The organism is Curtobacterium sp. MCSS17_011, assembly GCF_003224275.1.
Taxonomy (GTDB): domain Bacteria; phylum Actinomycetota; class Actinomycetes; order Actinomycetales; family Microbacteriaceae; genus Curtobacterium.
Genome location: NZ_QKLE01000001.1, coordinates 115,344 through 230,686, shown reverse-complemented (window position 1 = coordinate 230,686; position 115,343 = coordinate 115,344). Strand labels below are relative to the sequence as shown.

Genomic DNA, 115,343 nt, shown 5'->3' with positions numbered 1-115,343 from the left:
TGATCGGCAGACCCGTCGGGTCCTTCGTCAGGCGCAGGCCCTGCTTCCAGAAGGTGTGGCGGAGCAGCTCGTTGGGGTCCTCGGCCGGAGCGAGGTCACGGACCAGGACGATGCCGGGGAGCGGGAACGCGGCCAGGGCACCGATCATCGAGTTGCGGATCAGCTTGCGACGACTGAAGCCGGACTCCTTGTCGGCGAGCTGGAACGCCTCGACCGCCTTGGCGCGGGTCGCGTCGGTGCCGCGGGTGCCGTGTCGGAGCTCGGTGATCTCTCGGTCGACGACGAGCGACTTCGACCAGTAGACGGCACCGAGGCCGAGGGCGAGGAGCGCGAGGGCGATCGACAGCCCCAGGAAGAGGTTCGCGGTGCGGACCGTCCCGAAGTCGCTCGGGTCGATCGGGAAGGCGACGTACGCCGCGATCGACAGGACGCTGCCGACGATCGACAGGTAGAAGTACGCGGCGACCTGGCGCTCGGCCAGACGCTGCTTCTTCGGGTCGACGTCGGTGCGACGCGGGCGGTGCGGCGGCTCGCCCGGGTTCTCGAACGGGTCGACGGGGAGGACCGCGATCCCGGGGGAGGTGGTCGTGCCGTGCTTCTCGACAGCCGAGGACGAGTTCAGCGTCTCGTCGTCGTGCTCTGCCATGGTGTTCCCTTCAGTGTCGTTCGACACGGACGATCAGTTGGACTTCGCGGTCAGCCAGACGGTCATCGCGACGACCGCGCCGAGTCCGAAGATCCAGATGAACAGACCCTCGGCGACCGGCCCCAGGGAGCCGAGTGCGAAGCCACCGGGGGACTTGTTGTCCTGCACGTACTTCAGGTACGTGATGATGTCGGCCTTCTGCTCCGGCGTCAGGTTCAGGTCGTTGAAGACCGGCATGTTCTGCGGGCCGGTCAGCATGGCCTCGTAGATGTGCTTGCCGGAGACCGTCTCGAGGCTCGGGGCGTACTTGCCCTCGGTCAGCGCACCACCGGCGCCGGCCACGTTGTGGCACATGGCGCAGTTGATGCGGAACAGCTCGGCGCCTTCGGCGGCGTCGCCCTCCTCGCCGTTGGTGAGCTCGGTGGACGGGACCGACGGGCCGGGGCCGAGGGAGGCCACGTACTGCGCGAGCGCGTCGACCTGCTCGTCCGTGAACTGCGCGGGCTTCTCTTCGGCCTGCGGACCCTGAGCGGCCATCGGCATGCGGCCGGTGCCGACCTGGAAGTCGACCGACGCGGCGCCCACGCCGATCAGGGACGGGCCTTCGCTCGTGCCCTGCGCGGAGAGACCGTGGCAGGTGGCGCAGTTCGAGGCGAAGAGCTTCTCGCCTTCGTTCACCTGCGACTGGCTCGAGGCGGCGACGGTGCTCGTGCTGTCGTCGGCGTTCGCCGTGGAGCTGAACAACGCGTACGCGCCACCGGTGGTCATGAGACCCACGACGATGAGCGACACGGTCGCCATCGGTGAACGGCGGCCCTTCTTGGACTTGGTTCTGTTGAACATGTGCTGGGGGGTGTCCAGTTCCTACTTGAGAAGGTAGATGACGGCGAAGAGGAAGATCCACACGACGTCGACGAAGTGCCAGTAGTACGACACGACGATGGCGGTGGTCGCTTCCTTGTGGCCGAAGTTCTTGGCGGCGAAACCGCGGCCGAGCGTCAGCAGGAAGGCGATGAGGCCACCGGTCACGTGGAGCCCGTGGAACCCGGTGGTCATGTAGAACGCCGAGCCGTAGGCGCTGGAGGAGAGCGTCACGCCCTCGTGCCAGAGGTTGGCGTACTCGAAGATCTGGCCGCAGACGAAGATCGCACCCATCGCGTAGGTGACGAAGAACCACTCCGTCATGCCCCAGTGGCGCGGGTTCCAGCTCGTCCGGTGCACCTGGAAGCGCTCCGCAGCGAACACGGCGAACTGGCAGGCGAAGCTGGACAGCACCAGGATGATCGTGTTCACGGAGGCGAAGGGCACCTCGAGCTTGCCGGTCTCGGTCGCCCAGAGCTCAGGGGACGTGCTGCGGAGCGTGAAGTAGATCGCGAACAGGCCGGCGAAGAACATGACCTCGCTGCCCAGCCACACGATCGTCCCCACGGCCACGGCGTTCGGCCTGTTGAGGGCCGGACCGCTGGCTGATCTGGAGAGAGAGGTGCTAGTCACGTCCTCCATTATGGCCGAAACCCCTGACAGTGTTTTCGCAGGCGACTGGCGGGTCTTCCGAATTCACTACGATCGACCCATGCCTGACGCACTTTCTTGGCCAGCGGTGATCAGCGCGCTCATGGCGCGCGAGGACCTGACGATCAGGCAGTCCACATGGGCCATGGAGGAGATCGTGCACGGGCGCGCCACCCAGGCACAGATCGCAGCCTTCGCCGTGACGCTCCGCGCGAAGGGCGAGACCGTTGACGAGGTCGTCGGGTTCCGCGACGCGATCCTGGACGCCGCGGTTCCGCTCGACGTCGACCCGATGGCACTCGACATCGTCGGGACCGGCGGAGACGTCGTCGGCACCGTGAACGTCTCGACGATGGCGGCCATCGTGATCGCCGCCGCCGGCGTCCCGGTCGTCAAGCACGGCAACAAGGCCAGCTCGTCGAAGTCCGGCTCGAGCGACGTGCTCGCCGCCCTCGGACTCGATCTCACGATGGACGCCGCGCGTGTCGCGGACACCTTCCGGCGTGTCGGGCTGACCTTCGCGTTCGCCAACGCGTTCCACCCCGGTTTCGCCCACGCAGGCCCGGTGCGCCGCGAGATCGGCGTGCCGACGGTGTTCAACTTCCTCGGGCCGCTCGTCAACCCCGCACGGTGCGAGGCCAACGCCGTCGGCGTCGCCCAGCTCGACCTCGTACCGATCATCACGGGCGTGTTCCAGACGCGCGGGGCGACGGCGCTCGTGTTCCGCGGCGACGACGGACTCGACGAGCTGACCACCACCGGGCACAGCCACATCTGGGAGGTCACCGGCGGCCGCGTGACCGAGCACGACCTCGACCCGCGTGACCTCGGCATCGCCCGAGCCCGGACGGAGGACCTGCTCGGCGGCGACCCTGAGCACAACGCCGCCGTCGTCCACCGGGTGCTCGCGGGGGAGACCGGACCCGTCCGCGACATCGTCCTGCTGAACGCCGCGGCCGGCCTCGTCTCGTTCCGGCTGGCACAGGACCCGAACGAGTCCGACCGGCCGATCCTGCAGCGCTTCCGTGAGCAGCTGGTCGTCGCCGCCGAGGCGATCGACTCCGGCGCCGGTGCGCGCAAACTGGCTGATTGGGTCGGCGCAGCGCCCGCCGCGTAGGCCGGGTCGCTCCCGCGCACGGTGCGCGGTGCGCGCCTGACGGCTCGGTGCTGCGCCACGGGCGCGCCCCAGGCGGTCACCGCTGCACCCGGTGAACAAGACCGCACCGTGCCGTGCCGGCAACCCCCCTGCCGGACTGGAGGCCCGCGGCGGGCCCGCCCCGCGCCTCCAGTCCGCACCGTGCGCGGTGCGTCACCCGGTGCGAGCCTGACGGCTCGGTGCTGCGCCACGGGCACGCACCAGGCGGTCACCGCTGCACCCGGAGAACAAGACCGCACCGTGCCGTGCCGGCAACCACCCGACCACCCGACGACCGCGGCCGACGCGCAGGAGACGCAATGCGCAGAAGGCCCGGTGCCGGTTCCTGGAACCGGCACCGGGCCTCCCGTCGGTGCGTTCAGAGCACGCGGTCAGCGTGCGCCTGCTTCGTTACTGCACGTCCTCGTCGACCCAGTCGAAGGTCTTCGTGACGGCCTTCTTCCACAGGCGGAGCGTGCGCTCGCGCTCGGCGGCGTCGAGCTGGGGCTCCCAGCGCTTGTCCTCCTGCCAGTTGGCACGGAGCTCGTCGAGGTTGGCCCAGAAGCCGACCGCGAGACCGGCGGCGTAGGCCGCACCGAGCGCCGTGGTCTCCGCGACGACCGGACGAACCACCGGCACGTTGAGGATGTCGGCCTGGAACTGCATGAGCTCGCTGTTCGCGGTCATGCCGCCGTCGACCTTGAGCTCGGTCAGGTCCACGCCGGAGTCGGCGTTGACCGCATCGAGCACCTCACGGGTCTGCAGCGCCGTCGCCTCGAGGGCGGCACGGGCGATGTGGCCCTTGTTGACGTAGCGGGTCAGACCGACGATCGCACCGCGGGCATCCGGGCGCCAGTACGGCGCGAAGAGCCCGGAGAACGCGGGCACGAAGTACACGCCACCGTTGTCCTCGACGGTCTTGGCCAGGGCCTCGACCTCCGGGGCGCTGCCGATCAGACCGAGGTTGTCGCGGAGCCACTGGATGAGCGAGCCCGTGACGGCGATCGAACCCTCGAGGGCGTAGTGCGTCTCCTGGTCGCCGAGCTTGTACCCGACGGTGGTGAGCAGGCCGTTCTCGGAGCGGACGATCTCGGTACCGGTGTTGAAGATCAGGAAGTTGCCGGTGCCGTAGGTGTTCTTCGACTCGCCCTGGTCGAACGCGGCCTGACCGAAGGTCGCGGCCTGCTGGTCGCCGAGGATGCCGGCGATCGGGACCTCGCGCAGCAGGCTCGAGGACTCGACGTGTCCGTAGACCTCGGAGGAGCTGACGATCTCGGGGAGCATCGACTTCGGCACGCCGAAGTCGGCGAGGATGTCGTCGCGCCACTGCAGCGTCTCGAGGTCCATGAACAGCGTGCGGGACGCGTTCGTGACGTCGGTCTTGTGCACGCCCCCGTCGACGCCACCGGTCAGGTTCCAGAGGACCCAGGTGTCGGTGGTGCCGAAGAGCAGGTCGCCCGCCTCGGCCTTCTCACGCGCACCCTCGACGTTCTCGAGGATCCACATGATCTTGGTGCCGGCGAAGTAGGTCGCGAGCGGGAGGCCGACGATGGCCTTGTACTTGTCGGTGTCGCCGTCGGCGAGCTGGTCGACGAGCGCCTGCGTGCGGGTGTCCTGCCAGACGATCGCGTTGTAGATCGGCTTGCCGGTGGTCTTGTCCCAGACGACGGCGGTCTCGCGCTGGTTGGTGATGCCCACGGCTGCGACGTCGTGGCGCGTGATGTCGGCACGCGACAGCGCCTGACCGATCACCTCGCGGGTGTTGTCCCAGATCTCGCTCGGGTCGTGCTCGACCCAACCGGCACGCGGGAAGATCTGCTCGTGTTCCTTCTGGCCGGTCGAGATGATCGAACCGGAGTGGTCGAACACGATTGCTCGGGTCGAGGTCGTGCCCTGGTCGATGGCGACGATGTAGTCGGCCATTGGTGCTCCTTACGGGTGTTCGGTGCGGTGCGCGGTCGGTCCTGCGGAAGGAACGCTCACGCCTTCGGGGTGGGGGTGGTTCAGCTGACGACGGGCAGCAAGGCGTAGGACAGGCCGGCGGCGAGGGCGCCACCGATGAGCGGTCCGACGACCGGCACCCAGGCGTAGGCCCAGTCGCTCGAGCCCTTGCCCTTGATGGGCAGGATGGCGTGCGCGATGCGCGGGCCGAGGTCACGGGCGGGGTTGATGGCGTAGCCGGTGGGGCCACCGAGGCTGACGCCGATCGCGATCACGAGGAAGGCGACGGGGATCGCGCCGAGCTCCGACGGGGTCTGACCGTTCGTGAACGCGATGACGACGAAGACCAGCACGAAGGTGCCGATGATCTCGGTGACGAGGTTCCAGCCGTACGAACGGATCGCGGGGCCGGTCGAGAAGACGCCGAGCTTGGCGGCCGCGTCGGGCTCCTCGTCGAAGTGCTGCTTGTAGGCGAGCCAGACGATGACCGCACCGATGATCGCGCCGATCAGCTGGGCGAGCCAGTACAGGAACATCTCGCCGACGGTGATGTTGCCGAGCATCGCCTGCGCGAGGCTGACGGCGGGGTTGAGCTGTCCGCCGGACTTGTAGGACACGGTGACACCGGCGAAGACCGCGAAGCCCCAACCGATCGTGACCATCAGGAACCCGGCTCCGAAGCCCTTGGACTTCGCCAGCGAGACGGCGGCGACGACGCCGCCACCCAGGATGATGAGCATCGCCGTGCCGACGAGCTCGGACAGGAAATTGACGCCGATGCCGTCCATCGGTGACCTCCAGTGCGTGAGGGTGGGGGTCCGGCCGTGCTGCGCCGCACTCCCCGTTGAGTGATTGAGGCCAACCATAGTGATGCCGTTCACGGCCGGGTGGTGAATTCGTGAGCGAAGTGCGGGATCGTGCACGAACGTGCAGGACGAGTGTCCCCAGCACGATCTCGCGCCGGTGACGCGTCCTCGGTGCGCTGCACGAACGTGCATCGACAACGGACGGCTGCCCGTGCCGCGGATGTAGATTGGGCGCACTCCGGTCGATGACGCGCGGTGTGACCGCCACGGCTCGACCCCGTACCCGTGGAGGCACCGCATGAAGAAGCTCATCAACGACCCGCAGGCCGTGGTCGAGGAGACCGTCCGGGGGTTCGCCCGGGCACACGCCGGACACGTCGTCCTGGTCGAGGACCCGATCCACCTGCACCGAGCCGACGCCCCCGTGGCCGGCAAGGTCGGGATCGTCAGCGGCGGCGGCAGCGGGCACGAGCCCCTGCACGCCGGGTTCGTCGGGTACGGGATGCTCGACGCCGCCGTGCCCGGTCCGGTGTTCACGAGCCCGACGCCCGACCCGATCGTCGCCGCGACCAAGGCCGTCGACGGCGGCGCGGGCGTGCTGCACATCGTGAAGAACTACACCGGGGACGTCCTGAACTTCGAGACCGCGGCCGAACTCGCCGCGATGGACGACGTCCGCGTCGAGTCCGTCGTGGTGGACGACGACGTCGCGGTGCAGGACTCCCTGTTCACCGCCGGCCGCCGCGGTGTCGCCGGGACCGTCGTCGTGGAGAAGTGCGCCGGCGCCGCCGCCGAGCGCGGTGACGACCTGGACGCGGTCGCCGCCGTTGCCCGCCACGTCAACGACGTCACGCGGTCGATGGGGCTCGCGCTGGCCTCGGGCACCGTGCCGCACGCGGGGGAGCCGTCGTTCGTGCTGGCCGACGACGAGGTCGAGCTCGGCATCGGCATCCACGGCGAGCCGGGCCGCGAGCGGATCGCGATGGCACCGGCGGACGAGCTCGTCGACCGCGTGCTCGAACCGATCCTGACCGACCTCGACGCCCCGGCCGGGTCGTCGCTGCTGCTCCTGGTGAACGGCATGGGCGGCACCCCGCTGTCCGAGCTCTACATCGCGTACCGACGCGCCGCCGAGGTCCTCTCCGACCGCGGCCACCAGGTCACGCGTAGCTTGGTCGGCGACTACGTCACGTCCCTCGAGATGCAGGGGTTCTCGCTCACCGTCACGGTGCTCGACGACGAACTCACGACCCTCTGGGACGCCCCGGTGGAGACCCCGGCCCTGCGCTGGGGACGCTGAGCGACCGCAACCGCGACTTCGACCGCAACCGCAACCGCAACCGCAACCGCGACTGCGACTACGACCGACCACGGCCGCTCGACCACCGGACCACGACACCGGGCCACCGGGCCCGACACACGAAGGGAACCGCATTGGCGCTCGACACCGCATGGGCCATCGACTGGGTCCGTCGCACCGCCGCGACGATCGACGAACACCGCGCCGAACTCGTCACGCTCGACCGTGAGATCGGGGACGGCGACCACGGCGAGAACCTCGACCGCGGGTTCCGGGCCGTGCTCGAGGCCGTCGGCTCCGGGTCCTTCGACACCCCGGGTGCCGTGCTCAAGACCGTCGCGACGAAGCTCATCTCGACCGTGGGCGGGGCGGCCGGCCCGCTCTTCGGCACCGCCTACCTGAAGGCGGCGCAGGCTGCCGGTGACGCGGCCGAACTCGACGCGGACACCCTCGTCGCCGTCCTCACCGCCGCCCGCGACGGGGTCGTCTCACGCGGCAAGGCCGCGGTCGGCGACAAGACGATGGTCGACGCGTGGAGCCCCGCGGTCGACGCCGCAGCAGCGGCTGCCGGTGCCGGCGACGACCCGGAGGCCGTGCTCGCCGCAGCAGCCGACGCCGCCGCGCAGGGTGCGGCGGACACCGAGCCGCTCGTCGCCCACAAGGGCCGCGCGAGCTACCTCGGCGACCGTGCGATCGGGTACCGCGACCCCGGTGCGCAGTCGACCGCGTACATCCTGCGCGCAGCGGTGGACGCAGCGTGACCGTCGGCATCCTGGTCGTCTCGCACAGCGCGGCGATCGCGACCGGCACCGTCGAGCTGGCCCGGCAGATGGCTGCGGACGTGCCGCTCGTCGCCGCGGGCGGCACGGACGACGGCGGCATCGGCACCTCGTTCGAGGCGATCACCGCCGGCATCGAGGAACTCGCCCAGGCGGACGCCGTCGTGGTCCTGTGCGACCTCGGCTCCGCCTACCTGACGACCGACACCGCGCTCGACTTCCTGGACGACGACGTCCGTGCCCGCGTCCTCGTGTCGCAGGCCCCACTGGTCGAGGGAACGGTGGCCGCTGCGGTCGCCGCCCAGACGGGTGGTGACGCCGACGCGGTCCTGGCCGCCGCGGCATCGGCCGCGGGTTCCGAGGCGGACGCGAGCAGCGCCTCCCATCCGTCCGGTGACCAGCCTGGAGGCACGGGGCCGGCCGACGGGGCTGCTCCCGTCGACGGCGCGGCCGGCTCCGACCGCGTCAGCGCGTCGGTCGAGCTGGTCAACGAGACCGGGCTGCACGCCCGGCCCGCCGCGGAGTTCGTGAAGACGGCGGCGAAGTACGACGCGAACGTGCACGTCAACGGCGTGGACGCGAAGAGCCTGCTGGCGATCATGGCCCTGGCGCTGCCGAAGGGTACGACGGTGTCGATCGTCGCGACCGGCCAGGACGCGCAGGCCGCGGTCGACGCCCTGGTGGAACTGGTCAGGTCCGGCTTCGGCGAGTGACACCGCCGCCGGGGCGACCCCGACGGCGGTGCCCGTTCCGGTCAACGGATCGAGATGGTCCCCGCCAGGTCGAGGTCCGAGGGGCCGCCGGTGACCCCGGCGTCCGCGAGCAGGGTGGCACCGAACACGGCGCTCCAGAACGTGCGGGCGTCCCGGGCGACGCCGCTCGGGCTCGTCCAGCCCTGGTCGGCGACGACACGCTCCAGGTAGCGCTCGGACTGCCGGAACAGCACGGCGAGCAGCAGCCGCACGCGCTCGCGCTGCGCCGGGTCGTCCCCGGCTGCCCCGAGCGCGCGGACCACGAGCGGGGTCGACGGCATCGCGAGGGCGGTGCGGGCGAGGACCTGTCGGAACGACTCCGGCGATCGGGCGCGCCGGCCGGCCGCCTGCAGTCGCGTGGTGTCGCGGAGGAACAGCGCGAACGCGGCGTCAAGCACCAGGCGGTCCTTCGAGCCGTAGTGGTGCGTGATCTGGTTCGGGTAGACGCCCGCGGCCCGGGCGACCTCGCTCACGGTGACGCTCCGAGCGCCCGCGCTGAGCAGTCCGGCCGTCGCGGCGAGGATCTTCGCCCGGGTCGCCGCGCCGCGTGCCGTGCCGGATCCGTCCGCCGTGGTTGCCATGTCGGAATTGTACGTGATACAACTCCACTTGTTCAACGTACAAGAGGAGTTCCCGTGGACATCGTCATCACCGGCTACGGCGCGGTCTCACCCTTCGGCCACGGCGTCGCGCCGCTCTGGGACGCCCTGGTGGCCGGTCGCTCCGGCGTCCGAGCCCTGCACCGCGACGGAGCGCTCTGGGAACAGGTGCCGATCCGGGTCGGTGCCGAAGCCGCACTCGACGCCGAGGGGTCGCTCGGGCGGGTCCGTGCGAACCGCCTCGACCGCAGTCAGCAGCTGGCGCTCGTCGCCGTGGACGAGGCCTGGGCCGACGCCGGTGCCCCCGCGGTGGAGGGCGACCGCCTCGCCGTGGTGATCGGCACCGGGATCGGGGGAGTGGAGACCCTGCTCGACGCCCACGACGTACTCGGTACCTCCGGCGCACGTCGGGTGTCGCCGCGGACGGTGCCGATGCTCATGGCCAACGGAGCCGCCGCCCAGATCAGCATCGCGTACGGGGCCCGCGCCGGGGCGTACACGACCGTGTCGGCCTGTGCCTCCGGTGCCGAGGCCATCGCCACCGCCGCGCGACTCATCGTCACCGGTGAGGCCGACGTCGTCATCACCGGCGGCACCGAGGCTGCGGTCACCCCGGTGACGATGGCGTCGTTCGCCCAGTCGCAGGCCCTCGCCAGGCCCGACGGCGACGACCCGACGACCCTGTCACGGCCGTTCGACGCCGACCGCCGCGGCTTCGTGCTCGGCGAGGGCGCCGGCATCGTCGTGCTCGAGCGTGCCGACCACGCCGCAGCCCGCGGGCAGCACTCGCACGGCACGCTCGCGGGGTGGGGGATCACCTCGGACGCGCACCACATCACCGCACCGCTGACGGACGGCAGCGAGCAGGAGCGGGCCATGCGCGCCGCGATCCGGATGGCGGGACTCACCGGCGGCGACGTCGACCACGTGAACGCCCACGCCACGGGCACCCCCGTCGGCGACGTCGGCGAGGCGGCCGCCGTCAGACGTGCGGTGGGAACCGGCGCGCTCGTCACCGCACCGAAGAGCGCGATCGGGCACATGTTCGGCGCCGCCGGCGCGGTCGAGGCGATCCTGACCCTGCGGGCGCTCGAGACCGGGACCGTGCCACCGACCCTGAACCTCGACCGGCTCGACCCCGCGGTGAACCTCGACGTCGTCTCCGGCACCGCCCGGACGGCGCCGCTCCGTGCGGCGTTGAACAACTCGTTCGGGTTCGGCGGTCAGAACGCGTCGCTGGTGTTCACCGCGGCGTGAGCTCCTGCAGGCCGGTGACCCGGAGCAGGTCGAGCTTCGCGGCGTCCTCGGAACCCGGCACCACCGTGTAGACGACGATCCGCAGGTCGCCGCCGGGGACGCTCAGCACGTCGCAGTCGATCTCCACCGGCCCGACCGGTGTGTGCACGACCTTGCGACTGGCCCGGTGCTCGGCGATCCGGCCGGTCTCCCACCGGCGGGCGAACTCGGGGGATCCCCGCAGCAGCCGTTCGACGAGGTCGGCCAGGTCACGGTCGGCCGGGTACCGCCCGTACGCCTGCCGCAGGTCGGCGGCGAGGTCGCTCGAGAACTCCTCCTGGTGGTCGTCGTCCCAGTCCACCCCGTCGTGGTCCTGCATGAAGTGACGCCAGACCAGGTTGCGTTCGAGCCCGACGTACCGTGAGGGGTCCCCGTTCACCGCCGCCCACAGCTCGTTCCAGAGCACGATGTCGTGCGTCGCCGTGAACACCGCGAGGGGGACGTCGCCGAGGCGGTCCACGAGTCGCTGCACGCCGGGCGTGATGTGCCGCGGCACCACCTGGCGCGACGGCGGGGCGACGCCGGCCACCCGGCACAGGTGGTCCCGTTCCTCGGACGACAGCCGGAGCGCCGTCGCGAGTGCGCCGAGGAGTTGCGGCGAGGGGTTCGTCGCCCGACCCTGCTCGAGGCGGACGATGTAGTCGACGCTCACGCCCGCGAGGGCGGCGAGCTCCTCGCGTCGGAGCCCCGGGGTCCGTCTGCCGGGGCCGGCCGGCAGGCCGACCGCCTCCGGACGCACCCGGTCACGCCAGGAACGCAACACGTTCGCGAACTCGCTCATGCCCACCATCATCGCCCCGCGCCTCCAGTCCGTCCTGGTACTGCCGGTCCCACCGTCGCACCGTGCCTGGGGGAGCCGCGTCGACGGGGGGAGGCTGGACGCATGACAACGACACTGATCACCGGGGCCAACCGCGGCCTCGGACTCGAGACCGCACGCCGACTCATCGAAGCCGGCCACACCGTGTACGCCGGCATGCGGGACCTGGCCAGCGGCGACGACGCCCGCGCACTCGGCGCCCACGTCGTGCAGCTGGACGTCACCGACCAGGCCAGCATCGACGCGGCGATCGCGACGATTCCTTCCCTGGACGTCCTCGTGAACAACGCCGGGATCCTCGGCACCTCGTTCGGGGTCGACGACCTCGACGCGAGCGCGATGGCGGCCGTCCTCGACACCAACGTCACCGGCATCGTCCGGGTGACCCAGGCCGCACTGCCCCTGCTGCGACGCTCGACGGCACCCGTCATCGTGAACGTCTCGTCGGGCGTGGGGTTCCCGCGCTGGCTGACGACGCCGGGGCACGACGAGTACGGGGTGCCGGCGGTGCCGTACGCGGCGTCGAAGGCGGCCGTGGTCGCGCTGACCGTGCAGTACGCGAAGAACCTGCCCGGGTTCCGGGTGAACGCGAGTGACCCCGGCTACACCGCGACGGAGTTCAACGGGTTCGGCGGGCACCAGACGATCACCGAGGGCACCGACGCCACGGTGATGCTCGCGACGATCGGCACCGACGGGCCCACGGGGGAGTTCCACAACCGAGAGGGGCGCATCGAGTACTGAGGGCCAGCGCTGGCGTCAGTCGTGCACGTCGGCGCCGAACCCCGGCCCGGGGCGCATCATCCAGCCGTCCGGGTCGGGCAGCGGGCGGAACCCGAACCGCTCGTACAGCCCGTGGGCATCCGCGGTGAACAGGGCGAAGCGCTTCAGGCCGAGCGGCTCGATCGCCTCGGTCACGCCGCGCACGAGTGCGACCCCGACGCCGCGGCCCCGGGCGTCGGGGTCCACGAACACGTCGGCGAGCCACCCGAACGTCACGCCGTCGGTGATCACCCGCGCGTAGCCGAGCTGCTCGCCGGTCGTCGCGTCGTACACGCCGAAGTTCCGGGAGCCGGCGATGATCGCCTCCTGCGTCGCCCGGTCTCGACTGCGGGCCCAGTAGGATTCCTCGCTGAGCCAGCGGTGCACGCGGTCGACGTCGAGGTCGGTGGGGTCGGCGGAGAAGCGCAGGTCGGTCACGTGGCGAGTCAACCGGCGGACGTGCCTGCGGCGCAACGGCCGATCGGGTCGCGGTGGACCGCTCGCGTGGTCGGGTGGGCGTCGGTCTGGAGGCCCGTGGGGACCCCGGCGCACGGGTCGCGTCGGACGGTTGGTCGCGCTGGTGCGCCGTCGGGTGTCTGTCGTCCGTCGTGCGGTTGGTCGCGCTGGTCCGGCGTCCGCCGTCTGTCAGGATGACCGCATGCGCGCCGTCCAGTACGCCCAGTTCGGTTCCGTCCCCTCGATCGTCGACCTGCCGGAACCGGTCGCACCCGAGCACGGCGTCGTCGTCCGGGTGGCTGCCACCGGTGTCTGTCGCAGTGACTGGCACGCGTGGAAGGGCCACGATGACTCGGTCCGGCTGCCGCACGTGCCCGGCCACGAGTTCGCCGGCGTCGTCGCGGCGATCGGTGCGGGCGTCCAGCGCTTCGCCGTGGGTGACCGGGTGACGGCACCGTTCGTGTTCGCCTGCGGAACCTGCGCCGAGTGCCGCGACGGCGCCACCCAGGTGTGCACCGCCCAGCAGCAGCCCGGGTTCGACCTGCAGGGCTCGTACGCGGACGCCCTGGTCGTCCCGCACGCCGACCTGAACCTCGTCGCGCTGCCCGACGCCGTGGACTTCGCGGTGGCAGCGGCACTGGGCTGCCGGTTCGGCACCGCGTTCCACGCCCTGCACGCCCGAGGGCGCGTGGCCGCAGGGGAGTGGGTCGTGGTCTACGGCTGCGGGGGAGTCGGGCTCTCCGCGGTCATGGTCGCCGTGGCCGCCGGCGCGCACGTGGTTGCCGTCGACGTCTCCACGGCCGCTCTCGAGCGCGCCGCCGCCCTGGGCGCCGACACCGTGCTGATGGACGCCGGTGCCGTCACGACGGTCCGATCCCGCACGGGCGGTGGAGCGCACGTCTCGCTCGACGCCTACGGCAGCCGCGCCACCTCCGTCGCCGCCGTGGCGTCCCTGCGTCCGCGCGGCCGGCACGTGCAGGTCGGGCTGCTCCTCGACGCCGAAGCCGCTCCGGCGATCCCGATGGGCCGGGTCATCGCGGACGAACTCGAACTGCTCGGCAGCCACGGCGCAGCGGTCGGGGAGTACGGCGCGATGCTCGACGCCGTCGTGGCCGGGCGGCTGCGTCCGGAGCAGACGATCGGCCGCACGATCGGCTTCGACGACCTGCCCGAGGCGCTCGTCGCGATGGACCGACCCGCGACGTCGTCGGGCATGACCGTCGCCGTGTTCTGAGGCTCGGGGCGTCCCCGTCAGCCCTCGGTCCGCGCGTCCGCGCCCCGGCGGATGCGCAGCACGACCGCGCCGATGACGACGGCGGCCAGGAGCCCGAGGACCCCGAACAGGAGCGCCTGGCCGCCGTGCCCGTGCCCGTGCGCGTGCGTGCCGGCGCCGGTGTTCGGTGCGGCTGCCGCTGCCGTCGGATCCGCGGACGGTGTGGGTGCGGCCGTCGGGTTCGTCGTCGTGGGTGGAACGGTCGGAGATGCGGCCGGTTCCACCGTGAACGCGAGCTGCCCCTCGATGGGGTGGCCGTCGGGGGAGACGGACCGCCAGACGACGGTGTGCGGGCCGGGGGAGAGCGACACCGCCTTCGACATCGAGGTGCCTTCGACGGCCACGGCCCCGGATGATTCGTCCACGCCGTCGTCGTCACGCACCTCGATGCGTAGTCCGGCTTCGAGCCCGGCAAGGGGCGCCTCACTGAAGGTGAGCGTCACTCGCTCAAGGTCGGCGGCCACCGTGGCGCCGTCCGCCGGATCACTCGAGGTCAGTGCTGCGTGCGCCGATGCGGGTGTCGTGCCGATCAGCACGAGGAACGCCGACAGCGCGACGGCGAACAGGACCCGGGGCGTCGCGGTTCGGGAGCGGCGTTGGTCATCTCGGTGATCGTGCACGGGTCCACGCTAGGGAAGCGATGTCGAGCGCCCCGTCAGCCGAGTTGACCCGGCGGGAACACCTGAGTTGACATAATATGCATTATCGGCGCTTCGGTAGACGCCCCGGATGACGCTCAGTGAGCAGAAAAGGTCGCGTCCGCTGTACGGACTCGACCTCTTCTGCTCCCTGGGAGACGACGGCGTCAGTCGACGGGCTTCGCGGGGACGTCGTCGGCGTCGATCTCGAGCGCTGCCGGCTCGCCGCCCTGTTCCTCCAGGGTGTCCTGGTCGGTGTCGGGCTGCTCCGGCGACTCGCTCTGGGTGGTCTCTTCGGCTGGGTCAGGCTGGCTGTAGCTCATGGGCCGCACGGTACGCCCGCGTTCCTGAACAGCTGCACGCTCGGCGCCGGAGACACCTGGTGAGCACCAATGGTCGAGTCCATCCACTGGACTCGACCACTGCTGCTCGCGAACTGAGGCAGACCGATCACATGTTCGAGAGAGCCACCGCGTTGATGATGAAACCGATCACGCCGATGACGATGGCGACGATCGACAGGATGATGCCCGCCATGATCATCCCGCGGCTGCCACCACGCTTGCGCGCCGAGATGCCGAGCACGAGACCGACGATTCCGCCGATGACTCCGACGATCGGCACGAACAGACCAACGACGGTCCCGATGATGCCGAGCACCAAGGAGACGATGGCGAAGGTGTTCGACTGCGCCGGTGCGTTGCCGGGGTTGGACATGGTGGAGCTCCTTCTGGTCAGGACGCCGATCCAGGCCGGGTAGCCGATCGTGAGCGTCGATCAGAACGCTAGTCCCCACACACGGCTGATGCCCAGATTCGCTGCTCGAGCCTGACCCCAGGCTCAGGCTCCGACGTACGCCGCCAGGTGCTGCCCGGTCAACGTCGACCGTTCCGCCACGAGCTCGGCGGGCGTCCCCTCGAAAACGATCCGTCCACCGTCGTGCCCGGCGCCCGGCCCGAGGTCGATGATCCAGTCGGCGTGCGCCATGACCGCCTGGTGGTGCTCGATCACGACGACCGTCCGGCCGGCGTCGACGAGCCGGTCGAGCAGACCGAGCAACTGTTCGACGTCGGCCAGGTGGAGGCCCGCGGTCGGCTCGTCGAGCACCACGACACCGCCGCGGTCACCGAGGTGCGTCGCGAGCTTGAGCCGCTGCCGCTCTCCCCCGGACAACGTGGTGAGCGGCTGTCCGATCGTCAGGTACCCGAGCCCCACGTCGGCGAGTCGGGCGAGGATCGTGTGGGCCGCCGGTAGTGCGGACTCCCCCGCCGCGAAGAACGCCAGCGCGTCGGTGACGGACATGCCGAGCACCTCGCTGATGTCCTTCCCGCCCAGGTGGTAGCCGAGCACGGACTGGCCGAACCGCTTGCCGTCGCACTCGACGCAGGGGCTCGCGACGCCCGCCATCATGCCGAGGTCGGTGTACACGACACCGGCACCGTTGCACGCCGGGCAAGCACCCTCCGAGTTGGCGCTGAACAGTGCGGGCTTGACGCCGTTGGCCTTCGCGAACGCCTTCCGGATCGGCTCGAGCAGGCCGGTGTACGTCGCCGGGTTGCTCCGCCGTGAGCCACGGATCCCGCTCTGGTCGATGGCGACCACGTCGTCGCGCCGGGCCAGCGACCCGTGGACGAGCGTGCTCTTGCCCGAGCCGGCGACCCCCGTGACGACGGTGAGCACCCCCGTGGGGACGTCCACGTCGACGTCGTGCAGGTTGTGGGCGGAGGCACCGCGGATCGCGATCACCCCGTCCGCACCACGGACCTCGGACTTCACCGAGACACGGTCGTCCAGGTGCCGACCGGTCACGGTCCCGCTCGTCCGGAGTCCGGCGACGGGCCCCTGGTAGCAGAGCATCCCACCACCGGAGCCGGCACCGGGACCGAGGTCGACGACGTGGTCGGCGATCGCGATGACCTCGGGCTTGTGCTCGACGACCAGGACGGTGTTGCCCTTGTCGCGCAGCCGGACGAGCAGCTCGTTCATCCGCTCGATGTCGTGCGGGTGCAGCCCCGTGCTCGGCTCGTCGAAGACGTAGGTGACGTCACTGAGCGAGGAGCCGAGGTGCTTCACCATCTTCACGCGCTGCCCCTCTCCCCCGGACAGCGTGCCGGTCGGGCGGTCGAGCGACAGGTAGCCGAGTCCGATCTCGACGAAGGACTCGAGCAGGTCGCGGAGCCCCTCGAGCAACGGCCCGGCTCCGGGGTCGTCGAGACCCCGCAGCCAGGTGACGGCATCGGTGATCTGCATCGCGCAGACGTCGGCGATGCTGCGGACCGCGATCTTCGACGAACGGGCGGTGTCGTTCAACCGGGTGCCGTCGCAGGCCGGACACGTTGTGAAGGTCACCGCACGGTCGACGAAGGCCCGGATGTGCGGCTGCATCGCCTCGCGGTCCTTCTGCAGGAACGACCGGCGGACGCGGTGCACGAGCCCCTCGTAGGTCATGTTGATGCCGGCGATCTTCTGCTTCGTCGGCTCGCGGTACAGGAAGTCCTGCCGCTCCTGCTCGGTGAAGTCGCGGATCGGGGTGTCCCGGTCGAAGTAGCCCGACTCGGCGTACAGCCGCACGTTCCACCCGTCGGTCCCGTACCCGGGGATCGTGAGCGCGCCGTCCCCGAGCGACTGCGTGTCGTCGAACAGCTGCGTCAGGTCGATGTCGTTCACCAGCCCCCGACCCTCGCAGTCGGCGCACATGCCGCCGAGCCGTGTGAACGAGACCTTCTGGGCCTTCGCGTCCGCACCCTTCTGCACCGTGATCGCTCCCCCGGCCGTCACGGTGGCGAGGTTGAACGAGAACGCGTTCGGCCCGCCGATGTGCGGCTGACCGAGTCGACTGAACAGCACGCGCAGCATCGCGTTCGCGTCCGTGGCGGTGCCGACGGTGGAGCGCGGGTCGGCGCCGATGCGCTCCTGGTCGACGACGATCGCGGTGGTCAGGCCGTCGAGCAGGTCGACGTCCGGGCGCGCGAGCGAGGGCATGAACCCCTGCACGAACGCGCTGTAGGTCTCGTTGATCATCCGCTGCGACTCGGCGGCGACGGTGCCGAACACGAGCGAGCTCTTGCCCGAGCCGGAGACCCCGGTGAACACCGTGAGCCGCCGCTTCGGCAGGTCCACGTCGACGTCGCGCAGGTTGTTCACGCGGGCACCGCGCACCCGGATCCGGTCGTGCCGGTCGGCAGGGTGCGCGTCGGCGCCGGTGGGGTCGTCGTCGACCGGATCGGTGTGCATGCGGGTCAGCGTACCGACGGGAGGCCCGTGGCGGGGCCGTCACGGGCCTCCCGTCCGGTCCGGGGCCGGCCGTCAGGCCGTGGTGCGGTGCTCAGGCGCCGTGACGGCGCACCAGCTCCGGCAGCTCGGCGGGTTCGAACTCCTCGTCGGTCGCCTCGAGTTCGTCGGCGGTCCACCACCGCGAGGCGAGGATGTCGACGCGCTCGTCGTCGGTCCACTCGGCGTCGGACAGCTCGAAACCGGGCGTGCGGACGACGTAGAACTCGGCGTGCCCGCGGTCGTGGTCGGCGAGGTCCCACTCGACCGTGAAGTCCCAGGACCACACCGGTTCGCCGGGTTCGTCGATGACGATCCCGGTCTCCTCGCGCAGCTCGCGGATCGCGGCGTCGCGGTGGGACTCCCCCGGGTCGACCCCACCACCCGGCGTGATCCAGCGGTGGGCTCCGTCGGACGACGGCGACTTCGTGTCCATCAGGAACACGCGGCCCTCTGGGTCGAGCAGCAGGATGCGGGAGGTGCGGCGCAGGCCGGGTTTGGCGGTCACCCGCCCGACGTTAGCCGACGAATCCGCTGACGTCGCCGACCAGCTTGGTGTGGTCGGCGGGGATCGGCTCGACGGCGGCCAGGGCGATCTCGGCCGCGAACTCGGACACGCTGTAGAGCTTGCCGACCTCCTGCCGACGACCCTCGATCGCGCCGGGGTTCAGGCGGTTCAGCAGCGTCGCGGTGATCGTGCCCTCGATCATGTCGCCGGAGACGACGACGAACTCGATGCCGGCAGCCTCGAGCTGCGGGATGAGTTCACGGAGGGCGAGTTCTCCGGCGCGCTTGCTCTTGGCGACCGGGACGTACTCGTCCATCGTCTCGGCGGTCTCGACGAAGTGGGCCTGGTGGCTCGTGACGAACACCACGCGGGAGCCGGCGGGCATGTGCGGCACGGCGGTCTGCAACATGTCGACCTGCGCGTCGCGGTTCAGGCGGAGCGCGTAGTCCTCGCCGACGCCGGACTCCATGCCGCCGGAGGCGTTGAGGACGAGCAGGTCGATGCCGCCCCACTCCTGGACGACGGTGTCGACGAGCGCCTGCACGGAGGCGTGATCGGTCAGGTCGGCGCCGACGGCCAGGGCGGAACCGCCCGCCTCGACGATCTTCTCGGCGATCTGCTCCGCGCGCTTGGCTTTGTTGCGGTAGTTCACGACGACCTTCGCACCGGCCTCGGCGAGGTACCCGACGGTGTCGGCGCCGATGCCACGGGACGAACCGGTGACGACGGCGCGCTTGTCGGTGAGGGATCCGGGGGCGAGGGGGTTGCTCACAGTCGTGTTCTCCAGGTCTGGTTCCGGCCGGTCGGGCGCACCGAGCCTACCAATCGCCTGCACGAGGGTCGGACGGCCCTGATATGTTGAACGGAGTTGTACCGGCTGTCGCGACGCAGCGAGCCGCCGCGCGCGACCGAGGGAGGGAGATCGCGTGAACGGAATCGATTGGATCCAGAGCACCGTCTGGATCGGCCTGGTGTTGCTCCTGGGCGTGGTCGAGATCTTCACCCTCGACTTCATCTTCATCATGCTCGCGGCGGGTGCCGCCGGCGGGTTGATCGCCGCGCTGCTCGGCGCCCCGTGGTGGCTGTCCGCCATCGTCGCCGCGGTCGCCGCCCTCGTGCTGCTGTCGCTCGTCCGACCGCGCCTGCTCGTGGCGCTCGGCCGCGGTGCCGACCCGCACCGCACCAACGTCGACGGGCTCATCGGGCTCCCCGGCACGGTCGCAGTCGCCTTCACCTCCTCCAGCCCCGGCCAGGTGCGCCTGGCCAACGGCGAGACCTGGAGTGCACGGTTCGCCGCGGACTCCGTCGCCCGCACACCGCCACTCGGGACCCCCGTGGTCGTCGAGTCGATCGAGGGGTCGACCGCGGTCGTGCGCCTCGCAGAAAGGGCCACCTCGTGACCAGCATCTCCCCGGGGACGATCGCACTGCTCGTGCTCGTCCTCGTCGTCGTCATCTTCGTGATCGTCGTCCTGGCGAAGGCGATCCGGATCGTCCCCCAGGCCACCGCGGGGATCGTCGAGCGACTCGGCAAGTACCACAAGACCCTCAACCCGGGGTTGAACCTCCTGGTGCCGTTCATCGACCGCCTGCGGCCGCTGCTCGACATGCGCGAACAGGTCGTCTCGTTCCCGCCGCAGCCCGTGATCACCGAGGACAACCTCGTGGTCTCGATCGACACGGTCGTCTACTTCCAGGTGACCGACGCCCGCGCCGCGACGTACGAGATCGCCAACTACCTCGGCGCCGTCGAGCAGCTGACCACGACCACGCTCCGCAACGTCGTCGGTGGCCTGAACCTCGAAGAGGCACTGACCAGCCGCGACAACATCAACGGTCAGCTCCGCGTCGTCCTCGACGAGGCGACGGGCAAGTGGGGCATCCGCGTCGGCCGAGTCGAGCTCAAGGCGATCGAGCCGCCCGTTTCCATCCAGGACGCCATGGAGCAGCAGCTCCGTGCCGAGCGGAGCCGTCGTGCCGCGATCCTCCAGGCCGAGGGCACCAAGCAGTCCCAGATCCTCGAGGCCGAGGGGCAGCGGCAGGCGGCCATCCTGGCGGCCGAGGGTGACGCTAAGGCGCAGGTGCTCCGCGCCGAGGGCGAAGCCCAGGCCATCGCGACCGTGTTCGAGGCCATCCACACCGGTGACCCGGACGAGAAGCTGCTGTCCTACCAGTACCTGCAGACCCTGCCGAAGATCGCCGAGGGCACCTCGAACAAGCTCTGGATGATCCCGAGCGAGTTCACCGAGGCCCTGTCCGGCATCGCGAAGGGCTTCAGTGCCAGCCGTGGTGGCGGCGCCGGTCCGGTTGCCGGCGGTGCTGGTGGCACGGACTTCCTGTCCCGCATCTCGAAGCTCGCGAACGAGAGCCTGGCGAACACAGCCGCGGCCGGATCGGCGGACACGACGATGCCGCGCGCGGACGCCACCGCCGCCGACATCGTCCCCGAATCCGACCTCGACGCCCGCCTTGCGGAGTCGAACCGCAGTGTCGACGCACACCTCGCGGCTGCCGACGACGCGACGGCCGAGCAGGTCGACGACGCCGCGATCCAGTCGGGTGACGATGCGTCCGGGCACCGGACCAGCGACGGCTCCGGTCGGCGCTGACACCGCACGCACACGAACGACGACGCCCGCCCCGGTTCCCTGGGGCGGGCGTCGTCGTGTGGTCGGTGGTGTCAGGCGCCGCGTCGTGCGCGGAGCACCTGCAGGCGCTCTTCGAGGAGCTCCTCGAGTTCTTCGCGCGAGCGGCGCTCGAGCAGCATGTCCCAGTGGGTACGGGGTGCCTTCACGTCCTCTTCGGCGACCTCGACGGGGATGCCGTCGTCGCCGAGCAGCCGGCCCTCGCGACCGGAGCGCGGCTCCGACCAGGTCTGGGGGACATCGGCATCTGCCGAGAAGACGATGTCGAACGTTTCACCCGAATCTGTCTGGTAGACCGCGCGCTTGCGATCTGAGAGCTCGACGCCCTCTTCGCTCTGGAGACTCTGACTCCCGAGCCGCATGCCGCGGAGACTCCGATCAGCCATGTGTGTGCTCCTCTCGCTCGTCTGCCCTCCACAACACTGTCCCACGCCCCATCAATCCCGTACCGGCGCATTCACAGTCCGTTCCCAGTGGCTGGGCGCGGCGGCTCCGATCAGGATCGGGTGCGACGGCTCCAGGGGGCGCAGGCGAGGAGTACGAGGAGCCCGCCGAGGGAGAGCAGGAGCGTGATCGACCCGGACAGGATCGACGCCGGGGTGGTGGACGTGCCGAGCGGCACATCGGTGACCATCGACGTCGCGGTGTACTCCGGAACCCGGTCGATCGTGCGACCGCCCGGGTCGATCACCTGCGACGCTCCGACGGTCGATATGTTCACGAGGGAGCGCCCGGTCTCGATGGCCCGCATCCGAGCGATCTCGAGCTGCTGCAGGTTCTCGTCGGTGCCCGAGAAGTCGGCGTTGTTCGTCTGCGCGAGGATCACCTGCGCTCCCCCGCGCACCATGTCGGCGGTCAACCCGTCGTCGACGATGTCGAAGCAGATCGAGATGCCGGCCCGGATCCCCGCGACGGACAGCACGTTCGGCTTCGTTCCCGGCGTGTAGTCGCGCTGCAACAGGCCGATCAGCGACGGCGCGAGCTTGGAGAAGAACCAGCGGTCGGGCACGTACTCGCCGAACGGCACCGGGCGCTTCTTGTCGTAGGACGCCTGCCAGCCGTCGGCGGTCCACACGAACGACGTGTTGTGCAGCACCCCCGACGGGGTCTGCGTGATGGCACCCGCGACGATCGGGGCGTCGAGCGAGTCGACCACCGAGTCGAGCGCGGAGGCGATGACCGGCTGCTGACGCGGGTCGTACTCCGCCCCTGCCTCGGGCCAGACGACCAGGTCCACACCCTTCGCTTCGACGTCGGTCGCCGCGACCTGTGCCGCCAGGACGTCGCCGGGCTCCGCACGGTCGAAGTAGCCCGCGGGACCGTTGCCCTGCACCGCCTCGACCCGGATCGTGCCGCTCGTCGCCGTCGGCCACGCCGGCACGGCCAGGACCGCCGCGATGAGCAGACCCGCCGTCGCCACCCGCACGGGCAGTCGCAGTGCCCTCCCAGGCTCGCGGGGCGCCACGAGTGCGAGCGACACCACGACGGCGACGCAGTACACGACGATGAACGTCAGCCCGAGCACGCCGACGTACGCGGCCAGGTGGGTGAACGGCCCCTGCGACTGCGACAGGCCGACCCGACCCCACGCGAAGCCGCCGTACGGCCAGCTCCCCGAGAACCACTCGCGTCCGGTCCAGAGTGCGGCGACGACGGCCGGGAGGCCCCACACACGTCCGGCGGTCGAGGGCACCACGCGTGCGACCCAGCGGTACGCCAGGGCGATGGCGACACTGCCGAGCGCGAAGAACGCGGCTTCGAGCAGGGCGAGTGCGAACCACGGGACCGGGCCCAGGTAGCGGCCGGCCCATGAGATGGCCGGGATCCAGAAGGCCGCGCCGGCGAGGTAGCCGATCCACGCCGCGCGTCGTGCCCGCTGCCCCATCACCGCGAGCAGCATGCAGGCGAGTGCCGGGTAGGCGAGGAACCACCACCCGGGCGACGGGAACGCGAGGGCGAAGAGGATCCCGCCGATGACGGCCAACGGCAGCGCGGTGCTCAGCGGCAGCGCGGCGAACGGGCCGCTCGCGACCGCCCCGCGGCCGACGTGCGCGGGCAGCCCGCGCACACTGGTCTCCGGAACCCGCACCGTGCCTCCCGTCAGACCGCCGCGTAGGCGACGATGCCGCGGCGGACCGCGTCCGTCGCTCGTCGGGCGGTCTGGGCGAGGTCGTCGTCGCCGGCGTTCCGGATCTGGTCGAGGAGGTCGATGACCTGCTTCGACCAGCGCACGAAGTCGCCGGCCGGCAAGTCGAGGGTGCGGAGGACGTCGTCGAGGGCCGAGCCCGAGGCCCAGCGGAACATGCCGACGGCCATCGCCGGGGTCGGGGGCTGCGAACCGGCCAGGCGTGCCGCGCGCTCGATGTCGTCGAGGCGCGACCAGATCGTCAGGGTCTGGTCGAGCGCCGGGCGGAACGCACCGCGGGGCAGCGCGTGCTCGGTACCGGGCGCGTCCTCGCGGCGGGGCTGGTAGATGATCGTCGCGGCCATCGCGGCGAGCTGCGCGGGGGTGAGGTCCTTCCAGACCCCCGCCTCGAGGCACTCGGCGACGAGCAGGTCGCGGTCGCCGTAGATGCGCTGCAGGCGACGTCCGCCGGCGGCCACCGTGGCTTCGCCGTTGCCGGCGTCCACCAGGTAGCCGAGCTCGAGCAGGACCTCGGTGACGCGGTCGAACGTCGTCGCGACGGCGCCCGTGCGGGACCGGATCTGCTGGACGAGCTTGTCGTTGGCACGCTTGAGCTTCCACCAGCGCTCGGACCAGCGGGCGTGCGCCTCGCGCTCCGGGCAGGCGTGGCAGGGGTGGCGCTGCAGCCGGCGGCGGACCGCCGTGATCGCGGCCTGGCGTTCCTGGCGGGCCCCGTGCGACGCCTCGCGACCGCCGGGCACGTTCGTGCGCTCGAGGTCGGAGAGTTCACGGCGGAGCGCCGAGTACTCGGTGAAGTCGCCGAGGTGGCACTGCATCGCTTCGCGGTAGCCGTCGAGCGACTCCTGCTGCGAGCGGACCTTGCGGGCGAGGTCGACCACCGACCGGTCGGCCTGGAACTGGGCGAACGACGTCTCGAGGACCTCGCGCGTGCGCTGCCGGCCGAACTGGTCGATCAGGTTGACGGCCATGTTGTAGGTCGGTTTGAACGACGAGTTGAGCGGGTACGTGCGACGGCTGGCCAGCGACGCGACGGCCTGCGGGTCGAGCCCGTCGGTCCACTGGATGACCGAGTGCCCCTCGACGTCGATGCCACGACGACCGGCACGACCGGTGAGCTGCGTGTACTCCCCCGGGGTGATCGGCACACGGGCTTCGCCGTTGAACTTCTCGAGCTTCTCGAGCACGACGGTGCGCGCCGGCATGTTCACGCCGAGCGCCAGGGTCTCGGTGGCGAACACGACCTTCAGGAGCTTGCGCTGGAAGAGGTTCTCGACGACCTCCTTGAAGGCGGGGAGCAGACCGGCGTGGTGCGCCGCGACCCCGCGCTCGAGCCCTTCGAGCCACTCCCAGTAGCCGAGGACGGCCAGGTCTTCATCGAGCAGGGTGCGGCAGTGGTACTCCGCCGTCTCGCGGATCTCGTTGCGCTCCTGCACCGTCGTCAGGGACAGGCCCGAGCGCAGGACGTTGCGGACGCCCTGGTCGCAGCCGTTGCGGCTGAACACGAAGAAGATCGCTGGCAGGAGCATCCGCTCGTCGAGCATGTGCGCGATCTGTTCGCGGTGCACCTTCTCGGTGCGGGGCCCGCGGCGCTCGGGGTAGCCACCACGACCGCGTCGGCCGCGGTGGCCGCCGCCGTTCCGCTCGCTCCGGGAACCGCCGCCGACCATGCGGAGCAGTTCCGGGTTCACGCGGTTCGTCGCCGCGGCGCCGCTCGAGTCGAACAGGTCGACCATCTTCGAACCGACCAGGACGTGCTGCTCGAGCGGGACCGGACGGTCTTCGGAGACGATGACGTCGGTGTCGCCGCGGACGGTCTGCAGCCAGTCGCCGAACTCCTCGGCGTTGGACACCGTGGCGCTGAGCGAGACCAGACGGACCTCGGTCGGTAGGTGCAGGATCACCTCTTCCCACACGGCCCCACGGAACCGGTCGGCGAGGTAGTGCACCTCGTCGAGGACCACCCAGGCGAGGTCGTCGAGCAGGTCCGAGTCCGCGTAGATCATGTTCCGCAGGACCTCGGTCGTCATCACGACGACGCGGGCGCGGGGGTTCACGTTGGTGTCACCGGTGAGCAGACCGACCTCGGACTCGCCGTAGACGTCGACGAGCTCGGCGTACTTCTGGTTGCTGAGCGCCTTCATCGGCGTCGTGTAGAAGACCTTCGCCGTCGGCTGGCGCATGGCGAGCCAGATGGCGAACTCGGCCACGATGGTCTTGCCGGCTCCGGTCGGGGCGGCGACCAGGACGCTGCGGCCTTGGTCGAGGGAGTCGCACGCGGCGAACTGGAACGGGTCGAGGTCGAACCGCAGGTCCGTCCGGAAGAGCTCGAGGTTGCGCGACCGGTTGCGCACCTTGGCCGCGGCGAACCGCTCGGCCGCACTCGTGCCGCTCACAGGTCGTACTCCTCGTCGAGCTTCGCCTGGCGCTTGGCCAGACGGCGGTCGTGGATCCACGCGACGAAGCACGCGGCGATGTACAGCACCACCATCGGGACGGCGAGCAGGAACATCGAGATGACGTCCGCGCTCGGGGTGACGATGGCGCAGAAGACCAGGATGCAGAGGATCGCGACGCGCCAGCTCTTGATGATCGCGGCTGCCGACAGCACACCGACGAAGTTCAGCAGGACGATGAAGACCGGCAGGACGAAGGCGATGCCCACCGCGACGATGAGCTTGATGACGAAGTCGTAGTACGCCTTCGCGTCGACGATCGAGGTGTCCTGGCTCGACACGAAGCTGCCGAGGATGCCGACCACGTGCGGCAGGATGTACCACCCGAAGTAGCACCCGGCGAAGAACAGCGGGATCGCGGTGCCGAGGAAGCCCCAGACGTACTGCCGCTCGCGCCGGACGAGCGCGGGCACGATGAACGCCCAGATCTGGTAGAGCCAGACCGGGCTCGCGATGACGACGCCGATGGTGATCGCGATCTGCAGCTTGAGGTCGAACGCCCCGGTGATCATCGGGAAGTTCAGCTCGGCCGTGTGTCCGCCGACCTTGGCGAGCTCGGTCACCGGTGCCCGGAGCGCATCGAGCACCCACGGGGTGAGGAACCAGCCGCCGATCGCACCGACCACGATCGCCACGACTGCGCGGAAGAGACGGTTGCGCAGCTCGATGAGGTGCTGCCCGAGCGACATGCGGCCTTCGGCGTCGGTCTTCTGGCGCCCCTGCCGCTTCGCTCGCCCGCGCGCGGTCGTCGAAGCCATGTGCTCGATCTTACGGGGTCGGGACCGACAGTCCGCCGGGGGTCGGCGCAGCCGCGTGGTGGGCGGGCGGCGGCGGGATCGGGCGTACCGGGCGAGATCGGGCGAGATCGGGCGTACCGGGCGAGATCGGGCGTACCTGGCGAGATCGGGCGTACCGGGTCGGATCAACACACCAGGTACGCCCGGAACGACCAGGCACGCGGCGCATACCGGGCGGAATCGGGCATACCTGGTCGGATCAACTCGCCGGGTACGCCCGGAACGACCAGGCGCCCGCGGTCCACCCCGCGGGATCGGGCGTACCGGGCGGAATCGGGCATACCTGGTCAGATCAACACACCAGCTACGCCCGGAACGACCAGGCACCCGAAGTCCACCGTGCGGGATCGGGCGTACCTGGTCGGAACGGGCAGCGCTCGACCGGGTACCGCGGCGGGCGTCAGCCGGCGGCGAGTGCCGCGGCCGCGAAGTCGCGCACGGCGTCACGGGCCGCGGGCGGGTCGAGCACCACGGCACGACCCGGCAACCCGGCGACGAGCCGGACCACGCCGTCGAACCCGTGCGACGCCGCGAGCCGGATGCGCACACGACCGTCATCGTCGGGCGCGTCGGCGGTGTCGGACAGGAAGTCGGCGACCAGGGGCAGCGAAGTCGAGTCGAGCTCCACCGTGACGATCACGTCGTCGGCGGCCTGCTGGAACAGCGTGTCCGGGATCACGACCTGGTCGATCGTCTTCTCGGCCGGGCGGTCGTCGACGCGCGCCTCCGACATCCGGTCGAGTCGGAACGTCCGGAGCGCCTGCCGGTCGAGGTCCCACGCGCGCAGGTACCAGTCGGTGTCGATCGACTCGACCCGCAGCGGATCGACCCTGCGCGTGCCGCCCTGGGTGCGCGGCCCGGCGTACTCGAAGACCAGGCCGCGGCCGTCGGACATCGCTCGGCGGATGGTGGCGAGGGCGACGTCGTGCAGGTCCTGCCCGACGGCGACGGTCGACGCCGCTCCCCCGGCACCACGGGACAGCTTGGCCATGAGCGCGCGGATGGCGTCACGGTCGGCGGCCTCGGGCAGCGCGGACAGGTACTGCAGACCCGCGATGAGGGCCGAGGCCTCACGAGCCGACAGGCGGGGCGAGTCGTCGATCGCCACCAGGTTCGTCAGCACGATCATGTCGTTCTGGTCGAAGTCGTCCCAGGCGATGTCGAACAGGTCGCCGTGCTGGTACTGCATCGTCTCGCCGGGCACCCCCGACACCGCGATCAGTTCGACGGCGCGGCGGATCCGGGCCTCGGGGACGCCGAAGTGCCGAGCGGCCTCGGCGACCGAGACCCGCTCGCGGTCGATCAGGTACGGCACCAGGGCGAGCAGGAACGCGAGCTTGTCCTGCGCCTGCAGGGGTTGGGCGTCAGCCACGAACGGGGTCCTCTCCGGGGGCTGCGGCACGGTCGTCGTCGGTGTGGTCGCGCACGAGTGCGCTGAGCCGTTCTTCCACCCTGGACCGCAGGTCGTCCGGCTCGAGTACCCGGACCTCGGGCCCGAAGGCGGCGAGCTCCTCGGCGAGGATCTGCGGGTCGACGTGGTGCAGCACGAGCGCGCCGTCGGCGTCGGTCTCGGTGTCGCGGCGACGGGTCAGGCGGCGCTCGGCGTCGGACCCGGGCGTCACGGCGATGCGCGCGGTGCGCTCGGCCCAGATCCGCTCGAGCTCGGCGAGGGTGCGCTCCCCCGCGCCGACCGGAGCCGTGTGCTGCCCGACCTCGTACTGGGTGACCGGCCCGACGATGCGGGACAGCAGGTAGTTCTTGTCCGAGTCCGTCGCGAACTCGTGAGCCGCGAGCATCCACCGGCCGCCGTGCTGCACCAGGGCGAGTGGAGCCACTTCGCGCCGACGGGCGTCGTGCTGCCCCGGCGTGATGTAGTCGAAGCGCACGGCTGCGCCGCGGTCGAGCGCGGAACGGAGCGGCTCGAACGACGCATCCCGGGCGCGGAGCCGCGGGGCGTACGCATCGACCCCGAGCTGCAGGGCGCCGTCGTCGTCCTCGGCACCGGCAGAGCGGACCTTCAGCAGACCACGGCGCGAGTCGGCGGACAGCGCGCCTTCACGCCACGCCATCGCGGCCAGAGACAGCAACGCGGATTCGTCGGGGGTGAACCGGACGTCGACAGGAAGGTCGTACTCGCCCTTCGGGATCCGGTAGCGGAGCGTCTGGTTGTTGCCCGCGGCACCCGGCGTCTCGATCGTCTCGAGCGGGATGCCGAGCTCGCGGACGTCGTCCTTGTCGCGTTCGAACTGGCGCTCGAGCGAGGCGTTGTCGCCGCCGGGCGAGAACCGCTGCCGGTACCCCTGCACGTTGGCCAGGATCTCGGCCTTGGTCAGACCGGATTCCGTCGAGAGCAGCGCGAGCACGAGGCTGAACAGCCGCTCCTCGGCGGGCACACGGGGCACACGGGTCGCTGGCACGAGCCGATCCTACGGCAGCGCGGGTGCACCGGAGTGCACCCGCGCCGCGGTCCGTGGACGGTCGAACGAGGTCAGTTCGAGATCGCTCCGAGGACGTCGATCACGTACGCGTACGCGGTCCCCTGCTGGTTGACGATCGCGAGGACCTGGTCGCCGACGCGGTGCCCGACGATGGCGGTCCGGACGCCCTCGTCGACCTGGCCCTTGGTGAGCGGGATGGCCTGCGCGCCGGAACCGTCGGTCCAGCTGGAGCCGGCGACGGACGGGTCGGCACCCCAGGTGACGGCGGTGTACTTGATGACCGCGGTGTCCTTCGCGGTGAGCTCGCGACCGTCGCCCTTGCGGAGCAGGTGCGTCTCGTTCGACTTCGGGGCGCCCCACGACGGGATCGTGATGCCGGGGGCTCCGGAGGGTGCGAGCACCACGGCCGGCATCTTGTCGCCGGCGAGCTGCGGGGTGCCCGTGGCACGGGCGTCGAACGCACGCTTGACGTCGATGACGGCGATCACGGCGTCCTCGGTCTTCCCCGACGAGGAGCTGTCGGTGCCGCCGGTGCTGCTCAGGGCACTCTTCGGCAGGGCCACCGCGAGACGGTCACCGACGTGTGCGCACTGCAGCGAGGCGCCGAGGGCACCGTAGTTGCTCGCGCCGGCGGTGATCGGTGCCGTCTGGCCCGAGTAGCCGCTCGTCTGGGCGACCTCGCCGGTGGAGCCGTCGACCAGGGTGTACTCGACCAGGACGGGGGTGCCGTCGTCGATCGCGCGACCGGTGCCCTGCTTGAGCACGGACACCTGGGTGCCCTGGGTGGTGAGGCCCTTCGGCACGGTGACCTTCGGCTCCGAGCCGAACTTGCCGGTGGCGGTCACCGCTTCGGACGCGGCGCCGGGGGCGGCGCAGCTCGAGGGCGTGGTGCCGGCACCGTTCGAGGCGCAGGCGGTGAGGGACACCGCGAGACCGATGGTGACCAGGAGTGCGGGGATGGTGCGCACGGACCCTCTTTCCGTTCGATGCAGGACGGGCACGCCGTCAGCCTACCGTTCGTCCTCGACGGCCCCGGACGGAGCCGCAGCGGCCCCGGACGGTGCCGCAGCGGCCCCGGACGGTGCCGCAGCGGCCCCGGACGGTGCCGGAGCAGCGTCCGCAGCGGACGACGCCTCGGCCGCCGCGACCTTCCGCGCCTGCGCCGCCGACTGCCGAGCGACCTTGCGGAGCTTCTTGTCGCTCGTCGCCCGCTCGCCCACGGCGCCGGGGGTCCAGGCCTCGATGTCCTCGTCCGAGAACTCCGCCTTGCCCGCGCGGCGCTTCAGGTTCGGCAGCACGGTGCCGTCGGCCAGGCGTCGTGCCGTGATGAGGAACCCGGTGTGCCCGACCATGCGGTGGTCCGGGCGCACGGCAAGGCCCTCGACGTGCCAGGTGCGCACCAGGGTCTCGCTCGGCATCGGGTCGGTGAAGCGTCCGGTGTCGCGCAGGGCCTCGGCCGTGCGGGACAGCTGTGTGACGGTCGCGACGTAGCAGACGATGAGTCCGCCGGGCACGAGGGCGTCGGCGGCGGCGTCCACGCACTCCCACGGCGCGAGCATGTCGAGCACGACGCGGTCCACGCTCTGCGGCTCGGTCGCGTCGGGCAGCGACTCGACCAGGTCACCGACGGTGACGGACCAGTTGTCCGGGACGGCCCCGAGGAAGGTACCGACGTTGCCCTTCGCGATCGCCGCGAACTCCTCGCGGCGCTCGAACGACTGCAGCTGCCCGGTCGGGCCGATCGCGCGGAGCAGGAAGAGCGAGAGCGCCCCCGAGCCGACGCCCGCCTCGACCACGCGGGCCCCGGGGAAGACGTCCGCGAAGGCCACGATCTGCGCCGCGTCCTTCGGGTAGACGATCGCGGCACCACGCGGCATCGACATGACGTAGTCGTTGAGCAGCGGACGAAGCGCGAGGTACTCGTCACCGGTGCTCGCCCGGATGACCGAGCCGTCGGGCTGCCCGATGACGTCGTCGTGCCGGAGCACCCCACGGTGCGTGTGGTACTCACCCGCGGTCTCGAGCGACAGCGTCGTGAGCTTGCCCTTGGGCCCCGTCAGCTGGACGCGGTCGCCGGCCCGGAACGGGCCGCGCGGCGGCGTGTGCGGTGCGCCGCCCGCGGTGTGCGGGAGGGCTGTGGTCGGGTCCGCGGTCGGACTGGAGGCGCTGCTCGCGTTCGCCTCGTCGCGTGCGTCGTCGGTGTGGCTCATCGGGTGACCCCTTCGGTGTCCGCAGCGTGCGCCGGGTCCGGCACCGCGCCTCTCCCCACCGGCACGGCCGGCCCGCCGCTGGCGCGTCGGTCCGGGACCGGCGGCGTGGGCCCAGGCCCGGCGGCTCTCGCGGACAGGGCCGGCGTCGTCAACTCGACCAGCCGGTCGACGTCGACGCCCGCCAGGGTGGTCAGGTGCACGTCGCCGCCGGCGATCTCGGAGAGCGGGACGATGTGCTCGACGGCGACCGTGACGGCGCCGGAGGCGACGGCCGACGCGACGCCGGTGGCGGAGTCCTCGATCGCGACGCACGCGGTGGGCTCGACGCCGAGCTGCGCGGCGGCGGACAGGTACGCGTCCGGGAACGGCTTCGGACGGTCGACGTCGTCGCCGGCCACGACGACGCGGAAGCCGCGCTCACCCAGGGCCTCGGCGGCGACGAGCGCCATCTTGCGACGGGACATCGTGACCAGGGCGGTCGGGATGCCGCGGGCGTGGAGCTCCTCGACGAGCTCACGGGCACCCGGCCGCCAGGGCAGTTCGCCGGCGCGCAGGTGCTCCATGACGTAGTCGGTCATCCACTGGATGATCTCCTCGACCTCCATGTCGACGCCCTTGGCGCGCAGGAGCTCACCGGAGCGCTCGAGGCCGGACCCGACCAGGGACAGGCCGTCCTCGTGGGTCCACTCGGCGCCGTAGCGCTTCGTCAGGTCGACCTGGGACCGCTGCCAGATCGGCTCGGTGTCGATGATCGTGCCGTCCATGTCCCACAGCACGGCTGCGGGCGGGACGAGGGCAGGAGGATGCGCGGTCACGGGCGACGAGTCTACCGGGGCCGTTCCGCTGGGCGCGGACGCGCGCGTGCGCCGACACCCCCTGGGCCTACAGTGGATGCCTGAATCGTGTCCGGCCGGGGGCATCACTCCCGCCCCGCTCCGCTCCACCACCAGGAGGTCCGCTCCGTGCCACAGCACTCCCCCTTCAGCGACGGTCGTTTGCTCGTCGTCGCCTTCGAGGGCTGGAACGACGCCGGCGAGGCCGCGAGCGGTCTGGCTCGGCGCATCGTCGAGTCGCTCGGTCTCGACGAGCTGCGCGAGCTCGACGGCGAGCGGTACGTCGACTACCAGTTCAACCGACCCACCGTCGGCACCGACGACAACGGCGACCGAGGCGTGCAGTGGCCCCGGATCGTGCTGTACGGCCCCGGCGCGGAGGGGCGTCCGGTCATCGGCGCCACCGGCTCCCCCACCGACCGTGACGTCTACGTGCTCGTCGGCCCGGAGCCCTCGCGCACCTGGCGGGGCTTCTGCTCGGAGATCATCGACCTGGCGGACGTCTACTCGATCGACGCCGTCGTCTTCGTCGGCGCGATGCTCGCGGACGTGCCGCACACCCGGCCGATCTCGGTGTTCGTGTCGAGTGAGAACGCCGGCGTCCGGGCCGCGTTCGACGTCGACCGGTCGTCGTACGAGGGTCCGACCGGCATCCTCGGGGTCCTCGCCGACGCGATGGACAAGGCCGGGCTGACCACGCTGTCCCTGTGGGCCTCCGTGCCGCACTACGTGCACAACTCGCCCTCACCGAAGGCCACGCTCTCGCTGCTCGACAAGATCGAGGAGCTTACGGACGTCACGGTGCCCCGCGGGTCGCTGCTCGACGACGCAACCGAGTGGGAAGAGGGCATCGACGCGCTCGCCGCCGACGACGAGGACATGGCGTCCTACATCGGACAGCTCGAGCAGGCGCGCGACACCGTCGATTCCCCCGAGGCCTCGGGCGACGCCATCGCGCAGGAGTTCGAGCAGTACCTCCGTCGCCGTGAGCGCAAGGACGGCAAGGACGGCGGCACCGCCGGTGGCGAGGGGCCGTGGCGGCCCCAGCAGTAGCCGCCACCCGCTGACGGAAGGGAGGCACGGTGCCAGCTGGCACCGTGCCTCCCGTCCGTGGGGGCGTGCGGTCAGGACACCCCGCTCACCTCCGCCGAGTGGTCGCGAACGGTCGGCTGCGGCCCGCTCGGCCGACGGTTCCTGACCCCTCGGCGGCACGCACGCGGCGTGTCGCGACCACTGGGCGGACGGGAGGCGCGGGTCGGCCCCGCCACGGGCCTCCCGTCCGGCGGTCGTGGGCGGTCAGGACACCCCGCTCACCTCCGCCGAGTGGTCACGAACTGTCGGCTGCGGCCCGCTCGGCCGACGGTTCCTGACCCCTCGGCGGTACGCACGCGGCGTGTCGCGACCACTGAGCGGACGGTCACTGCACCCCGCCACGGCGCGACCGCCGGTGAGCCGACGTCAGGCCAGGCGGATGCCGAGCAGCGCGTCGATCAGGTCGACGAGCTCGGGCGTGCACGCCGTGCCGCCGGCGATCGCGGTGTCGACCGCCGCGACGGCACCCGGGGTGTCCAGGTCGTCGGAGACCCGCGCGCGGATGCGTGCGACGGCGTCGGCCGCGTCGTCGGCGTGCCCGGCCGAGGCGCCCGAGGCCCAGGCGTCCCAGCCGGCGAGCCGGGTCTGGGCACTCGTGAGCTCGGTGTCGAACCACTCCCAGTCGTCGGAGTACTTGTGCGACAGCAGCGCGAGCCGGATCGCGCGGGGATCAGCACCGTCGTCGAGCAGCCCACGGACGGTGACGAGGTTGCCGAGCGACTTCGAGATCTTCGTGCCCTGGTAGGCGATCATGCCGGTGTGCACGAACGCGTTCGCGAGGGGCTGGTGCGCGAGGGCCGCGGCGTGCCCGGCGCTCATCTCGTGGTGCGGGAAGACGAGGTCGCTCCCGCCGCCCTGCACACTGATCGGCAGTCCGAGGCGGTCACCGGCGATGACGCTGCACTCGATGTGCCAGCCGGGGCGTCCGGGGCCGATCTCGGTCTCCCAGCTCGGCTCACCGTCGCGCGCGGCACGCCAGAGCAGCGGGTCGAGCGGGTCGCGCTTGCCCGGACGTTCCGGGTCGCCACCGCGTTCGGCGGCCAGGGTGAGCATGGCCTCGCGGTCGAGCCCGCTCTCGTCACCGAGGGTCCAGACGTCGGTCGGGCGGTTCACGTCGAAGTACAGGTCGTCGCCCTCGGCGTCGTCGGTCGGGACCTCGTACGCGTAGCCGGTCTCCTGCAGGAACGAGACGGCCTCGGCGACGCGCTCGACCTCGTCGGTGACGGCCACGAAGTCGTCCGGCGGCAGGATCCGCAGCGACTCCATGTCGCGGCGGAACAGGTCGACCTGCTCCGCCGCCAGCGCACGCCAGTCGACGCCGTCACGGGCGGCACGCTCGAGCAGCGGGTCGTCGACGTCGGTGACGTTCTGCGCGTACTCGACGTCGAGCCCGGCGTCACGCCAGGCGCGGCCGAGGGTGTCGAACGCCAGGTACGTCGCCGCGTGGCCGAGGTGCGTGGCGTCGTACGGCGTGATGCCACAGACGTACAGCGCGGCACGGTCCTCGTCCCGCGCGGGGTCCACCGGCTTGCCCGTGGCGGTGTCGTGGACGACCGGTCGGGGCGCGGCGCCGGGGACGTCGGGGACGGATGGGGCCTGCCAGGCCCTCACGGCTGGATCACTCCGAGCGACAACAACACGATGAGCACGATACCGAGTGCGATCCGGTAGAGAACGAAGGGCATGAAGCTGCGCTTGCTGATGTAGTTCATGAACGCCGCGATCACGACGAAGCCGACCACGAAGGCGACGACGGTCGCGATGAGCGTGTCGGCGAGTCCGAACGGCGAACCGTGGTCACCGAGGCTCGTCGCAGCTTCGTAGAACCCGGACAGGAACACCGCCGGGATCGCCAGCAGGAACGCGAAGCGCGCAGCTGCCGGACGGGTGTACCCGAGGGCCAGCCCCATCGACACCGTGGCACCGGACCGGGACACGCCGGGCACCAGGGCGAGCACCTGCGCCAGGCCGATGAGCAGGCCACCGCGGAAGGTCATGTGCTCGATACGGCGTTCCTTGCGCCCGACGACGTCGAGCACGCCGAGGACGACGCCGAAGACGATCAGCACGATCGCGACGATCCAGAGCGACCGGAACGTGGTCTCGATCGAGTCCTTGAGCAGGAGCCCGGCGACCCCGATCGGGATCGTGCCGAGGATCACGAGCCAACCGAGTCGGACGTCGGGGTCGCCCTTCGGCACGTCACGCTTGAACACCGACCGGAACCATCGCCCGATGATCCGGGTGATGTCCTTCCAGAAGTAGATGAGCACCGCGGTCTCGGTGCCGAGCTGCGTCACCGCGGTGAAGGCCGCACCGGGGTCCTGCGCGTCGGGCAGGAAGAGCCCCACGATGCGCAGGTGCGCGCTGGAGGACACCGGCAGGAACTCGGTGAGCCCCTGGACGAAGCCGAGGAAGATCGCCTCGAGGATGTGCATCGCACGGGCCTTTCAGGGGGGGGAGGTCGGTCAGGGCACCGCCACGACGGCGACCATGAACAATATCAGTACGTGGCGAGCAGGTCGCCCAGCACCCGCCGACCGAACGCCAGCGAGTCGAGCGGCACCCGCTCGTCCACACCGTGGAACATCGCGGGGAAGTCGACACCGGCCGGCAGCTGCAACGGCACGAACCCGTACCCCGCGATGCCGAGCGTCGAGAGCGCCTTGTTGTCGGTGCCGCCGGACAGCAGGTACGGCAGGACCGGGGCCCCGGGGTCGTGCCGGCCGAGGACGTCGCGGACGGCGTCGACCAGCGGGCCGCCGAAGTCCTGCTCCAGGCCGATGTCGCGGAACGACATGACCACCTCGACGTCGGGTCCGGCAAGCTCCCGCACTCGCTCGAGCACGGTCTCCTCGTCACCCGGCAAGCAGCGGATGTCGACCAGGGCCTCGGCGGCGTCGGGGATGACGTTGTGCTTGTAGCCGGCGGTCAGCACCGTCGGGTTCGACGTGGTGTGCAGCGCGGCGTGGATGAACCGCGACGCCGAGCCGGTGGCCAGCGCGACCTCGTCCGGGCCGGTGACCGTCGGGTCGACCCCGAGGAACCGTGCCACCTCGGCGACCATCGCGTCCGTCGTGGCCGAGAGCCGGACGGGCCACTCCTCGCTGCCGATCCGGGCGACCGCCGCCGCGAGCTTCGTGACGGCGTTGTCGCGGATCACGTGCGAGCCGTGGGCGGCGGTGCCCCGCGCGATGAGCTTCACCCACATGAGCGCCTTCTCGCCGGTCTGCAGCAGGTAGGCGCGACGGTCACCGAGCGTGATCGAGTACCCGCCGACCTCGCTGATCGCCGCCGACGCCCCGGCGAAGACCTCGGGGTGCTGGTCGACCACGTGGTGGGACCCCAGGACTCCCCCGGCCTCTTCGTCGGCGAAGTACGCGATCACCAGGTCACGCTCCGGCGCACCGTGCTGCTCGATGACGTCGGCCAGCGACGTGAGCATCATCGCGTCCATGTTCTTCATGTCGACGGCGCCCCGGCCCCAGAGCGATCCGTCCTTGACCACGCCACCGAACGGGTCGACGGACCAGTTCGCCGGGTCGGCCGGCACGACGTCGAGGTGCCCGTGCACCACGAGCGCCGGCTTGTCACGGTTCCGGCCGGGCACCCGTGCCACGACGCTCACCCGATCCGGCTCGGACTCGAACAACTGCGGCTCGAGACCCAGCGCGCGGAGCTTGTCCTCGACGTAGTGGGCCGCCTCGGTCTCCCCACGGGACTTCCCCTCGCCCCAGTTCGTCGTGTCGATGCGGATGAGGTCGCGGGCGATCGCCGCGGTGGCCTCGAGCTCGGGCAGGGACTGCGGCTCGGAGGGCTCCGGGTTCGTCATGGTTCCACGGTATCGGTCGGCACCGACCCCGTCGCCGAGGCCGGAGAGACAGGACTCGCCCGGGATGCGCGACCATGTTCATCGCGCGTTCAGAGCCGTGCTAGTGTTTTCTCTCGGCAGGAACGCTGGGGAAACCCGGTCGGAATGCCGCACATCCAGTCCGGATGGCGGAATTGGTAGACGCGCTAGCTTGAGGTGCTAGTGCCCGTATTAGGGCGTGGGGGTTCAAGTCCCCCTTCGGACACAGAAATGCATGCCCCCTGACCTTGCGGTCGGGGGGCAATTTCTGTTGCGTCTTCCCGGCGAGTGCCGCCATCGCTGCGCTCAGGGCGATCCACGCCGGCGCCACTTCGCTGCGCTCGGAGCGGTCGGGGGCGGAGCAGGAGGGCGTGCTCTGGACGCGGGACGTGCGGACTGGAGGCGCGGGGCGGGGCCGCCACGCGCCTCCAGTCCGGAGCGTGCGCACGTCGCAGGCCGGTGCGCCGTTGCGCACTCCGTGTGACGGAACAAGGTCGCACCGAGTGGGCAACGCCGCACCAGGCTGCAAGCCCGGCGGCCCGCGCGGTCAGCGCGGCCCGCACGGTCAGCGCGAGCGGCGCACCCGCCGCACCACCAGCACCACGGCACCGAGCGCCGCCAGCCAGCCCCAGTTCGCGACGACCGGGTCGAGCACCTGGTGCCGCCAGTCCCGCCGACTCGACCCGAGGCGCGAGGCCACCGGGTGGTTCCCACGCTCCGCCGCGATGCCGGTCTCGCTGATCACCCGGTCCGGCCTGCCCCGCAGCGCATCGGTCACCCGGTGCGTCGCGACGTCCAGGCGGTCACCGACGACGAGCAGCATCCAGTGCGCCAGGCGCCCCTCGCTGAACCGCCGGTAGGCGTACCGCCGGACGACACCGGCGATGCCGTGCAGAGGCTGCGCGGTACCGAACACCGGCGTCACGTGGGCGTGCTCGATCGAGCGCTCCCGGCCGTGCGCACCGTCCTGCTGCGGCGGGAGGTCCCAGTGGGCGCCGGTGGCCGAGCCGGCCTCGCGGGAGAGCTTCGGCACCGAAGGGCGGTCGGCGACGTCGAGGTCGCTCCCCCACCCGGGGATGCGTGCACGGAGTTCGTCGGGCGAGGGAACCCGGCGCGGCGGGTCGGCGATGTACGGCGTGTGGTCGGACGCGGTGTCGTCGGTCACGGGACGCTCCTTCACGGGACGATGACGGTCTTGATGCAGTCGTCGAGCTTCGACGAGAACAGGTGGTACCCCTCGGCGATGTGCTCGAGCGGGATGCGGTGCGTGATGATGTCGCTCGGCTTCAGGTGTCCGGCCTGGATGTGCTCGAGCAGGCGCGGCCACTGTCGCTTCACCGGGGCCTGGTTCATGTGGATCGTGACGCCCTTGTTCATCGCGTCGCCGAACTTCACCAGGTTCGGGATCGGGCCGTAGGCACCCATGGCCGACACCGTCCCGCCCTTGCGCACGCCGTCGATCGCCCAGTTCAGCGCGACCGGCGACCCGCCCTGCAGCTTGAACTTGGTGGCGGTGACCTGCTGCACGAAGCTGCCGTCGGCTTCGGCACCGACGGCATCGATCACGCTGTCCGCGCCGAGGAAGTCGGTCTGCTTCTTCATCTCGAGCACGACGTCGTCGACCTCGGCGAAGTTGATCGTCTCGGCGTGCGCGAACGTCCGAGCCTTCTCGAGGCGGTACTCGAACTGGTCGACGACGATGACCCGCCCGGCACCCATCAGCCAGGCGGACTTGGCGGCGTAGAGCCCGATCGGTCCGGCGCCGAGCACGACGACGGTGTCGCCCTCGCGGATCGACGCCAGCTGGGCGCCGAAGTACCCGGTGCCCAGGGCGTCGGTCATCATCAGGGCGTCGTCGTCGTCGAGCCATTCCGGGATCACCTGCGGACCGACGTCGGCGAACGGCACCCGGACACGCTCCGCCTGCCCGCCGTCGTAGCCGCCGGTGGTGTGCGAGTACCCGAAGATCCCGCCGACCGCCGTGGCGTTCGGGTTCACGTTGTGGCAGTTCGTGAACAGGCCGCGGGCGCAGAACCAGCAGGTCCCGCACGAGATGTGGAACGGGACCATCACGCGGTCCCCCACGCTCAGTGTCTCCACCGACGACCCGACCTGCTCGACGACGCCGATGAACTCGTGGCCGAACGTGTGTCCGACGCGGGTGTCGGGCATCATGCCGTGGTACAGGTGCAGGTCGGATCCGCAGATCGCCGCCCGCTCGACGCGGATCACCGCGTCGTTCGGATGCTCGATCCGGGGGTCCGGCTTCTCCTCGACGCGGACCCGGTAGGGCCCGCGGTAGGTCATGGCGCGCATGGGCGCTCCTCTCGTTCGGCACGTCCACGCTGGCGCGGCGCACGTTGGAACGGACCCAGGTCTGCAGATGGCGGACAGGCGGTGGTCGTCCGCACAGACGGACGGGAGGCGCGGTGCCAGCTGGCACCGCGCCTCCCGTCCGATCCGTGGGGGCGTCTCGCTCTTCGACGCCTCGACGACGTTGCGGCCTGATGCCGCGTTCGGTCTCCTAGCTCTTCGACGCCTCGACGAAATTGCGGCCTGATGCCGCGTTCCGTCTCCTAGCTCTTCGACGCCTCGACGAAGTTGCGTCGCGGATCGGTCTCCTTGATGAGGGAGGTCGCGTCGCGACCCGACACGGCACCGGTGATCCAGCCGATGATGATGCGGGCCTTCCGGTTCAGGGTCGGCATCGCGTACACGTGGTACGCGCGGTGCGCGAGCCAGGCGAACAGGTTGGTCATCTTGATGCCCTTGATGTTCGCGGCACCCTTGCCCACACCGTACGACGCCACGGTGCCGATGGAGGGGTGGCGGTACTCCTCGAGCGGCTTGCCGGTGATGGTCGCGACGATGTTGTCGGCGGCGACCACGGCCTGGCGCACGGCGTTCTGTGCGTTCGGCGGGTAGAACGCCGGCTGCTTGTCCGCGGTCAGGTCGGGCACCTGCGCGACGTCGCCGAGGCCCCAGACGCCCTCGACGACCTGGTGGGTGTCCTCGGCCTCGACCTGGAGCTTCGCGTTCGCGGCGAGGTGGCCCTTCGGCCCGCGCGGCAAGTCGGAGGCGTCGAGGAGCGGGTTCGGCTTGACGCCCGCGGTCCAGACGAGCAGGCCGGTGGCGAACTCGTCGCCGTCGGAGAACTTGACGACGCCGCCCTCGGCGCTCGGCATGGTGGTCTTCAGGCGGACGTCGATGCCACGGGCACGGAGCGACTCGAGCGTCCACTTGGACAGCTCGGGGCCGACCTCGGGCGCGACGCGGTCGAGGGCGTCGATGAGCACCCAGCGGGGCTGCTCGCCGGCGAGCGACGGGTAGGTCTTGATGGCGGCCTGCGACACGTCGAACAGCTCGCCGATCGCCTCGACGCCGGTGTAGCCACCGCCGACGAAGACGCTGGTCAGCAGACGGCGTCGCTCGTCCTCGTCACGCGTGGCAGCGGCCTTCGCGATGTTGTCGAGGAGCTTGGCGCGCACGTATGCGGCCTCTTCGACGCTCTTGAAGCCGACGCCGTACTCCTCGAGCCCGGGGGTCGGGAAGGTCCGGGTGACGGAACCGAGGGCGACGACGAGGTGGTCGTAGCCGAGGGTGCGGTCGTCGCCGCCGGCGGTCGCGATCGAGACGGTCTTGTCGGCCGAGGAGATCGCGGTGACCTTGCCCTGGATCACGCGCGTCTTGCGCAGCGCACGGCGCAGCTCGACGGTGACGTCCTTCGGCGCGATGTGGCCACCGGCGACCTCGGGCAGGAACGGCAGGTACGTGTAGTAGGTGTTCTGGTCCACCAGCGTGATCCGCATGGGCACCGTGGCCGCGTGCTTCTGGAGCTGCTTGACCGTGGTGTAGCCAGCGGAGCCGCCGCCGAGGACGAGGACGTGAGGGATCGAGTCTGCCATTCCTCCGGTCTACCGGACTTTGGCTTGGCGCGTCATGAGTTCCGCGGCCTGTCGCGGAGCCGCCACCACGCGGTCTCGGCCAGTTCGGGGCCCGTGAACACTCCGTGCGGGGTGCGGCGCGACTCGGTCAGCGAGAAGCGGCGCAGCCGGTAGCCGCCCCCGAAGCGGTCGATGATCGCTTCGGGTGACGCCTCGGGGTCGCGCTTGACGTACCACGTGCGGTCGTCGACCGGCTCGATCACGCCGCGGTCACCGTCGTCCGCCGATGCGGGAGCGCAGGACGTCGATGCGTTTCTGGATCTGCTCGATGCTCGCCTGTGCCACAGCCGGGCCACCGCTGATCCGCCGGAGTTCGGCGTGGATCGCACCGTGCGGCTCGTTCGAGTGCCGGGACCAGATCGACACGAGCCGGGCGAGCTCGGTGCGCTGCTCCTTGATCGTCATGTACATCGGGCGGTCGGGCTCGGGCGCCTTCGGCAGGCCGTCCTTGGCCGTGCGGCCCTTGGAGCGCTTGGCCTGGGTCGCCTGCCGTGCGCGCAGGAGGTCGCGCACCTGGTCGGGTTCGAGCAGCCCGGGGATGCCGATGAAGTCGAGCTCCTCGAGGGAGCCGACCTCGCCGCCGGTGCCGAACTCGCCGCCGTCGTAGAGGACACGGTCGAAGGACGCCTGCGAGTCGAGCGCCTCGAACGGCTGGACCTCGAGCAGGCTCTCGGACGCGCGGTCTTCCTTGTTGGCCTCGGCGACCATCGCGTCTTCGGGGTTGTACATGCCGTCGTCGGCGTCCTTCGGGCGGTCGAGGGCGTGGTCGCGCTCGAGCTCGAGGGTGGCGGCGAGGGCCATCAGGCCGGGGACGCTCGGCAGGAAGACACTCGCGGTCTCACCGCGGCGACGGGCACGCACGAAGCGGCCGATCACCTGGGCGAAGAACAGCGGCGTGCTCGCGCTCGTGGCGTAGACGCCGACGCAGAGCCGTGGGACGTCGACGCCCTCGGACACCATGCGGACGGCCACCATCCAGCGGGAGGTGTCGTCGGCGAACGCGCTGATGCGGCTCGACCCGGCGGCCTCGTCGGACAGCACCACGGTGGGACGCTCCCCCGTGATCTGCTGCAGGATCCGGGCGTAGGCGCGCGCCGTGGTGGTGTCGGTCGCGATGACCAGACCGCCGGCGTCGGGCACACCACGACGGACCTCGGTCAGGCGCTTGTCGGCGGCGGAGAGCACGGCCGGCATCCACTCGCCCTCGGGTGACAGTGCGGTGCGCCAGGCCTGGGCCGTGATGTCCTTCGTGACCTGCTCGCCCAGCGAGGCCGACATCTCGTCGCCCATCCGGGTCTTCCAGCGCATCTGGCCCGCGTACGCCATGAACAGCACCGGGCGGACGACGCCGTCCTTCAGCGCGCGGCCGTAGCCGTAGTTGTAGTCGGAGATCGAGGTGCGGATGCCCTGCTCGTCCGGGGCGTACTGCACGAACGGGATCGGCGCGGTGTCGGACCGGAACGGGGTCCCCGACAGTGAGAGCCGGCGGGTGGCGCCGGAGAACGCCTCTCTGATGCCGTCGCCCCACGTCAGGGCGTCGCCACCGTGGTGGACCTCGTCGAGGACGACCAGGGTGCGGCCGCCCTCGGTGATGCGCTTGTGCACCTCGGGGTTCATGCCGACCTGGGCGTACGTGATCGCGACGCCCTGGTAGTGCCGGCCGAACATGCCGTCGCCGTTCTTGAACATCGGGTCGATCCGGATGCCCACACGGTCGGCGGAGTCGGCCCACTGGCGCTTCAGGTGCTCGGTCGGGGCCACGACGACGATGCGGTCGACGGTGCCGCGGGCGAGGAGCTCGGTCGCCAGCCGCAGCGCGAAGGTGGTCTTGCCGGCGCCGGGGGTCGCCGCCGTGAGGAAGTCGCGAGGTTCCTTCTCGAAGTACTTCGTGAGCGCTTCGATCTGCCAGGCGCGGAGCTTCGATGCCGTGCCCCAGGCGGCCCGGTCCGGGAACGCCGGCGACAGGTGCTGGACGGCCGAGTTGCCGGCCGCTTCGGCCAGGGCCGCGGCGTCGGCTTCGGCACGGGCTGCGTCACCGTGCGCCTGCGTGCCGTCGTGCGTCGGCGACGATCCGCCTGCGCCGGACTGGTCGTCACCCGACTCCGCCCACAGCGTGGCGGGCTGCTGGTCTTCGTACTCCGCTGCGCTCACTGAACCCGATTCTACCGCCACCGTCAGTCCTGCCGAGCGTGCGGGACGCCGCCGTCAGGGGTCCGGCGGACCAGGGATGCCGGACGCAGCACGCCGGCGCCGAAGCGCGCGGCGACCGCGTCGACCGTGGTCTCGGTGTCACGCCACGGCGCGTCGTCGTCCCACAAGGCGTTGCTCGCGGCCGCGGGCACGAGGTTCTCGCCGCGCACCCCGATCAGCCGGATCTGGTTGCCCGGTCGGTGCAGCACGTCGTACAGCTCGACGGCTTCGCGGTGCAGGCGCTTCGCGACGTCGGTGGGCTCCGCCAGGGTGCGCGACCGGGTCAGGGTGGTGAAGTCGGTGTACCGGACCTTGAGCGCGACGGTCCGGGCCTGCACGTCGGCCTGCCGCAGACGCACGGCGACCTTGTCGGCCAGGCGGAGGAGTTCGCGGGCGACGTCGTCGCGCTCGGTCAGGTCGCGGCCGAACGTGACCTCGTGCCCGATCGACTTCTCGCCGACGCCGGTGTCGACGACGCGCGGGTCGCGGCCCCAGGACAGGTCGTGCAGCCGCTGGCCGCCGGCTGGCCCGAGTGCCGATACCAGTGACCCGAGCGGGGTGTTCGCCAGGTCGCCGACCGTGCGGATGCCCCGGCGTTCGAGCGTCTCCTGCGTCTTGCCGCCCACGCCCCAGAGCGCGGACACCGGCTGCGGGTGCAGGAAGGGCACGGTGTCGGCAGCGGGCACCACGAGCAGGCCGTCCGGCTTCGACCGGCTGGAGGCGAGCTTCGCGACGAACTTGGTCGACGCTGCACCCACAGAGCAGTGCAGGCCGGTCTCGGCGAAGACCGTGCGGCGGATCGCCTGGCCGATCTGCCACGGCGTGCCGTACAGGCGGAGGGCGCCGGCGACGTCGAGGAAGGCCTCGTCGATGCCGAGCCGCTCGACCCGCGGGGTGAACCGGTCGAAGATCGCCATCACCGCGGCGGACTTCGCCTTGTACTTCTCGAAGTGCGGCTCGACGATGACGGCGTTCGGGCAGCGGCGCTTGGCGACGGCCATCGGCATCGCGGAGTTGACCCCGTAGCGACGGGCTTCGTAGGTGGCCGCGGTGACGACGGAGCGGTCGGAGTCGTGCCCGACGATGACCGGCAGGCCCACGAGGTCGGGGCGGTCCAGCAGTTCGACGGAGGCGAAGAAGGCGTCCATGTCGACGTGCAGCACGGTCGCCGAGACGTCGTCCACCGGTGCGTCGGAGACGAGGCGGTTCCGTCCGTCCTGCTTGCTCACACCGAGATGATGCCAGGCGCCGCCGACATCGCCGCGCCTCCGCCGCTCCGTGCCGCGGCCCCGACGCTCCGTGCGAGGTCGCCCGAGCGCGGCGCTCAGCCGAGCGGGCCGAGCACCGACGCGGCGATCGTCCGCGCCGCGGAGTCCCGCGACGACGGGTGGTACTGCCCCGCCCGGACGTCACGCGCCAGCCGCGCCAGCTCGCTCGACGACCGGAACGCCGAGCCGCCGACGACGCGCATGGCCTCGTCCACGACGTGCCGCGCGGTGTCCACCGCGCGCGCCTTCGTGCCGACGAGCAGCGGGAACCAGCGGGCTCCGAGGTCGTCGAGCTCGTCGACCGACCGCGCCAGCGACTCGACCTGCAGCGTGATCGCGTCGACCGCACCGCGCAGGTCGGCGATCGCCCGGCGCACGTCGGGGTCCTGCGACCGCCTGGTGCCGTCGGCCGCGGTGCGACCCGCCACGGCGGCCGTCGCGAGCACGATCGCCCGCTCCGCGACCCCGGCGTACACCGACGCGATGAGGAGCTCGAACGACGCGAAGATCCCGAACACGAGCGGGTCCTGGTTCGGCCCGACCGGCAGCGACCGGACGATGCGGTCGGCGGGGACGTGCACACGGTGCAGCTTGGTCGTGCGGCTCTGCGTCGCGCGCATCCCGAGCGTGTCCCAGTCGTCCAGGTGCTCGACGTCGCCGTCCGACCGCAGCACGAACCCGTGCACGAGCCGTGGTTCCGGCCCCGAGGTGTCCTTGCCGAACACGCTCATGACGTCCCACGCCGGTGCGAGCGACGTGAAGACCTTCGTCCCGGTGAACCGGTACCCGCCGTCGCCGTCCGGCTCCGCCGTCGTCGACGAGTCGAACAGCACGGCGTCGTTGCCGGGTTCGCTCACCCCGAAGGCGAGCAGCTGGTCGTCCGCAGCGTGGTCGGTGACGGCCTGGAGGAACGACTCACCTCGCGCACGGACGGCGCGCGCCGCCTGCACCCACACCTGGTGCATGCCGAGGCCGAGTGCCGTCGCCGGCGCGGCCTGGGCGAGGGCGCGCTGCACCCGCGCGGTGCCACGGAGGCCGAGGCCCGCCCCACCCTGCTCGACGGGCACGCCGATCCGCAGGTAGCCGGCGGCGCGGAGCTCGTCGAGGTCCTCGGTGCAGAACGCGTTCGCGGCGTCGTAGCCGGGGGCGCGCTCGGCGATGCGGTCGAGCAGCTCGTCCGGCACAGACCAGCCGACGGCGTCCGTGTTGGCCTTCGTCATGCCACGAGACTAGGGTCCGGAACGTGTCAGATCGTCATCCTTGGACCAGGTACGTCGCGATCGGTGACTCGTTCACCGAGGGGATCGGGGATCCCGACCCCACCGTCCCGGGCGGCAACCGCGGCTGGGCGGACCGCGTCGCCGAGGTGCTCGCACACCAGACCGACGACTTCGCCTACGCGAACCTCGCGATCCGCGGGCGGCTGCTGCAGCAGATCATCGACGAGCAGGCCGAGGCCGCCCTCGCCCTGCACCCGGACCTGATCACGGTGTCCGCCGGCGGCAACGACATCATCCGCCCCGGCTCGGACCCGGACGAGCTCGCCGAGCGCGTGGACCGGCTCGTCGCCGACCTGCGCCGCGACGGAGCCACCGTCGTGCTGTTCACCGGCCCTGACGTCGGGATGACCCCGGTGCTCGGCATGGTCCGCGGCAAGACGGCGATCTACAACGAGAACCTGCACGCCATCGCCCTGAAGCACGGCGCCCTGGTCGCGAACACGTGGGCACTCCGGGTGCTCCGGGACCCGCGGATGTGGGCTCCGGACCGCCTGCACCACTCCCCGATGGGCCACTCGACGATCGCCGCGGCGGTGCTCGACACGCTCGGCGTGCCGCACGGACTCGAACCGTTCAACCCGGACCCGCTCGAGGCTCGGCCGTGGCGCGAGGCCCGCGCCGAGGACCTCGGCTGGGCCAGGGAGTACCTGGTGCCGTGGGTCGTCCGGCGCATCAGGCACACCTCGTCCGGCGACGGGGTGTCGGCGAAGCGACCCGAGCTGCAGATCGTCACCGAGCACCCCTCCGACACCCCGTAGTCGCGAGTCCCGGAGGCCACGTCCTCAGTCGGCGGGCCGCCGCAGCGTGAGCGGGCCGTCGTGCAGCGGCTCGGTCTGCCAGCTCGTCGTCGTCGAACCGGTGGCGGGGTCGATCCGGACGTGTGCCAGGTGCGGGGTCTCGACGAACCGCACGTCGACACGGACCGTCCCGTCGTCCTGGACGGCACCGCTCGCGGCGAGCGGGCCCTCGACGGCCCACTCCCCCTGCCCGACCGGCACCGACAGCGAGCCGCCGTCGACGGCGAGCGTGAGTCGCCACCCGTCGCCGTCGCGGGCCAGCGGACCGACGTCGGCGAGGCCCTGCAGCGCACCACCGTCCACGGCGGGCAGTCCCAGGGAGGCGAGCCGGGCCTCCAGGGCGGACGCCGGTGCCGCGTCGGGCGTGCGGTCGACGGCGGGCAGCAGGTGCTGCCAGACCGCATCGAGGACGGCCTGCATGTCGAGGCTCTGGCCGGTCATCGCGAGCACGACGTCCTGCTCCGGCAGGACGACGCAGAACTGACCGTAGGCGCCGTCGCCGCGGAAGCCGTGGCGGGCCATCCAGAACTGGAAGCCGTAGCCCTTGGACCAGTCGGGGTTGGCCTCGTCCGGGTTGGCGACCTGCGTGCTGGTGGCCTGCTCGACCCAGTCGGCGTCGAGGATCCGCTCGCCGTCCCAGACGCCGCCCTGCAGGTACAGCTGGCCGAGCTTCGCGACCGCGTCGGTCGGGGCGTAGCACCCGCTGTACCCGAGCTCCGCGCCGGTGTCGTCGCGGCGCCAGGCGAGGTCGTCGATGCCGAGCGGGTCGAGCAGGTGCGGGCGGAGCCACGCGACGAGGGAACCACCGGTCACCCGCCGGACGATCTCGGCGAGGGTGTACGTGCACGGCTGGTTGTAGGCGAAGACCGTGCCGGGCTCCTCGTCCGGCGGGAGCAGCAGGAACCCGCGCACCGTGTTCGTCGGGTCGAGGGCCTCGGCGCGGTCGATCGTCTCCTCGCGGTGACCGCTCGCCATCGCGAGCAGGTGCCGGACGCGGATGCGGCGACTGCGTTCGTCGGTGACGTCGGCGTCGAGCTCCGGGAAGTACGACAGCACGGTGGCGTCGAGGTCGATCAGGCCCGCCCTGACGGCGATGCCGACCCCGGCCGCGGTGAAGCTCTTGCTCAACGAGTAGAGCAGGTGCACGCCATCGGCGGCGAAGGGCTGCCACCAGCCCTCGGCCGCCACCTGGCCGTGCCGGAGCAGCATGATGCTGTGCGGCTCGACGTCGGGCGTGGACTCGAGGGCGTCGAGCAGGGCGGTCACGCCGCCGGGATCGATGCCGAGGGCGGCGGGGGTGGTCCGGGGGAACGTCGTCATCGTCGTCACCCGACCGACTCTACGGTCGGCGGCCGACGGGCGTCACGCCCCCTGGAACGGGTTCGTCCAGCGCCACCAGACACCGGGGTCGTCGATCGTGCGCTCGAGCACGAGCGGCACCGTGACCGGGTCGTGGTCCGAGATGCGGAACCGGACCTGCCCGACCCGCTCGCCCTTCGTGCCGAAGGTGACCTGCTGCAGCTTCGCCTTCGCGGTGACGGTGGTCTTGCCCCACACGAGCACCTCGGCCGCCTTCGTCGTGACCGCGTCGGCCTCGTCCTGCCACGGGGTCGAGAAGGTGCCGAAGGTCTGCCCCTGGTGGGTGAGCGTCACCACCTGGAAGTTGTCCGCCACGGACCGCAGCAACCGCTGCACGTCGACGTCGAGGGAGTCGTGGTCGACACCGCCGAGCATCACACCGACGACGGTGACGTCCCTGCCACCGCGCTCGTACGTCGCCGCGAACAGCAGACAGGCGCCCGCTTCGTCGAGGGTGCCGGTCTTGATCCCCTCGATGCCGTCGAGCCCGAGGAGCTTGTTCGAGTTCTCGATCTCGCCGACCGTCGGGATCGTGACGTCCCGGGTGCCGACGATGTCCTTCACCACCGCGTTCGCCAAGGCGAGCCGTCCGAGCTCGACCAGGTCGGTGGCGGTCGAGGTGTTGTCCGGATCGAGTCCGGTCGGCTCGTGGATCGTCGTGTCGTCGAGGCCGTGCTCGTCGAGCCAGTCGTTCGCCGCGTGCTCGTAGGCGGCGATCGACCCGAAGGCCCAGATGGCGAGTGCGCCGGCGTAGTTGTTCGCCGACTTCATCAACATCACCTGGAACGCCTGGTGCTCGGTGAGCTCCAGACCGGCCGGCATCGGGGCGACCTCGCCGTTCTGCGCCGCGTACTTGGCGTACAGGCCCTCCATCTGCCTGGTGAAGCGGATGGACGGGCCGGACTCCCCCGCGGCCATCGGCTTCTCGTCGAGCACCACGAGCGCCGTGACGACCTTCGTGATGCTCGCGATCGACCGGGGCTTCGTGTCGCCGCTGGTGCGCAGGCTCTCCGGGAAGTCGGTCGCCTCGACCGCCGTCGCGCCGTACCCCGGGAAGCTCAGCGCCGGGACGGTCGTCTTCGGTGCCGAGTACGTGGTGGTGCTGGCGCTCGCCGGGCCGAACGGCACGACGGCCGCGGCGACGAGGTAGCCGGCCACCAGGAGCAGAACGGCGACCACCGAGATCGTGACCGGCCTCCGGACGGCGGAGCGGGGGCGGCGGACGACTCGTGGCACGGGACCCGAGCGTACCGGTGGCGGTGCAGCCGCTGCTGCGAGGACGCCCCGTGTGTCCAGCAGGTAACAGTCGGCGGTACCAGCCGCCGATCGGACCGACCGTCCCCTACCGTCGGGACATGCACGGAGTACGGAACGGCCACGACGTCGACCCGACCGTCTGGCGGGCCGTCGGCGCCCCACTCGTCGCCGCCACCGCCGCAGGACCGCTCGACGGCCTGACCGTCGCCGTCAAGGACCTCTACGCCGTCCCCGGCCAACCGGTCGGCGCGGGCAACCCGACGTACCTGCGCGAGGCACCGGTCGAGACCGAGGCCGCCGCAGCGCTCGGCGCGCTCCTCGCCGCCGGCGCCTCGATCCGAGGGATCGCGCGCACCGACGAGTTCGCGTACAACCTGACGGGGCGGAACGCACACCACGGCACGCCGCCGAACAGCGCGGTTCCGACCCGACTGCCCGGAGGCTCGTCCAGCGGATCAGCATCGGCCGTCGGCCTCGGGATGGCCGAGATCGGGATCGGCACGGACACCGCGGGATCGGTGCGGGTCCCCGCCTCGTACCAGGGACTCTGGGGCCTCCGGACGACCCACGGCACGGTGCCCCGCGACGGGCTGCTCCCCCTGGCGCCGTCGTTCGACACCGTCGGCTGGCTCACCCGCACTCCCGAGGTGCTGCTCGCCGCCCTCGGCGCCACCGTCCCGCACCCGTCGGACGGGCCGGAGGACGCGACCGTGCTCGTCGTCCCCGAGGAACTGGTCGCGCTCGTCGAACCGGACACCGCCCGGGCCTTCACCGCCTTCGTCGAGACGCTCGACGAACCCGTCGCCAGCGTCCGACTGCGCGACCTCGGCGTCCCGGACGCCACAGCGCTGCAGGAGCAGATGCGGCTCGTCCAGGCCGCCGAAGCGCTCGCCGCCCACGGCCCCTGGATCGACGCGCACCCGGGCGCCATGAGCACCGTCGTCGGCGACCGGTTCCGGGCGGCACGGGCGAACGATCCCGACGCCACCGCGGACGCCGTGGCCCATCTCGACGAGGTCCGCGCGACGATCCGCCGTGCCCTGGACGGTCGGACCCTGCTGTTCCCGACCGTCCCCGGGCCCGCACCACTGCTCCACGCGGACACCGCTGCGCTCGAGGGCACCCGGACCGCCACCACGGCGATGACCGCGCTCGCCAGCGTCGGCGGGCTCCCCGCGGTGAGCGCGCCGGCGATGACCGTTGACGGAGCCCCCGTCGGCGTGTGCCTGGTCGGCGGACCGGGCACCGACCGTGCCCTGGTGATCCGCGCCGGCAGCATGCTGCCGGACCAGGCCGCCCCGGGCCTCCCGACCGTCTCGGTGGTGCGCTAGGAGGCGACCCGCCGGGCGTGGGTGACCGCCCACAGACCGACGGCGCTCGCCGCGGCCACGTTGAGCGAGTCGACGCCGTGCGCCATCGGGATCCGGACGGTCGTGTCGGCCGACCCGATCGCGGCCGGGGTGAGCCCCTGCCCCTCGGTGCCCATCACGAGCGCGACCTTGTCGGGCAGGTCCGCCACGAAGGCGTCGAGGTCGACCGACTCGTCGGTGAGCGCCATCGCCGCCAGGTGGAAGCCCTGCGCGCGGAGTTCCTCGCCCGCCGCGGGCCAGTCGCCGATGCGGGTCCACGGCACCTGCAGGACCGTGCCCATGCTCACCCGGACACTCCGGCGGTACAGCGGGTCGGCGCAGCGCGGAGTGACGAGCACCGCGTCGGCCCCGAGGCCGGCGACGCTGCGGAACACCGCGCCGACGTTCGTGTGGTCGACGATGTCCTCGAGCACGACGACGACCTTCGCGTCCCGCACCACGTCGGCGACGCTCGGCAGCTCGGGGCGCTGCATCGCGGCGATCGCACCACGGTGCATCCGGAAGCCGGTGAGCTCCTCGAGCAGGGCGTCGGCACCGACGAACACGGGGCCGTCGTGCTCCGCGACCAGGGGCAGGACGCTGTCGAGCCACTTCTCCTGCACAAGGATGCTCCGCGGCACGTGACCGGCTCGGACCGCACGCTCGATGACCGTGTTCGACTCGGCGATGTACAGGCCACCCTCGGGCTCCGAGACCCGGCGGAGCGCCACGTCGGTGAGCCGGGCGAAGTCGTCGAGACGGGGATCGTCGAGGGAGTCGATGCGGACGGGGTGCACGGGGCTCGTTTCGGTGTGGTGCGGGGGTGGCGTGGGTCCGGCGGCCGGCGCTGAGGCGGGTCCGCCGATGGTCCGCTCCGCCTGGGAAGCGACCGGGACGGTCGGGTGTTGAGGGTAGCGTGAACAGGGTGCTGGATGATGCTGCGTCGACGACCGGACCGACCACCGGGGCGGCCGCCGGGTCGGTGACCGCCGACGACCTGGACCGCGTCGTCGAGGTGCTCGCGGGCAAGCGCATCGCCGTGCTCTCCGGTGCCGGTCTGAGCACCGACTCCGGCATCCCCGACTACCGCGGTGCCGGGCGCGTTGTGCGCAAGCCGATGACGTTCCAGGAGTTCCTGGCCGACCCCGCGAAGCGGCAGCGCTACTGGGCGGGATCGCACCTCGGCTGGCGGAGCTTCGCAGCCGCCGTGCCGAACGACGGGCACCGTGCGCTCGCCGCGCTCGAGGACGCCGGGATCGTCGCCGGGGTCATCACGCAGAACGTCGACGGCCTGCACCTGCGCGCAGGGTCCCGCCGCGTGGTCGAGATCCACGGCTCGATGGACCGCGCCGTGTGCCTGCGGTGCGGCCAGGTGTTCTCCCGCTCCGACCTCGCCACCACCATCGACCGGGCGAACCCCTGGATCGACGCGCCCGGGTCGGTGCAGCTGCAGCCGGACGGCGACGTCGAGATCACCGACGTCGAACGGTTCGTCGTCCCCGCGTGCTCCGTGTGCGGCGGCGACCTCAAGCCCGACGTCGTCTTCTTCGGCGAGTTCGTGCCGGCCGAGAAGTTCCGCGAGGCCGTGTCGATCGTCGCCGACGCCGACGCGCTGCTCGTGGTCGGCTCGTCCCTCACCGTGAACTCGGGCGTGCGGTTGGTCGACCACGCCGCGCGCCGCAAGAACCCGGTGGTCATCGTGAACCGGGGAGAGACCCGCAGTGACCGCCGTGCGGCCGTGAAGCTCGACGCCGGCACCACCGAGACGCTCGTGCACCTGGCGGAGCGGCTCAGTGCGGCGGCGCCCGCCGACTAGCCGGTCGCGGCTGCCTGGACCCGCCGGCCCTGCCGCCGGACGGGCCTGCCGGGCGCGTCTGCGAAGATCGACGGGTGACGACCCTCCTGTACCTCGTCCGACACGGCGAGACCGACTGGAACGCGCAGCGCCGCATCCAGGGCTCCACCGACATCCCGCTCAACGACACCGGACGACGGCAGGCCGCCGAGGCCGCCGAGCTCCTGACCCGCCGGCCGTTCGACGCCGTCGTCGCGTCCCCGCTGTCCCGGGCGGCCGAGACGGGTGCGATCATCGCCGACCGCCTGGCACTCGACGCGCCGACGGCGTACCCGGGCCTGGCCGAGCGCTCCTACGGCGAGGCCGAGGGCCTGACCGACGACGAGGTGTCCGCGCGGTACCCGCACGACGACATCCCCGGTCGGGAATCCCGCTCGGCGCTGCTCGCCCGCGTCACCGAGACCCTCGGCGAGATCGCGGTCCGGTTCGACGGGGGCGTCGTGGTGGTCGCGACCCACGGCGCGGTGATCCGCAGTGTCGTGAACGCCGCCGCCCCCGGTACCGCCGACCGCCGTCACACCCCGATCCGGAACGGTTCCATCCACTCGTTCCGGTGGGACCCCGAGCGCTTCCACGCCGAACTCGTCCGCTTCGACGACCCGATCGACGACGTGTCCGACGCGGCCGGCGGGTCGGCGTTCGAGTACCAGAACCCCTTGGAACGCCGGAGCTGACCGGGGACTAGGCTCCGGGACACCCGAACCGCTCGCGCACCCCCGTGACCGCCTGCGGGCCGGTGCGAGGGGAGCCACATGACCGACGACGGAACCGACCGGTCGGCCCGGCGCGGCCCCGAGCAACAGGACGACGACCTCGACCGTGTCTTCGGCCCCGAGACCGCGAGCGTCCCCACGCGCACGCGTGCCCGCACCTGGTTCGTCATCGGCGGGAGTGTCCTCGCGGTGGCCGCGGTCATCGCCGTGGTGCTCGGCTCGATCATCGGGAGCGTCCAGAACGGCATCGGCGGGGTCTTCCCACGGCCGGACATCGCGCTCGACCGGTTCGACACGCGCGTGGACGATCTGCCCGGCGTCACCGGGGTGCTGCACCACGCCCCGTCGAAGACCGCCTTCGCGAGCTACGACGCCGTCGCCTCGGTCCGTGCAGATCCCTCGCTCGACCCCGCTGCCCGGCGTGACCTGGTCGCCGCCATCAGCCGTGCAGCCGACGAGTCCGGCGGCAACGGCGTCCGCGTCGTCGTGATCGCCGACCTCGGCAACCTGCAGATCGGAGTCACCGGAACCGGTGCGGTCGCGGCGAAGCGCCTGGCACTGGCCGACACGCTCGACCACATCGGCGGTGTCACCGAGGTCCGCTGCTCGTGGGAGCGCGGCGGGGACGCCTCCGACGCCGACGGCGACCAGTCCATCGTCGTGCGGACCCCGGGTCGGGGTGCCGCGGTGCCGCCGATCGTGTCGCGGGTGACCGAGGAGACGCAGAAGGTGTTCCCCGGCGCGGACGTGCAGGTCATCGCGCCGGAGTGATCGCGCCGTGGCCGCGGCGGTCAGCCCCGCCGGTCCCCAACAGCACGCTCGACGGCCCGCACGACCTGCTCAGCGGAGTCCTGCCACCGGAACCGTGCAGCACGCTCGATGGACTGCCGCGAGGCCTCGGCCCACCGATCCTCGACCCGCCGCACGGCCGCGGCGACTGCCGACGGCGACGCCGCGTCGAAGTACTCCGCGGCGGAGCCGCCGATCTCCCGGAAGATCGGGACGTCACTGACCACGACCGGGGTCCCGACGCCCATCGCCTCGACGAGCGGGATCCCGAACCCCTCGTCGTACGACGCGGTCGCCAGCGCCGTGGCCGAACGGAGCACGGACAGGTACTCCTCGTCGGTGGCGCCGTCGTGGAACACGATCGCCCCCGCGGGAGCGAGTCCCTCGAGCCGTGCCCGGTCGGCGGCGGACACCCGCGACATGCAGTGCAGCGTCCAGTCCGCCCCGAGGAGCGGGAGCGCCGCCGCGAGCGTCTCGACGTTCTTGTAGGGCATGAACGACCCCATGTAGACGAGCGAGCGTTCGCGTGGCGCTCCGGTCGCGCGCGGTGTCGCCGGGTCGGCCGCGTTGTAGGCGACCGTCACGGGACGCTTCGTCAGCCGGTGCTCGGCGATCAGCCCGGCGGTCGTCTCCGACACCGTCACCACCCCGTCGGCGCCGTTGAGCAGGAACCGCTGCGGCACCCAGGACAGGTGGAACGCCCGCCAGCCGAGCCGCAACGGCCACGAGAACTCCCGCGGGGGCGTGCGGTTGCGGTAGTAGATCAGGTCGTGCAGCGTCAGGACGAGCGCGTACCGGCGGCCCCGCGACCCCATCGTCTGCATCGGCGAGAACACCGCGTCGAGCCCGAGCCGGTTGACGCGACGGGCGACGAGCGGCTCCCCCGCATCGGTCGGCGCGGGCAGCAGCTCCCACGGCAGGTCGCGAGGCAGCGACTCGAGCTGGCGCTCGTCGCTGACGAGCAGCACGTACTCGTGCCGGTCAGGCAGGTGTGCAACGACCCCGGCGGTGAACCGGCTGATGCCGTCGTGCCGGCCGATCCGCACGTACCGGCAGTCGATGCCGATGCGCAGGCGCGTCACGACGCGTCCGCCGTCCGGGAGGCCCGCCCCGCCCCCGACGCTCGGCTGTCCGTGGCTGCCGCACCGCGTCCGGTGCGTCCCTGGCGTCCGGCGCGCCCGGTGGTGTCCGCCATCCGGCGGAGCACCGCCGCCGCTGCCGGAGCCGGCGTCTCGTAGTGCACCAGGTGGCCGACCCCCGGGATCACGACGAGCTCGGCGTCCCGCAGGCGCTCGGCGAGTGCGCGCTGTTCGGGGACGGCGGTGATGTCGTCGTGCTCGGCCGCGACGAGCAGCACGGGCACGTGGATCCGGTCGGCGTACTCGGAGACGTCGTGGGTGACCGAGGTGCGGAACGCCTCGAGCACGCTCGTGCGGTTCGCGAAGGCCGAGAAGTAGCGGTCGTGCTGGTCGTGCACCCATCGGCGGACGGCGGGGTCGTGGGACTTCAGCATCGCGATGCTCATCGCCCGGACGATCGCGCCGTTCCGCAGGATCCCGAGCCCGATCGGCTTCGGCAGCACCGCGCCGACGCGGTAGTACCCGATCGCGATCGCGGTCCCGACGGCGCGCGGTCCCTGCAGTGCCGGGGCCGCGATGGGGTTGACGAGGACGAGCAGTCGGGTGTCGAGCCCGGCGGCGACGGTGGCGGACACCACGATCGACCCGAACGAGTGCCCGAGCACCACGGTGTCGCGGCCGAGCCCGAGCGCGGCGTGGAACCCGTTCAGCCAGACCACGTACGCGTCGATGTCCGACACCGGCAGCGGATCGGACACGCCGAAGCCGGGCAGGTCCGGCACGATCACGCGCGCACCCTGCAGGTGCGCGGCGATGGTCTCGAGGCCGTGGTGGTCCCCGCGGAACCCGTGCACGGCGAGCACGGTGCGATCCGAGTCATCGGGGCCGTAGACCCAGTAGTGCGTGGTCCGGCCGTCGACCTGGACGGCCCGGTGCACGACCGGGGTGGCGGCCATCAACGACTGGTACGGGGAGAGCACGGGCGGTTGCATCCGCGCCAGTCTAGGGAGCGAACCGCACGAAACCCCGGACACCCGCAGCATCTCGCGCCTATCGTGTCCGGGGCGGGCCGCAAGACCGGTCCGTCGACGACGACGAGGAGCACGGTGACCTTCACAGCCCCGATCCAGCTGCCCGGCCTGACGCTCGACCCGCAGTGGTACAAGCGCTCGGTCTTCTACGAGTGCATGATCCGGTCGTTCGTCGACTCCAACGGGGACGGCATCGGCGACATCCAGGGCGTGATCGGCAAGCTCGACTACCTGCAGTGGCTCGGCGTGGACGCCCTGTGGCTGCCGCCGTTCTTCCAGTCGCCGATGCGCGACGGCGGCTACGACATCGCCGACTACAAGGCGATCCTGCCGGAGTTCGGCACGCTCGACGACTTCCGCGAGCTCGTCACGAAGTCGCACGAGCGGAACATGCGCATCGTGATCGACATGGTGATCAACCACACCAGCGACCAGCACGAGTGGTTCCAGCAGTCCCGCGAGGACCCGGACGGCCCCTACGGCGACTTCTACGTCTGGCGGGACACCGACGAGGACTACTCGAACATCCGCATCATCTTCGTCGACACCGAGGAGTCCAACTGGACCTTCGACCCGGTCCGACGACAGTTCTTCTTCCACCGCTTCTTCTCGCACCAGCCCGACCTGAACTTCGAGAACCCCGCGGTCGTCGAGGCGATCTACGACGTCGTCCGCCACTGGCTCGACATGGGCGTCGACGGGCTCCGGCTCGACGCGATCCCGTACCTGTTCGAGTCGGAAGAGGGCAACGGCGAGGGCGAGCCGGAGACCCACGAGTTCATCAAGAAGCTCCGCGCGATGGTCGACGACGAGTACCCCGGCCGTGTGCTCCTGGCCGAAGCGAACCAGTGGCCGCGCGAGACAGCGGCGTTCTTCGGCACCGACGAGGAGCCCGAGTGCCACATGGCGTTCGACTTCCCGGTCATGCCGCGCATCTTCTACTCGCTCCGTGCCCAGCACGCCGCAGAGCTCAAGGCGATCCTGTCCGAGACCCTCGACGTGCCGGCCAGCGCGGCGTGGGGCGTCTTCCTCCGCAACCACGACGAGCTCACGCTCGAGATGGTGAGCGAGGAGTACCGGCAGGCGATGTACGGCTGGTACGGCTACGACCCGCGGATGCGCTCGAACATCGGTATCCGCCGTCGTCTCGCGCCCCTGCTCGACAACTCCCGCGCCGAGCTCGAGCTCATCCACGCGTTGCTGTTCTCGCTGCCCGGATCACCGTTCCTGTACTACGGCGACGAGATCGGGATGGGCGACAACATCTGGCTGCCGGACCGCGACTCGTCGCGCACGCCGATGCAGTGGACTCCGGACCGCAACGCCGGCTTCTCGACCGCCGACCCGGGCAAGCTCTACCTGCCCGTCGTCCAGTCGCTCGTGTACAACTACGCGCAGGTCAACGTCGAGGCGCAGCTCGCCCAGTCCCGCTCGCTGCTGCACTGGGTCCGGAACGTCATCCACACGCGCAAGGCCCACCCGGTGTTCGGCCTCGGGTCCCTGCACGTGCAGGAGACCTCGAACGACTCGGTGCTCGCCTTCGTCCGCTCGTGGGAGGGCTCCGGCCAGCAGTTCGGCCCGTCCGCCGAGGACGTCCTGTGCGTGTTCTCGTTCGCGACGAACCCGACCTCGGTCACGGTGTCTGCTCCGCAGTTCGCGGGGCGTCCGCTCTACGACCTGTTCGGCGGCGGCTCGTTCCCGTCCTTCGACGAGGACGGCAACGTGACGCTGACCATGGGCACGCAGTCGTTCTACTGGCTGCACGTCGGCGCGCCGACCCGGTAGTCGGGGGTGTCGGTGCGTCCCGTTAGCCTGACCGCGTGACGTTCCCCACAGCACAGCTCGACGCGCCCGCTCCGTCCCAGGACCTCACGGGTCGCCCCTGGTGGCACGCGCTGGGCGTCTTCGACCTCGAGACCACCGGGGTCGACGTCGAGACGGCCCGCATCGTCACAGCCCACGTCGGCCTCATCGACATGACCGGGGCCTCCATCGTCGAGGGTGCCTGGATCGCCGACCCCGGCGTGCCGATCCCCGAGGGCGCCGCCGCCGTGCACGGCTACACGACCGAGCGCGCCCAGGCCGAGGGGCGTCCCGCGGCCGAGGTCGTGGCCGAGATCATCGCCGCGATCGAGGCCGTGTTCGCCCGGGGCATCCCGCTGGTGATCTACAACGCCCCGTACGACCTCACCGTCCTCGACCGCGAAGCGAAGCGGCACGGGTTCGCCTCCCCCGTCATCGGCAACGTCGTCGACCCGCTGGTGATCGACAAGGCGCTCGACACCTTCCGCAAGGGCAAGCGCACGCTCGAAGCCGCGTCCGAGCTCTACGGCGTCACGCTCGACGACGCGCACGACGCCGGAGCCGACGCGATCGCTGCCGGGCGTGTCGCCCAGGCCATCGCAGGCAAGTACCCGGACGAGCTCGGCATCTCCGCCGAAGAACTCCACCGCAAGCAGGTCGGCTGGTGTGCCGAGCAGGCCACCTCGTTCCAGGACTACATGCGCAAGAAGCGCGACCCGACGTTCACCGCCGACGGCCGCTGGCCCCACCGCAACGGCGCCTGACCCCGCACAGCCCCCGCAAGACACCGGTGTTCGCGCGCCGAACACCCGCAGAACGCGGTGTGACGCGCGAACACCGGTGTTTCGCGTCCCAGGGCACACCGCACCGCACACGCGCCGGACAATGCGAACGGGCGGCCCTCCCGAAGGAGGACCGCCCGTCAGTGTTGCGTGGGGGCTGCTTACTTGCTGAAGCCCTTGAAGCGCTGGTTGAACTTCTCGACGCGACCGGCCGAGTCGAGGATGCGCTGCTTGCCCGTGTAGAACGGGTGCGACGCGGACGAGATCTCGACGTCGATGACCGGGTAGGTCGCACCGTCGAGCTCGATGGTCTTGTCGCTGTTCGCGGTCGAACGCGTCAGGAACGTCTCACCGGAGGCCAGGTCGCGGAAGACGATGGCGCGGTACTCGGGGTGGGTGTCGGTCTTCATGGAGATTCCTCGATAGCGGTGATGGGATTGCGCGAACTGCGCGGGAAGTCGTCGGCTTGCGCCAGCCGTCCACGATACCAGAGAGACGGCGGGATCGCAGCGCTACGCGGCGCGTGCCGTGTAGCGACCGGCGTCCTTGGTGACCGAGAGGTCGATGCCGAACGCCTCGGTCAGGGTCTGGTCGGTGAGGACCTCGTCGATGGGGCCTGCGGCCTGCACGTGGCCGTCGGCGAGGACGAGCGCGTGCGTGAACCCGGCCGGGATCTCCTCGACGTGGTGGGTCACGATGACGATTGCGGGCGAGTCCGCGCTCTGGGCGTAGCCGCCGAGGGTGCGGACGAGGCTCTCACGGGCGCCGAGGTCGAGCGACGCAGCCGGTTCGTCGAGGAACAGGATCTCCGGGTCGGTCATCACGGCACGGGCGATCTGCACGCGCTTCTGCTCGCCGTCGCTGAGGTCGCCGAACGTGCGGTCGGTGAAGGACCCCAGGCCCCACTCCTCGAGCACGCGCTGCGCACGGCGGACGTCGAGCTCCTCGTACTCCTCGTTCCAGCGGCCCGTGACCGAGTACGCCGCGGTGAGCACGACGTCGATGACCTTCTCGGTCACCGGGATGCGACGTGCCAGTGCGGTCGACGCGAAGCCGATGCGCGGGCGGAGCTCGAACAGGTCGGCGCCGCCGAGTTCGGTGCCGAGCACCTCGACGTCACCCGAGGTGGGGAACGTCTGGGCGCCGGCGACCTGCAGCAGCGTGGTCTTGCCGGCACCGTTCGCACCCAGCACGACCCAGCGTTCGTCGTCCTGCACCTCCCACGAGATCGCGTCGAGGATGGTGGCCCCGTTGCGGACCACGGAGACGTCTGACAAGCGCACGACCGAGGGCATGCGACCAGCCTACGGGTTCCGGCCGAGCACCTGGTCGTAGACCTGCCGTGTCCTGGTGGCGATCGCGTCCCAGGTGAACTCGGTCTCGACACGGAGCCGTCCGGCGCGTCCCATGAGCTTCGCCAGCCCCTCGTCGGCGAGCACCTCGGTGAGGGTCGCGGCGAGGTCGGCCACGAAGCGGTCGGGATCGGTCGGGGTGCCGGTGCCGTCCTGCACCTGGTCGATCGGGACGATGCGGCCGGTGAGCCCGTCGGCGACGACCTCGGGGATGCCCCCGGTGCCCGTGCCGACGACGGGGATGCCGCACGCCATCGCCTCGAGGTTCACGATGCCGAGCGGCTCGTAGACCGACGGGCACACGAACACGGTGCCCGAGGACAGCACGTTCACGATCTCCTGGTGCGCGAGCATGCGGTCGATCCAGACGACGCCCTCGCGCTCCGCCCGGAGCCCGTCGACGAGCTCGGTGACCTCGGCCAGGATCTCGGGGGTGTCGGGCGCGCCGGCACACAGCACGATCTGCACGTCCGACGGCAGCGACGCCACGGCGCGGAGCAGGTACGGCAGGCCCTTCTGCCGGGTGATCCGCCCGACGAAGACGACGCTCGGGCGCGTCGGGTCGATGCCGAGGGCGCGCACGGCGTCCTCGTCGACGGTCGGCTTCCACGCGTCGATGTCGATGCCGTTGTAGACCACGTGCACCTTCGCCGGGTCGATCGACGGGTACGAGCGCAGGATGTCCGCGCGCATGGCCTTCGAGACCGCGATGACGCCGTCGGCGTGTTCGAACGCCTCGCGCTCCATCCAGCTGGACAGGCGGTAGCCGCCGCCGAGCTGCTCGGCCTTCCACGGGCGCAGCGGCTCGAGGCTGTGGGCGGTGACGACGTGCGGGATGCCGTAGGTCAGCTGCGCGATCCGGCCCGCGGAGTTCGCGTACCAGGTGTGCGAGTGCACGAGGTCGGCACCTTCGACGTCCGCGGCGATGGCCACGTCGGTGCCGAGGGCCTGCAGCGCGCCGTTCGCCTGCCCGAGGCCGTCCGGGGTCCGGTAGCCCCACACGTCGGGTTCGTCACGGAAGGCCCCGAAGGCCCGGACACGGACTTCCGTGTCCGTCCCCGACCGCAACGCGGCGGTCAGTTCGGACACGTGGACACCGGCTCCGCCGTAGACCTCCGGCGGATACTCCCTGGTCAGCAGATCGACTCGCACTGGTTCAACGTAACCGGTTCCCAGTGCTGACGCCTACTGTGAGCGGCATGGCACCAAAGAAGGTCTTCGGCATCGTGCTCGCCGGCGGCGAGGGCAAACGACTCATGCCGCTCACGGCCGATCGCGCGAAGCCCGCCGTCCCGTTCGGCGGCAACTTCCGTCTCATCGACTTCGCACTGTCGAACCTGGTCAACTCCGGTCTGCAGAAGATCGTCGTCCTGACCCAGTACAAGTCGCACAGTCTCGACCGGCACGTCGCCGAGACCTGGCGCATGGAGGGGCTGCTCGGCTCCTACGTCGCGTCGGTCCCCGCGCAGCAGCGGCTCGGCAAGCGCTGGTTCGCCGGTTCGGCCGACGCGATCCTGCAGTCGCTCAACCTGCTGCGCGACGAGCGACCCGACATCGTGGTCGTCGTCGGTGCGGACCACGTGTACCGGATGGACTTCCACCAGATGGTCGAGGCGCACATCGCCTCCGGCCGCAGTGCCACGGTGGCGGCGATCCGTCAGCCGATCGGGCTCGCCGACCAGTTCGGCGTCATCCAGGTGGCCGACGACGACCCCACGAAGATCGAGGCGTTCCTCGAGAAGCCGAAGGACGCCGTCGGGCTGGCCGACTCCCCCGGCGAGATCCTGGCCTCGATGGGCAACTACGTGTTCAACGCGGACGCCCTCGTCGACGCGGTCCTGCGCGACGGCCAGCTCGAGACCTCGGCCCACGACATGGGCGGCGACATCGTGCCCGACTTCGTGAACCGCGGCGACGCCGGCGTCTACGACCTCCAGCGCAACGAGGTTCCTGGTTCGACCGACCGCGACAAGTACTACTGGCGCGACGTGGGCACCATCGACTCGTTCTTCGACGCCCACATGGACCTCATCGCCCCGGTCCCGGTCTTCAACCTGTACAACCAGGACTGGCCGATCTTCAACCAGCAGACGAACCTGCCGCCGGCGAAGTTCGTCCGCGACGCCAACGGCAACACCGGGTCCACGGTGGACTCGCTCGTGTCGCTCGGCTGCCTGGTGTCCGGTGCCCAGGTCGAGCGCAGCATGATCGGGCCCTGGTGCTCGATCGACTCCGGCGCGAAGGTCCTCGACTCGATCGTGTTCGAGCGCGCAACCATCGGCGCCGGGGCGGTCGTCAACCGCGCCATCCTCGACAAGGACGTCGTCCTCGCACCCGGTGCGCAGGTCGGCGTCGACCGGGAGGCCGACGAGGCACGCGGCTTCACCGTCACCGAGTCGGGCATCACCGTGGTCGGCAAGGGCGTCCGCGTCGAAGCGTAGGCACGACGAACAGGGCAAGCACCCGGGGCGCAGCCCCGGACGGTCGGCCTGGAGGCACGGCTCGCGTCACGGACGCGGCCGTGCCTTTCGTCAGTCGGTACCGTTGGTGCGTGCTCCGCTTCCTCGTCGTCCTCGATGCCGATTCCACGCTCCTCGAGGACGAGGTGATCGAACTGCTCGCCGACAGCGCCGGGACCCGGCCACAGGTGGCGGCGATCACGGAGCGCGCCATGCGCGGGGAGCTCGACTTCGCCGAGAGCCTCCGGGAGCGTGTCGCGACCCTGGCCGGCCTCCAGGCAGACGTCTTCGTCCGCGCGCAGCAGGCGGTCCGCGTGACGCCAGGTGCCGACGAGCTCGTCCGTGGGGTGCACGCCGCTGGCGGCACCGTCGGCGTGGTGTCCGGCGGGTTCCACGAGGTGCTCGACCCGTTCGCCGAGCAGCTGGGCCTCGACCACTGCCGGGCGAACCGCCTCGAGGTCGCCGACGGCGTGCTCACCGGCCGCGTGCTCGGCGACGTGGTCGACGCGCACGCCAAGGCCGTCGCGCTCCGCGAGTGGGCGGACGCCGACGGGATCGACCCGGCACGGACCATCGCGATCGGCGACGGCGCGAACGACCTCGAGATGATGCGCGTCGCCGCGCTGTCGGTGGCGTTCGACGCGAAGCCGCGCGTGCGGGAGCAGGCGGACGTCGCGGTCGTCGACCGTGACCTGTCCGCCGTGCTCGCGACGCTCGGCCTGCGCGGCTGAGGCCTGGGGGCTAGTGGCCCATCCCGAGGCCACCGTCGACCGGGATGATCGCGCCGGAGACGTACCCGGCGCCGTCGCTCGCCAGGAACAGGGTGGCGTCCGCGACGTCGTCGACGGTGCCGTACCTGGCAGCCGGGATCGCCTTCTTGAACTCGGCCTGCAGCTCGTCGGAGAGCGCGGCGGTCATGTCCGTCTGGATGAAGCCGGGCGCGACGACGTTCGCGGTGATGCCGCGCGAGCCGAGCTCACGCGTGATGGACCGGGCCATGCCGACCAGGGCGGCCTTCGAGGACGCGTAGTTGACCTGGCCGATCTGGCCGTAGGCACCCACGACGCTCGACATCAGCACGATGCGGCCGAACTTGGCCTTCATCATGCCCTTCGTCGCACGCTTGACGACCCGGAAGGTACCGGTGAGGTTCGTGTCGACGACGCTGGTGAAGTCGTCTTCGGACATCCGGAGGAGCAGCTGGTCGTTCGTGATCCCGGCGTTCGCGACGAGGACCTCGATCGGACCGAGCTCGGCCTCGACCTGCGAGAACGCCGCGTCGACGGAGGCCGTGTCGGTGATGTCGGCCTGCACCGTCAACGCACCCTCGGGACCGCCCTGACCGCTGCGCGACGTCACGGCGACCCGGTGGCCGGCTGCGACGAACCGCTCGGCCAGCGCGTGGCCGATGCCGCGGTTGCCGCCGGTGATGAGGACGGTACGGGGGGTGCTCATGGTCGCTCCGTTCGGTGGGATCTGCTCGGCACGCGGTGCCGGGGACCCGGCGGACACGCCCGGACGAGCGTACCGGAGCGGACCACCCCGCCGGTTCGCGCGCGGCGCACCCACGATCCCTCCAGCGGGATTAGGCTTGACCACGGGTAGACGGAGACCATCTGTATGAAGAGCACGCACACGAGCATCACCTCGCTGCCGGACACACCGGAGCAGGACCGGGCGCACCGCCTGTCCCGCTACGTCTGGCAGATGGCCATCCGAGTGGTCCTCTTCATCTCCGCCGTGCTCGTGTACTCCATCTGGCACTCGTGGCTCGCGGTCATCCCGATCGTCCTCGCCGCGGTGATCCCCTGGGTCGCTGTCGTCATCGCGAACGCCGGCAGCCGGACCGAGAGCGACATGATCTCCCCCGCCGGATCGATCGAGCTCTACGACGCCGTCGACCCGCGCCTCCGCGAACAGCAGGAGGATGCCCGGGCGCAGGCCTACCGCGACGAGCAGGACCGCCTGCGCCAGCAGGCGCAGCACGCCCAGGACGAGTGGCAGCGCAACGGAGACCGATCGAAGATGTGGGGACCCCGCTGATGGGTGCGACGTTCGACCTGCAGACCGAACCCGGGTCCACCCCGGTGTGCTCGCGAGCCGGCTGCGTGTCGACTGCCGGGTGGCGCGTGAACTGGCGCAACCCCCGGATCCACGCGATCGACCGCGTGAAGATCTGGGCTGCGTGCGAGGAGCACCGCGACTTCCTCGCCGACTACCTGCGGTCCCGCTCGTTCCCGGTGCGCGTCACCGGCATGCACGAGGACGTGGACCACCTCGACGACGAGCGCGAATCGACCGCTGCGCCGAAGAACGACGTCGGGGTGCGCTCCACCGGCACCTCGCGATGACCGACGGCTTCGACCCGCAGTCCCGGTACGGCCGCAAGCACGCGGCGAAGCTGCAGCGTGTCGCCGCTGGATCCGGCTCGGCGGACCGCCCGGACGAACCCTTCGTCGGCTGGCGCTTCGTGCGGAGCCGCCGCTGGCTCGGCTACTTCGCCATCGCGGTGGCCTTCGCCATCGTGTGCGCGCTGTTCGGCATGTGGCAGTGGGACCGCCGCAACGAGGCCGTCCGACAGAACGAGCAGGTCGCCCAGAACTACGACCACACCCCCGTCCCCCTCGACCGCGCGCTGCCGAAGGCCTCGAGCTGGCAGGACGAGCAGGAGTGGCTCCGGGTCTCCGTGACCGGCAGGTACGACGTCGATTCGCAGCTGCTCGTCCGCAACCGGGTGCACAACGGGCAGCCCGGGTTCGAGGTCCTGACCCCACTGGTCACGTCCGAGGGCCGCGCCTTCATCGTCGACCGCGGCTGGGTGCCGACGGGCAATGCCCAGGATGCCCCCGACCACGTGCCCGCTCCCCCGTCCGGCGTGGTCACCGCCGTCGTCCGGCTGCAGCAGAGCGAACCGCGGATCCCCGGCCGGTCGGACCCGAAGGACACCGACCAGGTGCAGTCCGTCACGCTGGCGGACGTCGCAGGCAAGGTGGACGACCCGATCTGGACCGGAGCGTACGGGCAGCTCGCCTCCGAGTCCCCCGCCGCGACCGAGGCCCGCCCGCTCGGCTGGGAGCGTCCGAACGCCGACACCGGCCTGCACATGAGCTACTTCATCCAGTGGTTCCTGTTCGCCGCCGGGGGCTTCGGGTTCCTGGCGTACGTGATGGTGCAGGAGTACCGGAACCTCAACCAGGACGACCCGGAGGAACGCGAGCGCGCGCTCGAGCGCGAGCGTCGCAAGAACGCGAAACCGAAGACCGACGCCGAGATCGAGGACGAGCTCATCGCGTCCCGTCGCTGACGCGCGCGCCTGCTGGAGGCCTGTCGAAAACGCCGTCGTCATCGCAGGACGCCGTCGTCATCGCAGGACGCCGTCGTCGGAGCAGGACGCCGCCGAATCCCGCGGCGTCTCGCCGCTTTCGGGGCGTCTCGCCGACACGACGGCGTCTCACCTGCCCGCGAACGCCACCCCGCAGCGGACGGGAGGCCCGTGGCGGCGTCGCCACGGGCCTCCCGTCCGTCAGCAGCGCACGTCGACGGCCGCTCGCCGCTCCTGACGACCGGTCACGACCTGCCGCAGGCGCGCCTGCGGGCGGCCGCGCCTCGTCGAGCGCCAGGTCGTCTGGCGACGGTTGGTGACCATCGGGCGCAACTGAGCGGGGTGTCCTGACCGCGCGGACCCGACGGGGTCCCGCGCATCCGCCCGGCCGACCCGGCTACGCGAGCTCGATGAGCTCCGCGTAGTCCTTGTTCCAGTGGTCCTCGGTGCCGTCCGGCAGCAGCAGCACGCGCTCGGGGTTGAGCGCCTCGACCGCGCCGGCGTCGTGCGACACCAGGACGACCGCACCCTCGAAGCCGGCGAGGGCGCCCAGGATCTCCTCGCGCGAAGCCGGGTCCAGGTTGTTCGTCGGCTCGTCGAGCAGCAGCACGTTCGCGCCCGACACGACGATCATCGCGAGGGACAGACGCGTCTTCTCGCCACCGGACAGCACGCCCGCCTTCTTGTAGCCGTCGTCGCCGGTGAACAGGAAGGAGCCCAGGACGCGGCGGGCCTCGGTCTCGTTGAGGTCGGTCGACGCCGAGACCATGTTCTCGATCACCGTGCGGTTGATGTCGATGTTCTCGTGCTCCTGCGCGTAGTACCCGATGCGCAGGCCGTGGCCGGGCTGGATCTCGCCGGTGTCGGGCTGGTCCGCACCCGCCAGGATGCGCAGCAGCGTGGTCTTGCCCGCACCGTTGAAGCCGAGGATGACCACGCGCGAACCGCGGTCGATCGCCAGGTCGACACCCGCGAAGATCTCGAGCGATCCGTAGGACTTCGACAGCCCCTCGGCCATCAGCGGGGTGCGGCCGCACGGGGCCGGGGTGGGGAAGCGGATCTTCGCGACCCGGTCGGCGACGCGCTCGTCCTCGAGCCCGGCGAGCAGCTTGTCGGCGCGCGCGACCATCTGGTGCGCGGCCGCGGCCTTCGAGGCCTTCGCGCCGAAGCGCGCGGCCTGGTCCTTGAGCGTGGCGGCCTTCTTCTCGGCGCCGGCCCGCTCCTTGCGACGTCGCTCCTCGTCGGCGACGCGCTGTCGCTGGTAGAGCTTCCAACCCATGTTGTAGATGTCGATGGTCTGACGGTTCGCGTCCAGGTAGAAGACCCGGTTGACGACTTCGTCGACGAGCTCCACGTCGTGGGAGATCACGATGACGCCGCCCGGGTAGGTCTTCAGGTGCTCACGCAGCCACACGACCGAGTCGGCGTCGAGGTGGTTGGTCGGCTCGTCGAGGATCATCGTCTCGGCGTCCGAGAACAGGATCCGGGCCAGCTCGATGCGACGACGCTGACCACCGGACAGGGTCTTGAGCTGCTGGTCGAGGATCCGGTCCGGCAGCTTCAGGTTCGACGCGATCGACGCTGCCTCGGCCTCGGCCGCGTAGCCACCGAGCGCGTTGAACTGGTCGTCGAGGCGGCTGTAGCGCCGCATCGCCTTCTCGGCCACGGCGGGGTCGTCACTCGCCATGTCGAGCGTCGCGAGCCGGATGCCCTCCACGAGCTCGCCCAGGCCGCGGGCGTCGAGGATGCGCTTGCGCGCCGTCTCCTCCGGGTCGCCGGAGCGCGGGTCCTGCGGCAGGTAACCGATCTCACCACCGCGCTCGATCTTGCCGCCGGTGGGCGGCGTCTCGCCCGCGAGGGCCTTGGTCATCGTCGTCTTCCCCGCGCCGTTGCGGCCGACGAGTCCGATCTTGTCACCCTTCTCGACACGGAAGGACACGTCCTCCATGAGGAGACGAGCTCCGACGCGGATCTCGAGTTCGTGCACGGCAAGCACAGTGGACGTCCAATCAGTTGGTGGGTTTGCACAACGGTGTGTGCGTGAGGTGCACCGCTACGCTGACGGGACCGATGGTTCCGAACGGAACCAGCAGTCCATTCTAGGAGAATCCATGACGAACGCCACCGGGTTCGCTCCCCGCGCAGTCCTCGCCGACCGTCTGCGCACGCACGGGCTGGCCACCGACGCCGCCCTGGTCGCCGGCGGAGCCCTGTTCACCGCCGCGATGGCGCAGCTCGAGATCCCGATGTGGCCGGTCCCGATCACCGGGCAGACGCTGGCCGTCGTGCTCGTCGGCGCGACCCTCGGCGCACGCCGCGGCATGCTCTCGCTGCTCGTCTACGCCGTCGCCGGACTCGCGGGTGCCCCGTTCTTCGCCGACATGCAGGGCGGCCTGCAGGCCCTGGCCCTGCCGAGCTTCGGGTACGTCATCGGCTTCGTCCCGGCCGCCGGGCTCGTCGGCTGGTTCGCGCGCCGCAACTGGGACCGCCACGTCGGTCGCGCGGCGGTCGCGATGCTGGTCGCCAGTGCCATCCCGTTCGTGACCGGCCTGCCGTACCTGGCCGTGGCGCTCGGCCAGCTCGGCGCCCCGAACGACGTCCAGTCGGTGCTCGCCGCCGGCCTGTACCCGTTCATCGTCGGTGGCGTCGCCAAGGCCCTCATCGCCGCCGGCATCCTGCCGCTCGCGTGGAAGGCCGTCGGCCGCCGCTGACGCCTGGCACGAGAACGGCCCCGCACCGATCGGTGCGGGGCCGTTCTGCGTCCGGTGCGGGGCGGGCTGTCGGTACGGTCACGACTCCCCGCAGCCCGGACGCCGAGTGGTCGCGTTCTGTCACCTGGCGCGCCGTCAGCCGACAGAACGCGACCACCCGGCGAACGTGAGCGGGTGGTCTCGACCGCTCGGCGGCGCGCCCCGCGCGTGGCGCGCGCACAGACGGACGGGAGGCGCGGTGCCAGCTGGCACCGCGCCTCCCGTCCGTGGTGGGTCGCGACTAGATCGCGAACCCGAGGGCGCGCATCATCTCGCGTCCGTCGTCGGTGATCCGTTCCGGACCCCACGGCGGCATCCAGACCCAGTTGATCCGGAAGGCGTCCACGATGCCGTCGAGGGCGTTCGCGGTGTCACCCTCGATGACGTCGGTCAGGGGGCAACCGGCGCTGGTGAGCGTCATGCTGATGACGAGCGCGTTGGCGTCGTCGTCCCAGGCGAGGTCGTAGATCAGGCCGAGGTCGACGATGTTCACGCCGAGCTCCGGGTCCTGGACCTCCTTCAGGCCCTCGACGACCTCGTCGAACTTGTCGGGAGCGAGTGCGGCGATCATCAGGCCTGCGCCTCGGCGGCAGCGGCCTGCACGTAGCGGTCGTAGCCCTCGTTCTCGAGGCGGTCGGCGAGCTCGGGGCCGCCCTGCTCCGCGACCTTGCCGGCGACGAACACGTGCACGAAGTCCGGCTTGATGTAGCGGAGGATGCGCGTGTAGTGCGTGATGAGCAACACGCCGAGGCCGGTCGCGGCCTTGGCGCGGTTGACGCCCTCGGAGACGATCTTCAGCGCGTCGACGTCGAGGCCGGAGTCGGTCTCGTCGAGGACGGCGAACTTCGGCTTGAGGAGCTCGAGCTGCATGATCTCGTGGCGCTTCTTCTCGCCGCCGGAGAAGCCCTCGTTGACGTTGCGCTCGGCGAACGACGAGTCCATCTTCAGGTCGGCCATCGACTGGCGGAGTTCCTTGATCCAGCCACGCAGCGCCGGAGCCTCACCGTCGATCGCCGTCTTGGCGGTGCGGAGGAAGTTCGACACCGTGACGCCGGGGATCTCGACCGGGTACTGCATCGCCAGGAACATGCCGGCACGGGCGCGCTCGTCGACGCTCATCGCGAGGACGTCCTGACCGTCGAGAGTGATCGTGCCACCGACGACGTTGTACCGGGGGTGCCCGGCGATCGTGTACGCCAGGGTGGACTTGCCGGAGCCGTTCGGCCCCATGATCGCGTGGATCTCGCCCTCGTTGATGGTGAGGTCGACACCCTTCAGGATCTCCTTGGTGCCCTGATCGGTGTCGATCGAGACCTTGAGGTCACGGATTTCCAGAGTGGACATTGCGTTCCTTCGGTTGCAGCTGTGGTGCGGCGTCAGCCGCGGGAAGTGGTGGGGGTGCTCAGTCGACCGGGACGACGTCCTGCACGTCGACGTAGACGTCGCCGTCGCGGACCTCGACCCGGAAGACCGGGACGGGCTCGTAGGCCGGGAAATTCTGCGGCTTGCCGGTGGTCAGCGAGAAGCGGGACCCGTGGGCCCAGCACTCCAGCGAGTCTCCCTCGACGAAGCCCTCGGCCAGCGAGATGTCGCCGTGCGTGCAGGTGTCGCCGATGGCGTGGACCGTGCCGGACGAGTCCTTCACGATCGCGACCGCCGTGCCGCCGACGACCACGCGCATCGGGCTGTCCACCGCGATGTCGGCTTCGGCGCAGACCTTCTCGGCCATCAGGCGCTGGCCTCCGTGGCGCCGGCCTCGGCCGGTGCGGCGATGGCTTCGGCCGGTGCGGCGATGACCGAACGGCCCTCGGCCAGCTCCTGCTCGACCGCGGCGATGAGGCGCTCCTCGAGCTCGGGGGCACCGATCTTCTGGATGACCTCGACCAGGAAGCCGAGCACGACGAGGCGCCGGGCCTCTTCTTCCGGGACGCCGCGGGACTGCAGGTAGAACAGCTGCTCGTCGTCGAAGCGACCGGTCGCACTCGCGTGCCCGGCGCCCTCGATGTTGCCCGTCTCGATCTCGAGGTTCGGGATGCTGTCGGCACGGGTGCCGTCGGTCAGCACGAGGTTGCGGTTCTGCTCGTACGAGTCGGTGCCGTCGCCGGCGCGGCCGATCAGGACGTCACCGATCCAGACGGTGTGCGCGCCCTGGCCCTGCAGCGCCCCCTTGTAGTTGACCCGACCGCGCGTGTTGGGCGCGTCGTGGTTCACGTAGACCTGCTGCTCGATGTACTGGCCGGCGTCGGCGAAGTACACGCCGTACATCTCCGTGTCGGCGCCCTGCGCACCGAGGTGCGTCGACGGGTTGACCCGGATGACGTCGCCGCCGAGCGAGACCACGACGTGCTTGAGGAACGCGTCGCGGCCGACCTCGGCGAAGTGCGTCGCGACGTGCACGGCGTCGTCGTCCCAGTCCTGCAGGCTGACGACGGTCAGTCGCGCGTTCTGCTGCGCGACGATCTCGACGTTCTCGCTGAGCAGGGCGCTTCCGCGGTTGTCGAGCACGACGATGCCCTGCGCGTTCGGCTCGGCCGTGATGACCGTGTGTGCGGCGCGGGGCTGCGACCCGAAGTCGGAGCGGGTCACGGTGATGAACTCGTGCGCCTCGGTGGCCTTGATCGTGATCGCCAGCACCGCGTCACGCGCGGTCCAGGCTGCGGCCGAGGCACGGTCCTCGGGCAGGCCCGCGGAGCCGACGCGGGGGTCGTCACTGCGACCCCACTCGACGTCGGCACCCTCGGACTGCCGGGCGAGGTACGGGTAGGCGGATCCGTCGAGTCCGCCGTCCAGCAGCGGCTGGAGCTTGGCGAGCGGCGCGAACTTCCAGTTGACCTCTCGGCCGGTGACCTTCGGGAACGCCTCGACGTCGCCGGACTGGAACCGCTCGGAGCGGGTCTGGACCGGCACCTTCTTGTCGGGAGCGTCCCAGCCGCCGTCGGAGTGGGCTCCGGCGCCGTGCTGGGTGCCGCCCTGCGCTGCGGCAGCGGGCTCGATCGGCTGGTCGATGTGGGGAGGGGTGGTGCTGGACATCTAGCCGACGGATCCTTCCATGCTCATCTCGATGAGCTTGTTGAGTTCGAGTGCGTACTCCATCGGGAGCTCGCGGGCGATCGGCTCGATGAAGCCACGGACGATCATCGCCATCGCCTCGTCCTCGGCCATGCCGCGGGACATGAGGTAGAAGAGCTGTTCCTCGCTGACACGCGAGACCGTGGCCTCGTGTCCCAGCTGCACGTCGTCGACACGGATGTCGATCGCCGGGTAGGTGTCGCTCCGGCTGATCGTGTCGACCAGCAGGGCGTCGCAGCGCACGGTGTTGGCGGCGTGGTGTGCGGCCGGGTCGACCCGGACCTCACCGCGGTAGCCCGCACGACCGCCACCACGGGCGATCGACTTCGAGACGATCGACGACGTCGTGTACGGCGCCATGTGGATCATCTTCGCGCCGGCGTCCTGGTGCTGGCCGGGGCCCGCGAAGGCGACGGAGAGCGTCTCGCCCTTGGCGTGCTCGCCGGCGAGGTAGATCGACGGGTACTTCATCGTGACCTTGGACCCGATGTTGCCGTCGATCCACTCCATCGTCGCGCCCTCGTGTGCGATCGCACGCTTGGTGACGAGGTTGTAGACGTTGTTCGACCAGTTCTGGATCGTCGTGTACCGGACGCGGGCGTTCTTCTTCACGATGATCTCGACGACGGCCGAGTGCAGCGAGTCGGACTTGTAGATCGGGGCGGTGCAGCCCTCGATGTAGTGGACGTACGAGTCCTCGTCCGCGATGATCAGCGTCCGCTCGAACTGGCCCATGTTCTCGGTGTTGATCCGGAAGTAGGCCTGCAGCGGGATCTCGACGTGGACGCCCTTGGGGACGTAGACGAACGAGCCACCGGACCAGACGGCCGTGTTCAGCGCGGCGAACTTGTTGTCGCCGGCCGGGATCACGGTGCCGAAGTACTCCTCGAACAGCTCCGGGTGCTCACGGAGCGCCGTGTCGGTGTCCATGAAGATGACGCCCTGCTGCTCCAGGTCCTCGCGGATCTGGTGGTAGACGACCTCGGACTCGTACTGCGCGGCGACACCGGCGACGAGGCGCTGACGCTCGGCCTCGGGGATGCCGAGCTTCTCGTAGGTCGCACGGATATCCTCGGGGAGGTCTTCCCACGACTGCGCCTGCTTCTCGGTGGAGCGCACGAAGTACTTGATGTTGTCGAAGTCGATGCCCGTCAGGTCGGCACCCCACGTCGGCATCGGCTTGCGGCCGAAGAGCGACAGCCCCTTGAGGCGGTTCTTCAGCATCCACTCGGGCTCGTTCTTGAGGTTCGAGATGTCGGTGACGACCTCTTCCGAGATCCCACGACGGGCGGAGGACCCTGCCGAGTCGGAGTCGGACCAGCCGAACTCGTATTGGCCGAGCCCTTCGAGCTCGGGACGGTCGATGAGCACGTCGGACATGGTCTCCTCGTTTCCTTCTCGCGGGACAGCGTTACAGGTGTGAACCCGTGGCGTCTGGACGCCATTCCACCGCGGACCGCTGACATGCGGACCCGGTGCTGCTCCCTCGCAACGACAATGGTTCCACGCAGTCCGTGGAGTGATCGGCGATCTCGGCCCATTCGGAGCCGGCGCCTGCCTAGACTTGACTGCTGCTGAACCCTCGAATCCTACAGGTTCACTGCACGGAACAACAGGAAGGCACCACCCTCGTGACACGCGTCGGATCCCCCGTCGAGCAGGATCTCCGGACCGGACGGTGGTGGTCGCTCCCCCGCGTGGTCGACCGTCGCGTCGTCGCACTGGCCTGGGCGTCCTTCGTGGTCGAGGTCGTGCTGATCGGCACCGGGGGCCTGGTACGCCTCACCGCCTCGGGCCTCGGATGCCCCACCTGGCCCAAGTGCACGGCGGATTCGCTCGTCTCCACGCCGGAGATGGGCATCCACGGCATCATTGAGTTCGGCAACCGCTTGCTCACCTTCGTGCTCGTGATCGTGGCCGTCGCGATGTTCCTCGCGGTCGTCCGGATGCTCCGCACGCGCCCCGAACTCTTCTGGCTGGCGTTCGCTCAGGGCGTCGCGATCCCCGTGCAGGCCGTCATCGGCGGCATGAGCGTCTGGACGAACCTGAACCCCTTCGTGGTCGGGCTGCACTTCGTCGTCTCCGCCGCACTCACCTCGGTGACCGCTGCGCTGGTCTACCGCACGACGCACGGCCCGCGCACCGCCCAGCGGCTCGTTCCCGGCTGGTACACGGGTGTCGTCCGCGGCACCGTCGCCGCCGTCGTCGTGACCGTGCTCGTCGGCATCCTGACCACCGGCAGCGGCCCGCACGCCGGGGCCGACGCCGCGGTCGACGGTGGACGTCTGCACCGCACCGGGTTCGACCCCGCGGTGATGGAGCACGTGCACGCCTGGCCCGCGTACGCCCTCTTCGCGCTGACCCTGGTGCTCGTGATCGGAGCCGTCCGTCTGGGTCGCCCGAGCAAGTGGCCGCTGCTGCTGCTCGTCGTCGAGTTCCTGCAGATCGCGGTCGGACTCACGCAGGCGCGCACGGGTCTGCCCGTCGGGCTCGTCGGCACGCACATGGTGCTCGCCGGACTGCTCGTCGGTGCGGTGACCGCCGTGGTGCTGTCGACGCGGGCCTCGGCCGGCCGACACGCCGTCCGGGAACCCCTCGACACCTGACGCCCGGGCGCGTCGCGCGCTCGACACCCCGTTCTCCGACACCCCACGAGTCGTTCGACTCGTGGGGTGTCGCGTTTGCGGTGGGCCTGGCCGGGCGTCCGCACCACCCGCGGTCAGCAGCCGCTCGCGTCCGCCCCGCGGCCGACGCTCCCCACGCCGGACGGGAGGCCTGTGGCGGGCCCGCACCGTGCCTCCAGGCCGCCTCGTGCCCAGCACGCGACGCCGGTGTCCTGCCCAGACGCCGCCGAATGCCCGAGACGCCGGCGGATTCGGCGGCGTCTCGGCGGCGTGGCGGCGTCGTGCCGACACGACGGCGTCAACAGCACACGACGGCGCCAACAGCACACGACGGCGTCGACCGGAGACGACGGCGTTCTGCGGACCGAGCGGGCGCTGACGCCCGCTCGCCGCGTCAGAAGGTGAAGACCTGCGGCAGCAGCGGGTCGATGCCCACGGCGATGAAGAGCAGCGTCAGGTACGTGATCGAGCTGTGGAAGACCCGCATCGGCTGCACGTGCTCGACGTGCTGGATCGCCCGCGAGTACAGGCGGTGCGACTCGAGGACGAACCAGATGCCGCCGGCCAGCGCGACGACCGTGTAGAGCGGCCCCATGTGCCCGACCGGGATGAGCAGCAGCGAGCAGACGAGCGTCGCCCATGCGTAGAGCACGACCTGCAGACCGACGACGGTGCGGCCGCGGACCACCGCGAGCATCGGCACGTCCGCAGCGTCGTAGTCGTCGCGGTACTTCATCGACAGCGGCCAGTAGTGCGGCGGCGTCCAGAGGAAGATCACCATGAACAGGATCACCGGGGTCCAGGTCAGCGACCCGGTCACGCCCGCCCAGCCGATGAGCACGGGCATGCAGCCGGCCGAACCGCCCCAGACGATGTTCTGCGGGGTGCGGCGCTTCAGCCACAGCGTGTAGACGAACACGTAGATGAGGATCGCGATGACGCTGAGCGCCGCAGCGAGCCAGTTCACCAGGAACCCGAGCACCGCGGTCGACAGGATGCCGAGCACCCACGAGAACACCAGCGCCTCGCGGTCGGACAGCTCACCGGTGACGAGCGGGCGGGTGCTGGTCCGCTTCATCAGCCGGTCGATGTCGCGGTCGATGTAGCAGTTGAAGGCCGACGCCGAACCGGCCGACATCGCTCCGCCGAGCATCGTCCAGAAGACGAGCCACAGGTCGGGGACGCCACGCTCGGCGAGGAACATCGTCGGCGCCGTGGTCACGAGCAGCAGCTCCATCACGCGCGGCTTCGTCAACGAGACGTACGCACGGACCTTGCGGGACAGCGGCGATCGGGGTCGATCGGTGTCGGGCCGGGTCACGGTGGCAGTCGGCAAGAGAACCTCAGTCTGTTCGCATCAGCTCGCACACTCGGTGGACGACTGCGACGGCGTCCGGGCATGCGCTGACCCGGAATGTCCACGGGTCGCGACCAGTTTACGGGATGGAAGCGCCGCGACGGTGCCCCGCTCCGACATCCCGGCGGGATCCGGACGCCTTCGACACGCCCGGATCGACCGTCGGCGGCCACCCCGGTGTGAACATCGGGGGTCACCTGAACCCCTTCTGAGTACCGGGTCACTATGCTGGACGTGCCCTCCCGCAGTGCGCGCCCCGATGACGTCGGCCGCGATGAGCCGGTCGGCCGCCGCTAGACGGCGACACGACTCGGCCCCGGGATGGCCACATGTCCGTGCGATGGCACGAGCCCTCGCACATGTCGCATCAAGAAGGGTCAACATCCAAGTGGCTGAATTCACCTGGGACGCCATCGACCGGAAGGCTGTCGACACGGCCCGCGCACTCGCCGCCGACTCGGTCGAGGCCGCTGGCAACGGTCACCCCGGCACCGCGATGAGCCTCGCTCCGCTCGCCCACCTGCTCTTCCAGAAGGTGATGCGTCGCGACCCGAGCGACTCCACCTGGATCGGCCGCGACCGCTTCATCCTCTCCGCGGGTCACGCCTCGATCCTGCAGTACGTGCAGTTCTACCTGCACGGCTACGGTCTCGAGATCGAGGACCTGCAGCACCTGCGCAAGTGGGGCTCGAAGACCCCGGGTCACCCGGAGTACGGCCACACCGACGGTGTCGAGATCACCACGGGCCCGCTCGGCCAGGGCCTCGCGTCCTCGGTCGGCTTCGCCTACGCCCAGCGCTTCGAGCGTGGCCTGTTCGACCCGGAGACCCCGGCCGGTCAGTCGCCGTTCGACCACTACACCTACGTGATCGCCGGCGACGGTGACATGCAGGAAGGCGTGACGAACGAGTCCGGCTCGCTCGCCGGCCGCCAGCAGCTCGGCAACCTCATCGCGTTCTACGACTCGAACCAGATCTCGATCGAGGACAACACCGACATCGCGTTCTCCGAGAGCGTCGCCGACCGCTACGAGGCGCTCGGCTGGCACGTGCAGGTCGTCGACTGGAAGAAGACCGGCGAGTACTCCGAGGACGTCGAGGAGCTCCACGCCGCGATCGAGGCCGCCAAGCAGGTGACCGACAAGCCGTCGCTCATCGTCCTCAAGACGATCATCGGCTGGCCGTCCCCGACCAAGCAGAACTCCGGCAAGATCCACGGTTCGGCGCTCGGCGCCGACGAGATCAAGGGCCTCAAGGAGGTCCTCGGTTTCGACGCCACCAAGACCTTCGAGGTCGCCCCCGAGGTCCTCGAGTACACCCGCGGCGCCGTCGCCAAGGGCCAGGCCGAGCACGCCGAGTGGCAGAAGTCCTTCGACGCGTGGGCCGCGGCCAACGCCGACAAGAAGGCGCTGTTCGACCGCGTCCAGTCCAAGGAGCTCCCCGAGGGCCTCGAGGCGGCGCTGCCGGTCTTCCCGACCGACAAGGCCGTCTCGACCCGTGCCGCCTCCGGCAAGGTCATCAACGCCATCGCGCCGCTGATGCCCGAGTTCTGGGGCGGCTCGGCCGACCTCGCCGAGTCGAACCTCACCACGATCGAGGGCGCCAAGTCCTTCGGTCCGGCCGAGGCCTCGACGTCGACGTGGAGCACCGACCCGTACGGGCGCGTGCTGCACTTCGGCATCCGCGAGCACGCCATGGGCTCGATCCTCAACGGCATCGTCCTGCACGGCAACACCCGCCCCTTCGGCGGCACGTTCCTGATCTTCAGCGACTACATGCGCCCGGCGGTCCGTCTCGCCGCGCTCATGCAGGCGCCGGCGATCTACGTCTGGACCCACGACTCCATCGCCCTCGGCGAGGACGGCCCGACGCACCAGCCGATCGAGCAGGTCTCGTCGCTCCGTGCGATCCCGGGTCTCGACGTCGTCCGTCCGGCCGACGCGAACGAGGTCGCGTACGCGTGGCTCGAGATGCTCAAGCACACCGACCGCCCGGCCGGCATCGCGCTGAGCCGTCAGAACCTCCCCGTGTTCGAGCGTGGCGAGGGTGACGCTTCCGGTGAGGTCTTCGCCTCGGCGAAGAACGTCGCCAAGGGTGCGTACATCCTGGCCGAGGCGCCCAACGGCACCCCGGACGTCATCCTCATCGCGACCGGTTCCGAGGTCCAGATCGCGGTCGAGGCTCGCGAGCAGCTCAAGGCCGAGGGCATCAACGCCCGTGTCGTGAGCGCCCCGTCGATCGAGTGGTTCCGCGCCCAGTCCGAGAACTACCAGGACCAGGTGCTCCCGAAGGACGTCACCGCTCGCGTGTCGGTCGAGGCCGGCATCGCCATGAGCTGGCGCGACATCGTCGGCGACAAGGGCCGCAGCGTCTCGATCGAGCACTTCGGTGCCTCGGCCGACTACCAGACGCTCTTCAAGGAGTTCGGCTTCACGACGGAGCACGTCGTGGCCGCCGCGAAGGAATCGATCGCAGCTTCCTGACCTGCAAGGGCCGGGTCCGGTTTGCCGGATCCGGCCCTTCTTCCGGGAGGCCCGGCTCGGTTCCGCCACGGGCCTCCCGTCCCCGAAACCACGACTCACGGTCCTCACGGACCCGTCGATGAAAGAAGAAGAGAAACACATGGCTGAGAACACCCCCACCGCCGCCCTCTCCGCGGTCGGCGTGAGCATCTGGCTCGACGACCTCTCCCGCGAGCTCCTCGAGACCGGCAAGCTCACCGAGCTCATCGAGCAGAAGAACGTCGTCGGCGTGACGACGAACCCGACGATCTTCGCGTCGGCCCTCGCCAAGGGCGAGCGCTACGACTCGCAGGTCAAGGAGCTCGCGGCTGCGGGCACCGACGTGACCAACGCGATCTTCGAGATCACCACGCAGGACGTCGCGAACGCCTCGGACGTCTTCAAGCCGATCTACGACGAGACCAAGGGCTTCGACGGCCGCGTCTCGATCGAGGTCGAGCCGGGCCTCGCGCACGACACCGCCAAGACCATCGAGCAGGCCAAGTTCCTGTTCGAGAAGGTCGGCAAGGAGAACGTCCTCATCAAGATCCCGGCGACGCTCGAGGGTCTCGAGGCGATCACCGAGGTCATCGGCGCCGGCATCTCCGTCAACGTCACCCTGATCTTCTCGCTCGAGCGCTACCGGGCCGTCATCGACGCCTACCTCGGCGGTCTCGAGAAGGCCAAGGCCGCCGGCCACGACCTCTCCAAGATCCACTCGGTTGCGTCCTTCTTCGTGTCGCGCGTCGACTCCGAGATCGACAAGCGCCTGGACGCCGTCGGCACCGACGAGGCCAAGGCCCTCAAGTCGAAGGCCGGCATCGCCAACGCACAGCTCGCCTACCAGGTCTGGACCGAGGCGTTCGCCTCCGAGCGTGCCCTCGGCCTGCTCGAGTCCGGTGCCAACACGCAACGTCCGCTCTGGGCCTCGACCGGCGTGAAGGACCCGTCGCTCCCCGACACGCTCTACGTGACCGAGCTCGCCGCGCCGAACACCGTCAACACGATGCCGGGCAAGACGCTCGACGCGACGTTCGACCACGGTGAGATCCACGGCGACGCCATCGCCGGCACGTTCGACCAGGCGCAGCAGGTCCTCGACCAGCTCGCCGCGCAGGGCGTCGACTACGACGAGGTCGTCGCACTGCTCGAGAAGGAGGGCGTGGACAAGTTCAACGTCTCCTGGGGCGAGCTCGTCGACACCGTCAAGAACGCGCTCGAGGGCGCCAAGTAGTGACGGTTTCCATCGCAGCCAGCGGCGACGCCGCGCGGGCCATCGAACAGGTGGTCCCGCGGCTCGTCGCTGACCTGGTGGCCTCGGGCATCACCGCCCAGGACGCCGATCTGTGGGGAACCGCCGCCGAGGCCGAGGCGTCGAAGCGCCTCGGCTGGGTGGAGGCCGTCTCGGTCTCCCGCCCGCTCGTCGCCGAGGTGACCGCGCTGCGCGAGTCGCTCCGTGCCGAAGGGGTCGACCACGTCGTCCTCGCCGGCATGGGCGGCTCGTCCCTCGCACCCGAGGTCATCACGCGCACCGCAGGCGTGCCCCTCACGGTCCTCGACTCGACCGACCCCGCACAGGTCCGCGCGGCCGTGACGACCGACCTCGAGCGCACCGTGCTCGTGGTCTCGTCGAAGTCCGGCTCGACGCTCGAGACCGACTCGCAGCGTCGTGTGTACGAGCAGGCATTCCGCGACGCCGGCATCGACCCGGCCCGCCGCATCGTCGTCGTCACCGACCCGGGCTCCGCGCTCGAGGCCGCTGCGATCGACGCCGGCTACCGCGTCTTCACCGCCGACCCGACGGTCGGCGGCCGCTACTCCGCGCTCACCGCCTTCGGCCTCGTGCCCTCCGGGCTCGCGGGAGCGGACATCGCCGAGCTCCTCGACGAGGCCGACGCCATCTCCGCGCTGCTCTCGGTGGACCTGGACGAGAACCCCGGGCTCGTGCTCGGTGCGGTCCTCGCCGGCACCGAGCCGCTGCGCGACAAGATCGCCATCGTGCCCGACGGCACGCACATCGTCGGTTTCGGCGACTGGGTCGAACAGCTGATCGCGGAGTCGACCGGCAAGGACGGACGCGGCCTCCTGCCCGTCGTGCTGCACGCTGACTCCCCCGAGGTCACCGCCGGCCTGCCGGACGTCCAGGTCATCCGCCTGGTCGGTTCGCGCGAGGACGAGCGCCACGTGGCCGAGGGCGAGGTCGAGATCACCGGCACGCTCGGCGGTCAGATCCTCGTCTGGGAGTACGCCGTCGCGGTCGCCGGTCGCCTGCTCGGCATCAACCCGTTCGACCAGCCCGCCGTCGAGGCCGCCAAGGTCGCGACCCGGGCACTGCTCGACGACCGCCCCGCTCCGGCGGAACCGGCGTTCTCCGAGGACGGCGTCGCCGTCCTCGCGACGCCCGGACTCGCGGTCGGTACGACGCTCGCACAAGCCGTGTCGGGCCTCCTGTCCGCACTCGACCCGACCGGCTACGTGTCGGTGCAGGCGTACGTCGACCGCACCGCGAACGGCGACCTCGAGTCGCTGCGCGACGCGATCGCGGCGCGCACGGAGCGACCCGTCACGTTCGGGTACGGCCCGCGGTTCCTGCACTCGACCGGCCAGTACCACAAGGGCGGCCCCGCTACGGGAGTGTTCCTGCAGATCGTGGCCGACGAGACGGACGACCTGGCGATCCCGGGTCGGCCCTTCACGTTCGGGCAGCTGCTCCGGGCCCAGGCAGCCGGCGACGCGAGCGTCCTCGCCGAGCACGGCCGGCCGGTCCTCACCCTCACGACGTCGGACGTCCACGCCGCCACCGCGGCGATCGCGTCCGCCGTCTCCCACTGACTCGTAAGGAGTTCACCGACTCATGTCACCGGTGGCAATCACCCCGGAGCACAACCCGCTCCGGCTGCCGACGGATCGTCGACTGAACCGGATCGCGGGACCGAGCACGCTCATCATCTTCGGCGTGACGGGCGACCTGTCACGCAAGAAACTGATGCCCGCGGTCTACGACCTGGCCAACCGGGGGCTCCTGCCCCCGGGGTTCGCGCTCGTCGGGTTCGCTCGTCGCGACTGGGAGGACCAAGACTTCTCCCAGCTCGTCCACGATGCCGTCAAGGAGCACTCCCGCACCCCGTTCGACGAGGACGTCTGGCGTCAGCTCGAACAGGGCATCCGCTTCGTGCAGGGCTCGTTCGACGACCCCGAGGCGTTCCGCGAGCTCAAGCGCACCGTCGACGACCTCGACGCCGAGCGCGGGACGCTGGGCAACCACGCGTTCTACCTGTCGATCCCGCCGAAGATGTTCCCGGTCGTCACCGAGCAGCTGAAGCTGTCCGGGCTGACCGAGAAGCGCGAGGGCTCCTGGAGCCGCGTGGTCGTCGAGAAGCCGTTCGGCTCCGACCTCCGCACCGCGCGCGAGCTCAACGCGATCGTCGAGAGCGTCTTCGCGCCCGACGACGTGTTCCGCATCGACCACTACCTCGGCAAGGAAACCGTCCAGAACCTCCTGACGCTCCGGTTCGCGAACCAGATGTACGAACCCATCTGGAACTCGAACTACGTCGACCACGTGCAGATCACGATGGCCGAGGACATCGGCGTCGCCGGGCGTGCCGCGTACTACGACGGCATCGGCGCAGCGCGCGACGTCATCCAGAACCACCTGCTGCAGCTCCTCGCACTCACCGCGATGGAGGAGCCCGTCTCGTTCAAGGCCGCCGACCTGCGTGCCGAGAAGGAGAAGGTGCTCTCCGCCGTCCGTCTGCCCGAGGACCTGTCGACCGCCACCGCCCGCGGGCAGTACGACGGCGGCTGGCAGGGCGGCGAGAAGGTGCTCGGCTTCCTCGAAGAGGCCGGGATGAACCCCGAGTCCGGCACCGAGACGTACGCGGCGATCAAGCTCGACATCGCGACGCGCCGCTGGCAGGGCGTCCCGTTCTACCTGCGCGCCGGCAAGCGCCTGGGCCGTCGTGTGACCGAGATCGCGATCGTGTTCAAGCGTGTCCCCGAGGACGTCTACGGCAACACACAGTCCCCGCTCGGTCAGAACGCGCTCGTGATCCGTGTCCAGCCGGACGAGGGCGTCACGCTCCGCTTCGGCTCGAAGGTCCCCGGCGTCGGCACCCAGGTGCGCGACGTGACGATGGACTTCGGCTACGGCCACGCGTTCACCGAAGCATCCCCCGAGGCGTACGAGCGACTCATCCTCGACGTGCTCCTCGGTGACCCGCCGCTGTTCCCGCGGCACCAGGAGGTCGAGCTGTCCTGGAAGATCCTCGACCCCATCGAGGAGTTCTGGGCCACGCAGGGCCAGCCCGAGCAGTACCGTCCCGGCACGTGGGGCCCGGCATCCGCCGACGCCCTGCTCGCCCGCGATGGTCGGACCTGGAGGCGTCCGTGAAGATCGACATGCCCGACACCACGGTGTCGAAGATCCAGAAGAAGCTCGTCCGCATCCGCGAAGAGGGCGGCGCCGTCGCCCTCGGTCGCGTGCTGACCCTCATCGTCTCGACGGCCCTCGGCCACGAGGAAGAGGCGATCGAGGCGGCGAACGAGGCGTCCCGCGAGCACCCGATGCGCGTGATCATCGTCTCGAAGAACAGCGGTGACACGAAGTCCCCCGGTCGCCTCGACGCGCAGATCCGTGTGGGCAGCGACGCGGGTGCGAGCGAGGTCATCGTCCTGCGCGCGTACGGCGAGACCGCGACCGACGAGGAGAGCCTGGTCACCGGCCTCCTGCTGCCGGACGCACCCGTCGTGGCCTGGTGGCCGCAGACCGCTCCCGAGCAGCCCGCGGCGTCGGCCCTCGGCCGCATCGCGCAGCGACGGATCACCGACGCGGCCGCGCAAAAGGACCCGAACGGCGCGATCGAGGCCCTCGGGGCGTCCTACGTGCCGGGTGACACCGACTTCGCCTGGACTCGTCTGACCCTGTGGCGCAACCAGCTCGCCGCGGCGCTCGACCAGCCGCCGTACGAGCCGATCACCGCGGTGGAGGTCTCCGGAGCGTCCGACAGCCCGTCGACGATCCTGCTCGCCGCCTGGCTGCAGCTGCAGCTCCGGGTGCCGGTGTCCGTCGTCACGTCACCACGCGCGACGGGGTCGAGCGGCATCCACGGTGTGAAGCTCGTGCGTGAGTCCGGCACCATCGAGCTCGAGCGGTCCCTGGTGGACGTCGCCACGCTCTCGATGCCCGGGCAGCCGACGCACGACCTGTCGCTGCCACGCCGCAACCTGCGCGACTGCCTCGCCGAGGAACTCCGTAGACTCGACCCGGACGTCCTCTTCGGAGACGTCGTCAAGCACGGGGTGCCCCAGCTGCGCGAGACCATCGCCCGCTGATCCACACCCCACACGGTCGGGCCGCCTGTCTGGTGCAGGCGGCCCGACCGGACCGAAGGCGGTCGGACGACCGGTCGGCCGCCACGAACACGGGAGTCACGTGACCAACGAACGGCGGGTGCTCGTGCACCCGGACAAGCAGGCCCTCGGCGCTTCGGTCGCCGCACGCTTCATCACCAAGATCATCGACGTGCTCGACGAGCAGGAGCGTGCCGACATCGCGATCAGCGGTGGCTCGGTGTCCTCCCTGGTCCTCGCCGCGATCGGCCAGTCGCCGGCGCGCGAGAGCGTCGACTGGTCAAAGGTGCACGTCTGGTGGGTCGACGAGCGCTGGGTCCCGGCGGAGGACGCCGACCGCAACACGACCGGCACGCAGACCGACTTCTTCGACCACGTCGACATCCCCGCGTCGAACATCCACCCGATGCCGGCGTCGGACGGCGGGCTCGACATCGAGGCCGCCGCGACCCGGTACGAGCGCGAGCTGCAGGACGCCGCACCCGAGGGTGCCGTCGCTCCGCGCTTCGACATCACCCTGCTCGGCGTCGGTCCCGACGGACACACCGCCTCGCTCTTCCCGGAGTTCCCGCAGCTCACCGTCACTGACCGCGCTGTCGTGTCGGTTGACGACTCCCCCAAGCCGCCGCCGCAGCGTCTGACCGTCACCTTCCCGGTGATCAACGCATCGCAGCGCGTCTGGGTGATCCTCTCCGGTGCCGAGAAGGCCTCGGTCCTCGGGCTGGCCCTGGCCGGTGCGTCGATCGAGGACGTCCCCGTCGGTGGCGTGCAGGGTCGCAAGCGCACCGTCTTCTTCGTGGACCAGGACGCCGCACGCGACGTCCCCGAGAACCTGATCGCGTCGACGTACTAGACGCGCGTTCCTGACGGACAGGAGGCCCGGAGCCAGCTGGCACCGGGCCTCCTGTCCGTCCGTGGTCGCGCCCATCGCCGGGCACCGAACGGTCGCGACGCCCCGCCAGCGCGGCGCCGAGCGGTCAGGAACTGTCGCCTGCGGGCGCCGCAGGCGACAAAGCGGGCCACCTGGACGAACCGCACGCGGCGTGTCGTGACCGCTCGACGAACCGGTGCTCCGCGATCCGGCACCCGCGTCGCACGCCTGCGCCGAACGGTCGCGACGCCCCGCCGGCGCGGCGCCGAGAGGTCAGGAACTGTCGGCTGCGGGTGCCGCAGGCGACAGATCGCCCGCCTGGACGAACCGCACGCGGCGTGTCGTGACCGCTCGGCGGATGAGGCACCCGCGCGCCGAGCACTGCCGGCACTCCCCCGGATACACGAAGGCCCCCGCACCATCGGTGCGGGGGCCTTCGTCAGCGTGTGTGCGCTAGCTCTTCTTCGCCGCGGTGCCGCGACGCTCTCGGAGCTGCTGGAGCGCGTCCTCGAGGAGCTGCGCTGCCTCTTCCTCGGTGCGGCGTTCCTTCACGTACGCGAGGTGGGTCTTGTAGGGCTCCGTCTTGGAGACCACGGGAGGGTTCTCCTTGTCGCGCCCGGCCGGCAGACCACTCGACGGCGAGTCCACCGTCTCGGGGATCTCTTCGTCGGGCAGGTTCGCGGCGAAGTACCGCACGACCTCGTTGCCGAGGGCGTCCCAGTACGAGATCGCCACGCGCTCTGCCTGGACCCCGCGGTCCTGTTCGCCCATCGGGCCCGCACCGACGCGAGACCCTCGGATTGCACTGCCTCCGCTTGCCATGGATCAGACCCCCGCCGTGAACTTGTTGATGAGACCGAGCACGATGATGGACACGATCCAGACCAGACCGAGGATCACCGTGATGCGGTTGAGGTTGCGCTCGGCCACGCCGGACGCACCGAGGTTGCTCGTGACCCCACCGCCGAACATGTCGGAGAGGCCACCACCGCGGCCCTTGTGCAGCAGGATGAGGAGCGTGAGCAGGAGGCTCGTGATTGCGAGCAGGACCTGCAGCACGACGGAGAGTATCGCCACGACGTACCTTTCGTGTCAGTCAGCCGTACCAGTGTACCGGCCGCGCGGAGCACGGCCGGTACCTGGACGGGAGTGGTGCGGACGACAGCCCGCGACGTCCGCGCCTGTGGACTACAGCCCGACGTGCTGACGGAACCGCGCGATGGCCGCGAACTCCTGCACGTCGAGCGAAGCGCCACCGACGAGCGCGCCGTCGATGTCGGGCTCGCGGAGGAACCCCGCGATGTTGCCCGACTTGACCGAGCCGCCGTAGAGCACCCGAGTGTCGGCAGCAGCCTGGTCACCCCAGGCTGCGGCGATGCCACGGCGGATGGCCGCGCACTCGTCCTGCGCCTGCTCGGCCGTGGCCGCCTGGCCGGAGCCGATGGCCCAGACGGGCTCGTACGCCACGACGATGTCGGCGGGCTCGACCGCGTCGAGCACGACGCGGAGCTGCTCGACCGGCACCACGCCGGCGCCGCGCTCCTCGCGCTGCTCACCGGTCTCGCCGATGCAGACCACGGGCACCAGGCCGTGCTTGACGGCCGCTGCGGTCTTCGCCGCGACGACCTCGTCGGTCTCACCGTGCAGCGTGCGCCGCTCGGAGTGGCCGACGATGACGTACTGGGCGTCGAGCGCAGCCAGGAACGCGCCGGAGACGTCACCGGTGTAGGCACCGGAGTCGAACTGCGACAGGTCCTGCGCACCGAAGTGGATGGGCAGCTTGTCGGCCGAGATGAGCGTCTGCACGCTCCGCAGGTCGGTGAACGGCGGGAACACCGCGACCTCGACGTCGTCGAAGTCGTGCCGAGCATCCTTGAGCGTCCACGCGAGCTTCTGCACGGTGGCGATGGCCTGGAGGTGGTCCAGGTTCATCTTCCAGTTCCCCGCGATCAGTGGAATGCGGTTCATGCTGCGCCTCCCGAGAGCACGGGACGGAGTGACGTCCGGGTCATGCGGTCCACCCCAGTGCTTCGAGACCGGGCAGCGACTTGCCCTCGAGGAACTCGAGGCTCGCACCGCCACCAGTCGAGATGTGGCCGAACTGGTCGTCCGAGAAGCCGAGTGACCGCACGGCGGCAGCGGAGTCGCCACCACCGACGACGCCGAGGCCGTCGACCTCGGTCAGCGCCTGTGCGACGGTCTTCGTGCCGGCGGCGAAGGCCGGGAACTCGAACACGCCCATCGGGCCGTTCCAGAACACGGTCTTCGAACCCGAGACGGCCGAGGCGAACCGCGCTGCGGTCTCCGGGCCGATGTCGAGGCCGGTGCCGTCCGTGCCGAACGACGAAGACTCGATGGCGTCGGCCCGGACGGTCTCGTGGTCGGCGTCGGCCGCGAAGCCGGAGGCCACCACGACGTCGGTCGGCAGGTCGATGGTGACACCGAGCTCCTTCGCCCGCGAGAGGTACTCGCGGACGACGTCGAGCTGGTCGGCCTCGAGCAGCGACTTCGCGACCCCGTGGCCCTGGGCCGCGAGGAACGTGAAGAGCATGCCGCCACCGATGCAGAGGGTGTCGACCTTCGGCAGGATGTGGTCGATGACACCGAGCTTGTCGCTGACCTTCGAACCGCCGAGCACCACCGTGTAGGGGCGCTCCGGGTCCTTGGTCAGTCGCTCGAGCACGCGGAGCTCGGTCTCGATGAGCGAACCGGCTGCGCTGGGCAGTGCGGACGCGAGCTCGTAGACCGAGGCCTGCTTGCGGTGCACGACGCCGAAGCCGTCGGACACGAAGGCGTCGCCGAGGGCGGCGATGCGGTCCGCGAAGGCACCGCGCGTGGCGGCGTCCTTCGAGGTCTCCTCCGAGTTGAAGCGGAGGTTCTCGAGCAGCAGGACGTCGCCGTCCTCGAGGGCCTCGGCCGCAGCGGTCGCTTCGTCGCCGACAGTCTCGCCGACGAACGTGACCTCTTTGCCGAGCAGCTCGGAGAGCCGCTGGGCCACCGGCGCGAGCGAGAACTCGGGCTTGGGCTCGCCGTCGGGGCGGCCCAGGTGCGAGATCACGATGACGCGTGCGCCGGCGTTGACGAGGGTGTTCAGCGTGGTGAGCGACGCGCGCACGCGGCCGTCGTCCGTGATGGAGCCGTCCTTGAGCGGGACGTTCAGGTCACAACGGACGACGACGCGCTTGCCGGCGAGGTCGCCGAGGTCCTCGAGGGTGCGGAGGGCCATGTGTTACAGACGCTCGCCGACGTACTCGGTGAGGTCGACGAGGCGGTTCGAGTAGCCCCACTCGTTGTCGTACCACGAGGTGATCTTCACGAGGCCGCCGATGACCTTGGTCAGGCCGGAGTCGTAGATCGAGGAGTGCGGGTCCGTGGTGATGTCGGTCGACACCAGCGGGTCCTCGCTGTAGAGCAGGATGCCCTTGAGGGGGCCTTCTGCGGCCTCCTTGTAGGCGGCGTTGATCTCGTCGACGGTGACCTCGGACTTGGTCTCGAGCGTGAGGTCGGTGATCGAGCCGGTGGGGACCGGGACGCGCAGCGCGAAGCCGTCCAGCTTGCCGGCGAGCTCGGGGAGCACGAGGCCGATGGCCTTCGCCGCACCGGTCGAGGTCGGCACGATGTTCAGCGCGGCGGCACGGGCACGACGGGGGTCCTTGTGCGGGCCGTCCTGCAGGTTCTGGTCGGCGGTGTAGGCGTGCACCGTCGTCATGAGCCCACGCTCGATGCCGAACTTGTCGTGGAACACCTTGGCGAGCGGGGCGAGGCTGTTCGTGGTGCAGGACGCGTTCGAGATGATGTGGTGGTTCGCGGGGTCGTACTGACCCTCGTTCACGCCGAGCACGATGGTGACGTCGTCACCCGAGGCCGGAGCGGAGATGATGACCTTCTTGGCACCGGCGTCGATGTGCTTCTGCGCATCGGCGGCCTTCGTGAAGAAACCGGTCGACTCGATGACGATGTCGACGCCCAGCTCGCCCCAGGGGAGGTTGGCGGGGTCGCGCTCGGCGAGGACCTTGATGGCCTTGCCGTCGACGACGATGTTGTCGCCGTCGAGCTCGACGGTCGCGGGGAGCTTGCCCGTGATGGAGTCGAACTTCAGCAGGTTGGCGAGCGACGCGTTGTCGGTGAGGTCGTTCACCGCCACGATCTCGAGGTCGGAGCCCTTCGCGAGGGCGGCCCGGAAGAAGTTACGGCCGATGCGGCCGAAGCCGTTGATACCGATCTTGACGGTCAATGGATCTCCTGGTGAGTGTGGAGCGCCCAGGGGGCGCTGCTTTCGGGAGTCGCGCACCCTGGCGGGTCCGCGTGTGGTGGACGATACGCCCCGTAACGTCGCCGTAACGACCCTAGCAGTCGGACAGTGCGTGCCCGAGCGGGATGACGGTCCGTCCGGACGGTCGCCGGCCAGGCCGGGAACGGGTCCGAGAACGGGTGCGGAAACGGACGGGAGGCGCGGTGCCAGCTGGCACCGCGCCTCCTGTCCGCAGGGTCGACAGACCGCTCTCAGGCCCCTTCGAGCTCCTCGGGAACGCTCGCTTCGGTGCCCGGGATGCCGAGGTCGGAGGCCCGCTTGTCGGCCATCGCCAGCAGGCGACGGATGCGGCCGGCGATGGCGTCCTTGGTCATGGGCGGGTCCGCGTGCTGGCCGAGCTCGTCGAGCGAGGCGTCGCGGTGCTGCAGGCGCAGGGTGCCGGCGTACTGCAGGTGGTCGGGGACCTCGTCGCCGAGGATCTCGAGCGCGCGCTCGACCCGGGCGCAGGCGGCCACGGCGGCCTGCGCGGAACGGCGGAGGTTCGCGTCGTCGAAGTTGACCAGGCGGTTCGCGGTCGCACGGACCTCGCGGCGCTGGCGCATCTCCTCCCAGTCGGCGGTGGTGCGCGCAGCGCCCATGACGGTCAGCATCTGGCCGATGGCCTCGCCGTCGCGGATGACGACGCGGTGCACCCCGCGGACCTCGCGGCCCTTGGCGGCGACCCCGAGACGCGACGCGGCACCGACGAGGGCCATCGCGGCCTCGTTGCCCGGGCACGTGACCTCGAGCGCTGCGGCCCGACCCGGGTCGGTCAGGGTGCCGGAGGCGAGGAAGGCGCCGCGCCAGATGGCGGCGAGGTCCTCACGGTTGCCCGTGGTGAGGCGGTTCGGCAGCCCGCGGACGGGACGACGACGGGCGTCCATCAGGCCGGTCTGGCGTGCGAGGGTCTCCCCCGCCTCCAGCACACGGACCAGGTACCGGGTGCCACGGCGGGCGGACGCGGACGACCCCACCGATGCCTCGCTGCGCACGCCGTAGAGCTCGGCGAGGTCCTTGCGGACCCGGTGCACGATGATCCGGGTGTCGAGCTCGACCTCGACCGCGATGCGGCCCGAGATGACGTGCAGACCACCAGCGAACCGGAGGATCGTGGCCAGTTCGGCGGCGCGGACCGTGTTGCGGTTCACGGCGACCCTGGCCAGTTCGTCCTTGACCTCGGCAGTCAACGGCACAGCATCATTCCTAACGTTCGTTCAGTGGTTCCCGCAGATCCGGCGGCACGGGCGTGGGAGCGGCCGGAGGGACGGTCACTCCCGGCCGAGATCTCGGTTCTTCACACGCACGGCGACGCCTGGCATCCCGCGGAGGAGGTTCGCCAACTCGGCGACGATGGCGACCGAGCGGTGCTTCCCGCCGGTACAGCCGATGGCGATCGTAGCGTGTCTTTTGTTCTCGCGCTGGTACCCCTCGAACACCGGCTCGAGGACGGAGGCGTAGCGATCGACGAACGGACGGGCTCCGGCCTGGGCCAGCACGTAGTCCGAGACCGGCTGGTCGAGCCCGGTGTGGGGCCGCAGTTCCGGCACCCAGTAGGGGTTCGGGAGGAACCGCACGTCGGCCACCATGTCGGCGTCGGCGGGCAGTCCGTACTTGAACCCGAAGCTCATCAGCGTGACCTGGACACCCACGAAGTGCTCGTCGGCGAAGTGCTCGATCACGGTGTTCGCGAGCTGGTGGATGTTGAGGTCGGAGGTGTCGATCACCACGTCGGACGCCTCGCGCAGGCCGGCGAGACGCGCGCGTTCGCGGGCGATGCCGTCGAGCAGGGTGTCCTCGCCCTGGAGCGGGTGGGGTCGACGGACCTGCTCGAATCGCCGGACCAGCACGGCGTCGGTCGCCTCGAGGAACAGCACCCGGACCCGCGCGGACGTGCTCGAGCGGACCTGCTCGACCGCGTGCTCGGGGTCGGTGAAGAACCGCCCGCCACGGACGTCGACCACCGTGGCGATCTTCGGGATCTTCTCCCCCGCGCGGTCGGCCAGCTCGGTCAGCGGGGCCAGCATCTGCGTGGGCAGGTTGTCGACGACGTACCAGCCCAGGTCTTCGAGGGCCTTGCCGACGGTGGACCGCCCGGCCCCGGACATGCCGGTGACGATGAGGATGTCGTGCTGCGACGCGTGGGAGGTCGCGGTGGCGCTGTCGGTCATCTGGGAGTGGGCTCCGTCGTGGCGGCCCGGGCGCGTCGCCCGGGGAGGTCTCGGCTGCCGGACCAGGCTACCGCCCGGTGGCGGCCGGGAGGCGCGGGGTTCGTCACGACGGCCGCTGCGGACCGTCGTCGGTCACCTCGGGGACCCGCACCGGGCCTCCGGGATCGGTTCCGGTTCCGGTGCCGGCGATCGCGTCGGCGTCCGGTTCGGGGGCGCTCGACGCGCTCGTGGCGGGTGCACTCGTCGGCGTCTGGGCCAGCTTCGAGACCACCGCGGCAGCGGTCGCCGGGCCGATCCCGTTCACCTCGCCGATGTCCTCGGCCGTGGCCTCGCGCAGCCGGGCGACCGAGCCGAAGTGCTTCAGCAGGGCGTTGACACGGCTCGGGCCGAGACCGGGGATCTCGGACAGCCGCGACCGGACGTCGCGCTTGCGCTTGCTGCGCTGGTGGGTGATCGCGAACCGGTGGGCCTCGTCACGGATGCGCTGGATCAGGAAGAGCGCCTCGGAGTTGCGGGGCAGGATGACCGGGAAGTCGTCATCGGGCAGCCAGAGTTCCTCGAGTCGCTTGGCGATGCCGACCAGGGCGATGTCGTGCACGCCGGCTTCGTCCATCGCGCGCTTCGCTGCCTGCACCTGGGGTTGGCCGCCATCGACGATGAGCAGCTGCGGGCGGTAGGCGAACCGCTTCGTCGGCTTCGACCCCTCGACGACCTGGTCGGATGTGACGTCGGGGACGTCCGGCAGCTCGGCGTCCTCGTCCAACCGCGCCAGGCGCCGCGAGAGCACCTGGTACATGCTGTCGGTGTCGTCGGTGGTCTCGGCGATCGAGTACCGGCGGTACTGGTCCTTCCGCGGCAGGCCGTCCTCGAACACCACCATCGACGCGACGACGTTCGTGCCCTGCAGGTGCGAGATGTCGTAGCACTCCATGCGGAGCGGTGCCTCGGTCATGCCGAGGGCGTCCTGGATGTCCGCCAGGGCCGCGGCCCTGGTGGTGTAGTCGGCGGAGCGCTTGGTCTTGTAGAGCATGAGCGCCTGCCCGGCGTTCTGCGCGGCCGTCCGGGCGAGTCCGGCGCGATCGCCGCGCTGCGCGGTGCTGAGCTTCGTGCCGCGTCCGTTCCGGCGCTTGCTGAGCCACTCCTGGAGTGCGTCGGCGTCCTCCGGCAGCTCGGGGACGACGACCTCACGCGGGGGCTCGTCGGTGACGTAGACGCCCTGCACGATCTGCTCGACCAGGTCGCCGGTGGCGATGTCCAGCTCCTTGTCGACCACCCAGCCGCGGACACCGCGGATGCGGCCGCCACGGACCGAGAACAGCTGCACGGCCGCGGCGAGCTCGTCCTCGGCGATGCCGAACAGGTCGAGGTCGACCGAGTCGCGGAGCACGACGGCGGACTTCTCGAGCACGGCTTCGAGCGCCTCGACCTGGTCGCGGTACTTCGCGGCCTGTTCGTACTGCATCGCGTCGGCCGAGGCCCCCATGCGCTGCCGGAGCTCGGTGATGACCCGGCGGTCGTAGGAGTTCATGAACCGCACGAACTCCTCGACGAGCGCACGGTGCTCCTCGATCGAGACCTTCTGCGAGCACGGGCCACCGCACTTGCCGATCTGCCCCGGGAAGCACGGACGGCCCGTCTGCATCGCCTTCTTGTACGACGAGTCCGAACAGGTGCGGATCGGGAACACCTTGATCATCAGGTCTATGGTCTCGTGCACCGCCCAGATCTTCGGGTACGGACCGAAGTACTTCGCGCCCTTGATCTTGCGGTTCCGCGTCACCATCACCCGCGGCGCTTCGTCACTCAGGGTGACCGCCATGTAGGGGTACGACTTGTCGTCGCGGAACTTCACGTTGAAGGGCGGGTCGAACTCCTTGATCCAGGTGTACTCCAACTGGAGCGCCTCGATCTCGGAGCCGACCGTCGTCCACTCGACACTGCGCGCCGTGAGGACCATGCGCCGCGTGCGCTCATGCAGCGTCGGCAGCGGGGCAAAGTAGTTGCTCAGTCGGGCGCGGAGGTTCTTCGCCTTGCCGACGTAGAGCACCCGACCGGCTTCGTCACGCCATCGGTAGACGCCCGGGTCGGTCGGGATCTCCCCCGCCTTCGGACGCCACGGGACGGTGTCCGCCACCTACCGAGCACCCGCCTTCTGCTTGCTCGTGCCCTGCTGCTTCTGGGTGGCCTGGCGTGCGCCGACCGCCTGCTGCTTGCCGACCCGCGCGTCCTGCGCGTCGAAGATCTCGCGCAGGAAGACACCGGTGTGGCTCTCCGGCACGGTCGCCACGTGCTCCGGCGTGCCCGTCGCGAGGACCGTGCCACCACCGGAACCGCCCTCGGGTCCCATGTCGATCAGCCAGTCTGCGGACTTGATGACGTCGAGGTTGTGCTCGATCGTGATGACGGTGTTGCCCTTGTCGACCAGGCTCTGCAGCACGAGGAGCAGCTTGCGGACGTCCTCGAAGTGGAGACCGGTGGTCGGTTCGTCGAGCACGTAGACCGTGCGGCCGTTCGAGCGACGCTGCAGCTCGGTGGCGAGTTTGACGCGCTGCGCCTCGCCGCCGGAGAGCGTGGTCGCGCTCTGGCCCAGGCGCACGTAGCCGAGACCCACGTCGACGAGGGTCGCCATGTAGCGGTGGATCGCCGAGATCGGCTCGAAGAACTCGGCGGCCTCGCTGATCGGCATGTCGAGGACCTCCGAGATGTTCTTGCCCTTGTAGTGCACCTGGAGCGTCTCGCGGTTGTAGCGCGCACCGCCGCAGACCTCGCACGCGACGTAGACGTCGGGCAGGAAGTTCATCTCGATCTTGATCGTGCCGTCGCCCGCGCAGTTCTCGCAGCGGCCGCCCTTGACGTTGAAGCTGAAGCGGCCGGGCTGGTAGCCACGGGTCTTGGCCTCTTGTGTCTCGGCGAAGAGTTGACGGATCCGGTCGAACACGCCCGTGTAGGTCGCCGGGTTCGACCGCGGCGTGCGGCCGATCGGGGCCTGGTCCACGTGCACGACCTTGTCGAGCTGGTCGAGACCCTTCACCCGCGTGTGCTTGCCCGCGATGTGTCGTGCGCCGTTGAGCTGGTTGGCGAGCACCTTGTACAGGATGTCGTTCACCAGCGTCGACTTGCCGGAGCCACTGACGCCCGTGACCGCGGTGAAGACACCGAGGGGGAAGTCCGCGTCGATCGACTTGAGGTTGTTCGCGCGGGCACCCTGCACGGTGATGGCCCGCTTCAGGTTGACCTTGCGGCGCTCGGCCGGCACCTCGATCGCGCGTCGGCCGGCGAGGTAGTCGCCGGTGATCGACTCGCGGTTCTCGATGATGCCCTCGTACGAACCGGAGTGCACGACGTTGCCGCCGTTCACACCGGCGCCGGGGCCGATGTCGACGACCCAGTCGGCCGTGCGGATCGTGTCCTCGTCGTGCTCGACGACGATGAGCGTGTTGCCGAGGTCCTTGAGCTTGACCAGGGTGTCGATGAGTCGACGGTTGTCGCGCTGGTGCAGGCCGATGCTCGGCTCGTCGAGCACGTAGAGCACACCGGTCAGCCCGGAGCCGATCTGCGTCGCCAGGCGGATGCGCTGCGCCTCGCCGCCGGACAGACCACCGGCACCACGCGCGAGCGTGAGGTAGTTCAGGCCGACCTCGAGCAGGAACTCGAGGCGTGCACGGATCTCGCGGAGGACCGCGGCGGCGATGTGCGCTTCACGGTCGGTCAGCGTCAGCTCGTCCATGAACGAGTACGCGTTGTCGAGTGACATGTCGGTGACGTCCGCGATGCTGCGGTCGTTGACCGTCACCGCGAGCACCTCCGGCTTGAGACGGGTGCCCTCGCACACCGGGCACGGGACCTCGCGCAGGTAGCCCTGGAACCGCTGCCGCTGCGAGTCCGACTCGGCCTCGGCGAACTTGCGCTCGATGTAGGGCATGACGCCTTCGAACCCGCTCGTGTACCGCATCTCGCGTCCGAAGCGGTTGCGCCAGGAAACCGAGACCTGGAAGTCCTTGCCGGTCAGGATCGACGCCTGCACCGCGGGGTCGAGCTGGTTCCACGGGGTGTCGAGCGAGAAGCCGAGCTCCTTGCCGAGGCCGCCGAGCAGCTTGTCGAAGTAGGAGTACAGCCCGCTCGTCCCGGTCCAGGGCAGCAGGACGCCGTCGCGCAACGAGGCCTCGGGGTCGCCGAGCACCAGGTCTGGGTCGACCGACATGCGCGTGCCCAGGCCGGAGCACTCCGGGCAGGCACCGAACGGCGCGTTGAACGAGAACGTGCGCGGCTCGATCTCGGTGAGTGCCAACGGGTGGTTGTTCGGGCACGAGAGGTTCTCGGAGTAGGTCCGGACCGCTCCGGGCCCCTCGTGGTCGACCAGGTCGATGCCGACGGTGCCGTCGGTCAACCGCAGCGCGGTCTCGAGCGAGTCGGTGAGACGACCGAGGATGTCGTCGCTCGCCACCAGGCGGTCGACGATGACCGAGATGTCGTGCTTGACCTGCTTCTTGAGCTTGGGCGGGTCGCTGAGCTGGATGCGCTCCCCGTCCACGATCGCACGGGCGTAGCCGGACGCCGCGAGTTCCTGGAAGAGGTCGACGAACTCGCCCTTCTTCTTCGAGATGACGGGCGCGAGGACCTGGAAGCGGGTGCCGGACTCGAACTGCATGAGCTGGTCGGCGATCTGCTGCACGGTCTGCTTGCTGATCACCTCGCCACACGTCGGGCAGTGCGGGACCCCGATGCGCGCCCAGAGCAGACGCATGTAGTCGTAGACCTCGGTGATGGTGCCGACCGTCGACCGGGGGTTGCGGTTGGTCGACTTCTGGTCGATCGACACCGCCGGCGAGAGCCCTTCGATGAAGTCGACGTCGGGACGGTCGACCTGGCCGAGGAACTGGCGCGCGTAGGCGGACAGCGACTCCACGTACCGGCGCTGCCCCTCGGCGAAGATCGTGTCGAACGCCAGCGAGGACTTGCCCGAGCCGGACAGGCCGGTGAACACGACGAGCGAGTCGCGCGGGATCTCGAGGTCGACGTCGCGGAGGTTGTGCACGCGAGCACCACGCACGCTGAGCGTGGAGGTGCTGTGCGGTGCGGTCCCGCCGGGAAGGTGGAGGTCAGCGGGCTCGCCGAAGGCGTTCCGGCCCGACGTCGAGGTACCGGGATCAGAGGTGATGGTCATCGTCGTCGATTCTACGAAGCGGCACCGACATTCCGCCGGGATGGAGGGTCAGACGAGTGCGTCGAGAGCGAACGCGACACCGGAGGCACCCTCGCTCGAGGCCCAGAGTCGCGCCGCGACGGTGCGGTCGTGCGCCCGTGGCTCGGCCGGCACCACGGTCGCGGGGCCGCGGAGCTGCATCCGGCCCGCAGGGCCCCAGTACTCCCCCGATCGCACGTCAGCACCGACGGCCGCGTGCACCAGCGGCTGGGCACCGACGTCCTTGCCCTGGGCAACGACCCGTTGCAGGGGGCGGATCCACTCGGGTTCCGGGCGCGCCGGCCCGACGTCCGGGCGGGCCGGTGACAGTCGGTCGAGCGACAAGCCGGGGTGCGCGACGACGCTCGAGACGGACGACCCCGAGTCGGCCAGTCGTTCGGCGAGCTCGAAGCCGAACAGCATCACCGCGAGCTTGCTCCTGGCGTACTGGCGGTGGCTCGAGTACCGACCGACCCCGAGTGGATCGGTCGTGTCGAGCTGTGCGAACCGGTGGGCGATCGACCCGAGGTGCACGACCCGGCCGGCTCGTCGTTCGAGCAGGGGCAGGACCAGGGCGGTCCACGCGAAGTGTCCGAGGTGGTTCGTGCCCATCTGCAGTTCGGTGCCCTGTGCCGTGCTCCCCCGGGTCGACGCCCCCACGACACCGGCGTTGTTCAGGACCGCGTCGATGCCGTCCGGCTCGAGCGCGGCGAGTTCGTCGGCGGCAGCACGGACCGAGTCGAGGTCGGCGAGGTCGAGGTGGACGTGGGCGAGCGACGCTCCGTCGACGTGCCGCCGGATGCTGCGCTCGGCGGCATCCGCCCGACCGCGGTCGCGCGTGGCCAGCACCACGCGGTGTCCGGCCGCGGCGAGCTGCTCCGCGGCGTGGTAGCCGAGGCCGGCACTCGCGCCGGTGACGACGACCGTGCGGGCGCCGTCAGATGACATGCCCGGCCGACTCCATCTGGCGCAGGGCCTTCTTCAGGTCTTGCACCTCGTCGCGCAGTCGCGCCGCGAGCTCGAACTTCAGCTCGGCCGCAGCCTGCAGCATCTGGTCGTTGAGGTCGGCGATCGTGGCACCGAGCTGGGTCGCGCCCTCGCCGGCGATGCCACCGCGCTTGAGGTTCGGCGTGGGCGACCGACGACCGTCGGCACCCGCGCGGCCCTGCAGCAGCGCCTTGGTGTCGTCGTTCTCGCGCTGCAGGACCTCGGTGATGTCCGCGATCTTCTTGCGCAGCGGCTGCGGGTCGATTCCGTGCTCGAGGTTGTACGCCACCTGCTTCTCACGGCGCCGGTCGGTCTCCTCGATGGCCTGCTTCATCGAGTCGGTCATCTTGTCGGCGTACATGAGCACCTGCCCCGACACGTTGCGGGCGGCACGACCGATCGTCTGGATGAGCGACGTCGACGACCGCAGGAAGCCTTCCTTGTCGGCGTCGAGGATCGCGACGAGCGAGACCTCGGGCAGGTCGAGGCCCTCGCGGAGCAGGTTGATGCCGATGAGCACGTCGTACACGCCCTGACGCAGCTCGGTCAGCAGCTCGACGCGCTTGAGCGTGTCCACGTCGGAGTGCAGGTACCGGACCCGGACGCCGGCGTTGCCGAGGAAGTCGGTGAGCTCTTCCGCCATGCGCTTCGTGAGCGTCGTGACCAGGACGCGCTCGTTCTTCTCGGCACGCTGCTTGATCTCCTCGAGCAGGTCGTCGATCTGGCCGTCGCTCGGCTTGACCACGATCTCGGGGTCGATCAGGCCCGTGGGGCGGATGATCTGCTCGACCACGCTGTCCGTGATGCCGAGCTCGTACTTGCCGGGCGTCGCCGACAGGAAGACCTTCTGGCCGACGCGGTCGAGGAACTCCTCCCACTTGAGCGGGCGGTTGTCCATCGCGCTCGGCAGACGGAAGCCGTGCTCGACGAGCGTGCGCTTGCGGGAAGCGTCGCCTTCGTACATCGCGCCGATCTGCGGCACGGTGACGTGCGACTCGTCGATGACCAGGAGGAAGTCGTCGGGGAAGTAGTCGATGAGGCAGTGCGGCGCCTCGCCCGGGCCACGGCCGTCCATGTGGCGCGAGTAGTTCTCGATGCCGGAGCAGAACCCGATCTGCTCCATCATCTCGATGTCGAACGTGGTGCGCATGCGGAGTCGCTGGGCCTCGAGCAGCTTGCCCTGACCCTCGAGCTCGGCGAGCCGTTCCGCGAGTTCTTCCTTGATGGAGGCGATCGCGCGGTGCATCACGTCGGTGTCGGCCACGTAGTGCGAAGCCGGGAAGATCGACACGGCAGGCAGGTCGTCGATGACGTTGCCGGTGAGGGGGTGCAGCGACGAGAGCGCCTCGACCTCGTCGCCGAACATCTCGATGCGGATGGCGTGCTCTTCGTACATCGGGATGATCTCGATGGTGTCGCCGCGGACCCGGAACGTGCCACGGGCGAAGTCGACGTCGTTGCGCTGGTACTGCATCGCGACGAACTTGCGCACCAGCTGGTCGCGGGAGATCGTCTGACCGACGTGCAGTGCGACCGACGCGTTCATGTACTGCTCGGGCGTCCCCAGGCCGTAGATGCAGGAGACCGTCGACACCACGACGCTGTCGCGGCGGCTGAGCAGCGAGTTCGTCGTCGAGTGCCGGAGCCGTTCGACCTCGGCGTTGACCGAGGAGTCCTTCTCGATGAAGGTGTCGGTCTGCGGGACGTACGCCTCGGGCTGGTAGTAGTCGTAGTACGAGACGAAGTACTCGACCGCGTTGTTCGGCATCAGTCCGCGGAACTCGTTCGCGAGCTGTGCAGCCAGGGTCTTGTTGTGCGCGAGGACGAGCGTCGGTCGCTGCACCTGCTCGATGAGCCACGCCGTCGTCGCCGACTTGCCGGTACCCGTCGCGCCGAGCAGCACGACGTCGGTCTCACCGGCGTTGATCCGCCCGGCGAGTTCCGCGATGGCCGCGGGCTGGTCACCGCTCGGCGAGTACTCGCTGATGACCTCGAACGGACGCACCGCTCGGGTCGGTTCGATCGCAACACCCATGCCCACCACGCTAGTCGGCACCCCTGACACCGAGGACCCTTGCTCGCCCTCGGCGTATTGTCCGCTCCAAGCGGGCTCCAAGTCGACTGATGGTCACCGGGCATACCGTCCGATCCGTTCAGCCACCCGACTCGTTCTCACTCCCAGAAGAGGCCTCATGACCACGGCGACCCCGGCCGCACCGATCAAGGGCACCCCGTTCCGCGGACGCATCCGCGGGCGGGTGCTCGTCCTGCTCTGCTTCATGTACGCGATCTCGTACATCGACCGGACCAACATCTCGACCGCCCTGCCGCACATCACCGAGGAGTTCGGCTTCAACGAGGCCACCGCCGGGCTCATCGTGTCCGCGTTCTCCCTGCCCTACGCCCTGCTGCAGGTGTTCGGCGGCACGATCAGCGAGAAGTTCGGGCCGCGGCGGGCGCTCTTCGTCATCACGGTCATCTGGGGCGTCGCGACGCTCTGGACCGGGTTCGCCGTCGGCTTCTGGACCCTGTTCGCCGCGCGTGCGCTGCTCGGCCTCAGCGAGGCCGCCGCGTTCCCGACAGCCACCCAGGCGATGAGCCGCTGGATCCCCCGCGACCGGAACGGCTTCGCCCAGGGCGTGGTCCACTCCGCGGCGCGGCTCGGCAACGCCCTGGCCCCGCTCCTCGTCGCGTGGGTGATCGGTGCCACCGGCAGCTGGCGCTGGGCGTTCTTCGCCACGGCGGTGCTGTCCCTGGCGTGGGCCGTCGTCTGGTTCGTCTGGTTCCGCGACAAGCCCGAGTCGGCGAAGGGCATCAAGTCGGTCGAGCTCGCCGAGCTCCCCCCGGTCGAGACCCGCGCGACCCGCCCGCCGGTGCCGTGGCGCCAGATGGCGAAGCAGATCCTGCCGGTGACCTTCGTCGACTTCGGGTACGGCTGGACGCTCTGGGTCTTCCTCACGTGGCTGCCGACGTTCCTCAGTTCGACATACGGTCTGGAGATCGCCGACTTCGCCCTGTTCACCACCCTCATCCTGCTCGCCGGTGTCGTCGGGGACACCGTCGGCGGGATGCTGAGCGATCGGATCATCCACCGCGGCGGGAACACCCGCAACGCCCGTCGCACGATCCTGGTGATCGGCCTGGGAGGGTCGCTCGTCTGCCTCATCCCGCTCGTCATCGGGCAGGGTCTGTTCGTCGCGACGGTGTCGCTCGCCCTGTCGTTCTTCTTCCTGGAGCTCTGCAACGCCAACCTCTGGGCGATCCCGATGGACGTCGCGCCGCAGTGGTCCGGAACCGCCTCGGGCTTCATGAACACCGGCTTCGGCGTCGCCGGTGTGGTCTCGCCCATCGTGTTCGGCCTGCTCATCGACGCCTCGGGCTGGCAGCTGCCCTTCGCGCTCTCCTGCGTCCTGCTCGGAGCCGCGGCCGTCGTCGCCTGGTTCATGAAGCCCCAGCGGCTGACGTCGACCGACGGCGTGCTCGAGATCGGCACACCGAGGGCCGAGCAGCGCCACGCCTGACGGGCGACGCACGGAACGTGCGCCGGCCCTGGTGGTCCGCACGCGACGGCCGGGAGGCACGGGTCGGGCCCGACCCGCGCCTCCCGGCCGCGCACCTCGCCTCCACCGCCCCGCACGGCTGGTGCGAGGTTCCGGACTCGGTGCGCTGGCGCCCCCCTCGCACCACGGACGGGACCTCGCACGGGAGCTGCGCCGTGCGGGCGGGCGCTCAGCGCACGGCGCGCCGCCCGACGTCGTCCGTCTCGCCGACGAGGGCGTCGTCCGGCTCCACCGGTTCCGGCGACAGCTGCGGCACCGGGACGCCTCCGGAACGACGTGTCCGTGCCGCTCGCTGCGCCCGCGAGGACAACGACGGCCGGCCGGTCAGCGGCACGCTGAGCGGCGTCCACCGGAACAGCTCGGTCACGGCGACGGACAGGACCAACACGAGCACGTACGTGACGAGGGTGAGCCACGGGCGCGGCACCACGGACTCGAGCCAGCCGTCGCCGTAGAGCAGGATCCAGATGAGGAACGGGTGGCTCAGGAAGATCCCGAACGAGCGGTCGGACGCGTAGTCGACGAAACGAGCGGTCCGGGTGCCCGGCCGCCGGCGATCCGCCCACACGGCCCCGATCGCCAGGAACCCGACGAACACCGCTGTGCTCCAGATCACCTGGATCGGCTGCAGCGGCGTGCCCGCGGCGTAGAGGGACTGCCCGAGGCCGACCTGCAGCGCCCACACGCCGAGTGTCAGGCCGCCGACGCCCGCGAAGGCCCAGAGCACCGACCGTCGGTGGACCCGGATGAACCGCAGGAAGGCGTCCGCGTGGTCGGCGGCGATCGCTCCCGAGACGATGAAGAAGACGTACGAGAAGAAGAACTGCTTCTGGTACCCGTGCATCCACGCGTCGCTCGCCGGGAAGTACTTGTACCCGGCGAACACCACCAGCTGGACGAGGAGCGCCACGACCAGCACCGTCACGTGGTGCCCTCGGGTACGACGCACCAGCCAGACGATCACCGGCAGGAGCAGGTACACCTGCATCGTCACGAGCAGGAAGTAGAGGTGGTACCACGAGGTGCCGGTGACGATGCCCTCGGCCGCGGTGCGGACGAGGTCCGGGACGTCGCCGCGTCGGATGGGGTTCAGCAGCCAGGCCGACGCGACGTAGACGAACGACCACGCCAGGTACGGCACCCCGACGAGCAGGAACCGCTTCGGCCAGAACTGCGCCATCGGCCGTGGGCGCAACGTGTAGCTGTACACGAGCACGAACGCGGTCAGCGAGAAGAAGACCAGCCGGGTGAAGTGGAGCAGGGCGAGCAGCGCGTTCAGCCCGACGTCGTCGGTGGCGGCGGTGTGGCTCGTGGTGTGCACGCCGATGACGCATGCGAAGGTGAGGATGCGGAGCACGTCGACCTCGTACAGGTGCCGGGGCTTGCCCGCGGCCGTGCGTGTCGGCGTCTGCACCCCCGGCTCGGCACCGATCGACGCCGGGGACACGTGCGTCGATCCGTTCACGAGGGCCGAACCATCGTCCGGACCTTCGCGCGCTGGACCTTGCCGGTGGGTGCACGCGGCAGGTCGGGCACGACGATGATCTCGACGGGTCGACGGAACCGCGTCAGGTTCGCCTCGGACCGGGCGAGGAGATCGGCCACGAGGGCTGCCTGATCGACGGGCTCGTCCGGCTGCGGGATCACGTAGGCGATCGGCACGGCTCCGAGCACGTCGTCTTGGCGGCCGACGACGACCGCCTCGAGCACACGTGGGTCGCCGAGCAGGACGTCCTCGACCTCGGACGGGTAGACCTTCTCGCCGCCGCGGTTGATGACGTCGTCGGAGCGCCCGGCCAGGGAGACCCATCCGTCGGCGCTGACGGAGCCGACGTCACCGGTGTGGAGCCAGCCGTCGGCGTCGAACCGCTCGGACGCACGGCCGCCGAGGTACCCGCGGACGATCCCCTCACCACGTACCCACAGCGCGCCGATCTCGTCGGCCGGCAGGGCCGAGCCGTCCTCGCCGCGGACCTGCACCTCGGACCCGACCGGCACCCCGACGGTGCCGGGCCGGGCGGGCTCGTCGAGCGGGGTCGCCGTGATCTGGGAGGCGCCCTCGGTCATGCCCCAGCTCACGACGAGTGGCACGTCGCCGAGGGCGGCGCGCACGGGATCGGGCAACGGCGCCGACGCGCTGCGCACGAACCGCAGGCCCGGCGGGAACTCGAGGGGCCCGGTCTTCGCCAGCACGGCCAGGACCGCCGGGACGGCGTTCAGCCAGGTGATCCGTCGCTCCGCGAGCAGCTCCCAGAAGCCGGTGCGGCGGAATCGTCGGTCGAGCACGAGGGTCGCTCCGGCGACGAGCGTCGCGAGCAGCCCGACCACCTCGGCGTTGACGTGGAACAGCGGCAACGAGTTGAACCCACGGTCGTCCGGCACGAGCCGGTTGTGCCGCGCGACGGCCCGGGCCACGAACAGCAGCTGGGTCTCCGGCAGCTCGACACCCTTCGGTGTGCCGGTCGAGCCGGAGGTGAAGAGCACGACGGAGCCCTCGCCCGGTGCGTGCGGGCTGTCAGCGGGCGGGTCACCGTCACGGACGGCGGCCGGGAGGAACGTGGCTGGGTCGATCCCACTGGCCGGGGCCCCGGGGACGGACGCGTCCACCGCCCGGTCCGACACCACGATGGACGCGCCGCCGATCAGGTCGGCGAGACGGCCGGGCTCGGTGGTCGGCTGGCCGGTGTCGACGGGGATCGCCCGGCGGCCGGAGGCCACGGCGCTCAGGTGCACGACCGCGAACGCGAGTGGGTCGCCCACGTCGACCAGGACGGCACCCGACGGCGCGATGCCGATCGCGTCGAAGGTGCGCGACCAGGCGGTCACCGCGCCGTCGAGCGCGCGGTACGTGAGGACGCGCTCGGAGCGAGCGTCCTCGAGGAAGTGGCGCTCGCCCCCGTCGGCCGCACGGGCCCGGATGAGCGAGCGCAGGTCGGGTTCTTCGCGAACGGGCTGCACCCGCAAAGGCTATTGCGCGACCCTATGAGCGGTCGGAGGGAACAGCGGGATCTGTGGAGAACCGGTGGAGCATCCACTGCCAGAGCGGGAGCATCCGGGGCACCCCGTCGCGGCTGAGCGGTGTCGAGTCCTTGATGATCAGCGAGTGCGCCTTGCCGTCGCCGCCGAGGTCGGTGCGGATCGCGTGCGGGTCCGCGCCGGCGACGGGTGGTGTGGTGTCCGTCTCGAACGGCCCGGAAACGCCGCTCAACCCGAGGGCGTCCCACGAACCGGTGATGCGGGGGCCGAAGGTGTCACGGACGTCGTCGATGGCGTACATCCGGTCGACCGGTGTCCGGCCCGGGCGGTCCATCCACGCTGCGTGCGCAGGGCCGCGGGACTCGACGGGCGAGGAGAACATCAGCGCACCGTGGACACTGCGGATGTGGGCGATGTACGCGGCCTCTCCGCCGCCCTGGGAGTGACCGGCGACGACGATGTCGTCCCAGACGATTCGGTCGTCGCCCTGGACGAACCGTCCCCACCCGCCGTCGGGGTCGTGGTCGTCGAGGTACGCGACGGCGTCACGGAAGCGCGAGACGATCGACCCGGCCGGACTGACCGCGCTGAACTCCGAGGGCCTGGTGCCGTCGAACCGGTTGCGCTGCACCATGCCGTAACAGCGTGCGTTCGCCTCGCAGGTGCCGGACAGGGTGCGGCCGAGGTTCCAGTAGTCGAGTCCGAGCACGTGGTAGCCGTCGGCCAGGGCGGCCCCGAGGAACCGCTGGTACTCGGCCGGGCGGGACCGGGTCGCGGGCAGGAACAGCAGGAGCGGGCCGTCCGTCGAGGTGCGCGCGGCGAAGTCGTCCCGGTTCGGGGTGAGCCGCTCACCGTTGACCGTGCCGAGCCGGAACCGGTGGAACTCCCCCTCGGGCCCGTACTCGTCACCCGATGGCCGCTCGTGCACCGCGACCCGGCCGTTGTCCGCCACGCGCTGGGCGCCGAGGACGTTCGCAGCCACGAGCGAGCCGACGCCGATCGCCACGAGGACGATCGCGGCGAGGACCAGCAGCAGGCGGTGGCTCATGCCGTGATCCGCGCCCACACCTCGTCAGCGGAGCGGATCGTCTGCTCGAGCGTCCCGGTGGCGTCGACGACGTGGTCGGCGAGGGCGAGGCGGTCCGCGTCGCTCGCCTGGGCGGCGACCCGGCGCTCGGCCTCGTCACGTGGCATCCCACGGTGCTCGACGAGCCGTCCGATGCGTTGCGCCGCGGGGGCGTCGACCACCACGACCGCGTCGAACCGGAGGGGGCGGGAGCCGCGCGCCTCGGCGAGCAGCGGCACGTCGTACACCACCACGGCATCGGGGTCGGCGGCCTCGGCAGCGTCGAACGCCTGCTGCGCGAGCCGCCAGACCTCGGGGTGGGTGATGGCCTCGAGGTCCTTCCGCGCCGCGGGGTCCGCGAACACGATCGACCCGAGCGCCGGCCGGTCGAGCGAGCCGTCGGCAGCGATGACCGACGGCCCGAACCGATCGGCGACCTGCGCCAGACCCGGGCTACCCGGTGCCACCGCATCCCGCGCCAGCCGATCGGCGTCCACGACGACGGCCCCGTGCTCGGCCCAGCGTCGGGAGACCGTCGACTTGCCCGCGGCGATGCCGCCCGTGAGTCCGATGATGTGCACGGCAACAGGCTAACGACACGAACGCGCGGAAATGCCGGAAGCCCGGCACCCTGTCAGGGGTGCCGGGCTTCCGGTCGGGACGAACCGCTCGATCAGTTGTTGGTCGAGCTGAGCTTCTCGCGGAGTGCAGCGAGCGACGCGTCGTCGGCCAGGGGGCTCGCGCCGCCCGTCTCGCCGGCGAACGACGAGGACGACGACGACGACGACGAAGCCGTGGCCGGGAGGTCGAAGCCACCCTGCGCCTCGTCGGCGATGGTCTTCGCGACCTGCGCCTTGTGGGCTTCCCAACGCCCCTGGGCGGCCGCGTACTGGCCCTCCCACTCGGTGCGCTGCGTGTCGTAGCCCTCGAGCCACTCGTTGGTCTCCGGGTCGAAGCCCTCGGGGTACTTGTAGTCACCCTTGTCGTCGTACTCGGTCGGCATGCCGTAGAGCGCCGGGTCGAACTCGTCGCTCTCCGGGTCCACGCCCTCGTTCGCCTGCTTGAGGCTGAGCGAGATGCGGCGACGGTCGAGGTCGATGTCGATGATCTTGACGAAGACCTCGTCGTTGACCGAGACGACCTGCTCGGCGAGCTCGACGTGCTTGTTCGAGAGCTCCGAGATGTGCACGAGGCCCTCGATGCCGTCGGCAACGCGGACGAAGGCACCGAACGGGACGAGCTTCGTGACCTTGCCCGGTGCGATCTGACCGATCGCGTGGGTGCGGGCGAAGACCTGCCACGGGTCCTCCTGCGTCGCCTTGAGCGAGAGCGACACACGCTCGCGGTCCAGGTCGACCTCGAGGATCTCGACGGTGACTTCCTGTCCGACCTCGACGACCTCGCTGGCGTGCTCGATGTGCTTCCAGCTGAGCTCGGAGACGTGGACGAGACCGTCGACGCCACCGAGGTCCACGAACGCACCGAAGTTGACGATCGAGGACACGATGCCCTTGCGGACCTGGCCCTTGTGGAGGTTGTTGAGGAACGTCGTCCGGGACTCGGACTGCGTCTGCTCGAGGAGCGCGCGGCGCGACAGGACCACGTTGTTGCGGTTCTTGTCGAGCTCGAGGATCTTGGCCTCGATCTCCTGGCCGAGGTACGGCGTGAGGTCGCGGACACGACGGAGCTCGATGAGCGAGGCGGGGAGGAAGCCACGAAGGCCGATGTCGACGATGAGGCCGCCCTTGACGACCTCGATGACCGTCCCGGTCACGACGCCGTCGGACTCCTTGATCTTCTCGACGTCGCCCCACGCACGCTCGTACTGCGCGCGCTTCTTCGACAGGATGAGGCGGCCTTCCTTGTCCTCCTTCTGGAGAACCAGGGCCTCGACCTCGTCGCCGACCTCGACGACCTCGTTGGGGTCGACGTCGTGCTTGATCGAGAGCTCGCGCGAGGGGATGACACCCTCGGTCTTGTAACCGACGTCGAGGAGGACCTCGTCGCGGTCGATCTTCACGACGGTGCCGGAGATGAGATCACCGTCGTTGAAGAACTTCAGGGTCTTCTCGACCTCGGCCAGGAAGTCATCAGCCGAACCGATGTCGTTGATGGCGACCTGCTTAGGAGCCTTGGTCGTAGTGGTTGTCATGTAGAGATTGCTCCGAACGGACATGAGTCGGGCCATGGCGTGCGGGGACTCGGCCCCCGTGATGCACCGCCGTGGCGATTGATTGAGTGGCGCGGATTGCGCCGCACAAGTCTAACCGCACCGGCGGAAGCCCCACAACCGGGCGTGTCGACGGCGCGTCACCCGACCAGGGCGGTCCGCAGGGTGTCGAGGCCGATGCTGCCGAGCGAGAGCGCGCGGTGGTGGAACGCCTTCAGGTCGAAGTCGGCTCCTTCGCGCGCAGCCACCTCGTCGCGGATGGACTCCCAGACGCGCTGCCCCACCTTGTACGAGGGTGCCTGCCCGGGCCACCCGAAGTACCGGGCGACCTCGAACCGGACGAACGCCGGGTCCATGTTCACGTTCTGCCCCATGAAGTCGAGGGCGTACTCCCACGTCCAGCCACCGCCGTCGGGGTTCGTCTTCTGCAGGTGCACCCCGATGTCGAGCACGACCCGGGCCGCACGCATCCGCTGTCCGTCGAGCATGCCGAGCCGGTCACCGTCGTCGTCGAGGAACCCGAGCTGTTCCATCAGACGCTCGGCGTACAGCGCCCAGCCCTCGACGTGCCCGGACGACCCGGACAGTTGCCGGCGCCAGGTGTTCAGCTCGCCGCGGTTGTAGACGCCCTGGCTGATCTGCAGGTGGTGTCCGGGGACGCCCTCGTGGTAGACCGTCGTCTTCTCGCGCCAGGTCCCGAACTCGGTGACTCCCTCGGGCACGGACCACCACATGCGGCCGGCACGGGAGAAGTCGTCGGAGGGGCCGCTGTAGTAGATCCCGCCTTCCTGCGTCGGGGCGATCCGGCACTCCAGGCGACGGATCGGATCCGGGATGTCGAAGTAGGTCCCCGCCATCGCGGCGATCGACGCGTCGCTCGTCTCCTGCATCCACCGCTGCAGTGCGTCGGTGCCGTGCAGGATCCGGGACGGGTCGGTGTCGAGCACCTCGATCGCCCGGGCGACGCTTGCCCCCGACTCGATGCGGTCGGCGATGCGCTCCTGCTCGTCCCGCATGCGCGCGAGTTCCTCGAGGCCCCACTCGTACGTCTCGTCGAGGTCGACGACCGCACCGAGGAACCGGCGGGAGTGCAACTCGTAGGCTTCACGACCGACGGCGTCGATCGGTGTGGCGAGCGGCAGCAGCTCGTGCTCCAGGAACTGCCCGAGCGAACGGTACGCGGCCGAGGCGACCTGGGCCCCGCGGGTGAGTTCGGCTCGGAGCGCGTCCGGTACCGGCGAACCGTCGTCGAAGGCGGCGCCGTCGGCGAGGCGGGCGAAGAAGCCGTCCTCGGCGCCGTTCCGGGCTGCCTGCTCGGCGACCAGGGCAACCTGGCGCTTCGCCGGCGTGACGTCTTCGCGCGTGCCTTCGAGCAGGGTCTCGCGGATGCCCTCGAGGGCGTCAGGGAGCGCGTGCAGTCGGCTCGCGATGTCCTGCCAGTCGTCCGCGGTCGCGGTCGGCATCAGGTCGATGATCTCGCGGACGGACTGCGCGGGGCTCGCGATGACGTTGAGGTCGCGGAGGTGCAGCTTGCGCTTGTACGACTCCTGCACCAGGTCCAGCTCGGCGCCGAGGTCGGCCTTCGTCACCTGGTCCACGGAGTCGACGGCCGTTGCCGCGTCGAGCGCGCGCTTCGCCCCGCGGGCGGCCTCGGCCATCGCGGCGGCGCCGGCGGGCGAGGTGTCGCCGTACTCCCCCGTGCGCCCCGGGACACCGATGTACGTGGCGGTCGTCGGTTCGAGGTCGACGAGGGTGGTGACCCAGTCCTCGGCGACACGGTCGACGGCGGACGGCTGGCGGACAGGACGCTCTTCGCTCATGCCCCGACCCTACCGACCCGCAGGTCGGGACGACCCCCGAGCCGCCCCGGCTCAGTGGGCGGCGCTCTCCCAGTTCGGCCCCACGCCGACCGAGACGTCGAGCGGGACGCTCAGCTCGGCGGCGCTGCCCATCCGGGTGCGGAGGATCTCCTCGACACGCTCCTGCTCACCGGGCGCGACCTCGAGGATGAGCTCGTCGTGCACCTGGAGCAGCAGGTGCGACTGCAACTCGCCTTCGCGCAGGTCGTCGGCGACCCCGAGCATCGCGATCTTGATGATGTCGGCGGCCGAACCCTGGATCGGGGCGTTCAGCGCGGCGCGTTCGGCGTTCTCACGCAGGACCCGGTTCGGGCTCTTCAGGTCGGGGAACGGACGACGGCGACCGAAGATCGTCTCGGTGTAGCCGTCCTCGCGTGCTTGCTCGACGACGTTGCGCAGGTAGTCGCGCACCGCACCGAAGCGGGCGAAGTACTCGGTCATCAGGGTGCGGGCCTCGGACTGCTCGATGCGCAGCTGCTTCGACAGACCGAAGGCACTCAACCCGTAGGCCAGGCCGTAGGACATCGCCTTGACCTTGGTGCGCATCTCGTTGGAGACCTCGGACGGGTCGACACCGAAGACCCGGGCGCCGACGAAGCGGTGCAGGTCCTCGCCCTCGTTGAAGGCCTGGATGAGCCCCGGGTCGCCGGAGAGGTGCGCCATGATCCGCATCTCGATCTGCGAGTAGTCGGCGGTCACGAGCGTCGTGTACGGCTCGGCCACCGCGAACGCCGACCGGATCCGGCGACCGACGGCCGTCTTCACCGGGATGTTCTGCAGGTTCGGGTCGGTCGACGAGACCCGGCCGGTGCTCGTGCCGGTCTGCTCGTAGCGGGTGTGGATGCGGCCGTCGACCACGGCGGCGTCGAGCGTGTCGACGATCTGCCGGAGCTTGGTGGCGTCGCGGTGCTGCAGCAGGAGTCCGAGGAACGGGTGGGGGTGCTGTTCCTGCAGGTCGGTCAGGCTCGCGGCGTCGGTCGAGAAGCCGGTCTTGGTCTTGCGGGTCTTCGGCATCGCGAGCTCGGTGAACAGGACTTCCTGCAGCTGCTTCGGCGACCCGAGGTTGACCTCGTGCCCGATCTCGGCGAAGGCCTGCTGTGCGAGCTCGGCGGCGCGCTCCCCCAGCTCCTTCGACAGGCCGGTGAGCACCGGGCGGTCGATGCCGACACCGATGGTCTCCATGCCCGCCAGCACCGAGACGAGCGGCAGCTCGATGTCGTCGAGCACCTGCAGCGAGGACGCGTCGATCCGGGCACGCAGGGCCGTGGTGACGCGGAGCACGAACCAGGCGTGCACTCCGACGTTGACCGGGTCGGTCTCGGGGACGAGTTGGTTCGGATCGGCCGTCGGCAGTTCTTCGCCGAGCTCCTGGTAGACGAGGTCGGACAGCGGCTGCCCCTGTTTGCCGGGCTGCGCGAGCCATCCCATGATCCGGGCGTCGCCGGCGATGCCGTTCACGACGAACCCGGCGGTGCCGAGCGCCTTGATCGCGGCCTTGGCGTCGTGGAAGTGCTTCGGGGCGTCGGAGGCGAACCAGGCCGAGAGCTGCTCGTAGTCCTTCGCGCCGCTGCCACCGGGCACGAGGACGGCGTCGTCGTGGGTGGCGATGCCGATCGCGCTCAGGCGACCGTCGATGACCTCGACAGCGACGCCGTAGCCGTTCGCCGCCTCGGTCGCGTTGCGCCGCTCGAGCCAGTAGCCGAGCTCTTCGTCGATCAGGGTCTTGACGGGCGGCGGGGTCGGCGCACCGTCGGTGACCGTGCCCTCGGCGGAGGGTTCAGCGGGATCGCCCGAACCGGCGACCTTGAACACACGGTCGAGCAGCGTGCGGAACTGCAGCTTGGCGAAGAGCTCGCGCACCGCGGTCTCGTCGACCGGGCGGAGCGCGACGTCGGCGGGACCGACGGGCAGCTCGACGTCGGTGACCAGGCGGTTGAGCCGGCGGTTCCGGATCGCCCGGTCCCGCTGCTCGCGCAGGTTGTTGCCGACGACGCCCTTGATCTCGTCGGCGTGCTCGAGGACGCCGTCGAGCGACCCGTACTGGGTCACCCACTTCACCGCGGTCTTCTCGCCGACCTTGTCGATGCCGATCAGGTTGTCGCTGGTCTCGCCGACGAGTGCGGCGATGTCCGGGTACTGGTGTGGCTCGATGCCGTACCGCTCGTAGACCTTGTCGCGGTCGTAGCGTGTGAGTTCGGAGACCCCGCGGACGGACGGGTAGAGCAGCGTGACGTCGTCATTGACGAGCTGGATCGAGTCGCGGTCGCCGGAGACCACGTAGACCTGGAAGCCCTGGTCGGCACCCTGCTTGGAGAGGGTCGCGAGGATGTCGTCGGCCTCGTAGTCCTCTTTCGTGACGGTGGTGATGCCCATCGCCTCGAGCGCCTGCTGCAGGAGCGGGATCTGCCCCTTGAACTCGGCCGGGGTCTCGGAGCGGGTGCCCTTGTACTCGGCGTACTCACGCGTGCGGAACGAGAACCGGGAGATGTCGAACGCCACCGCCAGGTGGGTGGGCTTCTCACGCTGCAGGAGCATCAGCAGCATCGAGATGAAGCCGTGGATCGCGTTGGTGTGCTGCCCCTCGCGGTTCACGAAGCTGTCGACCGGCAGCGCGTAGAAGGCCCGGAAGGCGAGCGAGTGGCCGTCGATGACCATGAGGGTAGGCTTTGCGGAGTCCGACACCCGGACAGCCTACCGACGCCCGCTGACACGGAAGGTCGACGCAGACCGTGACCGACGACACCGCATCGACCACGATCGATCCCCGCCTCGACGAACGCGGCATGGGCGAGCTGGCCGAGAAGATGGGCATGGTCATCACCGAGCTGTCGGCCGAACGAGCGGTCGGTTCGATCCCGGTCGAGGGCAACCGCCAGCCGGTCGGCCTGCTGCACGGTGGCGCCTACGTCGTCCTCGCGGAGAGCCTCGGTTCGATGGCCGCGAACGTGCACGCCGGGCCCGGCCGCTACGCCGTCGGCATCGAGCTCAGCGCCTCGCACTCCCGCAGCGCCACGAGCGGCCTCGTCACTGGCACGTGCACCGCGATCCACCTCGGCGGCACGCTGACCACGCACGAGATCGTCCTGACGGACGACCAGGGTCGCCGGTGCTCCACCGTCCGGATCACGAACATGATCCGCGAGCGTCGCTGACCGACGGACCGACGGCTCAGTCCTCGGGTGGCCGCTGCAGCAGCAGGCGGGCGTCGCCGAACCCGAGCCGCCGGTAGAGCCGCTCGCCGTCCACGCTCGAGTGCACCGACGTCCGCTCCACGCCGAGCTCGTCGGCGAGCTCGAGCAGCGCCGTGACGAGCCGTCCGGCGACGCCGGAACCACGCAGCTCCGGGTGCACGTACACCGTCTGCACGTCCGCGGTGAGCCGGCGACCCGGCCGGTCCGGCAACGGCGGTCGCGCGACCAGCCCGAGCCACGCCATGCCGAGCACGACGCCGTCCCGCTCCGCGACGACGCACCGGTGCGACCCCGCGTGGTCGGCCGCGAAGGCCGTCATCGCGTCGCGGTAGACCTCCACGGTCGCCGCCGGCTGCGCGCCGCCCTCGTCGACGCTCCACCGCCACCGCAGGTCGGCCACCGCCGGCATGTCGTCAGGCCGGGAGGCCCGGATCACCACGTCGTCCATGGCTCCAGCCTGCCAGGTGGTCGCGGCTCATGCCGCGGGACGTCGAGAACGCAGGAACGCCGCCGGACCCGGAGGTCCGACGGCGTCCCGTGAGCGACGGTGCGAGCTACACGGTGCTCGTCACTTCTTGGCGCTGAGCTGCTCGATGATCGCCTTCGCGACGTCGTGCATGGTCAGGCGGCGGTCCATCGAGGCCTTCTGGATCCAGCGGAACGCCTCGGGCTCGGTGAGGCCCATCTTCTCGTTCAGCAGGCCCTTGGCGCGGTCGACGAGCTTGCGGGTCTCGAAGCGCTCGACGAGGTCGGCGACCTCGGCCTCGAGCGTGATGATCTGCTGGTACCGCGAGAGGGCGATCTCGATCGCGGGGAGCAGGTCGTTCGGGGTGAAGGGCTTGACCACGTAGGCCAGCGCGCCGGCCTCGGTGGCACGCTCGACGAGGTCCTTCTGGCTGAACGCGGTCAGCAGGACGACGGGCGCGATGTGGTTCTTGGACAGCTTCTCGGCTGCGGAGATGCCGTCGAGCTGGGGCATCTTGACGTCCATCACGACGAGGTCGGGGCGGAGGTCGGTCGCGAGCTGGACGGCGGTCTCACCGTCACCGGCTTCACCGACCACGTCGAACCCGTTGTCGCGGAGGATCTCCACGATGTCGAGGCGGATGAGCGACTCGTCCTCGGCGACGACGACGCGACGGGGTGCTGGTGCTGTTGCTTCTGTGTCACTCACGGACGAAAGCCTACTAGACGACGGAAGTGCCGTATCCCAGATCACGCAGATCGAACGCCGGATCGATCGTTGGTACGAGTGGCGGGACGCGGGTCCGGAACAGCCCCGCACGCCGTGAGCGATTTCGTACGAGTGGCGGGACTTGAACCCGCACGCCGTGAGGCAGAGCATTTTGAGTGCCCCGTGTCTGCCGATTCCACCACACTCGCGAGGAGGCCAACACTACCAGCCCGACCCGCGCCTCCCGGCCCGTCGTCGACCGTCTCAGGAGCCCTCGAGCGCCTCGATGGCCGCCACGAGACCGGCTCGTCGCGGCGACCGCCGCGGCAGCACCGCGAGCAGCGCGCGGAGCACGAGCGCGTCGGTCGCACCGTCCGGGGTCCGCGCCCACGCGAGCAGCGCGTCGACGCCGCCGTCGGCGACGACCGACTCGCGGAACCGCAGCCGCACCAGGTCGCGGACCGCGTCGACGCCGGGTGCGGCCGAGCCCGGCAGGACCGGTCCGGCGTACCGGTCGACGGCCTGGAGGCGCGCCCCGCGTTCGAGCGCGGACAGCACGCCGTCGACGTCGGTCCGGACTCCGGTCACCCGGTACGGCCGCGACGTCACGGTCACGTCCGGCGCGTGCCGCGCGAGGACCCGGCGCAGCCGGACGACCTCGGCGCGCAGGGTGACGACCGCACCCGGGTCGCCGTAGACGGCGGCGGCGAGGTCGGTCGCCGCGAGCCCGTCGGGGTGCGCGGCGAGCACGACGAGCAGTTCGGAGTGCCGCGCGGACAGCTCGACGCGGCGGTCGGCGATCCGGAGCACGGCGGTGTCGGTTCCGAGCACGGTCAGCTCGGCCGACGGCACGCGGGGTGTCCGCGCGCGTGGGCGGACCGCGGCGAGGGCGAGCTGGGCCTCGGCTGCGGCGACCGTGGCGGCGAGCAGCGACAGCGTGTGCCGCTCGACGGCGCGGTCGTCGCCCGTCAGGTCGAGCACCCCGACGGTGGCGCCGCTCGCGTCGTGCACCGGGACGGCCGTGCACGAGAAGGGCTTGACGGCGTTCGCGTAGTGCTCGTCGGAGCGGATCTGCACCGGACGGTCCAGGCGCAGCGCGGTGCCGGGCGCGCTGGTGCCGACGCGGTCCTCCGACCAGTCGGCCCCGGGGACGAAGCCCATGTCCTCGGCGGCGCGACGGGTGGAGCGCGCACCGTCGACCCAGACCAGACGACCCGCGGCGTCCGCGACGGCGACGACGCACCCGGCCGAGCGGGAGTCGTCGAGCAGCAGCCGGCGGACCACCGGCAGCAGGGTGGCGAGGGGGCCGTCGTGCCGTGCGGCATCGAGTTCGTCGTCGCCGAGGGCGAGGACCGGGGCGGCGTCGGGGTCGACCCGGGCGGACCGCTGCCACGACGCAGCGACGAGCGGGCGGAGCCGACCGGGTGCGCGCATGCGTCCTCCGATCGACCCCACCCGCCGCTCCGTCGCGACGACTGCCGTCAGCCTACGTCCGGCGCATCCGCGGGACCAGGCCGAGATCGGCGAGCTCACCGTCGTCGAACATCCGCGATCGGGTGAGGAACCGCTTGCCCTCGGGGACCTCGACCGAGAACCCGCCGCCCCGACCATCGACGACGTCGATCGTCAGGTGCGTGTACTTCCAGTACTCGAACTGCGACACCGACATGTAGACCTCGACCGGGTCGAGGCCGTCGACCTGCAGCGCGCCGAGCAGGACGTCCCCGGGACCGGTCCGGAACATGCCGACGGGGTAGCACATCGGGCTCGAGCCGTCGCAGCAGCCGCCCGATTGGTGGAACATGAGCGGGCCGTGCCGGGCGGTGAGGGTGCGCAGGAGCTCCCCCGCCGCCGGCGTGACCGCGACGCGCGCGGTGTCGGGCATCAGAAGAAGCCCATCGGTCCATCGGCGTAGGAGACGAGCAGGTTCTTCGTCTGCTGGTAGTGGTCGAGCATCATCTTGTGGTTCTCGCGCCCGATGCCGGACTGCTTGTAGCCACCGAACGCCGCACCCGCCGGGTACTGGTGGTACGTGTTCGACCACACCCGTCCGGCCTGGATGTCACGTCCGGCGCGGTACAGGGTCGTGACGTCACGGCTCCACACCCCGGCACCGAGGCCGTACAACGTGTCGTTGGCGGTGGCGATCGCGTCGTCGTAGCCGCTGAAGGACGTCAGGGCGAGGACGGGCCCGAAGATCTCCTCCTGGAAGATCCGCATCGAGTTGTCGCCTTCGAACACCGTCGGGGTGACGTAGTAGCCGCCGGAGAGTTCGCCGCCCAGGTCGGCCCGTTCACCTCCGGTCAGGAGCTTCGCGCCCTCCTGCTTGCCGATGTCGATGTAGCTCAGGATCTTCTCGAGCTGGTCGTTGGACGCCTGGGCGCCGATCATCGTCGACAGGTCGAGCGGGTGTCCCTGCTTGACGGCACGGACGCGTTCCAGGCCGTCGGCGACGAACCCGTCGTAGATCTCCTTCGCCACGAGTGCCCGGGACGGACAGGTGCAGACCTCGCCCTGGTTGAGGTTGAAGAACGTGAAGCCCTCGAGCGCCTTGTCGTAGAACGAGTCCTTCTCGGCTGCCACGTCGGGGAAGAACACGTTCGGGCTCTTG

Annotated in this window: 104 protein-coding genes and 2 tRNA genes (2 of these 106 cut by a window edge); 33 read left to right on the top strand and 73 right to left on the bottom strand. The window is 70.5% G+C overall.

Going from position 1 to position 115,343, the window contains the following annotated elements:
- The 3 genes in view from DEJ17_RS01025 to DEJ17_RS01015 are tightly spaced (at most 33 nt apart) and all read right to left on the bottom strand, a layout consistent with a single transcriptional unit that may run on beyond the window.
- On the bottom strand, nt 1-646 hold the 5' portion of the coding sequence (locus DEJ17_RS01025; RefSeq protein WP_027465615.1) for a ubiquinol-cytochrome c reductase iron-sulfur subunit. It extends 419 nt beyond the left edge of the window; only the first 646 of its 1,065 coding nucleotides appear in the window; its start codon is at nt 644-646; the stop codon falls past the left edge of the window.
- Between the two features lie 33 nt (nt 647-679).
- Nucleotides 680-1,489, bottom strand: coding sequence for a cytochrome c (locus tag DEJ17_RS01020; protein ID WP_110891654.1), 810 nt, complete (start codon nt 1,487-1,489; stop codon nt 680-682).
- Between the two features lie 21 nt (nt 1,490-1,510).
- Nucleotides 1,511-2,149, bottom strand: coding sequence for a heme-copper oxidase subunit III (locus tag DEJ17_RS01015; RefSeq protein WP_110891653.1), 639 nt, complete (start codon nt 2,147-2,149; stop codon nt 1,511-1,513).
- Nucleotides 2,150-2,219: 70 nt separating this feature from the next.
- Between DEJ17_RS01015 and trpD the strand changes: the two genes are divergently transcribed.
- Nucleotides 2,220-3,275: an anthranilate phosphoribosyltransferase gene (gene trpD, locus DEJ17_RS01010; protein WP_110891652.1), complete on the top strand. Its 1,056-nt coding sequence runs from the start codon at nt 2,220-2,222 to the stop codon at nt 3,273-3,275.
- 429 nt (nt 3,276-3,704) lie between these two features.
- On the opposite strand, the gene glpK is transcribed toward trpD, so the two are convergent.
- Both glpK and DEJ17_RS01000 read right to left on the bottom strand, forming a co-directional pair.
- The gene (glpK, locus tag DEJ17_RS01005) at nt 3,705-5,216 is read right to left on the bottom strand and encodes a glycerol kinase GlpK (RefSeq protein ID WP_110891651.1); all 1,512 of its coding nucleotides are present in this window, start codon (nt 5,214-5,216) and stop codon (nt 3,705-3,707) included.
- An 80-nt stretch (nt 5,217-5,296) separates the two neighbouring features.
- Nucleotides 5,297-6,022 (bottom strand): MIP/aquaporin family protein, encoded by a 726-nt coding sequence (locus DEJ17_RS01000; RefSeq protein WP_110891650.1) that lies wholly within the window; start codon nt 6,020-6,022, stop codon nt 5,297-5,299.
- A 316-nt stretch (nt 6,023-6,338) separates the two neighbouring features.
- Here DEJ17_RS01000 and dhaK point away from each other — a divergent pair, with 316 nt between their 5' ends.
- The 3 genes from dhaK (at nt 6,339) to dhaM (ending at nt 8,832) form a co-directional block, all read left to right on the top strand.
- Nucleotides 6,339-7,340, top strand: a complete 1,002-nt coding sequence (gene dhaK / locus DEJ17_RS00995; protein WP_110891649.1) for a dihydroxyacetone kinase subunit DhaK — start codon at nt 6,339-6,341, stop codon at nt 7,338-7,340.
- A 134-nt stretch (nt 7,341-7,474) separates the two neighbouring features.
- Nucleotides 7,475-8,101: a dihydroxyacetone kinase subunit DhaL gene (gene dhaL, locus DEJ17_RS00990; protein WP_110891648.1), complete on the top strand. Its 627-nt coding sequence runs from the start codon at nt 7,475-7,477 to the stop codon at nt 8,099-8,101.
- A complete protein-coding gene (gene dhaM, locus DEJ17_RS00985) occupies nt 8,098-8,832 on the top strand; it encodes a dihydroxyacetone kinase phosphoryl donor subunit DhaM (RefSeq protein WP_110891647.1) in 735 nt (244 codons plus the stop codon). The genes dhaL and dhaM overlap by 4 nt, the downstream gene beginning before the upstream one ends.
- Before the next feature lie 41 nt (nt 8,833-8,873).
- Here dhaM and DEJ17_RS00980 read toward each other — a convergent pair whose 3' ends face one another.
- The gene (locus DEJ17_RS00980) at nt 8,874-9,452 is read right to left on the bottom strand and encodes a TetR/AcrR family transcriptional regulator C-terminal domain-containing protein (protein WP_110891646.1); all 579 of its coding nucleotides are present in this window, start codon (nt 9,450-9,452) and stop codon (nt 8,874-8,876) included.
- Nucleotides 9,453-9,506: 54 nt separating this feature from the next.
- Between DEJ17_RS00980 and DEJ17_RS00975 the strand changes: the two genes are divergently transcribed.
- A complete protein-coding gene (locus tag DEJ17_RS00975; RefSeq protein WP_110891645.1) occupies nt 9,507-10,727 on the top strand; it encodes a beta-ketoacyl synthase in 1,221 nt (406 codons plus the stop codon).
- On the opposite strand, the gene DEJ17_RS00970 is transcribed toward DEJ17_RS00975, so the two are convergent.
- Entirely contained in the window at nt 10,714-11,547 is an 834-nt protein-coding gene (locus DEJ17_RS00970) for a helix-turn-helix domain-containing protein (protein WP_181420971.1), read from the bottom strand. The two genes, DEJ17_RS00975 and DEJ17_RS00970, sit on opposite strands and share 14 nt — an antisense overlap.
- A 102-nt stretch (nt 11,548-11,649) precedes the next feature.
- On the opposite strand from DEJ17_RS00970, the gene DEJ17_RS00965 reads away from it, so the two are divergent.
- Complete coding sequence (locus DEJ17_RS00965) at nt 11,650-12,330, top strand: SDR family NAD(P)-dependent oxidoreductase (RefSeq protein ID WP_110891643.1); 681 nt, start codon at nt 11,650-11,652, stop codon at nt 12,328-12,330.
- Nucleotides 12,331-12,345: 15 nt separating this feature from the next.
- Here the strand turns inward: DEJ17_RS00965 and DEJ17_RS00960 are convergent, their stop codons facing one another.
- Nucleotides 12,346-12,786, bottom strand: a complete 441-nt coding sequence (locus DEJ17_RS00960; protein ID WP_110891642.1) for a GNAT family N-acetyltransferase — start codon at nt 12,784-12,786, stop codon at nt 12,346-12,348.
- A gap of 220 nt (nt 12,787-13,006) precedes the next feature.
- Between DEJ17_RS00960 and DEJ17_RS00955 the strand changes: the two genes are divergently transcribed.
- Entirely contained in the window at nt 13,007-14,038 is a 1,032-nt protein-coding gene (locus DEJ17_RS00955; protein WP_110891641.1) for an alcohol dehydrogenase catalytic domain-containing protein, read from the top strand.
- A gap of 17 nt (nt 14,039-14,055) precedes the next feature.
- On the opposite strand, the gene DEJ17_RS00950 is transcribed toward DEJ17_RS00955, so the two are convergent.
- The 6 genes from DEJ17_RS00950 to DEJ17_RS00930 all read right to left on the bottom strand — a co-directional run bounded on the left by DEJ17_RS00950 (nt 14,056) and on the right by DEJ17_RS00930 (nt 19,265).
- Entirely contained in the window at nt 14,056-14,697 is a 642-nt protein-coding gene (locus DEJ17_RS00950) for a copper resistance CopC family protein (RefSeq protein ID WP_110891640.1), read from the bottom strand.
- A 185-nt stretch (nt 14,698-14,882) separates the two neighbouring features.
- Nucleotides 14,883-15,038, bottom strand: a complete 156-nt coding sequence (locus tag DEJ17_RS17620; RefSeq protein ID WP_181420970.1) for a hypothetical protein — start codon at nt 15,036-15,038, stop codon at nt 14,883-14,885.
- Nucleotides 15,039-15,165: 127 nt separating this feature from the next.
- Complete coding sequence (locus DEJ17_RS00945) at nt 15,166-15,432, bottom strand: DUF4190 domain-containing protein (RefSeq protein WP_146239573.1); 267 nt, start codon at nt 15,430-15,432, stop codon at nt 15,166-15,168.
- Between the two features lie 123 nt (nt 15,433-15,555).
- A complete protein-coding gene (locus tag DEJ17_RS00940; RefSeq protein ID WP_110891638.1) occupies nt 15,556-17,949 on the bottom strand; it encodes an excinuclease ABC subunit UvrA in 2,394 nt (797 codons plus the stop codon).
- 91 nt (nt 17,950-18,040) lie between these two features.
- The gene (locus tag DEJ17_RS00935; RefSeq protein WP_110891637.1) at nt 18,041-18,493 is read right to left on the bottom strand and encodes an NUDIX hydrolase; all 453 of its coding nucleotides are present in this window, start codon (nt 18,491-18,493) and stop codon (nt 18,041-18,043) included.
- Nucleotides 18,494-18,503: 10 nt separating this feature from the next.
- Nucleotides 18,504-19,265, bottom strand: coding sequence for an SDR family oxidoreductase (locus tag DEJ17_RS00930; RefSeq protein WP_110860066.1), 762 nt, complete (start codon nt 19,263-19,265; stop codon nt 18,504-18,506).
- 154 nt (nt 19,266-19,419) lie between these two features.
- Between DEJ17_RS00930 and DEJ17_RS00925 the strand changes: the two genes are divergently transcribed.
- Both DEJ17_RS00925 and DEJ17_RS00920 read left to right on the top strand, forming a co-directional pair.
- Nucleotides 19,420-19,893, top strand: coding sequence for an NfeD family protein (locus DEJ17_RS00925; protein WP_110891636.1), 474 nt, complete (start codon nt 19,420-19,422; stop codon nt 19,891-19,893).
- Nucleotides 19,890-21,101: an SPFH domain-containing protein gene (locus tag DEJ17_RS00920; RefSeq protein WP_110891635.1), complete on the top strand. Its 1,212-nt coding sequence runs from the start codon at nt 19,890-19,892 to the stop codon at nt 21,099-21,101. The genes DEJ17_RS00925 and DEJ17_RS00920 overlap by 4 nt, the downstream gene beginning before the upstream one ends.
- Before the next feature lie 71 nt (nt 21,102-21,172).
- Here DEJ17_RS00920 and DEJ17_RS00915 read toward each other — a convergent pair whose 3' ends face one another.
- The 9 genes from DEJ17_RS00915 to DEJ17_RS00875 form a co-directional block, all read right to left on the bottom strand.
- Complete coding sequence (locus DEJ17_RS00915) at nt 21,173-21,523, bottom strand: RNA polymerase-binding protein RbpA (protein WP_027465636.1); 351 nt, start codon at nt 21,521-21,523, stop codon at nt 21,173-21,175.
- A 110-nt stretch (nt 21,524-21,633) separates the two neighbouring features.
- Nucleotides 21,634-23,226, bottom strand: a complete 1,593-nt coding sequence (gene lnt, locus DEJ17_RS00910; protein ID WP_258366583.1) for an apolipoprotein N-acyltransferase — start codon at nt 23,224-23,226, stop codon at nt 21,634-21,636.
- 11 nt (nt 23,227-23,237) lie between these two features.
- Nucleotides 23,238-25,676 (bottom strand): RNA helicase, encoded by a 2,439-nt coding sequence (locus DEJ17_RS00905; protein ID WP_110891633.1) that lies wholly within the window; start codon nt 25,674-25,676, stop codon nt 23,238-23,240.
- Nucleotides 25,673-26,425 (bottom strand): twin-arginine translocase subunit TatC, encoded by a 753-nt coding sequence (gene tatC, locus DEJ17_RS00900; RefSeq protein ID WP_110891743.1) that lies wholly within the window; start codon nt 26,423-26,425, stop codon nt 25,673-25,675. The genes DEJ17_RS00905 and tatC overlap by 4 nt, the downstream gene beginning before the upstream one ends.
- A gap of 508 nt (nt 26,426-26,933) precedes the next feature.
- Entirely contained in the window at nt 26,934-27,905 is a 972-nt protein-coding gene (locus DEJ17_RS00895) for a YafY family protein (protein WP_110862793.1), read from the bottom strand.
- Nucleotides 27,898-28,950 carry a YafY family protein gene (locus tag DEJ17_RS00890; protein ID WP_110891632.1) on the bottom strand — a complete coding sequence of 351 codons (1,053 nt, stop codon included), beginning with the start codon at nt 28,948-28,950 and terminating at the stop codon, nt 27,898-27,900. Before DEJ17_RS00890 ends, DEJ17_RS00895 begins: the two co-directional genes overlap by 8 nt.
- A gap of 71 nt (nt 28,951-29,021) precedes the next feature.
- Entirely contained in the window at nt 29,022-29,939 is a 918-nt protein-coding gene (locus DEJ17_RS00885; RefSeq protein WP_110891631.1) for an FKBP-type peptidyl-prolyl cis-trans isomerase, read from the bottom strand.
- Nucleotides 29,940-29,981: 42 nt separating this feature from the next.
- Nucleotides 29,982-31,181: a tRNA (adenine-N1)-methyltransferase gene (locus DEJ17_RS00880; protein WP_110891630.1), complete on the bottom strand. Its 1,200-nt coding sequence runs from the start codon at nt 31,179-31,181 to the stop codon at nt 29,982-29,984.
- On the bottom strand, nt 31,178-31,996 hold the full coding sequence (locus DEJ17_RS00875; protein WP_258366582.1) for an HAD family phosphatase: 819 nt from the start codon (nt 31,994-31,996) through the stop codon (nt 31,178-31,180). Before DEJ17_RS00875 ends, DEJ17_RS00880 begins: the two co-directional genes overlap by 4 nt.
- Nucleotides 31,997-32,143: 147 nt before the next feature.
- On the opposite strand from DEJ17_RS00875, the gene DEJ17_RS00870 reads away from it, so the two are divergent.
- On the top strand, nt 32,144-33,067 hold the full coding sequence (locus DEJ17_RS00870; RefSeq protein ID WP_110891628.1) for a proteasome assembly chaperone family protein: 924 nt from the start codon (nt 32,144-32,146) through the stop codon (nt 33,065-33,067).
- Nucleotides 33,068-33,472: 405 nt separating this feature from the next.
- Here the strand turns inward: DEJ17_RS00870 and mshC are convergent, their stop codons facing one another.
- The 3 genes from mshC to DEJ17_RS00855 all read right to left on the bottom strand — a co-directional run bounded on the left by mshC (nt 33,473) and on the right by DEJ17_RS00855 (nt 36,938).
- On the bottom strand, nt 33,473-34,717 hold the full coding sequence (mshC, locus tag DEJ17_RS00865; RefSeq protein ID WP_110891627.1) for a cysteine--1-D-myo-inosityl 2-amino-2-deoxy-alpha-D-glucopyranoside ligase: 1,245 nt from the start codon (nt 34,715-34,717) through the stop codon (nt 33,473-33,475).
- A complete protein-coding gene (locus DEJ17_RS00860) occupies nt 34,714-35,544 on the bottom strand; it encodes an undecaprenyl-diphosphate phosphatase (RefSeq protein WP_110891626.1) in 831 nt (276 codons plus the stop codon). Before DEJ17_RS00860 ends, mshC begins: the two co-directional genes overlap by 4 nt.
- Nucleotides 35,545-35,609: 65 nt before the next feature.
- Complete coding sequence (locus tag DEJ17_RS00855) at nt 35,610-36,938, bottom strand: M20/M25/M40 family metallo-hydrolase (RefSeq protein ID WP_110891625.1); 1,329 nt, start codon at nt 36,936-36,938, stop codon at nt 35,610-35,612.
- Between the two features lie 158 nt (nt 36,939-37,096).
- Here DEJ17_RS00855 and DEJ17_RS00850 point away from each other — a divergent pair.
- Nucleotides 37,097-37,182: transfer RNA gene (locus DEJ17_RS00850), tRNA-Leu, on the top strand.
- A 339-nt stretch (nt 37,183-37,521) separates the two neighbouring features.
- Here the strand turns inward: DEJ17_RS00850 and DEJ17_RS00845 are convergent.
- The 7 genes from DEJ17_RS00845 to DEJ17_RS00815 all read right to left on the bottom strand — a co-directional run bounded on the left by DEJ17_RS00845 (nt 37,522) and on the right by DEJ17_RS00815 (nt 45,578).
- The gene (locus tag DEJ17_RS00845) at nt 37,522-38,121 is read right to left on the bottom strand and encodes a hypothetical protein (RefSeq protein ID WP_258366581.1); all 600 of its coding nucleotides are present in this window, start codon (nt 38,119-38,121) and stop codon (nt 37,522-37,524) included.
- An 11-nt stretch (nt 38,122-38,132) separates the two neighbouring features.
- Nucleotides 38,133-39,272, bottom strand: coding sequence for a zinc-dependent alcohol dehydrogenase (locus DEJ17_RS00840; RefSeq protein WP_110862778.1), 1,140 nt, complete (start codon nt 39,270-39,272; stop codon nt 38,133-38,135).
- A gap of 260 nt (nt 39,273-39,532) precedes the next feature.
- The gene (locus DEJ17_RS00835) at nt 39,533-40,861 is read right to left on the bottom strand and encodes an NAD(P)/FAD-dependent oxidoreductase (protein ID WP_110891624.1); all 1,329 of its coding nucleotides are present in this window, start codon (nt 40,859-40,861) and stop codon (nt 39,533-39,535) included.
- 32 nt (nt 40,862-40,893) lie between these two features.
- On the bottom strand, nt 40,894-41,103 hold the full coding sequence (locus DEJ17_RS00830; RefSeq protein ID WP_017887301.1) for a hypothetical protein: 210 nt from the start codon (nt 41,101-41,103) through the stop codon (nt 40,894-40,896).
- Between the two features lie 7 nt (nt 41,104-41,110).
- Nucleotides 41,111-42,901, bottom strand: a complete 1,791-nt coding sequence (locus tag DEJ17_RS00825) for a DEAD/DEAH box helicase (protein WP_110862791.1) — start codon at nt 42,899-42,901, stop codon at nt 41,111-41,113.
- A 173-nt stretch (nt 42,902-43,074) separates the two neighbouring features.
- Entirely contained in the window at nt 43,075-44,319 is a 1,245-nt protein-coding gene (dinB, locus tag DEJ17_RS00820) for a DNA polymerase IV (protein ID WP_110891623.1), read from the bottom strand.
- A gap of 95 nt (nt 44,320-44,414) precedes the next feature.
- Nucleotides 44,415-45,578 carry an acyl-CoA dehydrogenase family protein gene (locus DEJ17_RS00815; protein ID WP_110891622.1) on the bottom strand — a complete coding sequence of 388 codons (1,164 nt, stop codon included), beginning with the start codon at nt 45,576-45,578 and terminating at the stop codon, nt 44,415-44,417.
- Between the two features lie 23 nt (nt 45,579-45,601).
- Between DEJ17_RS00815 and DEJ17_RS00810 the strand changes: the two genes are divergently transcribed.
- Entirely contained in the window at nt 45,602-46,396 is a 795-nt protein-coding gene (locus DEJ17_RS00810) for an SGNH/GDSL hydrolase family protein (protein ID WP_110891621.1), read from the top strand.
- 24 nt (nt 46,397-46,420) lie between these two features.
- On the opposite strand, the gene DEJ17_RS00805 is transcribed toward DEJ17_RS00810, so the two are convergent.
- Both DEJ17_RS00805 and DEJ17_RS00800 read right to left on the bottom strand, forming a co-directional pair.
- A complete protein-coding gene (locus tag DEJ17_RS00805) occupies nt 46,421-47,755 on the bottom strand; it encodes a serine hydrolase (protein ID WP_181420983.1) in 1,335 nt (444 codons plus the stop codon).
- Nucleotides 47,756-47,797: 42 nt separating this feature from the next.
- Entirely contained in the window at nt 47,798-49,030 is a 1,233-nt protein-coding gene (locus tag DEJ17_RS00800) for a D-alanyl-D-alanine carboxypeptidase family protein (protein ID WP_181420969.1), read from the bottom strand.
- 119 nt (nt 49,031-49,149) lie between these two features.
- On the opposite strand from DEJ17_RS00800, the gene DEJ17_RS00795 reads away from it, so the two are divergent.
- Nucleotides 49,150-50,382 carry an amidase family protein gene (locus DEJ17_RS00795; protein WP_110891618.1) on the top strand — a complete coding sequence of 411 codons (1,233 nt, stop codon included), beginning with the start codon at nt 49,150-49,152 and terminating at the stop codon, nt 50,380-50,382.
- Here the strand turns inward: DEJ17_RS00795 and DEJ17_RS00790 are convergent.
- Nucleotides 50,379-51,197, bottom strand: a complete 819-nt coding sequence (locus DEJ17_RS00790) for an RNA methyltransferase (RefSeq protein ID WP_110891617.1) — start codon at nt 51,195-51,197, stop codon at nt 50,379-50,381. The genes DEJ17_RS00795 and DEJ17_RS00790 overlap by 4 nt on opposite strands.
- 185 nt (nt 51,198-51,382) lie before the next feature.
- Between DEJ17_RS00790 and DEJ17_RS00785 the strand changes: the two genes are divergently transcribed.
- The 3 genes from DEJ17_RS00785 to DEJ17_RS00775 all read left to right on the top strand — a co-directional run bounded on the left by DEJ17_RS00785 (nt 51,383) and on the right by DEJ17_RS00775 (nt 53,739).
- Nucleotides 51,383-52,216, top strand: a complete 834-nt coding sequence (locus tag DEJ17_RS00785) for a Sir2 family NAD-dependent protein deacetylase (protein ID WP_110891741.1) — start codon at nt 51,383-51,385, stop codon at nt 52,214-52,216.
- Between the two features lie 74 nt (nt 52,217-52,290).
- Nucleotides 52,291-52,929, top strand: coding sequence for a histidine phosphatase family protein (locus tag DEJ17_RS00780; RefSeq protein WP_110891616.1), 639 nt, complete (start codon nt 52,291-52,293; stop codon nt 52,927-52,929).
- Between the two features lie 78 nt (nt 52,930-53,007).
- A complete protein-coding gene (locus tag DEJ17_RS00775) occupies nt 53,008-53,739 on the top strand; it encodes a hypothetical protein (RefSeq protein WP_110891615.1) in 732 nt (243 codons plus the stop codon).
- 20 nt (nt 53,740-53,759) lie between these two features.
- Here DEJ17_RS00775 and DEJ17_RS00770 read toward each other — a convergent pair whose 3' ends face one another.
- Together DEJ17_RS00770 and DEJ17_RS00765 are read right to left on the bottom strand one after the other, a co-directional pair.
- Nucleotides 53,760-54,830: a glycosyltransferase family 1 protein gene (locus DEJ17_RS00770; RefSeq protein WP_110891740.1), complete on the bottom strand. Its 1,071-nt coding sequence runs from the start codon at nt 54,828-54,830 to the stop codon at nt 53,760-53,762.
- Nucleotides 54,831-54,835: 5 nt separating this feature from the next.
- The gene (locus DEJ17_RS00765) at nt 54,836-55,828 is read right to left on the bottom strand and encodes an alpha/beta fold hydrolase (protein WP_258366580.1); all 993 of its coding nucleotides are present in this window, start codon (nt 55,826-55,828) and stop codon (nt 54,836-54,838) included.
- A gap of 114 nt (nt 55,829-55,942) precedes the next feature.
- Here DEJ17_RS00765 and treS point away from each other — a divergent pair, with 114 nt between their 5' ends.
- Both treS and DEJ17_RS00755 read left to right on the top strand, forming a co-directional pair.
- Nucleotides 55,943-57,652, top strand: a complete 1,710-nt coding sequence (treS, locus tag DEJ17_RS00760; RefSeq protein WP_110891739.1) for a maltose alpha-D-glucosyltransferase — start codon at nt 55,943-55,945, stop codon at nt 57,650-57,652.
- Between the two features lie 35 nt (nt 57,653-57,687).
- Nucleotides 57,688-58,434: a 3'-5' exonuclease gene (locus DEJ17_RS00755; RefSeq protein ID WP_111223637.1), complete on the top strand. Its 747-nt coding sequence runs from the start codon at nt 57,688-57,690 to the stop codon at nt 58,432-58,434.
- A gap of 179 nt (nt 58,435-58,613) precedes the next feature.
- On the opposite strand, the gene DEJ17_RS00750 is transcribed toward DEJ17_RS00755, so the two are convergent.
- The 3 genes from DEJ17_RS00750 to glgA all read right to left on the bottom strand — a co-directional run bounded on the left by DEJ17_RS00750 (nt 58,614) and on the right by glgA (nt 60,956).
- Nucleotides 58,614-58,862, bottom strand: a complete 249-nt coding sequence (locus DEJ17_RS00750) for a type B 50S ribosomal protein L31 (protein ID WP_017887280.1) — start codon at nt 58,860-58,862, stop codon at nt 58,614-58,616.
- A 102-nt stretch (nt 58,863-58,964) separates the two neighbouring features.
- Nucleotides 58,965-59,747, bottom strand: a complete 783-nt coding sequence (locus DEJ17_RS00745; RefSeq protein ID WP_017887279.1) for an ABC transporter ATP-binding protein — start codon at nt 59,745-59,747, stop codon at nt 58,965-58,967.
- A 9-nt stretch (nt 59,748-59,756) separates the two neighbouring features.
- Nucleotides 59,757-60,956: a glycogen synthase gene (gene glgA / locus DEJ17_RS00740; RefSeq protein WP_110891614.1), complete on the bottom strand. Its 1,200-nt coding sequence runs from the start codon at nt 60,954-60,956 to the stop codon at nt 59,757-59,759.
- A gap of 47 nt (nt 60,957-61,003) precedes the next feature.
- Here glgA and DEJ17_RS00735 point away from each other — a divergent pair, with 47 nt between their 5' ends.
- Complete coding sequence (locus DEJ17_RS00735; RefSeq protein ID WP_110891738.1) at nt 61,004-62,245, top strand: glucose-1-phosphate adenylyltransferase; 1,242 nt, start codon at nt 61,004-61,006, stop codon at nt 62,243-62,245.
- 110 nt (nt 62,246-62,355) lie between these two features.
- Nucleotides 62,356-62,994, top strand: coding sequence for a phosphoserine phosphatase SerB (serB, locus tag DEJ17_RS00730; protein WP_110891613.1), 639 nt, complete (start codon nt 62,356-62,358; stop codon nt 62,992-62,994).
- Between the two features lie 10 nt (nt 62,995-63,004).
- On the opposite strand, the gene fabG is transcribed toward serB, so the two are convergent.
- The gene (fabG, locus tag DEJ17_RS00725; protein WP_110891737.1) at nt 63,005-63,718 is read right to left on the bottom strand and encodes a 3-oxoacyl-ACP reductase FabG; all 714 of its coding nucleotides are present in this window, start codon (nt 63,716-63,718) and stop codon (nt 63,005-63,007) included.
- 165 nt (nt 63,719-63,883) lie between these two features.
- Between fabG and DEJ17_RS00720 the strand changes: the two genes are divergently transcribed.
- Genes DEJ17_RS00720 through DEJ17_RS00710 form a run of 3 tightly spaced genes read left to right on the top strand, consistent with a single transcriptional unit; the run spans nt 63,884 to nt 65,567 of the window.
- Entirely contained in the window at nt 63,884-64,306 is a 423-nt protein-coding gene (locus tag DEJ17_RS00720; protein WP_051596733.1) for a DUF3099 domain-containing protein, read from the top strand.
- Nucleotides 64,306-64,614 carry a hypothetical protein gene (locus DEJ17_RS00715; RefSeq protein ID WP_371830589.1) on the top strand — a complete coding sequence of 103 codons (309 nt, stop codon included), beginning with the start codon at nt 64,306-64,308 and terminating at the stop codon, nt 64,612-64,614. The genes DEJ17_RS00720 and DEJ17_RS00715 overlap by 1 nt, the downstream gene beginning before the upstream one ends.
- Nucleotides 64,611-65,567 carry an SURF1 family protein gene (locus DEJ17_RS00710; RefSeq protein WP_110891612.1) on the top strand — a complete coding sequence of 319 codons (957 nt, stop codon included), beginning with the start codon at nt 64,611-64,613 and terminating at the stop codon, nt 65,565-65,567. Before DEJ17_RS00715 ends, DEJ17_RS00710 begins: the two co-directional genes overlap by 4 nt.
- 415 nt (nt 65,568-65,982) lie before the next feature.
- On the opposite strand, the gene DEJ17_RS00705 is transcribed toward DEJ17_RS00710, so the two are convergent.
- Nucleotides 65,983-67,581, bottom strand: a complete 1,599-nt coding sequence (locus DEJ17_RS00705) for an ABC-F family ATP-binding cassette domain-containing protein (protein ID WP_110891611.1) — start codon at nt 67,579-67,581, stop codon at nt 65,983-65,985.
- A 115-nt stretch (nt 67,582-67,696) separates the two neighbouring features.
- Here DEJ17_RS00705 and DEJ17_RS00700 point away from each other — a divergent pair, with 115 nt between their 5' ends.
- Nucleotides 67,697-68,296, top strand: a complete 600-nt coding sequence (locus DEJ17_RS00700; RefSeq protein WP_110891610.1) for a biotin transporter BioY — start codon at nt 67,697-67,699, stop codon at nt 68,294-68,296.
- Nucleotides 68,297-68,576: 280 nt separating this feature from the next.
- On the opposite strand, the gene DEJ17_RS00695 is transcribed toward DEJ17_RS00700, so the two are convergent.
- From DEJ17_RS00695 to sufB, 5 genes are read right to left on the bottom strand one after another with little or no spacing between them, the layout of a single operon-like run.
- On the bottom strand, nt 68,577-68,906 hold the full coding sequence (locus tag DEJ17_RS00695) for a metal-sulfur cluster assembly factor (RefSeq protein ID WP_017887270.1): 330 nt from the start codon (nt 68,904-68,906) through the stop codon (nt 68,577-68,579).
- The gene (gene sufC / locus DEJ17_RS00690; protein WP_110862760.1) at nt 68,906-69,679 is read right to left on the bottom strand and encodes a Fe-S cluster assembly ATPase SufC; all 774 of its coding nucleotides are present in this window, start codon (nt 69,677-69,679) and stop codon (nt 68,906-68,908) included. The genes DEJ17_RS00695 and sufC overlap by 1 nt, the downstream gene beginning before the upstream one ends.
- A 58-nt stretch (nt 69,680-69,737) precedes the next feature.
- Nucleotides 69,738-70,064, bottom strand: a complete 327-nt coding sequence (locus DEJ17_RS00685) for a non-heme iron oxygenase ferredoxin subunit (protein WP_017887268.1) — start codon at nt 70,062-70,064, stop codon at nt 69,738-69,740.
- On the bottom strand, nt 70,064-71,365 hold the full coding sequence (gene sufD, locus DEJ17_RS00680) for a Fe-S cluster assembly protein SufD (protein WP_258366578.1): 1,302 nt from the start codon (nt 71,363-71,365) through the stop codon (nt 70,064-70,066). The genes DEJ17_RS00685 and sufD overlap by 1 nt, the downstream gene beginning before the upstream one ends.
- On the bottom strand, nt 71,366-72,784 hold the full coding sequence (sufB, locus tag DEJ17_RS00675; RefSeq protein ID WP_027465678.1) for a Fe-S cluster assembly protein SufB: 1,419 nt from the start codon (nt 72,782-72,784) through the stop codon (nt 71,366-71,368).
- Nucleotides 72,785-73,035: 251 nt separating this feature from the next.
- Here sufB and DEJ17_RS00670 point away from each other — a divergent pair, with 251 nt between their 5' ends.
- On the top strand, nt 73,036-74,010 hold the full coding sequence (locus tag DEJ17_RS00670) for a heme A synthase (protein WP_110891609.1): 975 nt from the start codon (nt 73,036-73,038) through the stop codon (nt 74,008-74,010).
- A gap of 412 nt (nt 74,011-74,422) precedes the next feature.
- On the opposite strand, the gene DEJ17_RS00665 is transcribed toward DEJ17_RS00670, so the two are convergent.
- Complete coding sequence (locus DEJ17_RS00665; protein ID WP_027465679.1) at nt 74,423-75,349, bottom strand: heme o synthase; 927 nt, start codon at nt 75,347-75,349, stop codon at nt 74,423-74,425.
- Nucleotides 75,350-75,773: 424 nt separating this feature from the next.
- Between DEJ17_RS00665 and tkt the strand changes: the two genes are divergently transcribed.
- The 6 genes from tkt to pgl all read left to right on the top strand — a co-directional run bounded on the left by tkt (nt 75,774) and on the right by pgl (nt 84,090).
- Nucleotides 75,774-77,867, top strand: coding sequence for a transketolase (tkt, locus tag DEJ17_RS00660; protein WP_110891608.1), 2,094 nt, complete (start codon nt 75,774-75,776; stop codon nt 77,865-77,867).
- Nucleotides 77,868-78,006: 139 nt separating this feature from the next.
- A complete protein-coding gene (gene tal, locus DEJ17_RS00655) occupies nt 78,007-79,119 on the top strand; it encodes a transaldolase (protein WP_110891607.1) in 1,113 nt (370 codons plus the stop codon).
- Nucleotides 79,119-80,717 (top strand): glucose-6-phosphate isomerase, encoded by a 1,599-nt coding sequence (locus DEJ17_RS00650; protein WP_110891606.1) that lies wholly within the window; start codon nt 79,119-79,121, stop codon nt 80,715-80,717. Before tal ends, DEJ17_RS00650 begins: the two co-directional genes overlap by 1 nt.
- A gap of 22 nt (nt 80,718-80,739) precedes the next feature.
- Nucleotides 80,740-82,278 carry a glucose-6-phosphate dehydrogenase gene (gene zwf, locus DEJ17_RS00645; RefSeq protein ID WP_027465683.1) on the top strand — a complete coding sequence of 513 codons (1,539 nt, stop codon included), beginning with the start codon at nt 80,740-80,742 and terminating at the stop codon, nt 82,276-82,278.
- Entirely contained in the window at nt 82,275-83,219 is a 945-nt protein-coding gene (locus tag DEJ17_RS00640; RefSeq protein WP_110862755.1) for a glucose-6-phosphate dehydrogenase assembly protein OpcA, read from the top strand. The genes zwf and DEJ17_RS00640 overlap by 4 nt, the downstream gene beginning before the upstream one ends.
- Nucleotides 83,220-83,319: 100 nt before the next feature.
- A complete protein-coding gene (pgl, locus tag DEJ17_RS00635; RefSeq protein ID WP_110891605.1) occupies nt 83,320-84,090 on the top strand; it encodes a 6-phosphogluconolactonase in 771 nt (256 codons plus the stop codon).
- Nucleotides 84,091-84,561: 471 nt separating this feature from the next.
- Here pgl and DEJ17_RS00630 read toward each other — a convergent pair whose 3' ends face one another.
- From DEJ17_RS00630 to uvrB, 11 genes are all read right to left on the bottom strand, one after another.
- Entirely contained in the window at nt 84,562-84,930 is a 369-nt protein-coding gene (locus DEJ17_RS00630) for an RNA polymerase-binding protein RbpA (RefSeq protein ID WP_110862753.1), read from the bottom strand.
- Nucleotides 84,931-84,933: 3 nt separating this feature from the next.
- Nucleotides 84,934-85,185 (bottom strand): preprotein translocase subunit SecG, encoded by a 252-nt coding sequence (gene secG, locus DEJ17_RS00625; RefSeq protein ID WP_017887256.1) that lies wholly within the window; start codon nt 85,183-85,185, stop codon nt 84,934-84,936.
- Between the two features lie 111 nt (nt 85,186-85,296).
- Complete coding sequence (gene tpiA, locus DEJ17_RS00620) at nt 85,297-86,076, bottom strand: triose-phosphate isomerase (RefSeq protein WP_110891604.1); 780 nt, start codon at nt 86,074-86,076, stop codon at nt 85,297-85,299.
- 40 nt (nt 86,077-86,116) lie between these two features.
- Nucleotides 86,117-87,334, bottom strand: coding sequence for a phosphoglycerate kinase (locus DEJ17_RS00615; RefSeq protein ID WP_110891603.1), 1,218 nt, complete (start codon nt 87,332-87,334; stop codon nt 86,117-86,119).
- Nucleotides 87,335-87,337: 3 nt separating this feature from the next.
- On the bottom strand, nt 87,338-88,342 hold the full coding sequence (gap, locus tag DEJ17_RS00610; protein WP_027465689.1) for a type I glyceraldehyde-3-phosphate dehydrogenase: 1,005 nt from the start codon (nt 88,340-88,342) through the stop codon (nt 87,338-87,340).
- 269 nt (nt 88,343-88,611) lie between these two features.
- Nucleotides 88,612-89,592: a DNA-binding protein WhiA gene (gene whiA, locus DEJ17_RS00605; protein ID WP_027465690.1), complete on the bottom strand. Its 981-nt coding sequence runs from the start codon at nt 89,590-89,592 to the stop codon at nt 88,612-88,614.
- Nucleotides 89,593-89,667: 75 nt separating this feature from the next.
- On the bottom strand, nt 89,668-90,567 hold the full coding sequence (gene rapZ / locus DEJ17_RS00600; RefSeq protein ID WP_110891602.1) for an RNase adapter RapZ: 900 nt from the start codon (nt 90,565-90,567) through the stop codon (nt 89,668-89,670).
- Nucleotides 90,568-90,670: 103 nt separating this feature from the next.
- The gene (uvrC, locus tag DEJ17_RS00595; protein ID WP_110891601.1) at nt 90,671-92,701 is read right to left on the bottom strand and encodes an excinuclease ABC subunit UvrC; all 2,031 of its coding nucleotides are present in this window, start codon (nt 92,699-92,701) and stop codon (nt 90,671-90,673) included.
- A complete protein-coding gene (uvrA, locus tag DEJ17_RS00590; protein ID WP_258366577.1) occupies nt 92,702-95,731 on the bottom strand; it encodes an excinuclease ABC subunit UvrA in 3,030 nt (1,009 codons plus the stop codon). It abuts the gene before it with no gap.
- Between the two features lie 48 nt (nt 95,732-95,779).
- A complete protein-coding gene (locus DEJ17_RS00585; protein ID WP_110891600.1) occupies nt 95,780-96,697 on the bottom strand; it encodes an SDR family NAD(P)-dependent oxidoreductase in 918 nt (305 codons plus the stop codon).
- Nucleotides 96,687-98,759, bottom strand: a complete 2,073-nt coding sequence (gene uvrB / locus DEJ17_RS00580) for an excinuclease ABC subunit UvrB (RefSeq protein WP_110891735.1) — start codon at nt 98,757-98,759, stop codon at nt 96,687-96,689. Before uvrB ends, DEJ17_RS00585 begins: the two co-directional genes overlap by 11 nt.
- Before the next feature lie 169 nt (nt 98,760-98,928).
- Between uvrB and DEJ17_RS00575 the strand changes: the two genes are divergently transcribed.
- Nucleotides 98,929-100,257 carry an MFS transporter gene (locus DEJ17_RS00575; protein ID WP_110891599.1) on the top strand — a complete coding sequence of 443 codons (1,329 nt, stop codon included), beginning with the start codon at nt 98,929-98,931 and terminating at the stop codon, nt 100,255-100,257.
- Between the two features lie 208 nt (nt 100,258-100,465).
- Here the strand turns inward: DEJ17_RS00575 and DEJ17_RS00570 are convergent, their stop codons facing one another.
- The 7 genes from DEJ17_RS00570 to polA form a co-directional block, all read right to left on the bottom strand.
- On the bottom strand, nt 100,466-101,761 hold the full coding sequence (locus tag DEJ17_RS00570) for an acyltransferase (RefSeq protein ID WP_110891598.1): 1,296 nt from the start codon (nt 101,759-101,761) through the stop codon (nt 100,466-100,468).
- On the bottom strand, nt 101,758-103,254 hold the full coding sequence (locus DEJ17_RS00565) for a class I adenylate-forming enzyme family protein (protein WP_181420967.1): 1,497 nt from the start codon (nt 103,252-103,254) through the stop codon (nt 101,758-101,760). The genes DEJ17_RS00570 and DEJ17_RS00565 overlap by 4 nt, the downstream gene beginning before the upstream one ends.
- A gap of 22 nt (nt 103,255-103,276) precedes the next feature.
- The gene (locus DEJ17_RS00560) at nt 103,277-104,320 is read right to left on the bottom strand and encodes a hypothetical protein (RefSeq protein ID WP_146239572.1); all 1,044 of its coding nucleotides are present in this window, start codon (nt 104,318-104,320) and stop codon (nt 103,277-103,279) included.
- The gene (gene coaE, locus DEJ17_RS00555; protein WP_110891595.1) at nt 104,317-104,919 is read right to left on the bottom strand and encodes a dephospho-CoA kinase; all 603 of its coding nucleotides are present in this window, start codon (nt 104,917-104,919) and stop codon (nt 104,317-104,319) included. The genes DEJ17_RS00560 and coaE overlap by 4 nt, the downstream gene beginning before the upstream one ends.
- Before the next feature lie 92 nt (nt 104,920-105,011).
- Entirely contained in the window at nt 105,012-106,490 is a 1,479-nt protein-coding gene (gene rpsA / locus DEJ17_RS00550; RefSeq protein ID WP_042540921.1) for a 30S ribosomal protein S1, read from the bottom strand.
- Between the two features lie 158 nt (nt 106,491-106,648).
- A complete protein-coding gene (locus DEJ17_RS00545; RefSeq protein WP_110891594.1) occupies nt 106,649-108,328 on the bottom strand; it encodes a DUF885 domain-containing protein in 1,680 nt (559 codons plus the stop codon).
- A 51-nt stretch (nt 108,329-108,379) separates the two neighbouring features.
- On the bottom strand, nt 108,380-111,022 hold the full coding sequence (gene polA / locus DEJ17_RS00540) for a DNA polymerase I (protein ID WP_258366576.1): 2,643 nt from the start codon (nt 111,020-111,022) through the stop codon (nt 108,380-108,382).
- A gap of 128 nt (nt 111,023-111,150) precedes the next feature.
- On the opposite strand from polA, the gene DEJ17_RS00535 reads away from it, so the two are divergent.
- Nucleotides 111,151-111,519: a PaaI family thioesterase gene (locus DEJ17_RS00535; protein WP_110891734.1), complete on the top strand. Its 369-nt coding sequence runs from the start codon at nt 111,151-111,153 to the stop codon at nt 111,517-111,519.
- 16 nt (nt 111,520-111,535) lie between these two features.
- Here DEJ17_RS00535 and DEJ17_RS00530 read toward each other — a convergent pair whose 3' ends face one another.
- The 6 genes from DEJ17_RS00530 to DEJ17_RS00505 form a co-directional block, all read right to left on the bottom strand.
- Nucleotides 111,536-112,006: a GNAT family N-acetyltransferase gene (locus DEJ17_RS00530; protein ID WP_110891592.1), complete on the bottom strand. Its 471-nt coding sequence runs from the start codon at nt 112,004-112,006 to the stop codon at nt 111,536-111,538.
- Between the two features lie 120 nt (nt 112,007-112,126).
- On the bottom strand, nt 112,127-112,732 hold the full coding sequence (locus DEJ17_RS00525; RefSeq protein ID WP_017887240.1) for an ANTAR domain-containing response regulator: 606 nt from the start codon (nt 112,730-112,732) through the stop codon (nt 112,127-112,129).
- 127 nt (nt 112,733-112,859) lie between these two features.
- Nucleotides 112,860-112,941 (bottom strand) — tRNA-Leu (locus tag DEJ17_RS00520).
- 55 nt (nt 112,942-112,996) lie between these two features.
- Nucleotides 112,997-114,166 carry a helix-turn-helix domain-containing protein gene (locus DEJ17_RS00515; RefSeq protein WP_110891591.1) on the bottom strand — a complete coding sequence of 390 codons (1,170 nt, stop codon included), beginning with the start codon at nt 114,164-114,166 and terminating at the stop codon, nt 112,997-112,999.
- Nucleotides 114,167-114,218: 52 nt separating this feature from the next.
- Nucleotides 114,219-114,617, bottom strand: coding sequence for a DUF779 domain-containing protein (locus tag DEJ17_RS00510; protein WP_110891590.1), 399 nt, complete (start codon nt 114,615-114,617; stop codon nt 114,219-114,221).
- Nucleotides 114,617-115,343: the final stretch of an aldehyde dehydrogenase family protein gene (locus tag DEJ17_RS00505; protein WP_110891589.1), read on the bottom strand. 815 nt of this gene lie beyond the right edge of the window; the window shows 727 of its 1,542 coding nt (coding positions 816-1,542); its start codon lies off the right edge, out of view; the stop codon is at nt 114,617-114,619. The genes DEJ17_RS00510 and DEJ17_RS00505 overlap by 1 nt, the downstream gene beginning before the upstream one ends.

Bases quoted from the DNA above. Each gene is read 5' to 3' on its own strand.
- DEJ17_RS01020 (WP_110891654.1), bottom strand. From the start codon at position 1,489: ATGTTCAACAGAACCAAGTCCAAGAAGGGCCGCCGTTCACCGATGGCG.
- DEJ17_RS01015 (WP_110891653.1), bottom strand. From the start codon at position 2,149: ATGGAGGACGTGACTAGCACCTCTCTCTCCAGATCAGCCAGCGGTCCG.
- trpD (WP_110891652.1), top strand. From the start codon at position 2,220: ATGCCTGACGCACTTTCTTGGCCAGCGGTGATCAGCGCGCTCATGGCG.
- glpK (WP_110891651.1), bottom strand. From the start codon at position 5,216: ATGGCCGACTACATCGTCGCCATCGACCAGGGCACGACCTCGACCCGA.
- DEJ17_RS01000 (WP_110891650.1), bottom strand. From the start codon at position 6,022: ATGGACGGCATCGGCGTCAATTTCCTGTCCGAGCTCGTCGGCACGGCG.
- dhaK (WP_110891649.1), top strand. From the start codon at position 6,339: ATGAAGAAGCTCATCAACGACCCGCAGGCCGTGGTCGAGGAGACCGTC.
- DEJ17_RS00980 (WP_110891646.1), bottom strand. From the start codon at position 9,452: ATGGCAACCACGGCGGACGGATCCGGCACGGCACGCGGCGCGGCGACC.
- DEJ17_RS00970 (WP_181420971.1), bottom strand. From the start codon at position 11,547: ATGAGCGAGTTCGCGAACGTGTTGCGTTCCTGGCGTGACCGGGTGCGT.
- DEJ17_RS00965 (WP_110891643.1), top strand. From the start codon at position 11,650: ATGACAACGACACTGATCACCGGGGCCAACCGCGGCCTCGGACTCGAG.
- DEJ17_RS00955 (WP_110891641.1), top strand. From the start codon at position 13,007: ATGCGCGCCGTCCAGTACGCCCAGTTCGGTTCCGTCCCCTCGATCGTC.
- DEJ17_RS17620 (WP_181420970.1), bottom strand. From the start codon at position 15,038: ATGAGCTACAGCCAGCCTGACCCAGCCGAAGAGACCACCCAGAGCGAG.
- DEJ17_RS00945 (WP_146239573.1), bottom strand. From the start codon at position 15,432: ATGTCCAACCCCGGCAACGCACCGGCGCAGTCGAACACCTTCGCCATC.
- DEJ17_RS00940 (WP_110891638.1), bottom strand. From the start codon at position 17,949: ATGCACACCGATCCGGTCGACGACGACCCCACCGGCGCCGACGCGCAC.
- DEJ17_RS00915 (WP_027465636.1), bottom strand. From the start codon at position 21,523: ATGGCTGATCGGAGTCTCCGCGGCATGCGGCTCGGGAGTCAGAGTCTC.
- tatC (WP_110891743.1), bottom strand. From the start codon at position 26,425: ATGTCGCTCGGGCAGCACCTCATCGAGCTGCGCAACCGTCTCTTCCGC.
- DEJ17_RS00880 (WP_110891630.1), bottom strand. From the start codon at position 31,181: ATGAGCCACACCGACGACGCACGCGACGAGGCGAACGCGAGCAGCGCC.
- DEJ17_RS00860 (WP_110891626.1), bottom strand. From the start codon at position 35,544: ATGCACATCCTCGAGGCGATCTTCCTCGGCTTCGTCCAGGGGCTCACC.
- DEJ17_RS00855 (WP_110891625.1), bottom strand. From the start codon at position 36,938: ATGACGAACCCGGAGCCCTCCGAGCCGCAGTCCCTGCCCGAGCTCGAG.
- DEJ17_RS00840 (WP_110862778.1), bottom strand. From the start codon at position 39,272: ATGCGCGCCATGACCTACCGCGGGCCCTACCGGGTCCGCGTCGAGGAG.
- DEJ17_RS00835 (WP_110891624.1), bottom strand. From the start codon at position 40,861: ATGGCAGACTCGATCCCTCACGTCCTCGTCCTCGGCGGCGGCTCCGCT.
- DEJ17_RS00815 (WP_110891622.1), bottom strand. From the start codon at position 45,578: ATGACGAAGGCCAACACGGACGCCGTCGGCTGGTCTGTGCCGGACGAG.
- DEJ17_RS00805 (WP_181420983.1), bottom strand. From the start codon at position 47,755: ATGACGACGTTCCCCCGGACCACCCCCGCCGCCCTCGGCATCGATCCC.
- DEJ17_RS00795 (WP_110891618.1), top strand. From the start codon at position 49,150: ATGCACGGAGTACGGAACGGCCACGACGTCGACCCGACCGTCTGGCGG.
- DEJ17_RS00775 (WP_110891615.1), top strand. From the start codon at position 53,008: ATGACCGACGACGGAACCGACCGGTCGGCCCGGCGCGGCCCCGAGCAA.
- DEJ17_RS00765 (WP_258366580.1), bottom strand. From the start codon at position 55,828: ATGCAACCGCCCGTGCTCTCCCCGTACCAGTCGTTGATGGCCGCCACC.
- DEJ17_RS00750 (WP_017887280.1), bottom strand. From the start codon at position 58,862: ATGAAGACCGACACCCACCCCGAGTACCGCGCCATCGTCTTCCGCGAC.
- DEJ17_RS00745 (WP_017887279.1), bottom strand. From the start codon at position 59,747: ATGCCCTCGGTCGTGCGCTTGTCAGACGTCTCCGTGGTCCGCAACGGG.
- DEJ17_RS00735 (WP_110891738.1), top strand. From the start codon at position 61,004: ATGGCACCAAAGAAGGTCTTCGGCATCGTGCTCGCCGGCGGCGAGGGC.
- fabG (WP_110891737.1), bottom strand. From the start codon at position 63,718: ATGAGCACCCCCCGTACCGTCCTCATCACCGGCGGCAACCGCGGCATC.
- DEJ17_RS00720 (WP_051596733.1), top strand. From the start codon at position 63,884: ATGAAGAGCACGCACACGAGCATCACCTCGCTGCCGGACACACCGGAG.
- DEJ17_RS00715 (WP_371830589.1), top strand. From the start codon at position 64,306: ATGGGTGCGACGTTCGACCTGCAGACCGAACCCGGGTCCACCCCGGTG.
- DEJ17_RS00710 (WP_110891612.1), top strand. From the start codon at position 64,611: ATGACCGACGGCTTCGACCCGCAGTCCCGGTACGGCCGCAAGCACGCG.
- DEJ17_RS00700 (WP_110891610.1), top strand. From the start codon at position 67,697: ATGACGAACGCCACCGGGTTCGCTCCCCGCGCAGTCCTCGCCGACCGT.
- DEJ17_RS00695 (WP_017887270.1), bottom strand. From the start codon at position 68,906: ATGATCGCCGCACTCGCTCCCGACAAGTTCGACGAGGTCGTCGAGGGC.
- sufC (WP_110862760.1), bottom strand. From the start codon at position 69,679: ATGTCCACTCTGGAAATCCGTGACCTCAAGGTCTCGATCGACACCGAT.
- DEJ17_RS00685 (WP_017887268.1), bottom strand. From the start codon at position 70,064: ATGGCCGAGAAGGTCTGCGCCGAAGCCGACATCGCGGTGGACAGCCCG.
- sufD (WP_258366578.1), bottom strand. From the start codon at position 71,365: ATGTCCAGCACCACCCCTCCCCACATCGACCAGCCGATCGAGCCCGCT.
- sufB (WP_027465678.1), bottom strand. From the start codon at position 72,784: ATGTCCGACGTGCTCATCGACCGTCCCGAGCTCGAAGGGCTCGGCCAA.
- tal (WP_110891607.1), top strand. From the start codon at position 78,007: ATGGCTGAGAACACCCCCACCGCCGCCCTCTCCGCGGTCGGCGTGAGC.
- zwf (WP_027465683.1), top strand. From the start codon at position 80,740: ATGTCACCGGTGGCAATCACCCCGGAGCACAACCCGCTCCGGCTGCCG.
- DEJ17_RS00630 (WP_110862753.1), bottom strand. From the start codon at position 84,930: ATGGCAAGCGGAGGCAGTGCAATCCGAGGGTCTCGCGTCGGTGCGGGC.
- tpiA (WP_110891604.1), bottom strand. From the start codon at position 86,076: ATGAACCGCATTCCACTGATCGCGGGGAACTGGAAGATGAACCTGGAC.
- DEJ17_RS00615 (WP_110891603.1), bottom strand. From the start codon at position 87,334: ATGGCCCTCCGCACCCTCGAGGACCTCGGCGACCTCGCCGGCAAGCGC.
- rapZ (WP_110891602.1), bottom strand. From the start codon at position 90,567: ATGACCGACAGCGCCACCGCGACCTCCCACGCGTCGCAGCACGACATC.
- uvrA (WP_258366577.1), bottom strand. From the start codon at position 95,731: ATGACCATCACCTCTGATCCCGGTACCTCGACGTCGGGCCGGAACGCC.
- DEJ17_RS00585 (WP_110891600.1), bottom strand. From the start codon at position 96,697: ATGTCATCTGACGGCGCCCGCACGGTCGTCGTCACCGGCGCGAGTGCC.
- DEJ17_RS00575 (WP_110891599.1), top strand. From the start codon at position 98,929: ATGACCACGGCGACCCCGGCCGCACCGATCAAGGGCACCCCGTTCCGC.
- DEJ17_RS00560 (WP_146239572.1), bottom strand. From the start codon at position 104,320: ATGAGCCACCGCCTGCTGCTGGTCCTCGCCGCGATCGTCCTCGTGGCG.
- rpsA (WP_042540921.1), bottom strand. From the start codon at position 106,490: ATGACAACCACTACGACCAAGGCTCCTAAGCAGGTCGCCATCAACGAC.
- DEJ17_RS00545 (WP_110891594.1), bottom strand. From the start codon at position 108,328: ATGAGCGAAGAGCGTCCTGTCCGCCAGCCGTCCGCCGTCGACCGTGTC.
- polA (WP_258366576.1), bottom strand. From the start codon at position 111,022: ATGGTCATCGACGGCCACTCGCTCGCCTTCCGGGCCTTCTACGCGCTG.
- DEJ17_RS00535 (WP_110891734.1), top strand. From the start codon at position 111,151: ATGGGCGAGCTGGCCGAGAAGATGGGCATGGTCATCACCGAGCTGTCG.
- DEJ17_RS00530 (WP_110891592.1), bottom strand. From the start codon at position 112,006: ATGGACGACGTGGTGATCCGGGCCTCCCGGCCTGACGACATGCCGGCG.
- DEJ17_RS00515 (WP_110891591.1), bottom strand. From the start codon at position 114,166: ATGCGCGCACCCGGTCGGCTCCGCCCGCTCGTCGCTGCGTCGTGGCAG.
- DEJ17_RS00510 (WP_110891590.1), bottom strand. From the start codon at position 114,617: ATGCCCGACACCGCGCGCGTCGCGGTCACGCCGGCGGCGGGGGAGCTC.